At 33.6% G+C, this 99,206-nt stretch carries 96 protein-coding genes, 1 other RNA gene and 3 pseudogenes; 34 read left to right on the top strand and 66 right to left on the bottom strand.

What is annotated here, in order from left to right; translation table 11 throughout:
• Window positions 1-692: 692 nt before the first annotated feature.
• The 3 genes and pseudogenes from ABXQ82_RS10855 to ABXQ82_RS10845 all read right to left on the bottom strand — a co-directional run.
• A complete protein-coding gene (locus ABXQ82_RS10855; protein ID WP_367059088.1) occupies window positions 693-1,991 on the bottom strand; it encodes a cell surface protein in 1,299 nt (432 codons plus the stop codon).
• Between the two features lie 79 nt (window positions 1,992-2,070).
• Window positions 2,071-3,009 (bottom strand): annotated as a pseudogene (locus tag ABXQ82_RS10850) (DUF4331 family protein).
• A 33-nt stretch (window positions 3,010-3,042) separates the two neighbouring features.
• A pseudogene (locus ABXQ82_RS10845) lies at window positions 3,043-3,315 on the bottom strand (DUF4331 family protein); the annotation flags it as partial.
• 148 nt (window positions 3,316-3,463) lie between these two features.
• Between ABXQ82_RS10845 and ABXQ82_RS10840 the strand changes: the two are divergent.
• Window positions 3,464-4,639: an LETM1-related biofilm-associated protein gene (locus ABXQ82_RS10840; RefSeq protein ID WP_367059085.1), complete on the top strand. Its 1,176-nt coding sequence runs from the start codon at window positions 3,464-3,466 to the stop codon at window positions 4,637-4,639.
• 410 nt (window positions 4,640-5,049) lie between these two features.
• Here ABXQ82_RS10840 and ABXQ82_RS10835 read toward each other — a convergent pair.
• The 7 genes and pseudogenes from ABXQ82_RS10835 to ABXQ82_RS10805 form a co-directional block, all read right to left on the bottom strand.
• Window positions 5,050-5,397 (bottom strand): annotated as a pseudogene (locus ABXQ82_RS10835) (Fic family protein); the annotation flags it as partial.
• Window positions 5,398-5,659: 262 nt separating this feature from the next.
• Window positions 5,660-6,415: a LytTR family DNA-binding domain-containing protein gene (locus ABXQ82_RS10830; RefSeq protein ID WP_367059083.1), complete on the bottom strand. Its 756-nt coding sequence runs from the start codon at window positions 6,413-6,415 to the stop codon at window positions 5,660-5,662.
• Window positions 6,416-6,657: 242 nt separating this feature from the next.
• A complete protein-coding gene (locus ABXQ82_RS10825) occupies window positions 6,658-6,987 on the bottom strand; it encodes a 2TM domain-containing protein (protein WP_367059081.1) in 330 nt (109 codons plus the stop codon).
• An 11-nt stretch (window positions 6,988-6,998) separates the two neighbouring features.
• Entirely contained in the window at window positions 6,999-7,301 is a 303-nt protein-coding gene (locus ABXQ82_RS10820) for a 2TM domain-containing protein (protein WP_367059079.1), read from the bottom strand.
• A 13-nt stretch (window positions 7,302-7,314) separates the two neighbouring features.
• Window positions 7,315-8,655: a histidine kinase gene (locus tag ABXQ82_RS10815; RefSeq protein ID WP_367059077.1), complete on the bottom strand. Its 1,341-nt coding sequence runs from the start codon at window positions 8,653-8,655 to the stop codon at window positions 7,315-7,317.
• A gap of 24 nt (window positions 8,656-8,679) precedes the next feature.
• Complete coding sequence (locus ABXQ82_RS10810) at window positions 8,680-9,303, bottom strand: hypothetical protein (RefSeq protein WP_367059075.1); 624 nt, start codon at window positions 9,301-9,303, stop codon at window positions 8,680-8,682.
• A gap of 12 nt (window positions 9,304-9,315) precedes the next feature.
• The gene (locus ABXQ82_RS10805; protein ID WP_367059072.1) at window positions 9,316-9,741 is read right to left on the bottom strand and encodes a DUF2141 domain-containing protein; all 426 of its coding nucleotides are present in this window, start codon (window positions 9,739-9,741) and stop codon (window positions 9,316-9,318) included.
• A 167-nt stretch (window positions 9,742-9,908) separates the two neighbouring features.
• Between ABXQ82_RS10805 and ABXQ82_RS10800 the strand changes: the two genes are divergently transcribed.
• Window positions 9,909-10,502, top strand: a complete 594-nt coding sequence (locus ABXQ82_RS10800; protein ID WP_367059069.1) for a phosphatase PAP2 family protein — start codon at window positions 9,909-9,911, stop codon at window positions 10,500-10,502.
• Between the two features lie 213 nt (window positions 10,503-10,715).
• Here the strand turns inward: ABXQ82_RS10800 and ABXQ82_RS10795 are convergent, their stop codons facing one another.
• Window positions 10,716-11,453, bottom strand: a complete 738-nt coding sequence (locus ABXQ82_RS10795) for an energy transducer TonB (RefSeq protein WP_367059066.1) — start codon at window positions 11,451-11,453, stop codon at window positions 10,716-10,718.
• A 282-nt stretch (window positions 11,454-11,735) separates the two neighbouring features.
• Between ABXQ82_RS10795 and ABXQ82_RS10790 the strand changes: the two genes are divergently transcribed.
• Both ABXQ82_RS10790 and ABXQ82_RS10785 read left to right on the top strand, forming a co-directional pair.
• Window positions 11,736-12,503, top strand: coding sequence for an NYN domain-containing protein (locus tag ABXQ82_RS10790; RefSeq protein ID WP_367059063.1), 768 nt, complete (start codon window positions 11,736-11,738; stop codon window positions 12,501-12,503).
• A 233-nt stretch (window positions 12,504-12,736) separates the two neighbouring features.
• The gene (locus tag ABXQ82_RS10785) at window positions 12,737-14,614 is read left to right on the top strand and encodes an N-6 DNA methylase (protein ID WP_367059060.1); all 1,878 of its coding nucleotides are present in this window, start codon (window positions 12,737-12,739) and stop codon (window positions 14,612-14,614) included.
• On the opposite strand, the gene ABXQ82_RS10780 is transcribed toward ABXQ82_RS10785, so the two are convergent.
• The 6 genes from ABXQ82_RS10780 to ABXQ82_RS10755 form a co-directional block, all read right to left on the bottom strand.
• Window positions 14,578-15,414, bottom strand: coding sequence for a hypothetical protein (locus tag ABXQ82_RS10780; RefSeq protein ID WP_367059057.1), 837 nt, complete (start codon window positions 15,412-15,414; stop codon window positions 14,578-14,580). The two genes, ABXQ82_RS10785 and ABXQ82_RS10780, sit on opposite strands and share 37 nt — an antisense overlap.
• Window positions 15,407-15,625: a helix-turn-helix transcriptional regulator gene (locus ABXQ82_RS10775; RefSeq protein ID WP_367059054.1), complete on the bottom strand. Its 219-nt coding sequence runs from the start codon at window positions 15,623-15,625 to the stop codon at window positions 15,407-15,409. The genes ABXQ82_RS10780 and ABXQ82_RS10775 overlap by 8 nt, the downstream gene beginning before the upstream one ends.
• Window positions 15,626-15,792: 167 nt before the next feature.
• Window positions 15,793-16,485: a peptidoglycan DD-metalloendopeptidase family protein gene (locus ABXQ82_RS10770; protein WP_367059051.1), complete on the bottom strand. Its 693-nt coding sequence runs from the start codon at window positions 16,483-16,485 to the stop codon at window positions 15,793-15,795.
• A 33-nt stretch (window positions 16,486-16,518) separates the two neighbouring features.
• A complete protein-coding gene (locus ABXQ82_RS10765; protein WP_367059048.1) occupies window positions 16,519-18,075 on the bottom strand; it encodes a hypothetical protein in 1,557 nt (518 codons plus the stop codon).
• Window positions 18,076-18,107: 32 nt separating this feature from the next.
• Window positions 18,108-18,686, bottom strand: coding sequence for a hypothetical protein (locus ABXQ82_RS10760; protein ID WP_367059045.1), 579 nt, complete (start codon window positions 18,684-18,686; stop codon window positions 18,108-18,110).
• Window positions 18,670-19,221, bottom strand: a complete 552-nt coding sequence (locus ABXQ82_RS10755) for an RNA polymerase sigma factor (RefSeq protein WP_367059042.1) — start codon at window positions 19,219-19,221, stop codon at window positions 18,670-18,672. Before ABXQ82_RS10755 ends, ABXQ82_RS10760 begins: the two co-directional genes overlap by 17 nt.
• Before the next feature lie 464 nt (window positions 19,222-19,685).
• Between ABXQ82_RS10755 and ABXQ82_RS10750 the strand changes: the two genes are divergently transcribed.
• Both ABXQ82_RS10750 and meaB read left to right on the top strand, forming a co-directional pair.
• Window positions 19,686-20,240, top strand: coding sequence for a DUF2911 domain-containing protein (locus ABXQ82_RS10750; protein ID WP_367059039.1), 555 nt, complete (start codon window positions 19,686-19,688; stop codon window positions 20,238-20,240).
• Window positions 20,241-20,295: 55 nt separating this feature from the next.
• Window positions 20,296-21,372, top strand: coding sequence for a methylmalonyl Co-A mutase-associated GTPase MeaB (gene meaB / locus ABXQ82_RS10745; RefSeq protein WP_367059036.1), 1,077 nt, complete (start codon window positions 20,296-20,298; stop codon window positions 21,370-21,372).
• Between the two features lie 347 nt (window positions 21,373-21,719).
• Here the strand turns inward: meaB and ABXQ82_RS10740 are convergent, their stop codons facing one another.
• From ABXQ82_RS10740 to ABXQ82_RS10700, 9 genes are all read right to left on the bottom strand, one after another.
• Window positions 21,720-22,292, bottom strand: a complete 573-nt coding sequence (locus tag ABXQ82_RS10740) for a phosphatase PAP2 family protein (protein WP_367059033.1) — start codon at window positions 22,290-22,292, stop codon at window positions 21,720-21,722.
• Window positions 22,293-22,295: 3 nt separating this feature from the next.
• On the bottom strand, window positions 22,296-22,523 hold the full coding sequence (locus ABXQ82_RS10735; RefSeq protein WP_367059030.1) for a hypothetical protein: 228 nt from the start codon (window positions 22,521-22,523) through the stop codon (window positions 22,296-22,298).
• Window positions 22,524-22,526: 3 nt separating this feature from the next.
• Entirely contained in the window at window positions 22,527-23,909 is a 1,383-nt protein-coding gene (locus ABXQ82_RS10730; protein WP_367059027.1) for an MATE family efflux transporter, read from the bottom strand.
• Window positions 23,910-24,167: 258 nt separating this feature from the next.
• Window positions 24,168-25,115 (bottom strand): nitronate monooxygenase, encoded by a 948-nt coding sequence (locus ABXQ82_RS10725; RefSeq protein ID WP_367059024.1) that lies wholly within the window; start codon window positions 25,113-25,115, stop codon window positions 24,168-24,170.
• Window positions 25,115-26,746 carry a S8 family serine peptidase gene (locus tag ABXQ82_RS10720; RefSeq protein ID WP_367059021.1) on the bottom strand — a complete coding sequence of 544 codons (1,632 nt, stop codon included), beginning with the start codon at window positions 26,744-26,746 and terminating at the stop codon, window positions 25,115-25,117. Before ABXQ82_RS10720 ends, ABXQ82_RS10725 begins: the two co-directional genes overlap by 1 nt.
• Before the next feature lie 22 nt (window positions 26,747-26,768).
• A complete protein-coding gene (mnmA, locus tag ABXQ82_RS10715) occupies window positions 26,769-27,956 on the bottom strand; it encodes a tRNA 2-thiouridine(34) synthase MnmA (RefSeq protein ID WP_367059018.1) in 1,188 nt (395 codons plus the stop codon).
• Between the two features lie 117 nt (window positions 27,957-28,073).
• A complete protein-coding gene (locus tag ABXQ82_RS10710; RefSeq protein WP_367059015.1) occupies window positions 28,074-28,781 on the bottom strand; it encodes a toxin-antitoxin system YwqK family antitoxin in 708 nt (235 codons plus the stop codon).
• A 93-nt stretch (window positions 28,782-28,874) separates the two neighbouring features.
• Window positions 28,875-30,773, bottom strand: a complete 1,899-nt coding sequence (gene yidC, locus ABXQ82_RS10705; protein ID WP_367059012.1) for a membrane protein insertase YidC — start codon at window positions 30,771-30,773, stop codon at window positions 28,875-28,877.
• 123 nt (window positions 30,774-30,896) lie between these two features.
• On the bottom strand, window positions 30,897-32,513 hold the full coding sequence (locus ABXQ82_RS10700; protein WP_367059009.1) for a CTP synthase: 1,617 nt from the start codon (window positions 32,511-32,513) through the stop codon (window positions 30,897-30,899).
• 186 nt (window positions 32,514-32,699) lie between these two features.
• On the opposite strand from ABXQ82_RS10700, the gene ABXQ82_RS10695 reads away from it, so the two are divergent.
• The 5 genes from ABXQ82_RS10695 (at window position 32,700) to ABXQ82_RS10675 (ending at window position 36,120) form a co-directional block, all read left to right on the top strand.
• Entirely contained in the window at window positions 32,700-33,338 is a 639-nt protein-coding gene (locus ABXQ82_RS10695; RefSeq protein WP_367059006.1) for a YdeI/OmpD-associated family protein, read from the top strand.
• A 10-nt stretch (window positions 33,339-33,348) separates the two neighbouring features.
• On the top strand, window positions 33,349-33,765 hold the full coding sequence (locus tag ABXQ82_RS10690) for an SRPBCC family protein (RefSeq protein ID WP_367059003.1): 417 nt from the start codon (window positions 33,349-33,351) through the stop codon (window positions 33,763-33,765).
• A 655-nt stretch (window positions 33,766-34,420) separates the two neighbouring features.
• A complete protein-coding gene (locus ABXQ82_RS10685; RefSeq protein ID WP_367059000.1) occupies window positions 34,421-34,972 on the top strand; it encodes a DUF488 domain-containing protein in 552 nt (183 codons plus the stop codon).
• 3 nt (window positions 34,973-34,975) lie between these two features.
• Complete coding sequence (locus ABXQ82_RS10680; RefSeq protein WP_367058997.1) at window positions 34,976-35,452, top strand: DUF488 domain-containing protein; 477 nt, start codon at window positions 34,976-34,978, stop codon at window positions 35,450-35,452.
• Window positions 35,452-36,120, top strand: coding sequence for a hypothetical protein (locus ABXQ82_RS10675; protein WP_367058994.1), 669 nt, complete (start codon window positions 35,452-35,454; stop codon window positions 36,118-36,120). Before ABXQ82_RS10680 ends, ABXQ82_RS10675 begins: the two co-directional genes overlap by 1 nt.
• 226 nt (window positions 36,121-36,346) lie before the next feature.
• On the opposite strand, the gene ABXQ82_RS10670 is transcribed toward ABXQ82_RS10675, so the two are convergent.
• The 13 genes from ABXQ82_RS10670 to ABXQ82_RS10610 all read right to left on the bottom strand — a co-directional run bounded on the left by ABXQ82_RS10670 (window position 36,347) and on the right by ABXQ82_RS10610 (window position 49,037).
• Window positions 36,347-37,051 (bottom strand): response regulator transcription factor, encoded by a 705-nt coding sequence (locus tag ABXQ82_RS10670; RefSeq protein WP_367058992.1) that lies wholly within the window; start codon window positions 37,049-37,051, stop codon window positions 36,347-36,349.
• 4 nt (window positions 37,052-37,055) lie between these two features.
• Window positions 37,056-38,627, bottom strand: coding sequence for a HAMP domain-containing sensor histidine kinase (locus tag ABXQ82_RS10665; protein ID WP_367058989.1), 1,572 nt, complete (start codon window positions 38,625-38,627; stop codon window positions 37,056-37,058).
• 77 nt (window positions 38,628-38,704) lie between these two features.
• Window positions 38,705-39,292 (bottom strand): dephospho-CoA kinase, encoded by a 588-nt coding sequence (coaE, locus tag ABXQ82_RS10660; protein WP_367058986.1) that lies wholly within the window; start codon window positions 39,290-39,292, stop codon window positions 38,705-38,707.
• On the bottom strand, window positions 39,289-40,254 hold the full coding sequence (locus ABXQ82_RS10655; RefSeq protein ID WP_367058983.1) for a YbbR-like domain-containing protein: 966 nt from the start codon (window positions 40,252-40,254) through the stop codon (window positions 39,289-39,291). Before ABXQ82_RS10655 ends, coaE begins: the two co-directional genes overlap by 4 nt.
• Window positions 40,251-41,258, bottom strand: a complete 1,008-nt coding sequence (locus ABXQ82_RS10650) for a glycosyltransferase (RefSeq protein ID WP_367058980.1) — start codon at window positions 41,256-41,258, stop codon at window positions 40,251-40,253. The genes ABXQ82_RS10655 and ABXQ82_RS10650 overlap by 4 nt, the downstream gene beginning before the upstream one ends.
• A 96-nt stretch (window positions 41,259-41,354) precedes the next feature.
• Window positions 41,355-42,173: an SDR family oxidoreductase gene (locus ABXQ82_RS10645; protein WP_367058977.1), complete on the bottom strand. Its 819-nt coding sequence runs from the start codon at window positions 42,171-42,173 to the stop codon at window positions 41,355-41,357.
• A 74-nt stretch (window positions 42,174-42,247) separates the two neighbouring features.
• Window positions 42,248-43,900, bottom strand: coding sequence for a DNA repair protein RecN (gene recN, locus ABXQ82_RS10640; protein WP_367058974.1), 1,653 nt, complete (start codon window positions 43,898-43,900; stop codon window positions 42,248-42,250).
• 49 nt (window positions 43,901-43,949) lie between these two features.
• Window positions 43,950-44,837 (bottom strand): DUF4835 family protein, encoded by an 888-nt coding sequence (locus ABXQ82_RS10635; protein ID WP_367058971.1) that lies wholly within the window; start codon window positions 44,835-44,837, stop codon window positions 43,950-43,952.
• Window positions 44,830-46,035, bottom strand: a complete 1,206-nt coding sequence (gene coaBC, locus ABXQ82_RS10630) for a bifunctional phosphopantothenoylcysteine decarboxylase/phosphopantothenate--cysteine ligase CoaBC (protein WP_367058968.1) — start codon at window positions 46,033-46,035, stop codon at window positions 44,830-44,832. The genes ABXQ82_RS10635 and coaBC overlap by 8 nt, the downstream gene beginning before the upstream one ends.
• A 262-nt stretch (window positions 46,036-46,297) precedes the next feature.
• The gene (locus ABXQ82_RS10625) at window positions 46,298-46,627 is read right to left on the bottom strand and encodes a DNA-directed RNA polymerase subunit omega (protein ID WP_367059097.1); all 330 of its coding nucleotides are present in this window, start codon (window positions 46,625-46,627) and stop codon (window positions 46,298-46,300) included.
• A 9-nt stretch (window positions 46,628-46,636) separates the two neighbouring features.
• Window positions 46,637-47,464 carry an outer membrane protein assembly factor BamD gene (gene bamD / locus ABXQ82_RS10620; RefSeq protein ID WP_367058965.1) on the bottom strand — a complete coding sequence of 276 codons (828 nt, stop codon included), beginning with the start codon at window positions 47,462-47,464 and terminating at the stop codon, window positions 46,637-46,639.
• Window positions 47,465-47,635: 171 nt separating this feature from the next.
• The gene (gene dapA / locus ABXQ82_RS10615) at window positions 47,636-48,517 is read right to left on the bottom strand and encodes a 4-hydroxy-tetrahydrodipicolinate synthase (protein ID WP_367058962.1); all 882 of its coding nucleotides are present in this window, start codon (window positions 48,515-48,517) and stop codon (window positions 47,636-47,638) included.
• 1 nt (window position 48,518) lies between these two features.
• Window positions 48,519-49,037, bottom strand: coding sequence for a hypothetical protein (locus tag ABXQ82_RS10610; protein WP_367058959.1), 519 nt, complete (start codon window positions 49,035-49,037; stop codon window positions 48,519-48,521).
• Between the two features lie 58 nt (window positions 49,038-49,095).
• Between ABXQ82_RS10610 and ABXQ82_RS10605 the strand changes: the two genes are divergently transcribed.
• From ABXQ82_RS10605 to ABXQ82_RS10595, 3 genes are all read left to right on the top strand, one after another.
• A complete protein-coding gene (locus ABXQ82_RS10605) occupies window positions 49,096-49,851 on the top strand; it encodes a 5'-nucleotidase C-terminal domain-containing protein (RefSeq protein WP_367058956.1) in 756 nt (251 codons plus the stop codon).
• A 5-nt stretch (window positions 49,852-49,856) separates the two neighbouring features.
• Window positions 49,857-50,774 (top strand): metallophosphatase, encoded by a 918-nt coding sequence (locus ABXQ82_RS10600; RefSeq protein WP_367058953.1) that lies wholly within the window; start codon window positions 49,857-49,859, stop codon window positions 50,772-50,774.
• Window positions 50,775-50,842: 68 nt separating this feature from the next.
• Window positions 50,843-51,220, top strand: coding sequence for a DoxX family membrane protein (locus tag ABXQ82_RS10595; RefSeq protein ID WP_367058950.1), 378 nt, complete (start codon window positions 50,843-50,845; stop codon window positions 51,218-51,220).
• Between the two features lie 6 nt (window positions 51,221-51,226).
• Here the strand turns inward: ABXQ82_RS10595 and ABXQ82_RS10590 are convergent, their stop codons facing one another.
• From ABXQ82_RS10590 to ABXQ82_RS10575, 4 genes are all read right to left on the bottom strand, one after another.
• A complete protein-coding gene (locus tag ABXQ82_RS10590) occupies window positions 51,227-51,928 on the bottom strand; it encodes a hypothetical protein (RefSeq protein WP_367058947.1) in 702 nt (233 codons plus the stop codon).
• Window positions 51,929-51,995: 67 nt separating this feature from the next.
• The gene (gene ligA / locus ABXQ82_RS10585; RefSeq protein ID WP_367058944.1) at window positions 51,996-54,014 is read right to left on the bottom strand and encodes an NAD-dependent DNA ligase LigA; all 2,019 of its coding nucleotides are present in this window, start codon (window positions 54,012-54,014) and stop codon (window positions 51,996-51,998) included.
• On the bottom strand, window positions 54,011-54,883 hold the full coding sequence (gene prmC, locus ABXQ82_RS10580; protein WP_367058941.1) for a peptide chain release factor N(5)-glutamine methyltransferase: 873 nt from the start codon (window positions 54,881-54,883) through the stop codon (window positions 54,011-54,013). Before prmC ends, ligA begins: the two co-directional genes overlap by 4 nt.
• Window positions 54,880-55,371 carry a GNAT family N-acetyltransferase gene (locus tag ABXQ82_RS10575; RefSeq protein ID WP_367058938.1) on the bottom strand — a complete coding sequence of 164 codons (492 nt, stop codon included), beginning with the start codon at window positions 55,369-55,371 and terminating at the stop codon, window positions 54,880-54,882. The genes prmC and ABXQ82_RS10575 overlap by 4 nt, the downstream gene beginning before the upstream one ends.
• A 53-nt stretch (window positions 55,372-55,424) precedes the next feature.
• On the opposite strand from ABXQ82_RS10575, the gene ABXQ82_RS10570 reads away from it, so the two are divergent.
• From ABXQ82_RS10570 to ABXQ82_RS10555, 4 genes are read left to right on the top strand one after another with little or no spacing between them, the layout of a single operon-like run.
• Window positions 55,425-55,880, top strand: coding sequence for an LEA type 2 family protein (locus tag ABXQ82_RS10570; protein ID WP_367058935.1), 456 nt, complete (start codon window positions 55,425-55,427; stop codon window positions 55,878-55,880).
• Between the two features lie 2 nt (window positions 55,881-55,882).
• Window positions 55,883-56,884: a bifunctional diaminohydroxyphosphoribosylaminopyrimidine deaminase/5-amino-6-(5-phosphoribosylamino)uracil reductase RibD gene (gene ribD / locus ABXQ82_RS10565; RefSeq protein WP_367058932.1), complete on the top strand. Its 1,002-nt coding sequence runs from the start codon at window positions 55,883-55,885 to the stop codon at window positions 56,882-56,884.
• Complete coding sequence (locus ABXQ82_RS10560) at window positions 56,877-57,488, top strand: HAD family phosphatase (protein ID WP_367058929.1); 612 nt, start codon at window positions 56,877-56,879, stop codon at window positions 57,486-57,488. Before ribD ends, ABXQ82_RS10560 begins: the two co-directional genes overlap by 8 nt.
• A gap of 3 nt (window positions 57,489-57,491) precedes the next feature.
• Window positions 57,492-58,094 (top strand): YigZ family protein, encoded by a 603-nt coding sequence (locus ABXQ82_RS10555; RefSeq protein ID WP_367058926.1) that lies wholly within the window; start codon window positions 57,492-57,494, stop codon window positions 58,092-58,094.
• A 5-nt stretch (window positions 58,095-58,099) separates the two neighbouring features.
• Here the strand turns inward: ABXQ82_RS10555 and ABXQ82_RS10550 are convergent, their stop codons facing one another.
• Entirely contained in the window at window positions 58,100-58,495 is a 396-nt protein-coding gene (locus ABXQ82_RS10550; protein ID WP_367058923.1) for a thioesterase family protein, read from the bottom strand.
• Between the two features lie 187 nt (window positions 58,496-58,682).
• On the opposite strand from ABXQ82_RS10550, the gene dnaA reads away from it, so the two are divergent.
• From dnaA to ABXQ82_RS10530, 4 genes are read left to right on the top strand one after another with little or no spacing between them, the layout of a single operon-like run.
• Window positions 58,683-60,110, top strand: coding sequence for a chromosomal replication initiator protein DnaA (dnaA, locus tag ABXQ82_RS10545; RefSeq protein ID WP_367058920.1), 1,428 nt, complete (start codon window positions 58,683-58,685; stop codon window positions 60,108-60,110).
• Between the two features lie 12 nt (window positions 60,111-60,122).
• A complete protein-coding gene (locus ABXQ82_RS10540) occupies window positions 60,123-60,575 on the top strand; it encodes a low molecular weight protein-tyrosine-phosphatase (protein WP_367058917.1) in 453 nt (150 codons plus the stop codon).
• 58 nt (window positions 60,576-60,633) lie between these two features.
• Window positions 60,634-62,052 carry a PQQ-dependent sugar dehydrogenase gene (locus tag ABXQ82_RS10535; RefSeq protein WP_367058914.1) on the top strand — a complete coding sequence of 473 codons (1,419 nt, stop codon included), beginning with the start codon at window positions 60,634-60,636 and terminating at the stop codon, window positions 62,050-62,052.
• Between the two features lies 1 nt (window position 62,053).
• Window positions 62,054-62,770: an SAM-dependent methyltransferase gene (locus tag ABXQ82_RS10530; protein WP_367058911.1), complete on the top strand. Its 717-nt coding sequence runs from the start codon at window positions 62,054-62,056 to the stop codon at window positions 62,768-62,770.
• A gap of 6 nt (window positions 62,771-62,776) precedes the next feature.
• Here the strand turns inward: ABXQ82_RS10530 and ABXQ82_RS10525 are convergent, their stop codons facing one another.
• The 5 genes from ABXQ82_RS10525 to dapF all read right to left on the bottom strand — a co-directional run bounded on the left by ABXQ82_RS10525 (window position 62,777) and on the right by dapF (window position 66,800).
• Window positions 62,777-63,442: a peptidoglycan-binding protein LysM gene (locus tag ABXQ82_RS10525; RefSeq protein ID WP_367058908.1), complete on the bottom strand. Its 666-nt coding sequence runs from the start codon at window positions 63,440-63,442 to the stop codon at window positions 62,777-62,779.
• A gap of 111 nt (window positions 63,443-63,553) precedes the next feature.
• Window positions 63,554-64,462 (bottom strand): DUF2279 domain-containing protein, encoded by a 909-nt coding sequence (locus ABXQ82_RS10520; RefSeq protein WP_367058905.1) that lies wholly within the window; start codon window positions 64,460-64,462, stop codon window positions 63,554-63,556.
• Window positions 64,462-65,505 carry an endolytic transglycosylase MltG gene (gene mltG, locus ABXQ82_RS10515; protein ID WP_367058902.1) on the bottom strand — a complete coding sequence of 348 codons (1,044 nt, stop codon included), beginning with the start codon at window positions 65,503-65,505 and terminating at the stop codon, window positions 64,462-64,464. The genes ABXQ82_RS10520 and mltG overlap by 1 nt, the downstream gene beginning before the upstream one ends.
• Window positions 65,506-66,030: a GNAT family N-acetyltransferase gene (locus ABXQ82_RS10510; protein ID WP_367058899.1), complete on the bottom strand. Its 525-nt coding sequence runs from the start codon at window positions 66,028-66,030 to the stop codon at window positions 65,506-65,508.
• A complete protein-coding gene (gene dapF / locus ABXQ82_RS10505) occupies window positions 66,027-66,800 on the bottom strand; it encodes a diaminopimelate epimerase (protein ID WP_367058896.1) in 774 nt (257 codons plus the stop codon). The genes ABXQ82_RS10510 and dapF overlap by 4 nt, the downstream gene beginning before the upstream one ends.
• A 126-nt stretch (window positions 66,801-66,926) precedes the next feature.
• On the opposite strand from dapF, the gene ABXQ82_RS10500 reads away from it, so the two are divergent.
• The 5 genes from ABXQ82_RS10500 to ABXQ82_RS10480 all read left to right on the top strand — a co-directional run bounded on the left by ABXQ82_RS10500 (window position 66,927) and on the right by ABXQ82_RS10480 (window position 72,032).
• Window positions 66,927-68,330, top strand: coding sequence for a trypsin-like peptidase domain-containing protein (locus ABXQ82_RS10500; RefSeq protein WP_367058893.1), 1,404 nt, complete (start codon window positions 66,927-66,929; stop codon window positions 68,328-68,330).
• 110 nt (window positions 68,331-68,440) lie between these two features.
• Window positions 68,441-68,947: a hypothetical protein gene (locus tag ABXQ82_RS10495; protein WP_367058890.1), complete on the top strand. Its 507-nt coding sequence runs from the start codon at window positions 68,441-68,443 to the stop codon at window positions 68,945-68,947.
• Between the two features lie 7 nt (window positions 68,948-68,954).
• Entirely contained in the window at window positions 68,955-69,686 is a 732-nt protein-coding gene (locus ABXQ82_RS10490) for a hypothetical protein (protein WP_367058887.1), read from the top strand.
• A gap of 136 nt (window positions 69,687-69,822) precedes the next feature.
• The gene (locus tag ABXQ82_RS10485; protein WP_367058884.1) at window positions 69,823-71,271 is read left to right on the top strand and encodes a glyceraldehyde-3-phosphate dehydrogenase; all 1,449 of its coding nucleotides are present in this window, start codon (window positions 69,823-69,825) and stop codon (window positions 71,269-71,271) included.
• A 140-nt stretch (window positions 71,272-71,411) separates the two neighbouring features.
• Window positions 71,412-72,032 (top strand): tRNA (guanine-N1)-methyltransferase, encoded by a 621-nt coding sequence (locus ABXQ82_RS10480; RefSeq protein WP_367058881.1) that lies wholly within the window; start codon window positions 71,412-71,414, stop codon window positions 72,030-72,032.
• A gap of 127 nt (window positions 72,033-72,159) precedes the next feature.
• On the opposite strand, the gene fsa is transcribed toward ABXQ82_RS10480, so the two are convergent.
• The 5 genes from fsa to ffs form a co-directional block, all read right to left on the bottom strand.
• Window positions 72,160-72,813, bottom strand: coding sequence for a fructose-6-phosphate aldolase (gene fsa / locus ABXQ82_RS10475; RefSeq protein ID WP_367058878.1), 654 nt, complete (start codon window positions 72,811-72,813; stop codon window positions 72,160-72,162).
• Window positions 72,814-73,049: 236 nt separating this feature from the next.
• The gene (locus tag ABXQ82_RS10470; RefSeq protein WP_367058875.1) at window positions 73,050-73,373 is read right to left on the bottom strand and encodes a hypothetical protein; all 324 of its coding nucleotides are present in this window, start codon (window positions 73,371-73,373) and stop codon (window positions 73,050-73,052) included.
• A gap of 65 nt (window positions 73,374-73,438) precedes the next feature.
• Window positions 73,439-73,867: a hypothetical protein gene (locus ABXQ82_RS10465; protein ID WP_367058872.1), complete on the bottom strand. Its 429-nt coding sequence runs from the start codon at window positions 73,865-73,867 to the stop codon at window positions 73,439-73,441.
• 42 nt (window positions 73,868-73,909) lie between these two features.
• Window positions 73,910-74,713, bottom strand: a complete 804-nt coding sequence (locus ABXQ82_RS10460) for an SDR family oxidoreductase (protein ID WP_367058869.1) — start codon at window positions 74,711-74,713, stop codon at window positions 73,910-73,912.
• Window positions 74,714-74,862: 149 nt separating this feature from the next.
• Window positions 74,863-74,961, bottom strand: an RNA gene (gene ffs / locus ABXQ82_RS10455) — signal recognition particle sRNA small type.
• 88 nt (window positions 74,962-75,049) lie between these two features.
• Between ffs and ABXQ82_RS10450 the strand changes: the two genes are divergently transcribed.
• From ABXQ82_RS10450 to ABXQ82_RS10440, 3 genes are all read left to right on the top strand, one after another.
• Complete coding sequence (locus ABXQ82_RS10450) at window positions 75,050-76,084, top strand: glutaminyl-peptide cyclotransferase (RefSeq protein WP_367058866.1); 1,035 nt, start codon at window positions 75,050-75,052, stop codon at window positions 76,082-76,084.
• Between the two features lie 87 nt (window positions 76,085-76,171).
• Window positions 76,172-77,476 (top strand): cytochrome ubiquinol oxidase subunit I, encoded by a 1,305-nt coding sequence (locus tag ABXQ82_RS10445; protein ID WP_367058863.1) that lies wholly within the window; start codon window positions 76,172-76,174, stop codon window positions 77,474-77,476.
• A 2-nt stretch (window positions 77,477-77,478) separates the two neighbouring features.
• Window positions 77,479-78,501, top strand: coding sequence for a cytochrome d ubiquinol oxidase subunit II (locus ABXQ82_RS10440; RefSeq protein ID WP_367058860.1), 1,023 nt, complete (start codon window positions 77,479-77,481; stop codon window positions 78,499-78,501).
• Here ABXQ82_RS10440 and ABXQ82_RS10435 read toward each other — a convergent pair.
• From ABXQ82_RS10435 to ABXQ82_RS10410, 6 genes are all read right to left on the bottom strand, one after another.
• The gene (locus ABXQ82_RS10435) at window positions 78,498-79,166 is read right to left on the bottom strand and encodes an HAD family hydrolase (RefSeq protein WP_367058857.1); all 669 of its coding nucleotides are present in this window, start codon (window positions 79,164-79,166) and stop codon (window positions 78,498-78,500) included. The genes ABXQ82_RS10440 and ABXQ82_RS10435 overlap by 4 nt on opposite strands.
• Entirely contained in the window at window positions 79,150-80,118 is a 969-nt protein-coding gene (locus ABXQ82_RS10430; RefSeq protein WP_367058854.1) for an ATP-grasp domain-containing protein, read from the bottom strand. Before ABXQ82_RS10430 ends, ABXQ82_RS10435 begins: the two co-directional genes overlap by 17 nt.
• Before the next feature lie 269 nt (window positions 80,119-80,387).
• Complete coding sequence (locus ABXQ82_RS10425) at window positions 80,388-82,622, bottom strand: TonB-dependent receptor (protein ID WP_367058851.1); 2,235 nt, start codon at window positions 82,620-82,622, stop codon at window positions 80,388-80,390.
• 153 nt (window positions 82,623-82,775) lie between these two features.
• The gene (locus ABXQ82_RS10420; protein ID WP_367058848.1) at window positions 82,776-83,216 is read right to left on the bottom strand and encodes a hypothetical protein; all 441 of its coding nucleotides are present in this window, start codon (window positions 83,214-83,216) and stop codon (window positions 82,776-82,778) included.
• Between the two features lie 26 nt (window positions 83,217-83,242).
• Window positions 83,243-87,388, bottom strand: coding sequence for an amino acid adenylation domain-containing protein (locus tag ABXQ82_RS10415; RefSeq protein WP_367058845.1), 4,146 nt, complete (start codon window positions 87,386-87,388; stop codon window positions 83,243-83,245).
• A gap of 12 nt (window positions 87,389-87,400) precedes the next feature.
• Complete coding sequence (locus tag ABXQ82_RS10410; RefSeq protein WP_367058842.1) at window positions 87,401-87,643, bottom strand: acyl carrier protein; 243 nt, start codon at window positions 87,641-87,643, stop codon at window positions 87,401-87,403.
• Window positions 87,644-87,968: 325 nt separating this feature from the next.
• Here ABXQ82_RS10410 and ABXQ82_RS10405 point away from each other — a divergent pair, with 325 nt between their 5' ends.
• From ABXQ82_RS10405 to ABXQ82_RS10390, 4 genes are read left to right on the top strand one after another with little or no spacing between them, the layout of a single operon-like run.
• Entirely contained in the window at window positions 87,969-89,222 is a 1,254-nt protein-coding gene (locus ABXQ82_RS10405) for a HupE/UreJ family protein (RefSeq protein ID WP_367058839.1), read from the top strand.
• A gap of 8 nt (window positions 89,223-89,230) precedes the next feature.
• Window positions 89,231-93,217: an amino acid adenylation domain-containing protein gene (locus ABXQ82_RS10400; protein WP_367058836.1), complete on the top strand. Its 3,987-nt coding sequence runs from the start codon at window positions 89,231-89,233 to the stop codon at window positions 93,215-93,217.
• 3 nt (window positions 93,218-93,220) lie between these two features.
• On the top strand, window positions 93,221-94,567 hold the full coding sequence (locus ABXQ82_RS10395; protein ID WP_367058833.1) for a hypothetical protein: 1,347 nt from the start codon (window positions 93,221-93,223) through the stop codon (window positions 94,565-94,567).
• Between the two features lie 27 nt (window positions 94,568-94,594).
• A complete protein-coding gene (locus ABXQ82_RS10390; RefSeq protein WP_367058830.1) occupies window positions 94,595-95,332 on the top strand; it encodes a 4'-phosphopantetheinyl transferase superfamily protein in 738 nt (245 codons plus the stop codon).
• Between the two features lie 183 nt (window positions 95,333-95,515).
• Here ABXQ82_RS10390 and ABXQ82_RS10385 read toward each other — a convergent pair whose 3' ends face one another.
• From ABXQ82_RS10385 to tnpA, 6 genes are all read right to left on the bottom strand, one after another.
• Window positions 95,516-96,268: a metallophosphoesterase gene (locus ABXQ82_RS10385; protein WP_367058827.1), complete on the bottom strand. Its 753-nt coding sequence runs from the start codon at window positions 96,266-96,268 to the stop codon at window positions 95,516-95,518.
• Window positions 96,269-96,484: 216 nt separating this feature from the next.
• Window positions 96,485-96,850, bottom strand: coding sequence for a helix-turn-helix domain-containing protein (locus ABXQ82_RS10380; RefSeq protein WP_367058824.1), 366 nt, complete (start codon window positions 96,848-96,850; stop codon window positions 96,485-96,487).
• 4 nt (window positions 96,851-96,854) lie between these two features.
• Window positions 96,855-97,148 (bottom strand): type II toxin-antitoxin system HigB family toxin, encoded by a 294-nt coding sequence (locus tag ABXQ82_RS10375; RefSeq protein WP_367058821.1) that lies wholly within the window; start codon window positions 97,146-97,148, stop codon window positions 96,855-96,857.
• A 223-nt stretch (window positions 97,149-97,371) separates the two neighbouring features.
• On the bottom strand, window positions 97,372-97,968 hold the full coding sequence (locus ABXQ82_RS10370; protein ID WP_367058818.1) for a nucleotidyl transferase AbiEii/AbiGii toxin family protein: 597 nt from the start codon (window positions 97,966-97,968) through the stop codon (window positions 97,372-97,374).
• A gap of 53 nt (window positions 97,969-98,021) precedes the next feature.
• Window positions 98,022-98,519: a helix-turn-helix domain-containing protein gene (locus ABXQ82_RS10365; protein ID WP_367058815.1), complete on the bottom strand. Its 498-nt coding sequence runs from the start codon at window positions 98,517-98,519 to the stop codon at window positions 98,022-98,024.
• 226 nt (window positions 98,520-98,745) lie between these two features.
• Window positions 98,746-99,180: an IS200/IS605 family transposase gene (gene tnpA, locus ABXQ82_RS10360; protein WP_367058812.1), complete on the bottom strand. Its 435-nt coding sequence runs from the start codon at window positions 99,178-99,180 to the stop codon at window positions 98,746-98,748.
• Window positions 99,181-99,206: the final 26 nt, after the last annotated feature.

Genomic DNA, 99,206 nt, shown 5'->3' with positions numbered 1-99,206 from the left:
CTTTTTTGGCCACAACTGCCATAATACCTTTTTGTCTCTTTACGGAGGAATTCCAGATCTAAAACCGATGATAGCCTGCGGTAAAAATTGTCCCGCGGAACCCGAGCGCTCAACTGGAAACTGCTGAACAGCTTTTCTTGAAATATCTTGTTGCCTTGCATATGTTAATATACGAAATTTCTGTATATTTACCAAAACGTTGTGCAACAGGCACACCGTGTAAAAATAATTGCTCGGCTAGTGACTCTTTGGAAAATTCCTACCTTTAAGAAAAATCAATTTAGCGGAAAATAACACACATTCCTTTCCGCAACTAACCATACACGAAGACGTACTGCATTTAAGAAAAACCGAGATTTAATGAACAAGCTTCTGATTTTATTATTATTATTTTCTTCTTTCGCATCGTGTCAAGAGAAAAAAACTGATTTTAAAATCACTCAATTCGAAGAAACAGTATAGATAAGTGATAGTATCATATGATACTATAAAAATGAAATATCCTCATAAATTACTCCAAAAATCTTAAAATTAATTGCTTCGATTTCTGAAAAACTAAACAAAACAAAAGCCACCAATCACATTTCTGTAACATGACGACTTTCATCCTAACAAAAAAAACCTAAAACCAAACCATCTTTAGGTTTCAAAAATCAAACTAATTCCTCTTAAATCAATTTGTAAGTTCTAAACTAAATATTCTTAATATGTTGGGCCATTAATGGTCCTAATTCAAACGTACTTTCCAATAATTCTCCTTTTAATGTTTTTGCATTATCTACCAAACCGTTTGCTTTATAAATTTGCGCCAAATGGTACATAGCTTCTGGTTCGGAAGTTTTTCCAACTACATGATTTTCCATAATTTCTAAAGCGCCTTTTACATCGCCATGATTGTAATATGCCCAGGCTAACAAATCGTAAGACTGTTCGGTGGGTCTGTTATTAATTTCTTGATTGGCTATTCTTAAAGCTTCAGCTGTTTTTTTAGAATCTTCAGCAAATAATAACACGTTATATTTATTATACATGTCGCCATATAAATTATTCGTAACAGCATTATTGTATAATTCTAATTGTGTTTCTTTCTGAATTATATCGCCTTTAAACTCAGCAATTTCTGCTTTCAACAGATAATAATCCGGTGCGTTGTAATTTTCAATAATGGCATTTAAAATACGTAATGCTTCATCTGGATTTTTCTCGTGAGAATACACGATCCAAGCAATTCCCTTTTTTGCATAAGCATCATTTGGATCAATTTCTAAAGCCTTTAAATAATGATTATAGGACGCTTCAATTTTTCCTGCATGCCCGTAATAATCAGCTAAATTGGTGTATGCCCATTGTTTTAAACCTTCATTTTTATGAGCTTCAACTATTTCTGTAGCCTTTTTTAAATATAAAATGGCATTATCTAAATCGCCTTCATGATCGCTCCATTTTGATAATCTTATTAAGAAATCGAAATCTTTATAATTTTCAATTTTAGTTAAATACTGCTTTGCGGCTTCTGTATTGCCTAACTCTAAATACACATCGAACAACATTTTTTGAGTTGACTTTAGTTTATCGCCATTAGCTTCTGCTTTTTTCAGTAATTCTAAAGCGTCTTTAAATTTGTGTTGCGAAATATAATTTCTAGACAATGCTCTTAAATATCCAGAATTTTTATAAGCAGTAGCTTCGTTTGCTGCTACCAAATAGACTTCTGCTTGTATTAAATGTTTTATTTTACCTGTTTTATTAAATAATAGAGATTGGGATGCTGCAGCTTTTACCAAATACGGAAACTGATTTGGCTCTTTTTCAAGCTTTTTTTCCCAAAATTTATAATCCTGTTGTGCAGCATCCAACATCTCATTTTTTTCTGTTTTTAAATAGTGGTTGTAATCTTTAGAATTTGTTACTAAAGTTGGTGCTGGAGAATTGTCTTTACATCCTACTACCAATAAAATAATTGTAAAAGCTAAGAGGTTTATGGTTTTCATTGTTTTGTGTTTTTTTGTTAGTAATTCTTTTAAATAACCGAGCATGTTTTTTTCAAAACATACTCGGGAGAGATAGCCATTACCATGGTGAGGCTAAATATGGGAACGAGGTTAAAAAAGGTTTATCATTAGCATCAACATGATCGTCAGACAGCGTTGGATTTTCAGTAAAATCTTCTCCGCCAAAAATCAATAACAGTTCAACAGTAATCACATCATCGGCCAAAGCACGACCTGTTAAAACATTTGTTCCATCATAGAAAGTTGTTTTTCCATCCAACGAAACATTTAAAACATCGGTTGCCAAAAGTCTTGTGAAAGCAGCAGCATCTTGCATTAAAGCATTTTTATCTCCTGTATTTGCAAACGCAGGACTTAATCCTGTTAAGTTCGTTTCAAACATACTTTGAAAAGCGGCATCTTGTTCCGAAGGGATTGTTACATTAAACATATCCTTACTTGCTGAAGACACAAATACAGTATTTACTGCTGGTCTTCCCATTTGATCTGCCTGTGAATAGGTTCCAGAAAAATCGGGTCCTGGAGGTATTGTTATATCGTCATCATTTTTTGAACAATTAAATGCTAAAAATGAAAGTGCTATTACTAGGGTAACTATTTTTAAATTTTTCATGATTTATATTTTAAAGGTTAATGACTGTTATTATTTTGTTTTGGTTTCTACCCAAGTATTGATAGTATTACTAGTTCCTGAACCACTAATCATGGCTTTAGGTACTTCAACTACAATAGACATGACGTTAGATCCTGCGAATGTATCCGCGCCTGGATCGTTAAATGCTGTTGCTGTACCACCAATTATTGCAGAATATTGGGCAAAATCCATAAAGAACGGATCGTCTCTTGGACCTGCGAAAAAGCTCATTCCATTATTTTCTATAATACTTTCACTAGAGCCATATGCAGTAATATCCACAATGCCACCAACAGTAGAATTGGTTTGAATAACGCTGTTCAATCCCGTTTGCGAAGGCGCTATTGGACCAAAAAAGTACATTTTACCATTTCTTGGAATGGCTTGGATTACTAAATCTTCAACATTATCGCCTGTATTGTCAATGTTGATTTCTACTAAAACATTCTCATCAAAAGATGCTGCTCCCGTATTTGCTGGACTTATTAATCCTTGAACATTTGCTACAAACACTAAATTATTTGTGTTTTCGCCCTGAAAGGCATAAAAATCGGTGATATCACTTGTACCACCTTTTACTGCAGGCGCATCTATATGATCTGCTGCAATTGCGAAGAAACTAGCTACTGCTAAAACTCCAACTCCTAATACTGTTTTAAAATTTTTCATAATTTTGAGGTTTTTGTTATTATTAATTTTTCACTCTCAGCCATACCTACGAAAAAAAGAAAAGAGCGGTTTTGTTAAAATTTTGTTAAAGAAAAAATTGCGCCATTTTCAGTTAAAAGATTACTTTTACCGAACCCTAGAAAAAGATATGAACCCATCATCGACCGGTTGGATTAAAAAATTACTTAAAGAAGTTGTTTCAAACAATCTCTTTCTCAATTATAATGAAGAGGTATTTTATGATGCCCTAAGAAGTTGTGGCTTTATTTATGGAAGCAACCAAGAGGTAGTAGCCCAGATTGTTCAGAAAAAAGATCTTACAGAAGAAGAAATCTGCAAAGTCAATCTGTTTTTGGCTTTTTATTACACCTATAATACATCGAATTGCCCCACGCCCTTTATTGATAGCGTTATCAATTTTTACACAGAGATTAATGAAACAAAAACCTCTTTTTTTTCTGATTTATTAGGTGGTAAAAAATCGAGCGAGCAACTAGAAAGTATTATCCATAAACGCATCCAGATTGATGCGAATGTGCTTACTAAAAACTTTAATTATTTTATTATAAATGCATTGTTGTATGTAGATGTGCTAGCATACCAAGAGTATTTAAAGCGCGCCTCTTTTTCCATTGATTACATAAAAAAATTAGAAGGCTCTATAGTTGCTATTTCTTTGGATGTTTTAAATTCAAAGGAAATAAAAAATCAGTATGATGAAAGTTTGATAAAGCTATTCCAGTCCTCATTGCGGTTTAATGAAAGTAATAATTTAGACTATAAGAAAGCCATAAGTAGCATAGCAACAGAACAAGAAAAATATTATGTTTTAGATTTGGCGTGTATGGCAACATGGAGCGACCAAATGATTGATATTGACGAACAGCATTTTCTAGAAAAACTTGGAAAAGATTTAAAATTAAGTTTTTCAAGAACACAGCAATCCATAAAAACAGTAAATCAGTTTTACACCAAAAATAAAGATAATATTGCAGTTTTAAGTTCCAAAAACGTAGTGCAGAGTTTTTACAATAACTCTAGTAAAATGGTAAAAAAATTGATTACCAGAAACAGTAAACGTCTCTACCAAGAATTAAAAGACAGTAAGGAATTAATGGTTTTATTATCTCAATCTACCCATAGGGATTTAACCAAAGAAGAACAACAAAAAGTGCAAGAACAACTTTTAGATATTTTTAAATCCATACCAAGTCTTGCTATATTTTTACTTCCTGGAGGTGCATTACTACTGCCTTTGGTAGTTAAATTTATCCCTAAGTTATTGCCTTCAGCCTTTGATGAAAACAGGATTGATGAGAAATAATTGACGCATCGTTCCCGCTTTCTATTATTTATATAATTGATAATTGCTTCTTTTGTGGTGTACCAATTTCGGCCTTCTTTATGGGCATCTATTTTGCCTTGTCTTGCCAATAAACTGATATATTCTTGACCATAAGGCACATCGGGTTCTTTAACAATATCTGAAACTATTTTATAGTCTAAGGTATTATCGGGCAAAACGCTTAAATATATATTGAGTGTTCGCTCTAAAGACTGACACATTAAAAGCATCAATTTTGAATAATCTTCTTTATGCGCAGCAATTAAAGCACTGTAATATTTCTTTCTATCGTTTTTTAAAATGATTGCAGGAGGAAAACCGTGTTTCATTAAAATTAAATTCATGGCTAAGCGAACCGTTCTACCATTGCCATCAAAAAAAGGATGAATCCAAACAAATTTATGATGGAAAAAAGTTGCCAATTCCAAAACATTCAAACCTAAAGGATTTTTGTTGATAAACTCAACAAGCTCATCCAATAAATCTGGAACTTTTCTAGCATTGGGCGGAATAAAGTTTGCACCAGAAATACGCACGCCTCCATTTCTTAACCTCCCCACAAAATCATCTTCGATGGAACGCAATACAAAACCATGTAAAGTTAAAATATCTTTAGATGAAAGCAGGTAATGAGCTGTAACCAAAGTGTATAAATAATCTATGGCTGTTTTATGGTTTTTTGCTTCAAAATGCTCTCGTAAAGACTTACCTTTTATTGTGATACCTTCTTGAAGCACCACTTGTGTTTCACGAAGACTCAAGGTATTTCCTTCTATACTGTTGGAATTATAAGTCCATTCTATAGATAATGCTTCCCTAATTTTATGGATAGCAATATTGGGCAAAGGTCTAGCCGCTACCAGAGTCTGAACTTTATCGAATAAACGTTCAAAAATAGTATTAACCCTTCTCTATATGTTGTATCTACCTCCCACACACCCCAAGGATACAAAATATCGTTTAGATTAAAAAATTAACTTATCCGATATTAAAACTATACTACTCCAGCCAAGATTTAAAGTCCCTAACCCGCTCTCTAGCAACTATTACTTCCTGCTCGTTATAAGAGTTTAGTTTTATTTGCAAACGTGAATTAGTATAACTTACCATATCTTTTATGGCATTTATGTTCACGAAGAATTTACGATTAACACGAAAGAAGGTGTGCGGTTCCAGCTCATCTTCTAGATGCTCTAAGGTTGTATCTATTAAATAGTTTCTTCCCTCTGAAGTATAAAGATATGTCCCCTTATTTTCGCTGTAAAAACATTCTATTTCATCTATATTAACGAGTTTTAAATGTTGCCCTACTTTTACTGAAAAGCGTTTTTTGTAGTCCCGGTCTATGGGGTTTACGAGTAGTTTTTTGATGTCATCAAAATCTAAGGATACGGTTTGTTTCTGGGGTAAACGTTCTTGATATTTTTTTACGGCAATTGCCAAATCGTCCTCGTCAATAGGTTTTAACAAATAATCGATACTATTCAGTTTGAAAGCTTGAAGTGCGTATTCGTCGTAAGCTGTTGTGAAAATTACTGCAGATTTTATGTCGATAGTTTCGAAAATCTGAAATGACAGTCCGTCGCTTAATTGTATGTCTAGAAAAATTAAATCGGGATGGGTGTTTTTTTGAAACCAATCTAAAGATGCTTCTACGGAATGTAATAAGACCTCCGCATTCAAATCTAAATTTTGGAGCATACGTTGCAAACGTCTTGCTGATGGTTTTTCGTCTTCTATTATAATTACTTTCATTGATTGATTTTGTTTTAGATGATTTACTTTTAGTTAATTGATAGATGCGCTAGGGATTGCTGCGAAACATTTATGTTCATGAATTCATTAATGAAAACTAGAAAGGCATGAATTAAAGCCCACAGACTGACGAAGGAAGTGCGAGTCCCGAAGCTTCGGGAGGAACGGAAAGCCCAATACTTGTGGTAACCTACCTACCTACCTACCTACCTACCTACCGGCAGGCGGGCGCCCAAATTACTTTATTTCCATTGTTTTTTATCGTTATCCATGTATTGTTTAATTTTTTTGTCTTCCCAAGATTTACTGAAAAGGAGATTTTTGCCAAACACACATAGTGCGTGAAACCCTAAACCTATACCCCAGAAGAGGGCGGTTGAATAGGTTCCGAAATGCCATAGACTACCCCCATTAGCCACAATCATAGACACAATAAAAATATTGACCGCGATATACCAGAAAGCATGCCAGTAAAAGCCTTTAAGCTCTTTTACACGTTTTTTTGCACGTACATAGGCTTGCTCCTTTTGATAGTCTTTATTTTGGTATGGTTCTAATTTATAATCTTCCATTGTTTTAATTTTTAGTCCCAGTTGTTTTGCTCTTTTCGCATTAATTCTTCAATTTTGCGCTCTTCCCACTCGCGCCCAAATGTACCTTTATGCACAAAAACTACAAAGGCATGGATTACTACCGCTATGCCCCAACCTATAACTGAAAACCAAAACCATTTATAATCCCAATAGGTTTTATAGTTGATAAAAATTGTGAACGGCGTGAATAGGCAATATGCAAATAGGTGTTGGTAAAAGCCTTTTATTGCCTCGATACGTTTACGGGCTCTTATCGCTTTTTTGTCGGTTTCAAAATCTGGTATTTTTTCCATGGTCCTTTAATTTTTAGTCCCAATTTTTATCTTCGTTACGCATAAATTCTTCCATTTTACGCTTTTCCCAATTTCTGCCAAATGCACCATCGTTTACAAAAACCTTAAAGGCTTGAATAGTTATACCAATACCCCAACCGAACATCGGAAACCAAAACCATTGAAAACCCCAAGATGTTTTGTAGTTGATGAATATTAAAAAAGGAATGACTAGGCAATACGATATTAGACTGTAATAAAAGCCTTTAAGTTCATCTACATGATTTAATGCTCGCATGTAGCTGTCGTCTAATTTTGATGTTGATTGTTCTGTTCTCATGACTGATATTTGTTTGGTAAGCATTGGTATTGCTACTGCAAAACGTTTTGCCTCTTTTTTGATGTCTATTTTCCTGTTAGTTAACAAGTTGTAGCGTTGCATAATATTACTTAAACCTACACCACTACTCTTTTTTACGATTTGTTTAGGTTGTAAATTGTTTTCTACTACCAGATATCCGCCGTCTTCATAAATTGTAATGTGCAAGGGTTTTGTTGATGTTACCATATTGTGCTTTACGGCGTTTTCCAACAGGAGCTGTAATGATAATGGCACTACTTTACTATCGGGTTTTATGGCTTGCTCTGGCATTGTAAAAACAATGCTGTCTTCAAATCTCATTTTCAACAGAGACATGTATGTTTTTGCGAATTGTAATTCTTCATCTACGGTTACCAATTCCTTATTTTTTTGCTCTAACACATAGCGATATACTTTTGAAAGCGATGTTGTAAATTTTTGAGCTTGCTCTGGATTTTCCTCGATTAAACTAGTCAATACATTTAAACTATTGAACAGAAAATGCGGATCGAGTTGATTTTTTAAAGCATCGAACTTAGCACTTGCCGTTCCTGCAATTACTTTTTGTTCTTTAATTCGGTTTTGTTGAAACTTATTATAAAAATAAATAACATGAAATATGGCAACAATGGTTAAGGTAATCCACAATCCGAATTTGTAATGTTCTAATTTTTCATAGGCTAAAAATTCTTCAAAAGTATTTCCATAGTAAAACACATTGGTAGTAGCTCTAAGAATAAACAAGCCTATTAACGTGATTACAGTAGAACCAATTACGCCAACAATAATTCGTTTTAGAGGTTTATTTCTGTTCCAAGTTAAACGCTCCATGTAACCAAAAAAATACATGTTTGTAAAACCAAGAACAAAAGCATACAGTTGATAGAAGATAAAATCGGTTAAAAACTCACTACTGTCTTTATAATCGAATCCGCCAGAAACAAAGTTTCCAATAACATACACTACGCATCCAATAATAAAGGCAACTAGGGCATTTTTAACCAACTTAGACATAAGGTATCTTTTACTATTCTTAATTTATTTCTCACAAGATTTTAATAATTGTGCTGCGCGTTCTTTTCCCCAATTGGGATGAAATGGTGTTTCTGGTTTAAAATTAGCAAAAAGTTCTAAAGCACGCTCTAAATCTTTACAAAATGGTGCAGTATCTTGTCCAAAATATTGCGCACTGCCAATATTCCACTCCGCTTTTGATGCCACTACTCTCGGATTTTTTGGAGCAAGTACTTCGGCCTTAGCATATAGTTCTACAACTTTTGGCGATAATGTCATGCCATATGCAGCCCCGTCTGAAGCTATCCAAGCCGTATGCAACAATGCCTGCATGACCATAATCTCTGGATTATTTTTTGAAATGGCAGTAGCGTCATTTAACAAATCTTGTCCTTTTTTTAATTGCGCCGATAACTTGTCCTTATCTTTTTCGCCAAAACTTGTTACAATATTTATTTGTGCTGCCCAATACGGCGGTAACCAATTATCAGGTTCAGCAGAGGCTATACGTTCAAACATATTTGCGGCTTCGGTTGGTTTGTTGTTGCCCCATAATTCAAATGCTTTTTGCATGCCTTTTTCATAATTGGTTTGAGCAGTTGTTACTACAGAAACTAAAAGTGTTGTGATGATGATAAGATGTTTCATTGTTGTTGATTTTTAAAGTTTGATGTTTTGTGTTACTGATTTGTTATTGATCGTGAATTTTGCATCATCCCATTTTGGAGGTCCCATAAAACCTTTGGCGTTATTTGAACATCCGTAATCTTCTTTTGGGATTCCAAAAACCATAGTGTCCATTTTATTATTGTCGTTTTCGTCATGAAACATTGAAACAGCATAAATGCCATTAGGCACATTTTTAAAAATAACTTCACAATTGTTGTTCTCTATTTTAGCAACCATAGCTTTAAATCCTTTACCTAAAAAGCTTTCTTCTGAATTGTAAAGTGCCACGAATACTTTTCCATCGTTACTTTTTAAATTTGAAATGTTTACAATAACCTCATTTTCCGAATTGTCCTGAGCAATAGCATAGGATGTACTTAAAACGAAAAGGCAGATAATTTTGATAAGATGTTGCATAACTTTTATGTTTTGATGACACTACAAATATCATCTAGAAGTCCAACTTTTTAAAAGTATAATGACCGAACTGTAAAATATGTATTCTGAATTGTATATTTAGAGCCAAAGCGCAATAAATCAGTAATTTTCACAGTTAAAACAACAACCATTAAACCAGAAAAACTTTGAATTACAAACCCATTTATACCATTATATCTTGTTTTGTAATAGTTCTTTATTCCTCTAAAGGTATTGCTCAAATTAACGAGCCTGATGATAAGATGCATGAAAAATGGGAGTTTGTTTTAGAAGATACGGGCGATATTTTACAACTTGCTCTACCCATAGGTGCAGGATTGACGACTATTATTAAAAAAGATTGGGAAGGCACGAAACAATTTGCGCTCTCATATGGTTCTAGTTTTATTGTTACACACACATTAAAAAGAATTGTAAAAAAAGAACGCCCCGAAGGAAGAAATTTATTTGATGCTTTCCCTTCTGGGCATACAACTTCGGCATTCTCGGGTGCCTCTTTTATACAACGACGCTATGGTTGGAAATATGGTAAGTACGCTTACATCCTAGCTGCAATTGTTGGCGTAAGTAGAATGGAAGGACCTAACGGTTGGCATGATATATGGGATGTTTTAGCTGGCGCGACGGTTGGTATTGGAACCACATACATTTTTACCAAACCTCATAAAAACAGAAATTTAGATATCGGATTTTCATCTGGAAACAATACCTACGTTATAGGTTTGAAATATACATTTTAATAGTACTATTAAAATAATTGAAATTGTTGTCACATTGAACGCAGGCGAAATGCTATTAAAAACCATATTTCAAATATCTTCGACTTACTTCGTAAGCTACCTTCGCCAAAATATATCTTGAGCTCGTTAATGCCCAGACTGACATTTCAACTAATTTTCAAACCTCCAAATATGACAATTGACACCAACCCAAATACAATTTTCATGTTTTTATTATTGATCTGCCATTTTAAAATTAATAGGCACACTAAACGGAACACTTACCGGTCTTCCACGTTGTTTTCCCGGTATCATCCTAGGCAATAAACTTATAATTCTATGTGCTTCTTCTTCAAGGATCTTATCTGGCCCACGAGTTCTTATTTTTGTAATTTGCCCATCGGGAGCAATTACAAATATGACAAACACACGCCCACTAATTCCCATTTCTAAAGCTAACTCTGGATAATTAAAGTGTTTAGCAACATGTTCATTCATCATTTGTTGAAAACAAGCGCGTCGTTCAGATTTTTTAACGTTTTCGCAACCTGGAAAAAGTGGCACATCTTCAATAATTGCAAACGGCACTTCAACTACCTCCTCTATTTCACCTACTTGAACATCTTCAACCCTAATTACTTCTTGATTTGTAGAAATTAAATCTTCTTGACTACTCTCTGTACTTTCAAAAATAGTTTCCTCAACATCTTCCGTATCCTCTACTATTTGTACAGATTCTTGCATTACTACGGGTGGTGGCGGAGGTGGTGGTACGTTTGTACTTATTACTAACGGAATCTCCTCTTCAACCACTTTTTCCATCACCACTATTTCCTGAACAATTTCTTCCTTTTCGTATGTTTTATACTCTATGGCTTGCCATGAAATAAATAGCATAACGTTGAGTCCTATTGCGAAATAAAGGCTGCTATTTCTGCCAACCTCCTTTTCTGGGTTCTTTTTAGGTATCATGATTATCAGTTTATTTGTTTTGTAATCGCTTTAAAAACAGTAGTTGTTACTTTGCCGTTTTTTTACCTTCATTTTGATATATTAAAATTACTTAAAACACTAAAAAATAATTATGATTTTTATCATATTTATAAAAATAAACACCCAAAACTATCAATATCAAAAAAAAATAAAGTTTTTATCGCTATATTTTACCATATCAATATTTTTGAACAAAATCGCTCTAAGTTTGGTTCTAGTTTAACTATCCCCTAACTTAGGTGCTTATTTTAAACACTTATTATGAATTTGAACTTTGCTGTTTTAATTGATGGAGATAACATTCCTTCGGCTTATGTAAAAGAAATGATGGAAGAGATTGCCAAATACGGAAACCCTACCATAAAACGGATCTATGGCGATTGGACAAAACCACACCTCAACAAATGGAAAAATGTGCTTTTAGAAAATGCCATTACGCCCATACAGCAATATGGCTATACCGTTGGAAAGAATGCCACAGATTCGGCAATGATTATAGATGCGATGGATATACTGTATTCTGGAAAAGTTGACGGGTTTTGCATTGTGTCCAGTGATAGTGATTTTACACGTTTAGCCACACGATTACGGGAAGCCCGAATGCAAGTAATTGGTATTGGCGAAAAGAAAACACCAAACCCATTTATTGTAGCCTGCGATAAGTTTATTTATATTGAAATCCTTCGAACTAGAACCGACGAAAAGGATGAAAATGAAACCGAAGATAAAGTAAGAACCAAACCTTCTGTTGACAAAATAACTGCAAAGGAAATTAGTTTGATTCAATCCTCAATTTCTGATTTATCCGATGAAGATGGTTGGGCATTTTTAGGGGATGTTGGCAGCTTGATACAAAAGAAAAGCCCAAATTTTGATTCCAGAAATTATGGCTTTCCGAAGTTAACACCATTGTTGAAATCTACTGACAGGTTTGAAATAGAACAGCGTGATGCGCCCAACAACCCAAGATATAAGCATATTTATATTAAGAATAAGGAGAAAAAGCGTTCTAGGGGAAGGAAGAAGTAGTTTGGGGTTCATACTATTCAAATCTAATGTTGGAAATAAAACATTGAAATATTTTCAAGCAATCAAAATTGCCTGTCTTACCGAAAAGTCAACCGCAAAAAAATATTTGTTTTTTTTGTCAAAGTGAAAACAAGATTGAAAAACTTCAAAGAGTTAAGATTTTCTTTAAGTTACGATTTGGGTAGTTCAAATAAAAAGCCTAAATTTGTTACTTATAGTCAACATTAATCCCAATGAATAAGAGTGCAATAAATGAACTGTTGAATTCTCACGAGATAAACCTCATTGAGAAACACCTCATTTATTCTTTTCTTCAAAACAATAAACTGAAACCAAATCAAAGTCCAATAATTTCAGAAATGTTAGCTGATTTTAAAACTGAGCCGGGAATTTATTTACTTGTTTCAAGTCTTAATATTAAAGACTTAAAACTTTTAGAAAATTATCTTGAACTTTTAATTCCTACCAATGACAGAAAAGTAAATGGTGCGTTCTTTACCCCTACTTATGTAGTAGATTTTATAATCAAAGAAGTTTCTCCAAAAAACAAAGACAAATGTTTAGACCCAAGTTGTGGCTGTGGGGCATTTTTAATAGGCTTGGTCGAATATTACCAAAAGACTTTTAATAAAAATGTAAAGAAAACCATTAAAGAGAATATTTATGGTTCTGACATATTAAATTATAACGTAAAACGCTCGAAAATAATTTTATCGCTTTTTGGTCTTCTGAACAATGAAATAATAGAAGAATCCGATTTTAATATTTATCATCAAGATAGTTTAAAAGCTAAATGGGAAAATGATTTTGAAATAATCGTTGGAAACCCTCCTTATGTTAAGTTTCAAGATTTAAGTGACGACAATAGACTGTATTTAATTAACAATTGGAAAAGCGTTGAAAATGGAACATTCAATTTGTATTTTACCTTCTTTGAATTAGGTCATAAATTATTGACAAAAAATGGGAAATTAGGATACATTACACCCAACAATTATTTTACTTCGTTAGCAGGTTTATCACTTCGGCAATATTTTCTACAAAATAAATGTGTAACAAGAATTGTAGATTTTAGACATAAAAAAGTTTTTGATGCTCAAACATATACAGCAATTACTTTTGCCAATAAAAAGACTAATGAATCCATTTTATTCGATAAAATTAAAGATGAGCAAACTTGTTCAGACTTTCTAATTTCAGCAAACGGTTCACCTAATTATTTGGAAAATTTAGATGTCAGTAAATGGCGGTTATTAAAAACCAAAGAACAAGAGAACATTAAAATAATTGAAAATATTGGAACACCAATAAAGCAGTTATTCAACATTGCTGTGGGAATTGCTACCTTAAAAGATGAAGTCTTTTTTATAGATTCTGCAAACGAAGAAAATGGATATTTAAGAAAAACCACAGAAAACGGAACATTCTTAATTGAAAAAGAAATTACACGTCCTGTTTATAAAATATCTCAATTTAAAAGCCAAAAAGATATTGAAAACAACACTTTAAGAATTATTGCGCCATATCACACAAATTCCAAAACCGCAGTTCCAATTCCGGAAGAAGAATTTATTACTAAATATCCTAAATGCTATGAGTTTTTGCTTTCGGAGAAAGAAAAATTAGAAGGTCGTGGAAAAGGTAAAAAAGTATTTTTTCCTTTTTATGTTTGGGGCAGAACACAAGGAATTACAAGATTCGGTAAAAAAATATTAAATCCAACATTTAGTAAACATCCAAGATTTCTATTTGTTCCAGAGGAAGATGCCTATTACACAAATGGTTACGGTATTTATTTTGACCGAGATCATTCAAACGAAACTACATTATTTGAGAATTCAACTCACGAAATGTCAAAAGAAGAAAACATTTTAGTCGTACAAAAAATTTTGAACTCTATTGTAATGGATTATTATGTTAGTAATACAAGTGTTTCTATTCAAGGAGGTTTCCCTTGTTATCAGAAGAACTTCATCGAAAAGTTTACTATTCCAAACTTTACGAAAGAAGAAATACAAATATTAAATGGTCTTGATGACAAAATGGAAATTGATGAATTTTTAACTGATAAATATCAGCTTAATATTCCTGTTCCAAATCTCCTATCATAAGATTTTAATAAATCTTCAATGAAATTGGTATAAGTCATATTGTTTAGGCTGCAACCCGTATCTTCATACAAAAACCCATCAGCAATTAATTCATCAACAGAACTATAAATTTTTATCGGTGAACAGCTAAAATCTACAATTAATAGCGCAACTCTTTCATACTTAAAAAAATCATCACCTTGATTAACTCTTCCATTTAAGGCTGAAAATCCAAAAATATATTCTTGCAAAGCATTTTTTGAAGAATTGGATACAGGCTTATAAGACACTAAATTCTCTTTTACAGCTTTAGAGTCCAACTCTCTAGCCGATAGAAGATAGACTTCACCAAGCACCATCTTTGGCAATCTTCTATGTAGATTAAGAGGCTCAGCATAAGTCCTTTCAAACATAGTGTCCTTGTTTTTGGACAAACTGCTTAATTGACTTCTTAGGTTTATTGATAAAATATGCTCAGAAAATAACTCACCGTATTTATCCTTTTTTCCGGAGTGCAAACCGTTATAGTCTATTATTTCAGGAATTGGCTTAAAACTATCATTTGGAAAAACACAAACATCTTGATATTTATATTTTAAAAATCCAGCCAACCTAATTTCTGGCTTTGATGTTCCTAGTTTTGGTTTTATTAAATCTTCCTTAATACCATTGAAAATTAAATCAGATTTAACAACTTCGTGTAACACATTTATTGTTTTACTCGAATTTATTACCGAACGTTTACCTGCTTCTCCTCTCTCAGTAATTGAATTTTCGATCAGGGACTTTATATATTCTAAACCATCAATAAGTTCAATCATAAATTTTGTTGTTAAAAAATTCCTTTAACGAAACCCCAAGTGCAACAGCAATTTTCTCAATATTTACTATTGAAATATTCCTTCTACCATTTTCAACGCTTGCTATGTAGCTTCGGTCTAAATCTGAAGCATAAGCCAAATCCCTTTGAGACATCTGCTTGACATCTCTTAATTCTTTAATACGATTTCCTATTTTAGACTTAATTTCCACAACTGCAAATGTGAGGAAATGTTGACTATAAATCAAAGACTATAAGTAACATTTAGAATAAATTCAACACTACAACCATCATACAATCCAAAAATTGTAAAAGAGTATATCTTAAGAACGCTATCAGCAGAACGATAAAAAAATCAAGAATACAAAACCATTCCCTCCTAACTCCTCAAACCAAGAACACCCCCAGGATCAACACAATTCCCCAAATAAAACTCCAAATCCTGTCCATTACAAACCCCGGGATAATCTCCAAAATAACCCTGTACATCTTTTATAATCTGAAAATGCAAATGCGGAGGATAATCACCATTTATACTCGCAGTTCCCAAAGTTGCAATTTTGTCTCCTTGTTTAAATTGCTGCCCTACTTTTAAGTTTTCAATAGAATTCAAACTCAAATGTCCATAAAGTGTATAAAATTCAACACCTGAAATAATATGTCTTAAAATTATAGTTGGTCCATAATCCCCATAATTGGTATTGTTTTTAAAGCTATGCACTTCACCATCAAGAGGCGTATAAATCATAGTTTCAGCAGCACACCATAAATCCAAACCCAAATGAATATTACGGTTTTTTGATGTTTCAGAATTAAAATGAGTACTTCGGTTATACATAGTGCGTACTTCATTATAACCACCATAAGCAACAACGGCGTTATGTTTTTTTAAATAAGCATTAATGTACTTTGAAAATTCAGATGAAGAAGAAATATTTGTTTTTTGAAGCTCTGGATTGCTTTCGGATAAATTTAAAGGAACATATTTCGATTTAGGAATAGTGGCATCTAAAACGTGAAGTGGTTTGGAGCAGATGCTTTTAAGAAAGTTCAAAAATTCGCTTGAGGTCATTATTGTTGAATCATTTCCCCAAAGCTAAGAAATCTACTCTAGAGTTACTTTGCTATATTTTGCATTCACAATAACCGTTTTGTTACTTTCAGTATTGCTCATAGTCATTGAAGAAATGTTTTTACCATCGGTATTATTAGGATGGCTCAAACTTGAATTTTTTCCTTTATACTTTAGATTATAATTCACTTTTGGCATTACAATTATCGCATTATTATTTTGAAAAATAAAGTTTAAGTTGGTAAAACTATCATCTACTTTCAATATTTTAATATCACCAATATTACCATCAACAATGGCGCTACTAATCACATTATTAATTTTCACGTTTGAAGAGTTCGAATTTAAAACCACATGTTTTACGGTATTCAATTTTGCATCCCTCACATGGTTCAGATTTAATTCCCCCAAATTCCAATGAGACACATAAACGGGTGCATAGGCAGCACTAATGGAAGTCCTGCTCCCATTAATGCCTTCTGCTTTAAATGTTGTATAGGATAAATCTGCCTGAACGTCTTCAAGAAGCGATGCAAATTCCAATTCCCCATGTCTTACATTCACCTTTATTTTTGCCTTTTTTGGCATTTTGATAATAATGGTCTTTTTTAAATGTGTGTGCTTGTTTTTACCAGATGACTTTTTTGAAAAAAGACTTTTTGCTTTAATATGCTTTGCACGCTTTTCAGCTAATTTAGCACGTTCTTCAGCCAACTTCTCCATTGCCTCTGCCCGCTTTTTATGGATCTCTGCGCGTTTTTCATTTTCATGCATCTCCGCCCGCTTTTCGTGTTGTTCTTCCATTCGCTCTGCGTGCTTTTCCATGTGTTCTGCGCGTCGTTCCATTTGGGCTGCAAATCGCTCACCCCAAGCTTCCATTTTTTTTCCATATGCCTCGCCCCATTCTTCTCCAAATTTCTCGCCCCATTTTTCCATATCCTTACCAAACTTCTCTCCCCACTCTTTTCCGAATTTCTCGCCCCAGGCTTCCATCTTTTTTGCATAATCTTTTCCGTAAGTGGACTCAAATTCTTCAGACCATTTTTCCAAATACTTTTCGCCATCTTTTTTGTAGGCTTTATAATCGAAAGCCACAGATTTAATACCCTTTGGCAATTCTGGAAGTTCTGGTAATTCTGGCATTTCAGGCATTTCTGGAAGTTCTGGTAATTCAGGGATATCAACATCAATTTCCATAATCATTTCAGGCAAATCGGCCAATTCATACTTAAGCTCTTTAAGCAATTTTTTTACCTCTTCGCCATAATGGTCGTGATGGTCGGCAACCCACAAACTAGGCGTATGATTGCCAGCCGTTTTAATCATAACCAAATCTTTAGAGCCATCAATCTCAAGTTTCCAATTTTTCATGGCTTGTTCTAATTCCTCCCTTGTCAATGCATCACTTTCAATATAAGCTTCTATTTGTACTTCGCCCTTATTCCAAGTATCAAAAACGATGTTACAATGGCTTGTGTTTAAATCGATGGTTACATCCTTATCCACTTTAATGGTTTGAGAGACTTTGGTCAATTTCTCTTGTGCTCCAAGCAATGCCACGGCAAAAAAAGCTAGTGCAAGTAATTTCATTTTTATAATTTTTGCGTTCATTTTTTGATTTTTTAAGATGTTTGCAATGTTTCTTCAATTACATCATCAGAAACATTTAACGTTTTTAATTGCTCTTTTAAACGATACAATAAGTTTAAGCGCATTTTTAAATTATCGATTAATGCATTTACTGTCAACTCTGATGGACCACCCTTGGTAAGCTCTAAAGACAGGTGCTTGTACTCTTTATTAAGTTCGTCCAATTGTTCTAAATACCCATCGAAAAGATCTTTGGTTTCTGCCGTAGGCTTCATTTTAGACAACTCTAAATTAATACTCGCCAAATAATAATCCTCCACTTTTTTCAATCCTGGAGACACATCGCCTAGAGTTTTATTAGTACCAGGCAAATTATCAGCAACTACATTAGTCCCTCCTGTTTCAGGCTGAAAATAAGAATACGCTCCAAAACCCAAACCTATCAACAGCACTATACTTGCAGCAATATTAAACCAACTAAATTTCCACGGTTTTTTTGTTTCTGGCATCGCATTTTCCAATTTTTCAAGAAAGCGAGTTTCATGGTTTTTAGGCATGTCCTCATGTTGCAACGCCTCATTTTTCAATAAATCCCTAATATCCTGTGCCATTGTGTTCTTGTTTTAACAGTTCTTGTAATTTCACTTTTCCTCTCGATAATTGTGTGCGTGACGCCACTTCTGAAATCTCCAAAATCTCAGAAATCTCTTGGTGATCGTACCCCTCAATTAAATAGAGCATGACTACATATTGATATTTTTCTGGCAGTCGATTAATTGCCTTCTTAACATCGTTTACCGTAATCGCATCATCTACCAACCATTTGTCGTTATTTTCAGTATCGACCACTTTTAGGTGCACCTCTTCCAATGCTACTAACTGTTGTTTTTTTGATTTCAGAAAGTCGATACTCTTATTAACCACAATGCGTTTTAACCAGGCCCCAAAAGTAACTTCTGCTTTATATTGATGTAGTTTTGTAAAAGCCTTAATGAAAGCCTCCTGCACCACATCCTCAGCATCATTAGCATCCTTTAAAAATCTTTTCGCCACAATATACATCCCGTTGCAGTACTGGTTGTATAACTGCATTTGTGCCTTGCGATTGTTTTGTTTACATTGTTCTATAATGTCAACTTTAAACATGCTTGTGTTACTTTTGGTTTTAAACCAAATAGAGTTTAAAATAATCGATTATTCTAAATAGTATTCGGCATTCGTTAGTTCGTTTAAAAGACGATTAAAAAAACGAAGTGTTGCAAAAAAATCTATATTTTTTAAAATTATAATTATTTGGGCGTTACCCACAAGGGGTCAGGCTATCCGTTACAAGTCCTCGCACCTCCTACGTCGGGCTGTGGGCTTTCCTCTACTATCCTTAACGCGGGCTAGTCCGCCATAGTCCGTTTCAGTCTCAATTTTATTGGCTATAGACCTATAGTCTTTTTTTGTCTTAGGTCTTACGTCTTTTTTTTCTCTAACGTCTTTTTTTCCGTCTCCTGTCCTATTCATTAGTAACCCTCCACACAACAAAGCTAAATAAATTCGCGTTACTATTTCATTAGTTTCAAGACATCAAGTATCTTTATACCTTAAAAAATCTCTCTTTCATGAACACGTTTTTAAAACGCATTATATTTATTTTATTTCTGGCAGCAACCGTTGTATTTGTCTATTCTTATTTAAATGACGGCTTACAAAAACGAAAAAGCCCGAAAAAAAATGTAGCCTTTAAAGTAGATGATTTAAAGCTGAATGTATTTTACAATCGTCCCTCAAAAAGAGGACGCGAAGTCTTTGGTGCACTAGTGCCATATAATGAAGTATGGCGAACCGGCGCCAACGAAGCCACAACCTTTGAAACCAATAAGCCTCTTAAAATAGGAAAAGATTCTCTGCAAGCTGGAAAATATACACTTTGGACAATTCCGAATGATACCGCTTGGACTGTGATTTTTAATAAAAAACAATACCCTTGGGGTGTAGATCATAAAACCCTTGAACCACTTCGCGAACCTGCTTTTGATGCGGTTAAGTATATTGCGCCAGTAGAAAATCTAAATACCTTCGTAGAACAATTTACTATTGCATTCGATAATTCCACAGATAATTTGTTTATGACCATGGCTTGGGATGATGTGCGTATAAAAGTGCCTTTGAAATAGTTTTTATTTTTGAAAAAATTAAAACAGTATCTTAGAGCTACATTCTTTTACCGTTGTGACCAATAAAAAAAAGACAGCTTTAAAAAAAACGGAAGGTGTTTCTGATGCAGAAATTATCAATACCTCTTCAATTCCTAATTTTAAATCCAGACGAAACACAAAACTAAATACAGAACAACTCGTAAAAGGTATTTTAAATAAAAATATTAGTGATTTAAGTCAAGCCATAACACTTGTTGAAAGCATAAACCCAAAACATTCCAAACAAGCCAATACCATTTTAAAGCAATGTTTGCCATATGCCAACAAGTCTATTCGCATTGGTATTACTGGAGTTCCGGGAGTTGGAAAAAGTACGTTTATAGAAGCTTTTGGGAAGTACTTAACAAGTCAAGGAAAGCGTGTTGCTGTATTAGCCATAGACCCAAGTAGCACACTTACAAAAGGCAGTATTCTAGGCGATAAAACCCGAATGGCTTCTTTGGTAAAAGATGAGAAGGCTTATATCCGTCCGTCTGCCTCTGGAAGCACTCTTGGTGGCGTTGCCCGTAAAACTAGAGAGAGTATCATTCTATGTGAAGCCGCTGGTTTTGATGTGATTATCATAGAAACCGTTGGCGTTGGTCAAAGTGAAACCGCGGTACATAGCATGGTAGATTTCTTTTTATTGTTGAAGTTGGCAGGTGCGGGCGACGAATTACAGGGTATAAAACGTGGGATTATTGAAATGGCAGATGCCATTGCCATCAATAAAGCAGATGGAGAGAATCAAAAAGCAGCAAAATTAGCAAAAGTTGAATTTAATAGAGCATTGCATTTGTATCCTAAAAAACCATCTGGTTGGAATCCTAAAGTCACGTTATGTAGTGCCTTAAAAAATGAAGGTATTGCGGATATTTGGAAATTGATTTCAGAATATCTAGAATTAACCACATCAAATAATTACTTCACTATAAAACGAAATGAACAGAATAAGTTTTGGCTCATTCAAACTATTGAAGACCGTTTAAAATCTAATTTTTTTAATCGTTCTGAAATTAAAGAAGCATTAGAAAAACAATTGAAGTTGGTTGAAAATAATGAGACTACGCCTTTTGTGGCTGCGGAGTTTATTTTGAAGTTAAAGGCTTAAATTACCTCTAAATTAATCTCTCGCAAAGCCGCAAAGGCGCAAAGGGTTTTAAGCTGAAAAAACATCAAATTTTGGATATAATTAGAGAAAACAAATTATAAGTTCCATTCTAATTTTATGACCCACCCCTTAGTCCCCTCCCCAGGGGGAAAGGTTCGGGCGGAAGTTTTGAAAGTTGATTTTCAATAGTTAAATATTCTAAGTTTTTCTTCGGAAAGTATAATTACATCCCTTAAACCATTCCCCTACTTGGAGGGGTTAGGGGTGGGTTTTTAGAGGTACATTTACTTTTCAATACACTACAAAATCAAAAAATCAAATTGTTATAAATACTTCCAATAGACAAACTACTGAATTTTCACAAAACGCTTGATTGAGTACATCGCCAGTTTATAAAATAGAAACCCAGACATTGCACCGAAAGTCATTCCGCAGATAATATCTAAAGGATAATGCACACCGACATAAATACGACTGTAAGCAACGGCAACACTCCAAAACAGAAGCACAAAAATAAAATTCTTGTAACTAGCTCGTAACGCTAATCCAGCAAAAACTGCGGTGGACATTGAGTTTGAAGAATGTCCAGAGAAAAAACCATACTTCCCGCAATACGCTGCAACCATGCGCATACGGTCAATTAAATCTGCTTCCCCACAAGGTCTCGGTCTTTCAAATGTGCGTTTAAATACATTGGTAATTTGGTCTGTAAATGTGATCATTAGAGCAACAACTACCATAAAAATCAATAACGATTTCAGTCCGTATTGTTTGTACAATAAAAACAATAACAGCGCATAAAGCGGAATAGAACTGAATTTATAGGTTACCACTAACCAAAAGTTATCCCAAGTTGAAGAACCTAAACCATTTAAAAACAAAAACAGCTCTTTATCGTATTGTAGAATTTGGTCCATCATAAATTAATCGTCGTATTTAGCAATTTCACTATCATAAAAATCAGTTGCTGATTTTATGGCATTTTCGGTTTCGTTTTCCAATTCCTTTTGATCTTCGGCATCAAAATCCTCAAACCATTCAACCTCATCATTTTCAAGATTTATTATAAATCTGGGGAATTCAGTATGAATTACGAATATGGCATTTGGATATTCTGTGTTATCGCCGAGTATAAATTTTGGTAAGCTCATTATTTAAGATTTAGTTGATGACAAAATTAACTTTTTAGTTAGATAGTTAAATCGAATATACAATAAAATTGAAGCAGTTGTTAATCCCGCCAAAAGCCCAATCCATATTCCTATACTTCCATAAACTTCGGCTTTTCCAAGGAACCAACAAATTGGAAAACCTATAATCCAATAGGATATAAACACTAATACCATCGGAATTTTTACATCCTGCAAACCTCTTAAAGCTCCAAGCATCACGACTTGAATACTATCACTTATTTGAAAAATGGCAGCAACCAATAATAATTTGGAGGCTATTTCCAATACCTCTCTATTATCTATAGTATTTTCAACATCATTATAATCTAAATACAATTTTGGCAATTGATTATGAAATATGAAAAACAAAATAGCAAATCCGATGGCTAAAATAATTCCGAAGAAGAAAATAGAAAATGCAATGCGTCTCAATTCAAAATAGTTTTTTAATCCCTTTTGATTACCTACACGAATCATAGCAGCAACACTTAGCCCCATAGCCACCATAAATGTCATAGAGCCCAAATTTAAAGCGATTTGATTTGCCGCTTGCGGGTTTTTCCCAAGTAAACCACTTAACCAAATGGCTGCCGTAAAAATGGCGACTTCAAAAAACATCTGCATTGCGCTTGGCACACCCAAATTAAATACCCGTTTTAGCACTAATTTATCCAAAACAAAGAATTTTATATTTGTAACGTAATTTTTAGATTTCTCTTTTCCCTTCAACAAAAACCATAAATAAATCACCATTATAATTCGAGAAGCAAGTGTGCCGTATGCAGCACCAACAATGCCCATTTCAGGCATTCCAAACTTTCCAAAAATGAGTATATAGTTTACAACAATATTCACAATATTACCAATTAATGTGGCATACATAGGATATTTAGTCATTGCCAAACCATCACTAAACTGTTTAAAACCCTGAAAAACAATCAACGGAATTAATGAAATTGCTACTAAATCTAAGTATGGAATGGCTAAAGCAACAACTTCTTCTGGTTGTTTCATCAAATACATGAGCGGTTTTGATAAAAGTACTATCAAAAACAATAATACACCTAAAACCGTGCATAAAAACAAGCCATGTTTGAAATAAGATTTTCCTTTAGCAACATGGCCTTCTGCATCTGTTTCGGCAATTAGTGGCGTTATAGCTGTTGAAAACCCAATACCCAGAGACATGGCAATAAACATAAAGCTATTTCCAAGAGATACGGCAGCCAATTCTGCAGTTCCTAATTGGCCAACCATAATATTATCTACAAAACTCACAAAAGTATGCCCTAGCATCCCTAACATTACAGGCGATGCCAGTTTCCAGTTGTATTTAAATTCTTTTGTGTAATTCTGTATTTGCATGGGGCAAAAATAAAGTTTAGCCTTTGCATTACCGAACTATATCTGACTCTTTTTGAGACTTGGATTATTAACATATGTTAATAATTAATGTTAAATATCTTGATTAAAATAAAGTGTTTTAATATATTGTATCATACTGTAATTCCAATTGAACGTAATGGCATTGAAACTATTAGCATTCTTTTTATTAGGGATTTAAAAAAAAGGCTTGGGTTTCGATATTAGAAAAGGGGAAATTTAAATTTCCCCTTTTTGTTTCTAAAATCTTAATTCATGTAAATTTAATTTGGCTTGCTCAAATTCATTTAGAAGATCTTTAACAATAACTGCAACAGGTTTTATGTCATGTATCAATCCTGATATTTGTCCAATTTCGAGTTCGCCTTCATCTAAATCGCCTTCAAACATCCCTTTTTTAGCTCTTGCTCTTCCTAAGAGTTGTTTTAAATCTTCAACAGTCGGACTTTTTTTGTACAAATCCTGAATATCATTATAGAACTTATTCTTAATCAATCTAACAGGTGCTAATTCTTTTAATGTGAGTTGCGTATCGCCTTCCTTGGCATCAACAACTACTTTTTTAAAAGCATGATGTGCTGAACTTTCTTCGCTCGCTACAAACCTGCTTCCAATTTGAACACCATCGGCACCCAAAACCATACATGCTAACATGGCATGTCCTGTTGCAATGCCACCTGCGGCAATAAGCGGTATTTTAATTTTTTCTTTTACCATCGGAATTAAAGTGAGTGTAGTAGTTTCATCTCTACCATTGTGGCCTCCAGCTTCAAAACCTTCAGCAACTATTGCATCAACACCTGCTTCCTGAGCTTTCAAAGCAAATTTCACACTACTTACAACGTGTACTACTGTGATGTCTTTTTCTTGTAACCAAGGCGTCCAAGTTTTTGGATTTCCTGCTGATGTAAACACAATTTTAACACCTTCTTCAACTATAATATCCATTATTTTTTCAATGTCTGGATACAACATGGGTACATTAACCCCAAAAGGTTTATCTGTTGCTTTTTTACATTTTTGAATATGCTCTCGTAATACCTCAGGATACATTGAACCTGCGCCAATTAAACCTAAAATTCCTGAATTACTTGATGCAGAAGCTAATCGCCAACCACTATTCCAAATCATTCCTGCCTGAACAATAGGGTATTTAATGTTGAATAATTCGGTAATTCTATTTGGCATTACTGTTTAACTATTTTGAAAATTTTTGAATGGTTATCTGAGGTAACTTTAGCGATATAAACACCTTTTAACAAAGTGGAAACATCAATTTTACTGGAAATTGATGACAGTTTATAACGCTTTATACCTTTACCTAAAACATCATATATATGTAGTTCATTAGTATTACCCTGAACAGGCAGCTTAATATATAATTCATCTTTAAAAGGATTAGGAAAGAGTCTCATATTTTTAGATTCTATTTCATTGGAATCAACAGATAATGCCACATTTAAAGCCGCTTCAAGATTAGGAATGCCATAGCCTAAAAAGAAATCCGGTGCGTTATATTGAGATGCGGACTCTCTTACCAATTGCATAATTTCAGCATTGGTCTTGTCAGGTAAAGCTTGCCATAAACAGGCAATACCACCAGCCAGAATTGGCGAACTAAAAGAAGTGCCATTTGCAGTTGCAATCTCATCATTTTCATTGATAATGTAACTCGCTTCTCCTTGTGCAACAACATCTGGTTTTTGAGTGGGTTGTGTCGCACTTCCTTTAGAGCTAAAATCTGCATAAGTACCGTCAAATTTAACAGCTCCCACACTTAACACACCAGATGCATCGGCAGGCGCTCCAACAATTTGCCATGGATCTGAGGGACTTCCAGAATTACCGGCAGAATTAACCAAAAGCATCCCTTTTTCAAAAGCTATGTTTGCGCCTTTTGTAATGTAGGCTGTATTGCCATCCATATCAGAAGGTGTATAACTGTAATTGGAATTATCATAAGTAGTATAGCCCAAAGATGTATTGATAATATCTACTCCCAGACTATCAGCACGTTCCGCAGCTTCAACCCAATAACTTTCCTCAACGGGGTTTTCACTTGTTCCATCTTCGGTAATAAATAGATAATAAGATGCATCTGGGGCAGTTCCAACAAATTCATTTTCAATATAACCTGCCATATCGCTTAAAACCCATGTACCGTGATTACTTGTTGTCCCCGTGTAAACATCTGTATCTCTATTCACAAAATCGTAACTTCCCTTAATATTTCCTGCTGTTCTTGTTCTTTGGAATGAAGACATTACGTTAACCTTAGGAAAACCGGCATCTAAAACTGCAATGGTCATTCCCGTGCCGGTATAATTTGAAGGATGCTGGTGCAAAGCGTCTCCGTTAAACATTTCAATTTGGTTTGCAGCATCTCCGTAATCGAAAGTTGTAAATGAGCCTTCCAATTTAGAAACTCGTTTTTCTTTTGAAAACTTACTAGTTGTATTCAAATTTTTATCAGCAAAATCAATAGTATTCACAAAGCTTAAGCCTCCTAGGGCTTGAATATCTGATAAATCCCCCCTTACATGAACCGCATTAAACCATTTAGATTTTGCCAATACCGTTATTCCAGTTTCTCCTTTTAGTTGCGAAATATAACTTTCATTTACAGGAACATCGCGAGCATCAATAGAAACACCATGTCTGTTCTTTCTATCAATTGCTTTTTGTGTGAGTATGGAAATAGGGTTTGCTATTGAAGTAACTACATCCTGTTTATCAGTTAAATAGACCCAAGCATCTTCTTGAGCAAATAGGATAAAACAGGAAAACAACAGGACTAATAGACATAATCCGCTTTTCATAACTTTCGGTTTTCTAGCTAAGTTACGAAATTACTCCAGAACCTATCAATTCGTCCTTGATATACCAAGCTGCAAATTGCCCTTCGGTAATTGCGGATTGAAAATTTTCAAATTCAATATACATACCGGAGGCTACTTTATGAAGAATCGCTTTCTCTAACGGTTGCCTATATCTAATTCTTGATAGAACTTCCATTGTTTGGTTTACTTCTAAAGTTAAATCTTCTCGTATCCAGTGCAATTCTTCATTCGTAATAAAAAGTGCTTTTTTAAATAATCCTGGATGATTTTTACCTTGTCCGGTGTATATAATATTATCCTCTACGTTTGTATCTATCACAAATAATGGTTCTGGTGTGCCGCCAACTGCTAAACCTTTGCGTTGCCCTTTTGTAAAATAGTGAGCGCCTTGATGTTTGCCTACCATCTTACCGCTTTCTAGTGTATAATTTATTTTTCTAGAGAGGTATTCAAGTTCTTCTTCTTTTGAACTGAAACCTGTTTTTTTATTCTGAAAAAGGTCTTCATCTTCTGAAACCTCAACAATAACTCCCTCTTTCGGTTTGAGTTGCTGTTGTAAAAAATCTGGTAATTTCACTTTACCTATAAAACATAAGCCTTGGGAATCTTTTTTATCTGCCGTCACTAAATCTAGTTTAGTGGCGATTTCCCGAACTTCCGGCTTGGTTAATTCTCCTATTGGAAATAAAGATTTAGATAATTGTTCTTGAGATAGTTGACATAAAAAATAAGACTGGTCTTTATTATCATCTTTACCAGTTAATAACTGAAAGATCTCATTTCCGTCTTTGTTAATAGAGCCTTTTCTGCAATAATGGCCAGTAGCCACATAATCTGCACCAAGTTCTAGTGCAATTTTCATAAAGACATCAAACTTTATTTCGCGATTACATAAAACATCAGGATTTGGCGTTCTCCCCATTTTATATTCATGAAACATATAATCTACAATACGTTCCTTATATGCTTCACTTAAATCTACCGTTTGAAAAGGAATTCCGAGTTTATCGGCAACCAACAACGCATCGTTGCTATCGTCTAGCCATGGACATTCATTAGAAATGGTTACAGAATCATCATGCCAGTTTTTCATAAACAAGCCTATAACCTCATAACCTTGCTCCTTTAAAAGATAAGCAGCAACGCTAGAATCTACACCTCCCGAAAGCCCAATTACAACCCTTTTCATTTTTTACTTCTGAATAATTTTAAGTGCACAAAGATACATAATTCTATGGCTTTTGTTTGACAGCAAATTCAATACTAACATGAATTTTATCCTATTTTTAAGTTTTAAGAAACTCGATTAAGGGGCTTTTTTCATGGGTTTATATTTTCCCTCTAACGTGAAGTTTTTAGTGTTTACTAACTTTCCATTTTCATAATAATTCCAAACACCATGTTTTTTACCGTTTTTGTAATATCCTTCTACAATTAATTCCCCTTTAGGGTTATAGTATTTTGATACGCCGTGTAACTCACCATTATCGTAAATAAAGGTTTTTAACACAACTCCTTTAAGCGTATAGTATATGGCTTCCCGGTGAAGGTTTCCGCTTTTGTAGAACGTTTTTTCAGCAATTTGTCCGTTTTCAAAATAGACACATCTTTGGCCTTCTAATTGTCCTTCTTCATTGTAGTGCTCTAATGTTAAAAGCTGATCTGAATCTTTTTGATAATATTTCCATGTGCCTACATAGATTTTTCTGCGCATATTGCCTTCACTAACAATCTTTCCTTTGGAAGTGAAAAATTTAACCTCAGCAATGTCACTAGTATCCGTAAATTGTCTCGTTGCAGTTAGTACCGCTATTCCTTTGATGTTTTTGTAGAACTTAAATAATCCTGTTTCGTTTCCGTGATGGAATGCACCTTCATATCGTAATACTTCAGTACCATCAAAAGTTTTACGCCAAACACCATGACGCTTTCCTGCATCATCAAACTGATTTATGGTTTGTGCAAAAGAAGAACTGATGATTAAGAAACAACTAAGCGCTAATATTTTTTTCATTTTTAAAAAAATTCTTAATGTGAATAAGATAAATAACGCTAATATTCTAAATTTCTTGTGAAACAAAAAAGCTGCCAAAAGGCAGCTTAAAAATTATTTTTTCTTCTTCTGTTGCAGTTGTTTTTGTTGTTCTGCCTGCTCCATCATCTGTTTCATTTTAGTCTGAAACTTATTCTGCTTTTTAGGTTTCTTTTTGTTCTCCTGGATTTGTGCATGAATCTTGTCTTCATCCAAAATATAATTTTTAATAACCAAGATAATTCCGATACTAATTAAGTTTGAGATAAAGTAATACAAACTCAAACCAGATGCATAGTTATTAAAGAAGAACAACATCATTATTGGCGAGAAATACATCATGTATTTCATCATTTTTGCCATGTCTGGCATCCCTTCCTGCTGTGGTTGCGATTGCATATTCTGACCCGTTGTTAAACGCATATAAAAGAAAATGGCAATAGACGCCAAAATTGGAAACAAACTAACATGACTCCCATAAAACGGAATATGAAATGGCAATTCTGCAATCGTGTCATAAGATGATAAATCTTCTGCCCAAAGGAAACTTTTCTGCCTTAAATCGAATGCCGAAGGGAAAAACTGGAACAACGCATAAAACACAGGCAACTGTATTAAAGCTGGCAAACAACCCGCGAGAGGACTTGCCCCTGCCTTGGTTTGTAACGCCATAGTTTCTTGTTGTGCTTTCATTTTATTATCCTTGTGCTTCTCACGTATAGCATCTAACTCTGGCTTTAAAATTTTCATTTTTGCCTGAGATAAAAATTGCTTGTACTGTACAAAGGACAATAATATTTTCACTAAAATAGTCATCACTACAATAGCAATTCCATAAGGCATAAAACCACCTAAGAAACCAAATAACGGCATAAAAACGTAGCGGTTAATCCACCCGAAAATTCCCCACCCAAATGGCACTATTTCGTCTAAATTTCTATCGTAGGCATTTAAAATATTAAAATCGTTAGGACCAATATACCAATCCATCGACTCGTTTATTTCGCCACCTTTTAATTCTAAAGGTATTTTTGAAGCGAACATCTTTGTATAAACCGTATCTATTTCTTCATCTTCAACTAAATTTTCAGTTGTAATAGTTGCCGTTTTAAAAGCATTATCTGTTAAAAGTACAGAAGAAAAGAAATGTTGCTTGTAACCTATCCACGTAACATCTTCCAACACCTCTTCGCCATCACGCGCTCCCGTATAATCGGTTTTTCCTCCTTCATATTCATAATGCACATCGGTATATCTGTTTTCATATGAAATACTCTTTGCATGTCTATATCCTTTCAATTTCCAATCTAAATTAATAGTTTGAGAACTGTTGATGACATCATTTAAACCTTGAGACTTTACACTAAAATCTATCATGTAATCATCAGGTTTCAACTCATATCTGTACTCCAAAAATTTATTTTCGGTTACTTTAAACTTCATCGAAACGATAGTATTTTCACCGTTCTTTGAAACTGTAGGCTGAAAATAGCGCTCTTTTGTATTTATAATTCTGCTATCGGTAGTACCAAAATCTAAATTGAAAACTGCATTATTGTCCTTGATAATATATATTGGTACTGAATCATAATCCACAAATTGCTTCAACTTTACTTCAGATAAATAACCGCCTCTATGATTAAAGGTTAGTTTAAAAACATCCGTTTCAACCACAGTTTCATTCTTTCCGGTAGCTAGTGTTTCAGAATAGGCTAAAATCCCTAGTTTATTTTTCAGTTGAATTAATCCAAGCGAATCTAAATTTGCTGCTGGCGCATAATCTTCGGGAGGAGTCACCAAAGTTTGTTTGTCTTCCTTTGCTTTTTTCTCAGCTTCAACCTGCTCTTGTTTTGCCTTTTCTTGCGCTTCTAGTTCTTCGGGAGTGGGTTGGTTTTTATAAAACCAAAATATAATTAAGCCAAAAATTAATGCGTAACCAATGACGGTTTTAATATCAAATTTCTTTTCTTCCATATGTAGTTGGTGTTATTCTAGATGAAATTTAAATTTCGACTTAATGGGAATAACGAGTTGTTTATTTAAGTTTTGTGATGAACAAAAAACTATCCAGTTTATATTTAAATGCCACTATGACATCTATTTTGAATTCTTATGTTTTAAAGCTGCTTTTACAAATGCCACAAATAATGGATGCGGACTTGCAACTGTACTCTTATATTCTGGGTGGTACTGCACACCTATAAACCATGGATGATCTGGAATTTCTACAATTTCAACCAATTTAGTTTTAGGGTTTAATCCCGTGGCAAACATACCTCCTTCTTCAATTTGAGATTTATAGTCGCTATTAAATTCATAACGATGTCTGTGACGTTCTTTTATATCCTCGGTTTTATAGATTTTAGCGACTTTACTACCTGGCGTCAATGCACAGTCCCATGCGCCTAAACGCATAGTGCCACCTTTATTTTTAATGGTTTTTTGTTCTTCCATTAAATCAATTACAGGATGTGGTGTATCAGCATCCATTTCAGAAGAATTCGCATCTTTTAAATGCAACACATTACGTGCAAATTCAATGACCGCCATTTGCATTCCCAAACATATCCCTAAAAATGGAATATTATTTTCCCTAACAAATTTTACCGCTGAAATTTTACCTTCAATGCCACGCTCTCCAAAACCAGGCGCCACCAAAACAGCATCTAAATGCCCTAACATCAACTCGGTGTTTTCATTATTTAAATACTCAGAATGTACCGACTCCACATTAACCCTAACCTCATTTGCAGCACCCGCATGAATAAAAGACTCTAAAATAGATTTATAAGAATCCTGTAATTCTACATATTTACCTATTAAACCGATATTAACTTCGGTTTTAGGGTTTTTATAGCGGTGCACAAATTTGTTCCAATTAGAAATATCTGGTTTGGTACTTTCCAAATCCAATTTTTTAAGCACTATTTTATCAAGCCCTTCTTTCAACATTAAATTTGGCACATCATAAATAGTTGATGCATCAATGGATTGAATTACAGAATCGGCAGTTACGTTACAAAACAATGCTAATTTTCTACGTAAATCCTTTGGCAGGTTATGCTCTGTTCTACATACCAAAATATCGGCTTGTACCCCACTTTCCATCAATGTTTTTACACTATGTTGCGTAGGCTTCGTTTTCAATTCTCCAGCTGCCGATAAATAAGGCACTAAGGTTAAATGAATCACCAAACCATTGTGCTCTCCCAAATCCCAGCGTAATTGACGTACAGCTTCTATATAAGGTAAAGATTCTATATCACCAACCGTTCCTCCAATCTCCGTAATTACGATATCATAATCACCGGATTTTCCAAGAATTTGAACACGTCGCTTAATTTCATTTGTAATATGTGGCACTACCTGAACCGTTTTTCCAAGAAATTTGCCTTCACGTTCCTTTTGAATCACACTTTGGTAAATACGCCCCGTCGTTACATTATTGGCTTGACTTGTAGGTACATTTAAAAAGCGCTCGTAATGCCCTAAATCCAAATCTGTTTCTGCGCCGTCCTCGGTCACATAACATTCTCCATGCTCGTAAGGGTTTAAAGTTCCTGGATCTACGTTAATATATGGATCTAATTTTTGGATGGTAACTCTATAACCTTGTGCTTGTAATAATTTGGCTAAAGATGCGGCAATGATGCCTTTACCTAATGAAGATGTAACCCCACCGGTTACAAAAATGTACTTTGTCTTACTTGTCATGTTGCGCTTATAAACGCAGGCAAATTTACAAAATTTAAATAGTTATTAGCGCATTGTTTTTTATATTTAAATGATTGTTATTAACATTGAAAAATGATTGAAATTGAAGGGGAATTATTGCTTTTTAAGAATTTTTAGATAATTTCGTTTTACACGCAGTTTCAGTTGAAAAAAACTAAAATCATAATGAACCCCAAAGTTGACGACTATTTAGAAAACCTTGAAAAATGGCAGAAAGAATTGGAAGCTTTGAGACACATAATTCTTGACTGCGGACTTACAGAAGATTTCAAGTGGCGAAACCCTTGTTATACTTTTGAAGGTAAAAATATCGTGCTAATTGGTGGCTTAAAAGACTATTGTACACTTAGTTTCCTTAAAGGTGTGCTTTTAAAAGACACAGAAAATATTCTTAAAAGACCAGGACCAAATTCAAGATTTGTAAAACTAATTCCTTTTAAAAGCGTCAAAGAAATTAATGAACTTCAACCTATTTTGAAAAGCTATATTTATGAAGCTATAGCATTAGAGAAAGCTGGAATTAAAGTTGATTTAAAAAAGAATGATGCACTCGAATATCCCGATGAACTTGAAGAAAAGTTTAAAGAAGATTCTGAATTTAAATCCGCTTTTGAGAATCTGACAAAAGGGCGCCAACGTGGTTATCTTTTACATTTTTCAGGTGCAAAACAATCAAAAACTAGAACTTCAAGGATTGAAAAGTATGAAGAACGCATTTATGATGGTAAAGGAATTAATGATTGCGTTTGCGGACTTTCCAAAAAAATGCCAAATTGTGATGGCTCTCACAAACAACTAGAATAAATTACATATTATGAAGAAAATGACAATTACAGTTGAAACAACAATTAAAGCTTCAATAGAAAAGGTTTGGGAATTTTGGACTGAACCCAAACATATTATAAATTGGAACTTTGCTTCAGATGAATGGTGCTGCCCAACGGCGACAAATGATTTACAAAAAGATGGCAATTTCGTTTGGAGAATGGAAGCTAAAGATGGTAGTATGGGGTTTGATTTTACAGGAACATATATAAACATCATTAACAATGAATTCATTTCCTATAGAATGACAGATGGACGCATTGTGGAAATTAAATTCACAAAAGAGGGAGATGAAGTGCAATTATCTGAAACATTTGAAGCAGAAGGCACAAATTCCGATGAACAACAAAGAGCAGGTTGGCAGGCGATACTTGGGAATTTTAAGAGATATGTTGAATCTAGTTAATAATTGCAATCTTTCCTGTTTTAGTTGGTTTAATGACGTTTGCTGAAGCTTTTTCACCTTCAAAAGAAATTAAAACAAGGTGGTTTCAAAAAATGAAAATTACCGTGCTAAATTTGATAGAACAACTTATAATAATAAGTGATTATCTATTATAACCCCTTTAAAAAAATCGCTAGTGCTCGTTTGTAACGAGTACCGTATTGAGTAAGTCCAAACGATATATATTCAAATTAAATGTATGATATAACTATTTTTAAAAGTAAATAGTTTAAAATATAGTTGTGGGTACTCGTTACAAACAAGCACTAGCAAACTGGTTTCAATGATTCTACATTAGATGATTTAATTTAGATATTACCCCTATAAATGAATAAATAAAATATTATGAAGAAAACGACAATTACAGTTGAAACTTCTTTAATGTGAGTGATTGAGTGTACGTTTTAAACTTCTAATTCTTTTTAGCTGGATAAAAATATTTCGACTGTATTCTTTGTAACATCTTATTGAAAACATGATCGTTTACTATTAGGAATTTTTACGTATTTCTGTAAAAAATATTAATTATATTTACGGGGTATTAATAATAAAAGTTACTATATAACAAGTAGTGGTACATTTAAAAACATCGAGCAAAATTTGAAACTTTGTAATTATGAATAAGTCAACACTATATTCAATAGGACACGGGAATAAAAAGATTGAGGCGTTTATAGAAGAACTGAAATCTTTTAATATTCACTTTTTGCTTGACATTAGGTCAAAGCCATATTCTAAATGGAATCCCCAATTTAATCAAGCACAACTTGATAATGAATTAAAAAAGCACCAAATAACTTATGTTTTTGTCGGAGAAACTTTAGGTGGTTTGCCAGCCGATAGAAGTTGCTATGATTATGACGGTAAAGTCGTTTATGACTTAATTAAAGAAAAAGATTTTTTCAGGGAAGGTTTAAAGAGACTTACTACAGCAAATGACAAAAAAATAAATCTAGCAATAATGTGTAGTGAATCAAAACCAGAAGAATGCCATAGAAGCAAATTAATTGGTCAAGAATTGCTCAAAGAAAAAGTTTCATTAAATCACATAGTTTCAGCCAAACGAATAAAATCTCAACGATCAGTAATGAACGAATTAACAAAAGGAAAGGGAACAGTTGACTTATTTGGCGATGAAATTGACTTTACTTCTCGAAAATCCTATTAATAAATGGAATTTTTCACCATAGGGGTTTACAACTCGACAGAAACAGAATACTTTAATAAACTAACGGAAAACAATATCGATACCTTTTGCGACATAAGACAACGCAGAGGAGTTAGAGGAGCAAAATATTCCTTTGTAAACAGTAATCGTTTACAAGAAAAACTCAATGAGTTGGATATTAAATATGGTCACGTTTTAGAACTTGCACCAACTTCAGAAATTAGAGATTTACAGAAAGAAGCAGATGCACAGCAAGGAGAATTAAAACAAGATAGAAATAAATTAGGCAAAATTTTTTCCATCGCTTATAAAGATAGGATTTTAGGAAATTTTGACTTTGATTCTTTCATAGATAAACTTGATAAAATTGGAGCAAGTAGAGTTGTTTTATTCTGCGTTGAGGAAAAACCAGAGGCTTGCCATAGGTCAATTGTAACGGATAAACTTGAAAAAATCGGATATAAAATTACCCACCTATAATGGAAATATTAATCACTTCTAAAACCCATAAAGGGAACGTAGCTTGCGTTGGTGGTTTAATCATGGCAAATAATCGATTTGTTCGTTTGCTGAATCCAGGTAATTGGGACCAATATGCAGATACCGATTTAGATATAGGAGATGTTTGGGATATTAAGTTTTACAATAGAGAAGGTACCGAACCTCCTCATATAGAAGACGTTATAGTTAAAAATAGAAATTATTTAAGAGACATTGGCAATATATCTATCTACTTAAAAAATTGCGGTGTTAGAATTTTCAACGGCGCCCCAACTCAAGTTTTTAGCGGAAGACTTGGTTGGACAAATAAAGGTAGTGGGTACATTTGTAAAGATAATTTACCTGTGAATAGTGTTGGATTTTGGATTTCAGACCAAGACCTAACATTGGACAGTGATGAAAAACATTATAATTATCCACCTCAAAATGATTTCATACGACCAAAAAGATTTCCTTATGTTGGTTTTGCGCCGAAAGTTCCAGTAATTCCCCGTGGGACTTTAATAAGAGTTTCATTGGCAAGGTGGTGGAAACCCAAAGATTCTGATATTGATGAACGATGCTATTTACAACTTTCAGGCTGGTACGGAGTGAATGTTCAAAAACAAAATAGTGTCGATAGTGAAAGTGATGACTTAACATTCTAAATTAAAAACGCAGCACAACTTGTGTATATAACAAATAAAAACTTTTAAGCACATCGTAAAAGTGAGTTCGTTGTGTTTGAAACCCTTTTTTTGCATTTCGCAAAAAGTTCTTTAATTTAAACTAGAGATCGACGACTAAAGCCCGACCTTTTTAGGGTAGCACCAAAAGAAAAAATCCAGCGTTTGCTGGATTTTTAATATCTATAATAAATTCTGAAATAAGTTTCTAAGTATTCACGACCAATCTAAAACCTTCGCCATGAATATTTAAAATTTCCACTTGGGGATCTAGTTTTAAATATTTACGCAATTTAGCGATATACACATCCATACTTCGCGAAGTAAAATAGTTATCGTCTCTCCATATTTTGGTTAACGCTAATTCACGAGGCATTAAGTCGTTTTCATGTAACGCCAATAAACGCAATAATTCGTTTTCCTTTGGAGATAATTTTATTGGGTCTGCGCCGTCAAATTTTAAAAAACGTAATTTAGAATTTAAATCAAAACGACCTATTTTAAATTCAAACTGTTTACTATCCGAAATTGTTTCAGTTGCTTTTCGTTGTATGATAGCTTTTATTTTCATCAATAACACCTCGCTATCAAAAGGTTTGTTTAAATAATCGTCCGCGCCAACCTTGTACCCTTTTAAAACGTCTTCTTTCATGGCTTTCGCTGTAAGGAAAACGATAGGTACGTCTGTATTTTTTTCACGAATTTCCTTTGCTAAGGTAAACCCGTCTTTATAGGGCATCATGACATCAAGAATGCATAAATCGTAATCGTCTTTCTTGAACTTCTCAAAGCCTTCCATACCATTTTTGGCATGCACTACATCATAATCATTCATCATTAAATAATCCCTGAGAACTGTTCCGAAATTTGGATCGTCCTCTACTAATAAAATTTTCTTGTTTTGTTCTTCCATAATTTTATGATATTAAAGGCAGTTTTATTGTAAAAACACTCCCTTTTCCTTTTTCACTTTCTACTGATATAAAACCTTGATGGTCATCTACAATACGCTTTACATATGCCAGGCCTAAACCATGGCCCTTTACATTATGTATGTTTCCTGTATGTTCTCTATAAAATTTTTCAAAAACCCGTTTAACAGCTGTTTTACTCATACCACTCCCCTGATCTTGAATTTTCAACAAAATATTCGTGCCTGCATTTTCCGTAAAAACATCTATTTTTGGTGCTTCTGGAGAATACTTTATAGCATTATCCAGTATATTTACTATAACATTTGTAAAGTGCGTTTCATTTGCCAATACCGATGATTTTTCAGCATCAAAATGGGTTTTGATATACCCTTGTCTATCTTCAACAAGCAACTCAACATGCGTAATAGCATCTTCAATTAAGTCGTGAAGTTCCACTCTTTCCTTACTTATATTTAGTTCGTTCCTTTCTAGTTTAGATATTCTTAATACGTTTTCAACCTGGGCGTGCATCCTCTTATTCTCTTCCTTAATCATGTTGAGATAACGAATCACTTTAGTTTTATCATCAATGATCTTTGGGTTTTTAATGGCGTCTAAAGCTAAATTAATTGTAGCAATGGGCGTTTTAAATTCATGTGTCATATTATTGATAAAATCTGTTTTGATCTGTGCAATTTTACGCTGTTTTACCAATTGGAACAAAGCACTTGAATATGCTAAAATTATAATTAAAGTAAACACAACCGATAATAAAATCATCCCAATTATTGAAGACAGAATAAACCTGTGGTCGTTTGGAAAATTTACCAGTAGCTTATAATTGCTCCGATTATTTTCATCATAGAACACAGGGATGCTAAAGGTTAATTTATCATCCTTTTCAAACCCATCACTATACACCTTTGTTGCTAAATCCCTGCTGTAAATGGCAAACTCAAAATCAATATCGATATTATTTTCTTTCAATTTCATCGACAATAATTTTGAGATATCATCTTTAGAAACCCTTTTGTGTACAGGAATTGTCTTTGTAAATGCTCTTAGGTTTTTATAAAAATAACTTCTTTCAGCGTCTTTTAAACGGCCACTATTAACCATATTTAAAATAGGAGCCCTCGTCAAATCTTTATCAGTATTATCGTTACCTTTTATAACCTGCATTTCAGAATTGGCAATGATATCCTTTATATTTAAACTATCTAAACCAATGTCAAAGAGCGATGAAGACAACTTATAGTTTTCTTCCAAAACATTACTATTATAAATAAATGTTTCTTTTGTACTATTATTACGACGATATATAAAAAGTTCAGATATCGCAGCTGTATCTTTTATTTTTTCATTATCAAGGCTTTGAAGACTCTCAAAATAGGTGTCGAATTCCTCTTGCTCAATAGTATTGGATACATAACTTAATGCTTTATTGACATTAAATCGAAACCTATCTTTTTCATTTTCAACAGCACCACTAATAAAATATGCCTGAACAAAAATGATTCCTATTAGAGATAGACTCATTAAAATTATCAATAGAACGAAAACTTTTTTGCTCATTAGTCAAATTTAACATTTTAACATTTAGTCAACTTAGCATTTAACCTTACATTAACAAAAATGTGGAAATAAACAATTTATTGTGTCTTGGAAAGTATTTGTTGATGGATATCCAACACTTGAAGCTTTGTTTTTTCAAGCGTTTTATTTGAAATCACAAAATCGGAAAGGGCCACTTTTTTAGCATCGCTCCATTGGTTCTTCATGATCGATTTTATCTTTTCTTCTGAAGTGTTATCACGTTTTAAAAGTCGTTTAATTCGGAGAGATTTCGGAGCGGTCACTATAATGGTAAAATCGCATTGTTTATCGCCTCCATTTTCAAACAAAATAGCCACTTCTTTGATGACATATGGTGCATCTTGTTTTGCGACCCATTTTTCAAAATGTCTCGCAACTTTTGGATGGACGATACCATTCATTTTCGACAAATATGAAGTGTCATTAAAAATAATATTCGCAATAAATGGTCTATTCAATTTGCCCTCTATATAAGCTTTATCCCCAAATAATGCTATTAATTTTCGCTTTATCACTTTAGAGCGATTCATCAATTTTTTAGCCTCAACATCAGCAATATATACAGGAATTCCTAAAGATTGAAACTCTTTTGCTACTGTAGTTTTCCCACTACCAATACCGCCTGTAAGACCTACAATAATCATTTTAGTATTATAAATTCTATGTGTTGCTGACTCAACTTTATGCGTTTTACATTTTCTGGAAACCTAGTGATTTCTGGAATTAAATTAGATTGATTATTACTTACTTTTTTGAAATCGCAGACAACTTTAAAATCATTTGATGAAATCGAATTAAAATGGCTCAAACTCGTATAATAGGATACTTTTATTTCCTTCGGAAAATATTTTATCGACAAACTGTCCGGTAAATTAATAATATCAACAGGTATTTTAACTGTGCCCTCGGTAAATTTTTCCACGTCTGCAATAAGTTCAACTTCTTTAACCGAAAACTTTAAATTCTTTTGATTTTCTGGAAGCACAAGTTTTACTGTTTGTGAAATATTCTTTTTAATATCTTTTAAAGTGACTAATTCTGTTTCTAAAACTTCCAATTCTTGCACCAATTCATGAGGGCCTACAACTACTACAGAATCTGGATCTGTTCTATAATGTCTTAAAACATCAAATCCCGGTGCAAAAGTGATATCTGTATTTGCCAAAACTGGTATTTTCTTTACCATGTTGGTATCATATTTAAATACGAGCGTATCAGGACTAACATTTAAAAGTTTAATTTGATTCTGAAATTGCTTTTTCTCGTTTAAATATGAAACGGGTTTGGTATAAACGTACGCCCCTTTTAATTTAGAAACTTCTTTTGAAAAATCTATCGTAATTTCTGGTTTCGTAAAATAGTATTTCAACCATTTGAAACCGTGTGTTTTAAGAGTGAGTTCTAATTTATTGTTAGAGTCGTTCAAGATGACCTTTTCTTGAGGCACATTTATTTTTTTAATATTGAACGTAAGTGTATTGGTGTAGTCTTTTGATAGTTTTGTGAAAATTAAAATAACAAATGCAGAAAACAGAAACAACAAAAAAACGTTAAGCCTTTTGTTTTTAATTGAAGTCAATAATTCTGTTTTTAGCTTTTTTATCATTTTAATTTAAAGAATAATTTAGGAAAATGCGTTTCTGGTTTTTTATTTAAAAGTTGAATTGCAATAGTGGACTTTAAAAATCCATAGCCATAGCCAAAAAATTGAATGACGATTGCTCCCAATGCTAAAATTGAAACACCTATACTTTTAGTATTTATCAAGGCTAAAATAAAAGCGATACAAAAATACAATCCGTATGCAGCAATTGGCAACATGATATTAAAAATTGCTAATACTGCTGAAATTACAAATCCGATACTAAAAAGCAATGGAAACCAATACGTTATTTTTTTTGTGCTTGGATGCCACTTATTTAAAATTGGACGCACCAGTCCAAACTTATGTACTTGTTGGTAAAATTTTTTCCAAGAAATACGGCGTTTATGAAACACTATAGCTTCTGGAATGAGTTTTGTTCTAAAACCTAAATTCCACAGTCGAATCGATAAATCTGGGTCTTCCCCAGGATGGATTTGTCCAAAACCTTTTGAGGCCAAAAATGCTTTTTTAGAAATTCCCATGTTAAAACTTCTTGGTTGAAATTTATCCAAAGCGTTTTTATGTCCCCTTATGCCTCCAGTTGTAATAAATGACGTCATAGAAAAATTAATTGCTTTCTGTAAATCACTAAACGATTCGTGCGCCGCATCGGGTCCGCCAAAGCAATCTACATAATCGCTTTTAAGGCTTTTATCTACTTCATATAAATAGTTTTCAGGTAAAATAACATCGCTGTCTAAAATTATAAAATAGTTGCCCTTGGCATGTTGCATCCCGTAGTTTCTAGAATCTCCGGGGCCTGTATTTTTCTTAAAGAAATAAGATATGTTTAAATCATCTTTATAGTTACTAATTACAGCTTCTGAAGTTTCAGTAGAACCATCTTCAACAATAACAATTTCATAGCTTAAATTCGTATTTAGTCCTTTAAAACTGTGCAAAAGTTCATCAATCTCGTCGGGACGATTAAAAACTGGAATGATAAATGAAAACTGTAATTGCATAACACAAAAGTAACAAAAAAGCCACCGCTAAATTAAAAAGACCTGACAGGTTTTAATAACCTGTCAGGTCTGAGATTTATCAAATCTAAATGAATTTTATTCTTCCCCTGTAAAGGTACTCATAACGGCATCACTTACGCCCATGTTACTAAAACCACCATCATTATACAAGTTTTGTAACGTCACCCTTTTTGTTAAATCACTAAATAAAGTCACGGTATAATTTGCACAATCCAAAGCCGTAGCATTACCAAGAGGTGACATTTTTTCGGCATAAGAAATAAAACCATCAAAGCCTTTTACACCGCTACCAGCTGTGGTTGGAGTCGGCGATTGGGAAATTGTATTTACGCGTACTTTTTTATCTCTTCCGAAGAAATACCCAAAACTACGGGCAATACTTTCTAAATAAGCCTTATTATCTGCCATATCGTTATAATCAGGAAATACGCGTTGTGCAGCCATATAGGTTAATGCCACAATGCTTCCCCACTCGTTCATGGCATCTTTTTTATAAAGCGTTTGCATGACTTTATGAAAGGACATTGCAGAAACATCAGTTCCTTTTTGTGTCCACGCATAATTTTGGTCTGTATAATGGTTTCCTTTTCTAACGTTTATAGACATCCCAATAGAGTGTAGTACAAAATCGATTTTTCCACCTAAAATTTCCATAGATTGTTCAACCAAATTCTGTAAATCTTCCTCTGATGTGGCATCCGCAGGAATAATTTGCGAGCCTGTTTTTTCGGCCAGCTCATTTATTTGCCCCATTCGCATAGCAACTGGTGCATTGGTTAAAACAAATGTTCCGCCTTCTTCATGTACACGTTCTGCTGTTTTCCAAGCAATGGAATTAGAATCTAAAGCTCCGAAAATGATTCCCCTTTTTCCTTTTAGTAAATTGTATGCCATACCTTTTTTAGTTAGTTATCGTTAAATTTTATAAATCAAAAATACTAAACTTTCAACTTTAATCGGAAAGTTTTTTAATTAAGTAGTTCTTTAGCATGCGCAATTGCCGAAGAAGACAAGTCTGAACCGCCCAACATTTGTGCAATTTCCACAATACGACCGTCATGATCTAGCTTCACCAAATTAGTCTGCGTTACATGATCCACATCCTCCTTATATACTTTAAAGTGCGAATGTCCCTTGGCTGCAATTTGCGGTAAATGCGTTATCGAAAATACTTGCATGTTCTTGCTCATTTGCAGCATGATATCGCCCATTTTATTTGATATTTCGCCAGAAACCCCTGTATCTATTTCATCAAACATGATACTTGGCAGTTGAATGTAATTAGACAACACCAGCTTAATCGCCAACATAATTCTGGATAATTCTCCTCCTGAAGCTGCTTTTTTCAATGCATTAAAACTCCCGCCTTTATTTGCTGAAAACAAAAACGATAACTCATCTGTTCCGTTTGAAAAATAAGTATTCGTGGAAATTAAATCTATTTTAAATTGGGCATTCGGCATTCCTAAATCTGATAAAATAGCCTGTAACTGCTTTTTTAAATCAGGAATTGCTTTACTTCTTTTAGTATGAATGATTTTAGAAATGCTATTTAATTGCTTTTCCTCATCTGAAATTTCTTTTTCTTTATGGTGGATGGTCTCGTCTAGATTTTCAGATATTTCAACTTTTTCAGTTAACTGCTCTCTGATTTCGATTAATTCAGAAACTTCTGATACCTGATGTTTTTGCAGTAAATTATGAAGCGTTTGTAATTTAGAATTTACGGTTTCCAATCGGTTTGGATCGGCTTCAATTCTCTCTTGTAATTCATCAACTTCATTAAAAATATCATCAATTTCAATTAAACTGCTATTGACTCTTTCATATAAACCTTCATATTTTGAGGATAGATTTGAAAGCTTTTGAAGATTGTTTTTTAAATTCGTAAGTGTTGTAATAGCGCCAACCTGTTCATCACTTAATAATGCATGTGCTTCAGAGAAACGTTCTTTAATGTCTTCAATATTGTTGAGCGTTTCGTATTCTTCTTCCAGAGCTTCTACTTCGCCTTCTTTTAAATTCGCTTCTGCCAATTCATTTAATAAAAAAGAATTGTAATCGTGTTCTTTTATGGCTTCTGACTTTAAATCCTGTAAGTCTTTCAACTCTGTTTTAAGTGTTTTATAACCTTTTAAATGAGTTGTGTAATCTTTGAGTTCTCCATTTATATTCGCCAATGCGTCAATCACTTGAAATTGAAAATCGTTTGTTGTTAATTGCAAGGTTTGGTGCTGCGAATGAATATCAATCAGGCGTTCTCCAAGTAATTGCAGACTATTTAAATTTACAGGCGAATCGTTCACAAAAGCTCTTGATTTTCCCGAAGGTAAAATTTCTCTTCTAATGATGGTTTGCGTTTCATAATCTAAATCTTCTGCCTCAAAAAGTGATTTTAAATTATAATTTGAAACATTAAAAATAGCTTCAATAATACACTTCTTGGCTGTGTCTTTTAAACTGCTTAAGTCTGCCCGCTTTCCTAAAATTAAAGACAACCCTCCTAATAAAATAGATTTACCAGCTCCTGTTTCGCCAGTAATAATAGTAAAACCGTCATTGAAATCAACCTGAAGATGGTCAATTAAAGCGTAGTTTTTTATGGTTAGGGATGTTAGCATTTCAGTTGGCAGTATTCAGTATTCAGTATTCAGTAAAATAAAAAAAAAACTAAAACGTAATATTACGCCATTTGCTAGAATGCATAGGCGCTACCTTTTGCAAAATATCTTTAAGATTTGCGATATTAACTTGTGGTCCTCCAGTAAACATTTGCTCAATTTCTTCGGCTTTTGCATCAAAAAATGTTCGCAGTAAAAAAGAATTAGGCCTTCTACTATTCATGGCATTAAACCGCATCAAACTTTTTGAGATTTCCTCTTTACCCTTTTTTGCATCCTCACTCATAACATCCAAACCTAGTCGATGGTAATCGTACATTACGTTTCTGAATTCCTTAAAAGTTGTTGACAGCACATTATCGATAAGTACGAATCTACTTTGCAATCCGTCTTCTAATTTCCAACCTTTAAAATTGTCTCCTTGAGAATAATTTAATATGGTTTGTGCTTGTTTAAAATAAGTTTGACCGCCATTTTTTTCAAAAGAATCTGCGTCCAGACCTAGGATCATATGAATATGAAACGCCAAAACAGAAATTAAATTAGAGGAGTATTGATCTTTATTATAGATTAAATTCTGAAATTCTAAATATCTAAAGGTAAAATCTTTGTCATTAAAGTTATAAATAGGGGTGCTATATGAAGACCCATAAATAGGTCGGGACGATTGCACTTGAATACTTGCTTTGAAAATTTCTCCGCTATATTCAGAAATGATAATATTCATACTGCAATTAATCAATTCCTGAGGCGCAAAGGTTTTATTGGTCCACTTTGTAGTGTTTACAAATTCGGTTAATTGTTTTTCAAGTGTTTTAAAAATCTGTAAATTATCGTTTCCCGTTTGTTGGGAGTTTACAACAACAGTACAATTAAGTTCCTGGGCAAACCCAAATGAACCCAAACTCAATACTATAATAACTAGAAAATTACGCATGTATTTGCTTTAAAATTTCATTTAATAAATCTTCTGCCACTTCGGTTTTAGACTTTAATTGAAACTCGGTTATATTATTTTTATTATCAATAAAGGTAACTTTATTTGTATCGCCTTTAAAACCAGCACCTTTATCCTGTAACGAATTTAAAACAATTAAATTTAAATTCTTCTTTTTTAGTTTTTGTTTTGCGTTTTCCAATTCGTTGTTCGTTTCTAAAGCAAAACCGACCAAAAACTGTTGTTTTTTAATGGCTCCAAGAGACGCTAAAATATCTTTTGTACGTTCTAACTCCAAGGTTAACGTATCTGATTTCTTTTTAATTTTTTGAAGCGCAACTTCTTTCGGCTTAAAATCTGCCACAGCAGCAGAAAGTATGGCAATAGCAACATTATTAAAATATTTGTGTACTTCTTGATACATCTCGTCTGCACTTGTAACGGGTATAACTTTTATGAAGTTATGAACTACTTTTTCGTGTGTTGGTCCCGAAATCAGAACAACCTCAGCACCTAGATTAGCCGCTGCTTTTGCAATTTCAAAACCCATTTTTCCGCTAGAATGATTCCCAATAAATCGCACAGGATCTATGGCTTCATGGGTTGGCCCAGCGGTAATTAATACTTTTTTACCATTTAAAGGTAATTTCCCTAAAATATCGGCTTCTATAAATGATATGATATCTTCGGGTTCTGCCATGCGCCCCTCGCCTACCAAACCACTTGCTAATTCTCCACTCGTGGCAGGAATCATAATATTTCCAAAAGATTGTAATTTTTCAAATGAAGATGTTGTGGACTCATGTTTATACATGTCTAAATCCATCGCAGGCGCAAAATACACCGGACATTTAGCTGAAAGGTATGTTGCCAACAACAAATTATCTGAACCGCCATGTGCCATTTTGGATAAGGTATTGGCAGTTGCGGGAGCGATTATAAAAATATCTGCCCAGAGTCCTAAATCTACATGATTATTCCAAACATCATTTTCTTCATTTGTAAAAGAGGAATGTACAGGATTCTTTGAAAGTGTGGAAAGTGTAAGTGGTGTTATAAACTCTTTTGAAGCTGGTGTCATCACAACTTTTACATGCGCCCCGGATTTTACAAATAACCTCACTAATGATGCAGTTTTATAAGCGGCAATGCCAGCAGTAATACCCAATAAAATATTTTTTCCGCTTAAAACGCTCATAAAAAAGCTTTTAGAATAAAAGAATTTTAAAACCAAAATCTCGAAGATAAGCCAAAGGAATATCTCGATGGTTTTATTTTGAACTAAAGGTACAAAACCAAAATTCTTTTATTTAGGTTCCCCTTTTTCACGGGAATGACAATTTCAACTGAAACCCCGATGTTTGCATCGGGGAGTTATTTTTAATTAATAACCAAACAAACTCCAATACCATGTATTAAAACGGTATTGGAGTTTATTTAATGGTGTTTAAATTTAGAAATTATTCTTGAGAATCTTCGTCTGTATTTCTAAAATAAATTTTATCGGTAAGCCATTCCTGAACAGCTAAAGCATGAGGTTTTGGTAATTTTTCGTAAAATTTAGACACCTCAATTTGCTCTTTGTTTTCAAAAATTTCCTCAAGACTATCATTATAAGTCGCAAATTCCTCCAGTTTATCAATCAATTCTTTTTTGATCTCAGTATTGATTTGTTCTGCTCTTCTAGCAATTATAGAAATAGACTCGTAGATGTTCTCCGTTGGCTCATCTATTTGATTTCTATCATAAGTTACCGTATTTACGGGAGCAGTTGTTTTTTTTAAATCCATCATGGTATATTAACTTTTTGCACTATAAGTTTCTAATTCTTTATCTAATTCTGAAGCCATTTTTTCAGCATCTGCAATATACTTTGAGTTTGCATAGGCTTTTTTAAAGGCTGAATAATATTCTTTTGCTTGTTCCAATCTCGTTTTTTTTAACTTAACGATACCAGCAGCAGTCTTTTTATATTCAATACTATTTACTGCCAATTTATAAGCAGCATCTAATCTGTAAAATAATGCATCCTCCCGCAAAGGCGACCCTGGAAACTGAAACACAAAATTATCAAACGATTTTATGGATGCCTTAAAATCTGAAATATGATTGTATTGTTTTGCAATTTCGAATGCTTTTTTCTCTAATTTAAAATCCAATTCCTTAACTAGCGTATTGGCTTCTGCCACATATTCAGAATTAGGATATACATTTATAAATTCCTGTATTTTCTCTATCGCATCTTTTGTTTCCTTTTGGTCTTTGGAATATCTAGGAGACAACATATAATAACTTTTGGCACTTAAAAAAGCGGCTTCTTCTTTTTTCTCACTTTTAGGATAACTAGATACAAAACGCTCGAATTGATATCCAGAAACGTAATAATCCTTCATGTGATAAAACGTTTTGGAATATAAATACATCAGCTTTTCAGCTTGAGGCTTTCCTTTATAATTTGGAACAATTTGAGCAAAAAGCCTATTTGCCTTATCATACTTACCTTGCTTATACAAAGAGTCACCAAACTTAAATTTTGTAGCAATATCTTCAGATTTTAAAACCTTTTGATATTCACTACATGAGCTAAAAAGACATGCTAAAACTAAAATGCTAAAAACGTATTTCATAGATTTTAAAGAAGATGCAAAATTACACTTTTAATATGTAATTTAAAAATATTATTTTAAAGCGAATTTAAAGCTTGAAATGTAATACCAGCGTGGTTTAAGTAAACTTTAACAAAAGTGTCATATCAAAGCAAAAACCTGTGCATCACCCAATATATCTTATGCAGAGCACTAGTTGAAATCTGCAACAAATTGATTGATTTTCTTTTGTAATCCGTCAGATGCAGGAACAAGTGGCAACCTTACTGTATCATCACAAAGTTTTAAAGCTTGAAAAACTGCTTTGATACCCGCTGGATTATTTTCTTCAAAAATATAATCAATCACATCCATTAATTTGAAATGTAATTTATAAGCTGCTTTGGCATCGCCTTTTAAACCCAAACGAATCATATCTGAAAATGCCCTTGGGAATGCCTGTCCGATGACCGAAATAACACCAGCACCACCTGCTAAAACAACACCTAGCGCTAAATCATCATCTCCGGAAATCACTAAAAAATCTTCTGGTTTATTTTTTAATAACTGTAAATAGTTTGAGATATTATTGCCAGCCTCTTTAACCCCAACAATATTTTTAAAATCTTTCGCTAAACGAATTGTCGTTTCTGGCTCCACATTTTTTGAGGTTCTACCCGGTACATTATACAATATAATATCAATTGGACATGCCCCTGAAATAGCTTTAAAATGCTGATAAATGCCTTCTTGGGTTGGCTTTGTATAATATGGCGACACCGATAAAATTGCATCGATATTGCTTAAATCGGTAGCCCTAATTTCTTCAATAACCGCACTTGTGTTACTGCCTCCAATACCCAAAACTAACGGCACTCTTCCGCCATTCACTTCAATAATAGCTGCGGTTATGGCTTTCTTTTCTTGCTTGGTAATGGTTACACTCTCTGCTGTGGTTCCAGATATTACCAAATAATCCGTTCCGTTTTCAATATTAAAATTCACGATGTTTTTAAGCGCATCATAATCTACACTTAAATCTTTTTTAAACGGTGTAACCAGCGCAACTCCAGTTCCTAGAAACTTACTATTCATTTTAAATTTTATTTAATACAGTTAAATATTTTACAACCTCGTCCCCAAAAATCTTGGATTCCTTAATTTTCGTTTTTATAATTAAATCGTTTAAACGAGTATCGGTTTGCAAAACTCCGATTTTAAATTGAGATTTCGATAGTGCTGTCAATAATTTTAATTCTAAATGTTCTTTCGTGTAATAACTTATCAAAACATCAAAGGGTTCATCTAAAAATGCTTTTAGCTCAATATTTTTTATTTCACCTTTCCAACCAAAATCCTTCGCGTTAAAACAGGCATCCCAAGCATTTCCATGACTTTTTAAATCAGGCGAATAAGCAATTACTTTTATTTTATTGGTATGAACTTTTAGACGAGAAGCCAAAACATTGAAAACATTAAAATTATCAATCTCTTCAAGGTTTAAAATAACACCTAAGCTTTTAATTTTATTACCATCCACGTTTACCTTACGTTCAGATAACAATTTGTTTAAATATTTTTTATTAGATCTTTCTTTAAAAGCCTTTAAAATCATTTAAATTTATACTTTTCACAAAGGTAGCAAAAGTACATTCAAAAAGTAACGAATTTTAATGAGTTCTAAATACATTTATAACATACTTATAATCGCCCTTTTCCTCAGTTGCAAACCCAAGCGGCTTCATCTTAATAAAATTGAAGGCAAACGTATTGAAATTAATAACGAATTGAACCAAAATGATGCTATTGAAACATTTATAAACCCCTACAGAAACCATATTGAAAAAGATTTGGATAGTGTGTTAGCTTACGCTGAAGACACCTATTCTAAGACTGATGGAGCGTTAAATACTGCCATTGGGAATTTTATGGCAGATATTGTTTTTTCTGAAGCAAATCCGATTTTTGAAAAAAGAACGGGCAACAGTATTGACGCCGTACTATTGAATTATGGCGGTATTAGGTCGATAATCCCTAAAGGCCCTGTAACCTCCAAAACAGCATACCATGTTATGCCTTTTGAAAATAGAATTGTAGTTGTAAGTTTAAAAGGAAGTACTGTTAATGAAGCTGTCAACTATTTAATAAGAAGCTCAAAAGCACATCCAATTTCGGGATTAAATTTAATAATTGATGCTGATAATAATCTTTTAAACGCAAAAATTAATGGCGAAAATATTGATGCTGATAAAACGTATTTCGTTGCAACCAGCGACTATCTATACAATGGTGGAGATCATATGATTTTCTTTCAGAATAATGAAGGTGTTTATGATTTAGATTATAAAATACGCAATGTGCTTATTGATTATCTTAAAAAGACAGACACCATTAATCCAGTTATTGACGACCGTTTTATTAGAAAATAAATGTTATGAAAAGAAGACAATTTATTCAGAAGACATTAGCGAGCGGTACTTTGGCTACTTTGGGCGGTTTAAGTTTACCGTCCTTTACATCTGCGAATAAACCAACTAAAATCACAATTCTGCATACTAACGATGTTCATAGTCATATAGATGCTTTTGGACCATATGATAAACGGAATGCAAATAAAGGCGGTGTTGCCAGACGCGCTACTTTAATTGAATCTATTAGAAAAGATAACCCCAATACGCTTTTATTGGATGCTGGCGATATTTTTCAAGGCACACCTTATTTTAATTATTACGGTGGCGAATTGGAATTTAAATTGATGAGCATGTTGAAATATGATGTAGCCACCATAGGCAATCATGATTTTGATAATGGTATTGATGGTTTGTACGCCCAATTACCGCATGCTGAGTTTGATTTTGTTTCTGCCAATTACGATTTTTCAAATACAATTATGGATACCCATGTAAAGCCTTATAAAATCTTCTATAAAAATGGTGTTAAAATTGGCGTTTTTGGTTTAGGTATTGAACTATCTGGTTTGGTGACACAAAAGATGTATAAGGAAACAAAATATCTTGACCCAGTTGAAATGACCCAAGACATGACACGGATTTTAAAAACAGAAGAAAAATGCGATTTAATTATATGTCTGTCCCATTTAGGTTATGATTATAACAAAAACCCGGATAAAATAAGTGATTTAAAACTTGCTGCGGCTACTAAAAATATCGATTTAATAATTGGAGGACACACACATACATTTTTACCAAAACCAACTATAGTTCAAAATATTGAGCAGCAAAACATGTTGGTAAATCAAGTAGGTTGTTATGGTTTGTACTTGGGGCAAATTGATTTTTATTTTGATTCAGAAAAAAACAAAACCACTAATGGGACATCCATAATTGTTTAATTATTTATTTGGTTTTGAAAAGTTTCTATTCTTTTTGCGTCTAAAGTTTCAACCAGACCAAAATTAAGATGAAAAAATACATTCCGTTAGTCCTTCGCATTATTGTAGCTGCTATTTTAATACAAACCTTACGCTTTAAATTTTCTGCAGATGAGGTTAGCGTTTATATTTTCGAAAAAGTAGGTTTAGAACCCTATGGCAGAATAGGCATTGGCATTGTTGAATTAATTGCAGGTATATTATTATTAATCCCTAAAACTGTTTGGGCTGGTGCGCTATTGACCCTAGGTGTACTTGGCGGGGCTATTTTTATGCACTTAACCCAGTTAGGAATTGAAATTAAAGGCGATGGAGGTTTACTATTCGGAACAGCAATAGTTACGTTTTTATTATCTGCGATTATAGCTTACACCTATAGAAAAGACATTCCTTTTTTGAAACTATAAATTCAACTAATACATAGGATTTGATTTTTTGTATTTAAGCTTTGTTTGCTGGTATAAAAAGAAAAAACCAACAAGCGCCAATGTAATAGTTAAAAAGCTCAATAGATTTTGATGGGATACATACATATAAGCTACATTTAGCACCTCAGAAAACACAATACAGATGGCCCCGATAAGCAGGTAAAAAGCCTTTCTACTTTCTTGATGAAAATAATTTAGCAGCGCTAAAGACAATATTAACAACATAGAAATATTATACGTTATCTCAATAAAATATTCAGAACCTAAATCTAAATAAGGGTCAACAACATCAAGCAAACTATAAGCTATAAAGGAATCTAGTAAAAGCAACACTAAAATCGAAAATTTATAGTGTTTTAACATCTCTTTCAAGTTCAGGCTCTTACTTATTTCAATGACCAATGCCACGTATGCCAGAATATACAAGGAATTTCCAACGAAATAATAAACAATATCTGAAAATACATCTGAAACAATGACCATTAAATCTGATATTGAATACAGCACTAGAAAAGCAATAAAGTATATTGATTTTTTTTCTGCACCACAGAAGTAACCAAGCGTTAAAATTGGTAATATCAAGGCACTAAAACATTCCGCTTCAAACGTATTTCCTGAAAACAGGAAATAAACGAATAGCGAATAAACAATACCCACTAAAAATGCCAATACTTTGGTGTTGCACATAACAGCAATTTCATAGTTAGATGACAAATATAAATAAAAAATGCTATTAATCGATAAAAAAACGCTTTTAATCGTTAAAAATATCTGTTTTGCTAATTTTTTGTAAGAATTCAACCTCTGAAATTAACGAAATCCCCAAAGCCTCCGCTTTGTCTTTTTTACTGGGTCCCATTTTGTCGCCAGCAACTACAAAACTTGTTTTTGAAGAGATGGAACTGCTTACTTTTCCACCGTTATCTTCTATTAATTTTTTTAGTTCATTTCTGGATACATGTTCAAATACGCCAGAAACAACGATAGACTGCCCTTTTAGAATCTCTGTCTGTCCCTCCAGCTCTTCGGAAGAAATTTCTAGCTGAACCCCAAACTGTTTCAATCTATTGATTATTTCAATATTTTCTTCTGAAGCAAAAAACAATTTTACGCTTTCGGCTATCTTAACACCTATTTCATCAACGTTTTCTAAATCTTCCTGAGAGGCATTCATTAAATTATCAATGGACTTATAGTGTTTGGCGAGTTTTTTTGCCACAGTTTCACCCACATAACGAATACCTATTGCATACAATACACGCTCAAACGGAATGTTTTTAGAGGCCTCTATACCATTTATTAAGTTATCTGCACTTTTTTCAGCCATGCGCTCTAAAGGAATTACCTGTTCCTTGGTCAACTCATATAAATCAGAGTAATTGGAAATTAAACCTTCATTGACCAATAATGCTACAGTTTCACCTCCCAAACCTTCAATATCCATGGCTTTTCGTGAGATATAATGCTGAATTCTACCGATAATTTGAGGCTTACACCCATTATAATTGGGACAATAATGTTTGGCATCGCCTTCAGTCCTTACCAATTCTGACTCACATTCAGGGCAATGTGTGATGTATTGCGTAGGGACAGAATCAATAGGTCGTTCCGATAAATCAACACCAATAATTTTCGGGATGATCTCCCCTCCTTTTTCAACAAAAACGGTGTCCCTTTCTCTTATATCCAGTTTTTCAATCTGATCGGCATTATGAATTGAAGCACGTTTTACAGTAGTTCCCGCCAACTCTACAGGTTCTAAATTGGCTACTGGCGTAATAGCACCGGTGCGCCCAACTTGATATGTGATTTCATTTAGCACCGTTGAAACCTGTTCAGCCTTAAACTTATAAGCCATCGCCCAACGTGGCGCTTTGGCGGTATATCCCAGTTCTTCCTGCTGTTGTAAATTATTCACTTTTATCACAACACCGTCGGTTTCATAGGGCAATTCGTGTCTTTTGGTGTCCCAGTAATTCACAAATTCCAGAACTTCATCAACAGACTTGGCTAATTTAGCGGCATCGGGCACTTTAAAGCCCCATGATCTGGCTTTTTCCAAACTTTCAAATTGTGACGAAATCCCTAAATTATTTCCAGTTAAATTATAGAGCAAACATTCCAAAGGGCGTTTTGCAACCTCGGCACTATCCTGTAATTTCAAACTTCCCGAAGCTGTATTTCTTGGGTTTCTATAAGGTTCTTCGCCATTTGCAAGACGCTCCTCGTTCATTTTATGAAAACCATCAAAAGGCAAAACAATTTCCCCTCTAATATCAAATTTCGGTGGATAATCGCCTTTTAGTTGCAACGGTACGGATTTTATGGTTTTTACATTCGCAGTAACATCATCGCCTTGAAAACCGTCGCCACGGGTTACTGCCCTTACCAGTTGTCCGTTTTCATAGGTTAAACTTATCGATGCACCATCGTATTTTAACTCGCAGGTATAAAACACATCCCCATCCACCATTTTTTTGATACGCTTTTCCCAATCCAACAAGTCTTCTTTAGAATAGGAATTATCCAAGGAATACATGCGATGCTCATGCTTTACCGTTTCAAAATTCTTGGTTATTTCTCCCCCAACCCGTTGTGTTGGCGAATTGGCATCATAAAATTCCGGATGTTGTTCCTCTAGTTCTTGAAGTTCTTTTAACTTGAGATCAAACTCATAATCCGTGATGGTTGGATTGTCTAGAACGTAGTAGTTATAGTTGTGTTCCCTGAGTTCGTTTCTTAAATTTATGATATGTTGCCTTACGTCTTTCATGAGTTAATTTCTGCTTTAACCATTCTATTCTTACCAAAAATATCCTGTTTCAATTCTATATTTTTAAACTTGTATTTTTCTAAAAGATCAACAGTTTCTTTCCCCAAATACTCATTAATTTCAAAAAACAACTGTCCGTTTTCAGTTAGTGCTGTTTTAGCAAAGCCACTAATAGCCTCATAAAACAATAACGGATTATTATCTTTTACAAATAATGCCAAATGCGGTTCATGATCTAAAACATTGTGGTTCATCATCTCTTTTTCCAATTCGCGGACATATGGCGGATTTGAAACTATAATATCAAATTTTTGAGATTTTGAAATATCTTCTCCCTGACAAAGTGATAAAATATCGGCTTCTATGAATTCAATGTTAACTTTATTCAATTCAGCATTTTGTTTCGCAATTTTAAGTGCATCCTTACTGACATCGAGTGCATAAACTTTAGCATTTGGTAAATTTTTCGCCAAAGCAATTGCAATACAGCCACTCCCTGTTCCTATGTCTAAAATAGTTATTTTTCGAGATTCTTCGCTAGGCTCTGAATGACAATTTAAAATCCACTCTACCAGTTCTTCCGTTTCAGGTCTTGGAATTAATACATGTCCATTCACTTTAAATGGCAGACCGTAAAATTCTGTTTCACCCATAATATACTGTATGGGTTTATGCTCTTTTATAAGTTCTAAGGCATCCAAAATAGCTTTAGAATTTTCAATTTCTATCCCAGGATTCATTGCTAGTTGAAGTCTTGATACCCCATAATAATCTTCAATTAAGAGATAGAAAAAACGATCAATTTCTTCATTTTCATAAGCTCCGTTCAGGTTCGTTCGAAATGTATTCTGAATCTCCTTTAACTTCATAAATCTTTTATCATCCATACACCACAGGAATAATGCCCCGTGCTTCCCAATGCCTTTTTTAAATGTTCAAACCCGAAACTTTCGTAAATATGAATGGCGGCCTTTAGTTGTGGTGCAGATTCTAAATAACATTTTTTATATCCAAATTCCTTGGCAACCTTCAAACATTTTTCAAACATTAATTTCCCAAAGCCTTTACCTCTCACTTTTGGGGAAAAATACATTTTTTGTAATTCGCAAATACTCCCGTCGGTGTCTTTCAAGGGTTTTATACCTGCCCCACCTAAAATTTCGCCATCACCCTCAATAACATAATACACTTCGCTTTCATTTTGATAAGACTCAAACATCCTCGGTGTTTCTTTATCTGCATAAGCCGTGCCTTCCAAGGGAATTTTAAATTCATAAAAACACGCCCGAATTACCTGCTCTAGTTGCGCATTATCCTGTGGCTGTATTTCTCGAATAACTATAGTATCTTTATCCACTTAAATCTGTCTTTTTCCGAAAGTGAAAGATACATCAATTCTTAAAAAAGCATATGAAACGTTTTCTAATATTATTAACAATAGTTGCTTGTTTTTTCAACTGTAATGTCAATGAAAAACCAATTTTTGTAAATGTTGAAAATATTAAAGTTGTTGAATCTACGTCGCAGCATTTTATCCTTTCGGCAGATGCTTTGTTTATCAATCCGAACGATATTGGTGGCGAACTAAAAACCGATGAAATCAAGATTTTTGTGAACGAAAGTGAAGTCGGCCATGTGTCATCAGAAAGTTTTAAAGTGCCCGCTAAAAAAGAGTTTTCTATTCCGTTGAAAGCGACGGTCCCTATTGATAGTTTAATAAGCAGTAAAAGTATTGGAGGCTTGATAGGAAGTTTATTCAGCAAGAAAATGAAAGTGCATTATAAAGGTGCTATTGTTTATAAAACCTTGGGGTTTTCATATACTTATAATGTAGATGAAACTGAAGATGTAAAAATCAAACTGTAGCATTGAATCACGACACCTACATAAAACGCTGCATAGAAATTGCCAAAAACGGATTGGGAAATACCAGACCGAACCCGATGGTAGGTTGTATAATTGTTGTGGACAACAAAATTATTAGCGAAGGTTTTACAAGTGAATATGGTGGTAATCATGCCGAAGTGAATGCCATTAATAAAGTTAAGGACAAATCGATCTTAAAAAGTGCGACCTTATATGTGACGCTGGAACCCTGTTCCCATTTTGGAAAAACGCCACCTTGTAGTGATTTAATTATTAAACATGGCATCCCGAATGTAGTTATTGGCTGTGTTGATGATCATATTCAAGTAGCAGGAAAGGGCATACAAAAGCTGAAAGATGCTGGCGTAAATGTTACCGTTGGCGTTTTAGAAAACGAATGTAAATTACATCATAAACGGTTTTTTACGTTTCATAATAAAAAACGACCTTATATTATTTTAAAATGGGCTGAAACGCAAGATGGTTTTATTGCTCCGGAAACCAAGAATATAAAAGCACCTGTTTGGATAACAAACAAGTATTCGAGACAATTGGTTCATAAATGGCGTGCGGTAGAACAGGCTATTTTGGTGGGCACTAATACGGTTTTGGAAGACAATCCGAGTTTAACTGTTCGGGATTGGACTGGTAAAAACCCAACGAGAATTGTAATTGACAAAACGAATAAACTCTCAAGAAACCTTAGTGTTTTTAATGCTGAAGCAGAAACCATTGTGATTGACAACAACACTATTGATTTTTCAAAAAATATAGCACAACAAATTTGTAAAGTTCTTTTCAAAAACAACATTAATTCTGTAATTATTGAAGGTGGTGCAAAAACACTTCAAACGTTTATAGATGAAAATCTTTGGGATGAAGCTCGTGTTTTCATTGGTAATTCCAAATTTAAAAAAGGCACTAAAAGACCTGAATTTTCTGGTAATTTGATTTCCGAAGAACATATTCAAACAGATATTCTTAAAATATATTCTAATGATTAAAACGCTAATTTTCGATTTTGGGAATGTTTTTATAAACCTTGATATAGAACATGGGTTTCAAAAAACTTTGGAAATTCTAAAAATTGAATCGCTTTCAGAAGATATTATTGAAATCAATAAATTATATGAAATTGGGCAGGTTTCCACAGATAATTTTATAGATTTTTATGCGGAAAAATTTCCGCATTTAAATCGCACAGAATTAATAGACTTATGGAATTTAATTCTCAAAGACTTTCCAAAACATCGATTAGCCTTTTTAAAGGAATTAAAATCAAATACTGATTACCAACTCATATTACTGAGTAACACCAACGAACTTCACATAAATTGGGTAAAAGAACATGTACCGTTTTATAATGAATTCAGGAATTGTTTTGATGCCTTCTACCTCTCCCATGACATTCAATTAAGAAAACCAAACAGGGATATTTTTGAATTCGTACTGAACACCCATCAATTAAAAGCGGATGAATGTCTGTTTATAGATGATAATGCAGACAATATAAATACTGCCAAAACTATGGATATTCATACTTGGCACATTACGCCTTATACAGAAGATATCGCAACTCTTTTTTTAACTAAAAAACACTTGTTTTAAGTTTTGGGCGACATCTATAAAACGATTGCTAAAAATTCTGAAGCCATTCTTTTTAAGGAGAAGAACAGTAAGTTTTTCGGTTATGCCTTTCGGGTTTCTAATGAAGATGAAGTTAAGCGGCATTTAGAACAAATTAAAAAAGAACACCATACCGCAAGACATTGGTGTTATGCTTACCAAATAGGCACAGAGCAGATTATATTTCGAGCAAACGATGATGGCGAACCCAATAATTCCGCAGGCATGCCCATTTATGGACAAATTCAATCTTTCGATCTTACCAACGTTTTAATTATTGTGGTGCGCTATTTTGGCGGCGTTAAACTAGGCGTTGGCGGTTTGATCCAAGCCTATAAAACCACCGCGCAACTAACCTTAGAATCGTGCAAGATTATTGAAAAGACCATTAATATAGACTATGTAATTTCTTTTGAGTATAAAGACATGAACAAAGTAATGCGTATTATTAAAGAAAAAAATCTAAACATTATCAATCAAAAATTAGAGCTAAGTTGTAGGGTCATTATTTCCGTTAGAAAAAAAGACGCAAATCAAATTCACAGTATTTTTGATGACACTTTCGGGATTTCAATTAAAAAATTGTAGCCCTTTTAATTTATAATATCAAGAATATACTTCGGCGCTCTTACAGGTCTATTTGTTTTCATGTCAATAAAGACTAAAGTAGTGCTTGCAGTTGTTAAAATTTCACCTTTTTGATTCGTAATTTCATACTCAAATTCAATTTTTGCAGTAGGTTTATTTTTTAGTTGAGTTTTTACATTAATTAGGTCGTCATAACCCGCTGATTTTTTATATTTTAAGGACATTGAAACAACAGGGAGCATAATCCCATCTTCTTCCATCTTCTTATAAGAAACTCCCAGCTTACGCAACCACTCTATACGCCCCATCTCTAGGTATAACGCGTAATTGCCGTGGTAAACCACTCCCATTTGATCAGTTTCACCATATCTCACTCTTATTTGTATTTCATCGAATTTCATAGCTTTATATCAATATTTTTTTGTAGTTTCGGCTAGTGGCTAAACATGATGAAAAAATTCTGAATATTCAATAGGTTTACATTTTTTTTTTTAGAATTTTGTTCACATATTTGCCGAATAATAAAAGGGGGATTTAAAGAGGCTCTTCTCTTTAAGAAAATATTAACAAAAATCAAGAATCAAGTACATGAGTGTAACTGCGCAATCGGTTTGGAATAACTGTCTTAATTTTATAAAGGATAACATCCAACCGCAAGCTTATAAAACTTGGTTTGAACCCATTATTGCCGTAAAACTTCAAGATAACGCTTTAAGTATTCAAGTGCCAAGTAAATTCTTTTATGAATGGCTTGAAGAGCATTACGTTAAAGTATTAAAAGTTTCATTAACCAAAGAGTTGGGAGAAACCGCCAAATTAGTGTACATCATCAAGATGGAAAACACATATGGCAACAAACAGCCATTTACAGAGAGAATACCGAGTTCCAACAGAACATCTGTTAAAGCGCAAGATGTTGACATCCCTTTTGATAATAAAAGTCGCGAACTTAAAAATCCGTTTGTAATTCCCGGGATTAGAAATGTTAAGATAGAATCGCAATTAAATCCTAATTATAGTTTTGAAAACTTTCTGGAAGGCGATTCCAATCGTTTAGCTAGAAGTGCAGGATTAGCAGTTGCGGCAAAACCAGGAGGCACCTCATTCAATCCGTTATTGATTTTTGGGGGTGTTGGTTTAGGAAAAACACATTTAGCACACGCTATTGGTGTTGATATCAAAGATAAATATCCTGAAAAAACGGTACTTTATATTTCTGCTGAAAAATTTACGCAACAATACATAGATTCCGTAAAAAAGAACAACCGCAACGATTTTATTCATTTCTATCAAATTATTGATGTTTTGATCATTGACGATGTGCAGTTCTTGTCCGGAAAATCTGGAACACAAGACGTATTCTTCCATATATTCAATCATCTGCATCAAAATGGAAAGCAAGTTATTTTAACGAGTGACAAAGCACCCGTTGATATGCAAGATATTGAGCAACGTTTACTATCTCGTTTTAAATGGGGATTATCCGCAGAATTGCAACACCCAGACTTTGAAACAAGAGTTTCTATTTTAAAGAACAAACTATATCGTGACGGTGTTGAAATGCCTGATGATATTATAGAATATGTTGCTAAGAATATTAAAACTAATGTTCGTGAATTGGAAGGTGCAATTATTTCCTTAATTGCGCAGTCTTCGTTCAACAAAAAAGAAATCACTATAGACTTAGCGAAACAGATTGTAGAGAAATTTGTTAAGAATACAAAACGCGAAGTTTCTATTGATTACATACAAAAAGTGGTGTCTGATTATTTCCAAATGGATGTTGACACACTTCAGTCCAAAACCCGAAAGCGTCATATTGTACAAGCGAGACAATTGGCGATGTTTTTTGCTAAAAAAATGACGAAAGCCTCTTTGGCCAGTATTGGTTCTCAAATTGGTAAACGCGATCATGCAACAGTTCTTCATGCTTGTAAAACTGTGAACAATTTATCTTCAACCGATAAGCAATTCAGAAAGTACGTAGAAGATATTACAAAAAAACTTTCAGTATAAATACATTTTAAAATGACTAGAATCCTAATGGTTTGTTTGGGCAATATTTGCCGTTCGCCATTGGCCGAAGGTGTTTTAAAATCTAAACTTCCAAACGATAATTTCTTTATTGATTCCGCAGGAACTGCTGCATATCATGTTGGCAATGCACCTGACCCTCGCTCTATTGCAGTTGCTAAAAAATACGGTATTGATATCACAAATCTTCGTGGCAGACAATTCACTAAACAAGATTTTGATGATTTCGATTTAATTTATGCCATGGATGATTCTAATTTCAAGCACATTATAAAAATGGCAAGAACTGATGAAGATATTGCTAAGGTAAAACTTATTTTAAACGAAATAACCCCGAACGAAAATCTAAGTGTTCCAGATCCATATTATGGTGGTGGTGATGGTTTCGAAACTGTTTACAAAATGCTTGATACCGCTTGTGAAATTATCAAAAGAAAATACATTTAATTCATTAGACCCTAATTTTCAGCATCTTATTATGTAACTTTACGTGAAAAGATGCCTTATGAAAACACTTCAAATTTTTATTACTCCATTTTTATGCTCTCTTTTTGGATTCACACAAACGATAAATCTTACTAGTTTTGCAACTGGTTTTTCCACTCCTGTTGAAATAACCCATACTGGAGATTCTAGACTTTTTGTGGCTGAAAGAGCAGGCGTTATTAAAATCCTAAATTCTGATGGTACCGTTAACGCCACCCCTTTTCTCGACATATCATCCATTGTAGGTTCTGGAGGCGAGCGAGGTTTATTAGGATTGGCATTTGCTCCAGACTACGATACTACAGGTAGATTTTATGTGAATTACACCGACAATTCAAGTACAGATACACCCAATACAATTATTGCGAGATATACCGTAAGTGGAAATCCAGATATTGCGAATACTTCAGGAACAATTTTACTTTCTTATACCCAGCCATATAGCAACCATAATGGTGGTAAAATTGCTTTTGGCCCGAATGATGGTTTTCTATATATTGGCTCAGGTGATGGTGGAAGCGGAGGCGACCCACAAAATAGAGCACAAAATACAACTAGTCTTTTTGGTAAATTATTGCGTATCGATGTGAGTGGCGCAACATATGCTATACCGTCCACCAATCCATTTTCAGGATCTGCAAACGGCGTTAACGACCCTAGACCAGAGATTTATGCCATAGGCCTAAGGAATCCATGGAAATTTTCCTTTGATAAAACAGAAGGCGACTTATGGATTGCTGATGTTGGGCAAAATGCTTTCGAAGAAATCAATAAAGTGACTGATTCCGGAAACCCTGGAGATAATTATGGATGGCGATGTTACGAAGGTAGCAGCACCTTTAACACTTCAGCCAATTGTCCATCGGGAGGCTTTGGTGCTACTATAGCTCCAGTAGCAGAATATGCACATGTGGGAACTGGTTGTTCTGGTTCGGTTACAGGTGGCTATGTTTATAGAGGCACACAATACGCTAACCTTTTGGGCAAATACTTTTTTGCAGATTATTGTAAACAAACTATCGGTATCCTAACCGATGATGGTTCCAATAATTGGTCTCTAGCATTTCAAACACCGAATATTACCAATAATTGGACAACCTTTGGCGAAGACAGTAGCGGGGAACTTTATATTGCTGGAGGCTCTACCGTCTATAAAATAGCAGATGCAAATTTGAGTGTTGATGATAGAACAACATCTAATTTCAAAATTTATCCTAACCCTGCTAAGGTTTCAGTTTCAATAGATTTATCAAATAATTTTGACGACGTTAAAAGTATATCCATTTTAAATATTCAAGGTCAAAAAATCAAAACTAATACGTTTATTAGCAAACAAATCATTAATTTTAAAACAGAAAATTACAAGAGCGGTATTTACTTTATAGAAATTCAACGTAGCAACCAATCTAAAATCGTTAAAAAACTGATAGTCAATTAAAATGACCGAACAAAAAGGAAAATTGTATTTAATCCCTACTACTTTAGGAGACAACGCACCTCTTGAGGTTTTGCCCATCTCGGTAAAAAAAGCGATTGAAAATATCAATGTCTATATTGTAGAGAATGAAAAAACGGCAAGACGGTTTATTAAAAAAATAAGCCCTAAAAAATCGCAGCCTTCATTAGAATTGTTTCTTTTAAATAAGTTTACACAAGCTATGGAATTGCCTGAATTTTTAGAACCATGCTCTAAAGGTACGGATATAGGGTTATTGTCTGAAGCGGGATGTCCAGGAGTTGCAGACCCGGGCGCTGACGTTGTTAAATTAGCCCACGATAATGATATTCAAGTTGTGCCCCTAGTTGGGCCTTCCTCAATTTTAATGGCAATGATGAGTTCGGGCTTAAACGGACAAAGTTTCTCGTTTAATGGTTATTTACCCATCGATAAAGGCGAACGCAAAAAAGAAATTAAACGTTTAGAGCGTTTATCATTTGAACAAAACCAGTCTCAAATTTTTATTGAGACCCCCTACCGGAACAATAAATTTCTAGAAGATATTTTTACAACAGTAGCACCAGAAACCGATATTTGTGTTGCATGCGATATCACACTTCCAACCGAATATATAAAAACACTACCAGCTAAAGTTTGGGCAAAAAAAAATGTAGATCTCCACAAGAGACCTACAATTTTTATAATTCATAAAAGTTAAATCCTTTTAAATAGAACTTACCTTTGCTTTTTTGTTCGCTTTTAAAAACGATGTATCATAACCTGAAAATCGTTTCATATAGTTTGCTATTGTTGTACCGTAACCATCAGCAAAATTATCTAAACCATAACTTCTTAGATATTTTTTAACACTTCCTGGACCCGCTAAGTGAGCGGCTGCTAAAATTCCAGATTCTGTGATCACAACGCCATTTACGCGTTTCCCAACAAAATTATTGATATCTCTACGCAAAATCCATTTGTTACGTTGTGCGTTAGCAATAAATGCTTGCTCTTGAAGTTTAGGATTATTTAAAAATTTCTCAACGTTTTTTACACCTATCAAACTTAAAGTGCCTTTACCAAATTGGTATTTCCCCAAATAACCATAAGTATTAACCGTAAAATAGTCTCCTCCAGACTCTTTGAAAGCTAAGGCCTCCTTAAAACCTACGAACGATTTCCCAAGATATGGCGAAAACGATTCGTAACCTTCTTTTGATGCTTTAACTTTACCAGTATGAATTGCGTCTTGTCTAACGGTGTAATTTAATACCAAGCCATTGGTGGAGTACTTACTTAAATCTACCGCTTCATTTGATGAAAGCGATGCATATACTAGTACACATATCGTAAGTGTCAATCCTAAGCACTTTGCAATATTTTTTACCATAGTTTTTAAATTTCTTCAGCAAAAATATAAGTTAAAATTGCTTGAAATTTTGAGCGTGCAAAAGTAAGCCTTTTTTTAATTAATTCAAAATTAATCGATTAAGTACTTCTTTTAATTGTAGAATAGATGAAATGCAGTCCCTTTTTTATTGATTTCTAATGTTGGAAACGGTATTTTTATCATATTGAAAACGTTAAAAATTGACTTCAAAAACAATGAGTTTGTTCTAATCTTTGTCAAATTTACATCAAAACTTAAATAGTACTGTCTTAGTCGCTGATTAGTTGTCAACACTTGATTGTCAGTAACTTCAACCCCAGTTAACATCCCATCTGCACCGTAGCCCACCGCCACATTCAGCCATTTTGGAATTTTACTGTTTTTAAAGAATGAATGTAGATTAAAACTCAGCCAATAGGTCTGTCCGTTATAGTCTTTCAGCACCTGCTGAAAAAACGATTTTCCGAGTTTATCAGGGCGTTGGGAAGCATACTTTGTTTGATGAAAACTGAATTTTACGTCAATTCGTTGCTCATTCCACAATAATTCTTGCGAAATATAAAGGCCTGTTCCCAATGCATTTGCACCAACATCTCCCCATGAATAACCCCACTCTGCAGAATAGCCATCCAACACTTCTACCGCCGTTAAAAACCCAAATCCTAAAGTAGCGCCATAAATTAATTGGTCTTTTTTAGTGACACCACTCCAATTTAAAAGATGAGCCCCTTGTTTTCCTACCTGATAGGCAGTAAACATATGCCCTAACTTATCTATTTGCAGCCATTCATTATTATCGTTAATGGTATGGAATTTAGAACGGTCAAAATCTGCAAACCAAATTTCGTTCAATCCAACCAACGCAGTACTAGCTAAAGCAACTTCAGAAATTACAACGGCATTTCTGCGTTTAGTATTTAAAGTATCACTAGGTTTTAAAAAATCAGCTACTGGAGTTTGTGCAAAACTACTTGAGAAACAGCACAAAAATAACACGATAATAAAGTTTAGGAAACGCATTATTTATTGATGCCTTGAGATGATAGGTACTGATGGTATTCCCTTGCATTCACATTATGTTGGGCCAAAGTTTTAGCAAATTTATGATATCCGGGACGTTTGGCATCGGCAGCAAAATAAAGGTACTTATGCTTTTCATAATTTAAAACGGCATCAATTGCAGAAATATTAGGCATTGCAATAAGCCCTGGAGGCAACCCCCTGTTCTTGTAAGTATTATAGGGAGACTCTATGTCTTTATGAACATTTAAAACACGTTTAATAACCGTATTTTTATATTTCGGCAATTGATACGCAGCAAATTTTAAAGTGGGATCTGCTTGCAATGGCATGCCAATACGTAATCTATTTAGATACACACCTGCAATTCTAGGTTGCTCTGAAGGTTGTTTTGATTCTTCATAAACAATAGATGCCAATGCAATAACCTGATGTGGAGTTAATCCAAGGGCATGAGCTTTCGCTATTCGGGAATCATTCCAAAACCTATTAAATTCATCGCGCATTTTTTTTCTAAATCCTTCGGCAGTAGTGTCCCATTGAAACTCATAGGTATTAGGGATATACATGCCCAAAGCCGTTTCTTTTTTAAAATTATTTTCAGTCAAAAAAGAAGTATCATACATAGCTTTTACCAATGAAACACTATCTGCTTCAATCTGAGGAGCGATTCTTCCCGCTAATTTTTCTAAGGAACCCTGATTATTAAATGTCACTTTTACAGGAACTTTTTTAATTCTGATAGAGTTGATAATATCATTATTACTCATCCCCTTTTCAATAACGAATTTCCCGGATTTTACATTATTGACGTATTCCTTCTGTTTTGCAAGCACATCAAACTTATCGATATCCTCTAATAACGGTTTCAATTGCTCCCTTACTTCATGATAACCATCAGTAGTTTTTACATAGATATAAGCTTCTTCATTATTAAAATCGGTATTTGGGGCTAACATGGCGCCGTAAATATAATATGCGAAATAAGCTGCTGCTGCTAGACCAATAAGAACGATGGCCCAAAGTATTTTTTTGATGTACATTTAATCTTTTATAAGTTGCAGGGAATATTCATTATTGAATTTACCATTATTAAAATTCCAATCTTTTTTAAGTCCGATTTCAACAAAACCATTATTTGTAAACAATTGCATACTGGCTTTATTTTCTTCTGAAATATTACAATATAGTTGGTGTAAACCGAGATGCGTAAAACTATAATTAATCAATAATTTCAAAGCTTCGCTACCGTAACCTTTGGCTCTATTGGACACGTCTTTAACCACAATACCAACTCCTGCCCTTTTATTTTTAAAATCGAAATCGAACAGATCGATTAAGCCTAGAGACGCTCCTTTTTTAGAAGAAATCACCAAGCGTAATTGCTTTACTTCATAAATATCCTTGAGTGCATTTTCCAAATATTGTTTAATCACATATCTAGAATATGGTGTTTGTGTATTGCTTAAGTCCCAGATATTTTCGTCATTCTCAAGCTCCAAAACAAACTCCAAATCTTCAGGTTCTAAAGCACGTAAATTGATATGTTCTCCTTCTAAGGTTTTCATATCGTACCTTCGAACACAAATTTTGCAGGCCCAATTAACCAAACGTTTTTATAAGCACCATCTTCAACTTCAAAAGAAACTTCTAATTTTCCCCCTTCAACTTTTAATTCTACAAGATTTTTTTCAGTTTCTCTAATATAATGCATGGCGATAGCAACCGCAGTAGCTCCTGTTCCGCATGACAAAGTTTCATCTTCAACACCGCGTTCATAGGTTCTTAGCCTAAATTCGGTATCCGATAGTTTCTTAACAAAATTCACGTTTGTTCCTGCGTTATGATAAGGCTTTCCGTATCTTATTTTTGCGCCTTTCGATTTAATGTCAAAATCACTAATTGCGTCTTCAAACTGAACATGATGCGGCGACCCTGTATCTAAAAACACATAATCCCCTTCCTTTCTAATTGTTGCAACATCCTGCATTTGAAGCCTTACAATATCGCCATTTATAAATGCATGATGCACTCCGTCAACAGCTTCAAAGACTGCCTGATCGGAAATTACGCCCAACTTTTTTGCAAAGGCTACTAGACATCTTCCACCATTTCCACACATGGTACTTTCGTTGCCATCGGCATTGTAATATACCATCTTAAAATCATATTTGTCATGATTTTCCAAAAGTATAAGTCCGTCTCCACCTATGCCAAAACGTCTGTCACAAAGGCTTGCCACTAGTTTGGTATTATTTTTGTCGAATTTTAACTGACGATTATCAATCATCACAAAATCGTTGCCTGTTCCTTGGTATTTGTAAAATTTCTGTTGCATAACTAAGCTGCAAAGATATAAATATTATACCGTTTTATGGATTGTTAAATCGTCGTTAAAGTTGAAATAAACATTCAATAAATAATTAATTTTAATCGTTCATCAATATATCTTAAACTGAAAATTATGAAGAAGATTTTAACATTAGTATTAGTTTCGGCTCTTGGTGGTGCATTAACACTTGGAACTTATAAACTATTTTTAGACGAAGAAAATGCGGTTGTGGTAAATGCTGTTGAAGAAAAACCCTCGTTTTTACCTACCAGTACTGCAAACGGCATTTATAAACCATACGAAACTCCAGACTTTACCAAAGCTGCTGAAAACACCGTTAACGCCGTAGTGCATGTAAAAAACGTCACTATTAGTTCTGGACAAATAACCATTCAAGATTTATTTTCCGGCAGACGGTCGCATCGTGCTCAAATGGGGACGGGCTCTGGGGTTATCATCACCCCTGATGGGTATATTATTACCAATAACCATGTGGTTGATAAATCCCAGGAATTATCTGTGACCTTAAACAATAATAAAACGTATAAGGCAGAAATTATAGGGACAGACCCAAAAACGGATATTGCGCTTTTAAAAATCGAGGCAGATGAAGATCTGCCAGTTGTGACTTTTGGAGATTCCGACGATGCTAGAATTGGCGAATGGGTTTTGGCTGTGGGTAATCCTTTTAATTTAACATCTACCGTTACCGCAGGAATTATTAGTGCAAAAGCTAGAGATTTATCGGGAACCCACTCACAATCGTTTATTCAAACCGATGCTGCTGTAAACCCTGGGAATTCTGGGGGTGCTTTAGTAAATACTGATGGCGAATTGGTTGGAATCAATACTGCAATTTCCTCTCAAACGGGCTCTTATGTAGGGTATTCATTCGCTGTACCAAGTAATATTGCTAGAAAAGTGGTTGAAGATATTATGGAGTATGGTAATGTGCAAAATGGCATTTTGGGCATTACAGGTGGTACTTTAAATAGTAAAACTGCTGAACAACTTGAAATTGAAGATACGCAAGGATTTTACATTGATAGTGTTGTAGAAGATTCTGGTGCAAAAGAAGCTGGATTAAGAAAAGGCGATATTATCAAAAGCATTGATAACATGAAAATTTCGAAATTCTCTGATTTAAGTGGACATCTAAACACTAAGCGACCAGACGATATTGTAAATGTTACCTATTCCCGTGACGGAAATATTACAACAGTACCCGTTCGTTTGATAAGAAATGAAACCTATATTTTACCATTGGTAGGTCAAATAAAAAATGCCAAACCATCTGACTTGAAAAAATATAAGGCAAAAAATGGTGTTAAAATAGTGGAGTTGAATGGCAAATATGCCGATTACTGGAGAAAAAATGGCATTAAGAACGGTACTATAATTACGGCCATTAATGATGTAAAAGTTAACAATGTTGACGATGTGCAAACTATTCTTAAAAATCAATCACCACATGAACCTTTAAGAATTGAGCTTATAAATGAAGATGGCGAAAAAGAACGTTATAATTTCAGATAAACAAATCAAAATCAATAGCTTATATAAAAGTCCTCATTTCGAGGACTTTTTTTTGTAAATAAATACGCAACCTTTTAAGGTTTTCTACATCTTCTTAGAAAAACTATAACATGACCAACTTAAAAAACAAAGCAGTTATTTTACTAAGTGCTTTTCTCCTCTCCTCCTGTATCTATTTTGGAGGACCTGATGACGAATTTGAATATAATAGTAAGTATGAGCCTGTTCTCGTAAAACGGGAAAATTTCAGTAGTTCAGTTGAACTTTTGAGTCCTCAAACCCAAAAATTAATGGGTAAAATTTACGTAAAAGACAACTATTTATTTATTAGTGAACCCCATAAAGGATTTCATATTTATGATAATTCAAACCCATCTTCCCCAATTAAACTTAAATTCTTGAAGGTTTTGGGATCATCAGATGTTTCAATAAAAAGTGATGTTCTGTATATAAATAATGCGGTGGATCTAATTGCTCTCACATTTAAAAACGATTTTAGCGGTGTAACGGTCACAAAAAGGGTAGAAAACGTTTTCCCGGAAATGGTATCTCCAGATGGTTATTATGCCATCAAATCATCAGACGAAGTTGTAGTAGATTGGAAACTTAAAAATTAATGCTGTCATGAAAAAATTCACTTTTATATGTATGTTGCTCACCATTTTATCATGTGATAACGATAGCGACACCAACAATTCCCAGACCGATACTGGACAAGGTGGTTCTTTAGCAAGATTCACAATTTTAAACGATTACCTATATACTGTTGATGACCAATCTCTAAATGTTTTCAATATCAGCACAAAAACAAATCCTGTTTTAGTGAACAAGCCTTTTATTGGTTTTAATATTGAAACTTTGGTAAGCTATAAAGATTACCTATATATAGGTTCGAGGAATGGGATGTTTATTTATGAAACATCAAACCCTGAAGATCCTAAACAACTAAGCTCAGTTCAACATTTTACGGCGTGCGACCCAGTAATTGCTAACGATACGCATGCCTTTGTTACCTTGGATGCTAGCTTAGGTTGTGGTAGAAATGTTAGTGCCTTACAAATTTATGACCTTGAAAGCATCACTTCGCCTGTGTTAATTTCACAACGGAATCTTATTGCACCAAAAGGTATGGGACTTTATGGTAATTTCTTATTTGTTTGTGATGATGAAGTTAAAATATTCGATATATCCGATCCGAAAGCATCAAAACTTGTTCATAGTATTGATGTGAATTCATTTGATGTCATCATCCAAAACAATCATCTAATACTAGTTGGCAATAGCCAATTATTTCAATATGCGTTAAACGCTTCAGATATAAAAGAAAGTCAACTTTTAAGTGAAATCAGTATTTAAAATAACTAGTCACAAACATTAATGTACCAATAAAAACAAACCCTTCTAGCCAAGGGTTATTTTTTTGTTAAAACACATTACGAAAACGTTTGAATTATGATACTTTTGCAAAATCAAAACAACTAAACCTGTAAAAATGTCTGCAAACGGAACTTATGAAAAAGAGTTGGCTTTTCAAGCAAACCTTAGAAAAGCAACGGTCGAATTTATTAAAACTGTAAGCGACCTATGGTATGACAAATCTATTGAATTGGTCATTTTTAAAAATCAGCTTATTGATAAAAACATAAGTGAGATTTTAAATTTACACCAATACGCAGGCAAATTTGTGGAAAAACCCATTTCAATCTTTGATTCTGTAGAAATTGCACAAGCCATTAAGCAACTCAAAATTCCACCTGCAAAATTAGACATTGGGAAACTAGCGTATGAGTTTCGTCTGGATGAAGGTAAATATAGTAATGCGTTAAACTTTGTTGCTAAAAAAACTAAAGATGCACATAAAACCAAAAGCATCCAACCAAAAAATATTGTGCTTTATGGTTTTGGAAGAATTGGACGATTGGTTGCCAGAGAACTTATGGCTAGAACAGGAAAAGGGAGCCAGCTTCGTTTGCGTGCCATAGTTACTAGAGGCGAAATAAATGCAGAAATACTTGAAAAAAGAGCTGCATTATTACGCAACGATTCCATACATGGGGAATTCTCTGGAACTGTAAATATTGATGTGGATAATAGTTGCCTAATTATTAACGGTACTACGGTAAAATTGATATCGGCAAATAATCCTGAGGAAATAGATTATACCAAGCATAATATAAAAGACGCCTTGGTTATTGATAATACTGGTGCTTTTAGAGATAAAGAAGCTTTATCTAGGCATCTAAAATCTAAGGGTGTGGACAAGGTTTTATTAACTGCTCCAGGGAAAGGTGTTCCGAATATTGTACATGGCGTTAACCATTTGGAGCACGATCCCGACAAAGTTGATATATTTTCTGCGGCATCCTGCACCACCAATGCTATTACGCCCATATTAAAAATTATTGAAGATTCGTTTGGTGTAAAAAGCGGTCATTTAGAAACCATCCATGCCTATACCAACGATCAAAATTTGGTGGATAACTTTCATAAAAAGTACCGTCGTGGTCGTGCGGCTAGTTTAAATATGGTCATTACCGAAACTGGAGCTGGAAGTGCCGTTGCAAAGGCTTTGCCAAGTTTAGAGGGTAAATTAACATCAAATGCCATACGTGTTCCTGTACCCAATGGCTCGTTGGCTATTTTAAATTTGGAGTTGAACAAAAAAACTTCTGTTGCAGAAATGAATGCCACTTTAAAAGAATATGCCTTAGAAGGCAATTTAGTGGAACAGATTAAATATGAATTGAGCGATGAACTGGTTTCTAGCGACATCGTAGGCTGTTCTGCGCCATCAATTTACGATAGCAAAGCAACTATTGTAAGGTCTGACGGAAAAAATGCCATTCTTTATGTTTGGTATGATAACGAATACGGTTATAGCCATCAAGTTATCAGGTTGGCAAAATATATTGCAAAAGTAAGACGTTATACATATTATTAGACGTCCAAATTTTTTGATTCATCGTATATAATCCAAAATAGCTTCACATTTATTTGTGAGGCTATTTATTAATTAAGCCTATAATTAAACTTTATTTTTTATTTTCGCAAAATCAAGTTAACCTATTTAAACACAACCAAATGAATTCCTTCAAATACTTAATTGCTTTAGTATTATTATCTACCTGTAGTTTATCTTTTTCTCAAACAGCTGAAGAACCTGAAACATTATCGCTTAATAGTGGCACCATTGACAGTCAGTTTGAGTATATTTTTAAAAAATCAGGTAATTTTAAAGGCACAAACGGACAACCTTATGAAGCGGTAAAACGCGTATGGTTATCTACATTAAGAAATCATGTTAATGATTCTTTAAAAAAAATCCGTAAAGATTTGGGCGATACGCAAGCTATTGTTGAAACCCAAGCAAAAGAAATTTCAGAATTAAAAACCAATCTATCTAAAACGCAAGGTGATCTTGAAACTACTAATAGCGAAAAAGACAGCATGTCTTTATTTGGTTTACAAATGAGTAAATCCGGGTATAACACGTTACTATGGAGTATTATAGCTGGTTTATTGGCTTTTCTACTTTTCTTCATATATAAATTCAAAAATAGTAATGCTGTTACAAGACAAGCAAAACAAAATCTTGAGGAAATAGAAGAAGAATTTGAAGAACACAGAAAAACTGCCCTGGATCGTGAGCAAAAAGTGAGACGTCAATTACAAGACGAAATCAATAAGCAGAAGAAAGGTTAGAATATTAAAATTCCAAAAAAGACAAATTTGCCTACTGGCAGGAACTAAATTCCGAAAACATTATAAAATTAAAAATGCTCAAAATCAATTTGATTTTGAGCATTTTTTTATGGGAAAGAATTAAATTTTAGTTTCCTTTTTTATAATCAGCTAAAAACTTAGCCAAACCAATATCAGTTAAAGGATGTTTTAACAAGCCTTCAATCGAACTTAATGGGCCAGTCATCACATCTGCTCCAAGTTTGGCGCAGTCAATCACGTGCATTGTATGACGTACAGATGCAGCTAAAATTTGCGTTTCGAAACCGTAGTTATCATAAATATGACGAATTTCGGCAATTAAGTTCAAACCATCAGTTGAAATATCATCCAAACGACCAATAAACGGAGACACATAAGTAGCGCCTGCCTTTGCTGCCAATAAGGCTTGCCCAGGAGAAAACACCAGCGTCACATTAGTCTTAACTCCTTTACCAGAAAAGTATTTACACGCTTTAACGCCATCCTTAATCATTGGCAATTTAACCACAATTTGGTCGTGCAGTTCTGCCAAGGCCTCACCCTCTCTTACCATACCTTCAAAATCAGTAGCGATCACTTCAGCACTCACATCACCGTCCACAATGTTGCAAATATCAACATAGTGTTTCATAATATTATCGTGCCCTGTAATGCCTTCTTTGGCCATTAAAGATGGGTTTGTAGTTACGCCATCTAAAACCCCCATATCTTGGGCGTCTTTTATTTGGTCTAGGTTTGCGGTGTCAATAAAAAATTTCATTATTTAAAAATTATATAGATTGTACTTCATTATTTTGAGTGTTACCCAAGGGTCGGGCTATCCACTATATCTTTTTTATGTGTTCTCGATATATTTTGCTCATCCTTCGCAAAACACTCGAACAGACATAAAAAAGGATGCCGCTTCTTTCCCTAACGCAGCGAATTTACAACATTATGGCTGTGACTTGATTAAGTTAAGATAAAATCTATTAACAAGTTGCTAAAAGTTTTCGACTATTTTTCTACAGGAAGAAATAAATATTCTTTGGAGTTTGTTTTATCTGTAACAATTAATGTATCATTTAAAAATAATTTATGAAACTTTTTATCAGAAATCCTAACATCCTTAATATAAAGTTCATGGTCAAAGTGGGTATCGTAAGTCATCATTCCACATCTGTTACCTGCTATTGTTTTCGAACAGAATTCAATATCTAAATGCGCTCCATCAGAATACAGAAACCTTTTATTTCTCGGTGTACAAAACACATTAATATACTTAAAATCAAAATTATCATAAGCCTGATAACAATGTCCATGTGGCGCAGGAAGCGGCATTAGTAAACATGATTTAAAACTCAAGATAGTGAGTAAAATCAAACTATATTTTAGAAGTTTGATTATCATCTTATAGTCAAGATATAATTCTTAGAAACATTTTCTTCACACAAACCATCACAGTCATTTAATTCGTTTTCGCAGTCTTCGTAATAATCATTAGTCTGCTCAACATAAAGGCTTATTGTAAAATTAAATCTACCTCTTTCTAATGGTCTCCCTTGAATAATAACATCTCTATAATCAAAAATAATAGAGATCCCTTTGGGTAAATCGCCGTGAAAACTGAAATCATAATAATACCTATTATCATAAGGTTCATTTTTAATTTCTGAGGTTATCTTATCAAAATAATCTTGGTGTATATTGCCTTCTACCAACCTATTGTCAGATAACACAGGTTTCCTATTTATAATACACTCTAAAATATCTTGACAACTTGTTACAACAAAAAACAGTGAAAAAACTGAAAGAAAGAGGACTTTTTTATACATATGAGCATTTTTGTGGATAAGGCACAAATAGCATACCAAAAGCTACAATTTATAATGCTTCATCAACATTTTTTCATAAACGGTATCCGGTAAGATGCGCTTTAAAACAATAGAAAATTTCTGCATAAACTCCCCTACTTTATAATGTCCTTTTGGTTTGTTCGTATTAATTATTTTATAAACCGCTTTCGCCATCATATCAGGATCGCTACCAGAATCTACATGCTCATTCATTAGTTCTAAAGTCTGTCCGTAAGATGCTTTGTATGGAGAATCTTCTTTTAAAGGTGCATGGTATCTTCCTGCTGCAATATTGGTGGAAAAATCTCCCGGAGCTACGTTTGTCATTTCAATATTAAATGCTTTCAGTTCCATCCTAAAAGCTTCGGTTAAAAGCTCTAAAGCACCTTTGCTCGCACTATAAATACCGCGATATGGTAGTCCCATATAGCCCGCAATGGATGTAATATTTAAAATTAAACCAGAATTTTGAGCTCTCATTTGTGGCAATACCGCTTTAATCACATTTATAGGGCCGAAAAAATTTGTATCGAAATTTGCCTTAATTTCTTCTTCTGGAATTTCTTCAATAGGGCCGGTTATACCTGCTCCGGCATTATTGATTAATACGTCTAGTCGTCCTTCTGCCTTAATAACAGACTGTACCGCATTATTAATGGTAACAGTATTTTTAACATCCAGTTCTAATAATGAAAATAGGCTGTTTTTATAATTCTTGGGATTTCTACTTGTGCCGTAAACCGTATAGCCTTTTTGGTGTAAAAATTCGCCAATGGATTTTCCTATTCCTGAAGAACCTCCCGTTATTAAAACAACTTTAGACATAATGGATTAAATTACAAAAACAAAGCACCAAAATACAACAATAAATTAATGAGATCCCTCCCGATAATTATCGGGATTCGTGGGAATGTGCAATAAACTAAAAAATCTTGATGCGCCAAAGCTTTCAAGATTTAAGTTTATTGTACAAAAAAAGGCAAGCTACCTACATCACACCGCTACGACCATTTACCTTTGCTGCGTTCCCGCCCTGGAGGATTCAACAGGAGCTGGTTGTGTAGGACTTGCCAGCTACAAAGATACAATCTTTTAAAATTTTCACAATGATTTTTTAAACCGATTTTAAATAAATATATTCGAATAAAATTATTCATTATAATGAAAACATATAAACATCTCACTTTCATCATCTTATTATTGGTCATGGTTTCCTGTGGGTCGAATTCTGGTAAGCGAAAAAACTATTTCAACATTAAAACCAATGCCGAAAAGGGAAATATCTCTGTAAGTGAAACATTAAAATTGTCTTTAGAGAACAAAAAAAGCTATAAGATTGATTCTGTTGTTTATAAAATAAATGGTAAACGAATTTCAGATAACTTCAATTTAAATGATCATAAATTAGGCAAGCACACTATAGAAGCCTTAGTCTATTTTAATGAAGATGACACACAAGCAGTAACATCATCAATTACTATTTTAAATAATGAGCCTCCAAAAATTTTCAACTATAAGATTATTAATGAGTACCCCCATGATATCACGTCTTACACACAAGGTTTAGAATTTCATAATGGCTATTTATATGAAAGTACAGGGCAGAAAAAAGAATCTAAATTGCGAAAAGTAGATTATAAGACTGGTAAGGTTCTTAAAAATATTGATCTGGCCGATGCTTATTTTGGAGAAGGTCTGACCATTTTAAACGATAAGATTTATCAATTAACATGGCAAGCCAATACAGGTTTTGTTTACGATGTGAATTCTTTTAAAAAAATAAATAGTTTTAAATACGGAAAAAGTAAAGAAGGCTGGGGATTAGCGCACAACGACACTCACATTTATAAAAGTGATGGTACAGAAAATATCTGGTTGTTAAATCCAGAGACTTTAGTTGAAGAAGATAAGATTCAAGTATATACCAACAAGGGAAAAATTATAGGTATCAACGAAATGGAATGGGTTGACGGAAAAATTTATGCCAACCGCTATCAGAAAAATGGTGTTGCCATTATCAACCCCAAAAACGGAGCGGTTGAAGCTGTTATAGATTTTACGCCACTAAAAAGCAAAGTTACCCAACACGAAAAACTGGATGTGCTAAACGGCATTGCTTATAACCCAGACACTAAAACTATTTTTGTGACTGGAAAACGCTGGGATAAATTGTTTGAGGTTGACATTATTAAGTAGTAAAAAAACATCGAATTAAGTGTTGATATACTCGCAAAATAAAGCTTTATAAAGTATCTTTGTAAGACACTTTAAAGCTTGTTTTTTATGGACAATCTTGATGCCGCGAGACTTCAAATGGCATTCTCTTTAATGTTTCACATTGTATTTGCATGCATTGGCATGGTCATGCCTTTTTTTATGATAGTTGCGCATAAAAAATGGTTAAACACTAGAAATCCTATTTATTTAAAATTGACTAAATCTTGGCAAAAAGGTGTTGCCATTTTTTTTGTAGTCGGTGCTGTTTCTGGTACTGCGCTATCTTTTGAATTGGGCTTATTATGGCCAGAATTCATGAAACATGCGGGGCCAATTATAGGCATGCCCTTTTCATTAGAAGGCGCTGCTTTTTTTGTTGAGGCTATTGCGTTGGGGTTTTACCTCTATGGTTGGGATAAAATTTCTGAAAAATTCCATTGGTTTACAGGTATAATTGTTGGTATAGCCGGCGTTGCTTCAGGTATTTTAGTGGTTTCGGCCAATGGGTGGATGAATGCGCCTTCTGGTTTTGATTATATAAACGGGGAATTCTTAAACATTGATCCTATAAAAGCATTATTGAATCCTGCTTGGTTTACGCAAGCACTCCATATGACGCTTGCTGCTTTTACTGCCACAGGTTTTGCGGTTGCCGGTGTTCATGCGTATCAGGTTTATAAAAAACGTCAGGTAGAACTTCATAAAAAAGCGTTTAAAATCGCGATCACCTTTGGTGCTGTCGCTGCCATTTTACAACCTATAAGTGGCGATCTTTCCGCTAAGGATATTGCTGAACGCCAACCTGTAAAATTAGCAGCTATGGAGGCACATTATGAAACTTCCAAAGGTGCTCCTTTATATATTGGTGGGATTGTAGATACTGAAACTCAAGAAGTATCTTATAAAATCAAAATTCCTAAAGCCTTATCGTTCTTGGCTTTTGGCGATTTTGATGCTGAAGTGAAGGGCTTAAATGATTTTCCAGAAGATGTGAGACCAAATGTGGCTATTGTGCATTATGCATTTCAAATTATGGTGGGCATCGGTACTTTATTACTGTTCATTGGACTTATGTTTTTTATAAGTTTGAAACGAAAACAATGGTGGGACAACAGTAAATTTTGGCTCTTATTTGTTGCCCTCGCTCCCATGGGTTTTATAGCCCTAGAAGCAGGTTGGGTTGTGACTGAAGTTGGCAGGCAACCTTGGATTATTCATAATATCATGAGAACTAAAGATGCTGTTACCCCAATGCCCGGAATGGTGTACAGTTTTTATATGTATGTTATTTTATACTCAATTTTAGCAATTGCAGTAATATGGCTTATGGGACGACAGATAAAATCATTAAATAACTCTCAACTCGATTAGATATGCTGTATGTTGTTTTATTCTTTTTAATGGTGTCGTTATTACTCTATGTATTACTTGCTGGTGCAGATTTTGGAGCAGGAATTATAGAGTTGTTTTCATCTAAAAAAAACAGACAAATCACCAAGAAAACCGTGTATCGGGTTATTGGTCCGGTTTGGGAGGCCAATCATATTTGGATTATTATAATTTTAGTGATTCTCTGGGTTGGGTTTCCTGAATTTTATAATGTAATAGTGGTGTATTTACATATTCCCCTAACGCTTATTTTATTAGGCATTACCCTCAGAGGTGTATCATTTGTATTTAGACATTATGATGCTTATAAGGACAAATCCCAAATTCTTTACGATTGGATGTTTAGACTATCGAGCTTGCTCACGCCTTTATTTTTAGGAATGACTTTTGGAGCCATGGTTTCTGGCAAAATAGTGATCACAGATAATTATGCTACAACTACCTTTTACAACATATTTATCAATCCTTGGTTAAATGGGTTTTCAATTTTAGTTGGGTTGTTTTTCACAGCATTATGCAGTTTTTTGGCTGCCGTTTTATTAATTGGTGAAGCTAGTGATTCAGAAAGAAAACTTTATGTTAAAAAGGCGGGAGTGGCTAACCTTGCCGTAATAATTATTGGCTTTCTAGTGTTGAGTTTTGGATTTATAAACACTATTGCCTTTGTTACTGATTTTATAAAAAACCCTTATGCTATTGGTTTGGTTGTGCTATCAGCTCTATTAATTTTCCCATTAATCCAAAGTATTAAAAAAGCTAAAAAAGTGAGCAGTCGCTTTTTAGCAGGAACACAAGTGGTGCTTATATTGTTTGCCGCCATACTCGCGCACTACCCTAACCTTTTAATTACTGCGGATAGTGAAATGAGTATTATTGAAGCTGCTTCTACAGAAAAAGTCATTGAAGTTCTAGGAATTTCTTTAATTATAGGTGGCGCGGTAATTCTACCTGGGTTATTCCATCTTTTTAAGTCTTTTAAAATGATAAAAGCTTTGGATCAAGATTAACCTATTAGTTTGATCAAGCCGCTAAATTCATCGATGGTTTTTGCTGGCAAATAATCTTTATTCAAACTAAAGTTTTGTTTGTGAATATTATGACCATTATCTAACACACAAACTGAAGTCCAACCCAATTTATTAGGCGAAACAAAATCTTTTGAAGTATTATCGCCAATATAGAAATAGTGCCCTTTTCCGAATTGTTTTTCAAAATGTAAATAGTTGTTTTTATTTGGCTTTTCAGTTCCAAATTCTTCTGAAATTATTATTTCCTCAAAATAATGTTCAATTTCTAAAGCAATGATTTTACTGCGTTGTTGTTTTGAACGCCCATCGGTAAGCAAGCCCATTTTGATTCCAGAAGATTTAAGACCATCAAAAACTGCCTTTCTTCCTTCTAACAATGTAATTTTAGGCTGATGGTTTCTGTATAAACTCACTAAATCTGAAATAGTGTTTTTTGATTTGTAGTGTTTAAGAATGCCATCAAAAACATTAGACTTATTATGATACAAATCTAGCATTCTATCAAAAACTTCAATTTGATTTGCTTTTGAATCCTGGGAAATTTGTTGTGCTATTTCTGAAAAAGCAGATTTTAGATAATCTATCTCATTAAATAACGTGTCGTCTAAATCAAAGATTACAATTGGATTATTCTGTGTGGTCATGAACTAAAACTTCTGTGTCATATCTAAGCATCAAAAGGTTTTCTTCCCAATCGTTAAAAACCTCTATTTCTTTGTTCAATAAATATTCTTCAATCATCCATTTAGGAAAATTGCCCCCTGCCAGATAAGTTAAAGGATATCCACCACCAAAACGAGCATTTATTTCGATACCCCTAATTTCGTCGTTCTCCTTATGCTTAAAAAACTGGAAAATCACACATCCTCTTGCCCCCTCTAAAGTGGCTAATTTCTGTTTAATATAATCTAGAACAGCGTCTTTTTTAGTAATTGCTTTACTAACCTCTCCACCTCTGACTTCAATTCTTTTTCTCGGTACAGCCGTTTTTAAAACACCGTTTTTATCATAGTACAAATCACAGGTATATTCCTCGTAAAGGTCGTGATCTAGATATTCAAAAAACAAGAATTTATCATCTGAAAAATGTTTTTTAGAAAAATCGTTTTCAGTTTTTATAATAAAGTTATCAATGCTGCAGCTACCATTTATCGGTTTAATATATACTGGTAATTTATAATTATCCTTAGCATATATTCGTCCAGTCTCAATTCCTATTTTATCAAAAAAATCTTGGGTAGTTACCTTACTTTCAGAAACTTCTACAAGACTTAAATCTGAAATCACTACAGCAATTCCGCGGTCATCAAATTGCTTTTTGTGTCTCGCCAGCACAGATAATTCTGTATCCAAGGTTGGAACTATTAATTTGACATCGTTATGGATACAGATGTCCAATAACTTTTCTATATAGTCCTTCCCTGTTACTTTGCTTATATCAAAAGACTTATCTGCAATTTGAGCCGCAGCAGACAAATCCGTTCTATTATCCGCAACAAAAACCTTTGATTCTGGAAAAATCTTAGTGAGTTCGTTTTTAAAGGCTTTAACTAGTGAGACTCTTCTCCCTCCAGAAGTAATTAAAACATTATTCATTTGTTTTGGTTTTAATCCAAATTTTGAAATTATTTTTCTTCAATAGTTAATAGCTTTTACGGGTTAAATATAACCATTTTGGAAGCACAAAAAATTCTTATTACGTTGTTTTCCTTAATATTTATGTTGAAATGCAGTAGTTCGATTAATTTTTAGGCTAGATGAATCTTGTTTTGAGGCCATCAAAATTGAATACAATAAACAAACCACTTAGTGCAAAAAACAAAACGCACCCATTTAATTAGGTGCGCTAATAAATTATAACATATCTAAAAAGATACCGCTACTTTTCCTCTTAAAAAGAACGGTGTACCTGGGGTAAAATGAATTTCTTCAACAGGATTAGGTTCATTGAACAATCTGCTCTCGGTTGCAAATTGGGTTTCGTTCCATTCGCTATCAAATAAATTTTCAACAATTACACCGAAAGTCCAGTTTTTGAGATTATAGTTTAAATTTAAATCGGTGATAAAATAGCCTTCGGCAACAATAGAATTATCTTCATTTGCAGGTCTATCATTAACAAAACGATAGCTTAAACCTCCCGAAAACCCAGAGAGATCCCTAAAATTCAAACCACCTGCCGAAGTTAAATCTGGAGCTAGAGGTATATAATCTTGCCCATCAGGTTCTTCAGTACTTCTTGCATGTGCATAGTTAATATCTGTATTAAAAAACAACCAATCTGCAATTTGATACCTTAAACCGAAATCAACACCATAGCGTGCTGTTTTTCCGCTGGGTTCTACAATACCTGCATCGCCTACATACACAAACTCCTGTTGTAAAAACAAACTCCATAAAGATGCATTAATTACCAATCTATCCATTGGTTTCATAACAGTTCCAATGTCTGTCCCAAAAGCCGTTGGCAATACTTTTTCCCCGCTGTTTGCTGTTACCACGCGAGAGTCGTTTGAGTGATAGCCTAAACCTGTTTTTACAAATAACTGCGTTTTTGGGGATGCTGCATAAATCACATTTAGTTTTGGGCTTAGCAGCACTTTATTTTCACTTTTACTATCATAAGTAGTTGCTAATAAATCTTCATAATCAAAGGTAAAATAGTCCAAACGTACGCCTGGGTTTAATGTCCAATCATTCGTTTTATATGTTAAATCTGCAAACGAAAACCCGTTAAGTTCATCTACGTTTCCAAAAGCCAATCGTTCTAGCAATTCTTTTCTGTTTTTTGTTTTAGACAATTGTACATCATTTACATCATCATAACGAAAACCAACACCAACTTGATATTTTAGTTGTTCATCATGATCAGCTAAATGAAATGATTGTTCATAGACGCTTTTTGCCCCAATAATGGTTCTATCCTCATATTGACGAATTTGATCTGCATTTACAGGATCTTCCAAGAAAAATGTAAAGTTTGAAAACAGTTCAAAATCATAATTTGAAATATATGCTGTTGATTTTAAACTTGCATGTTCATCGATATGCTTGATATGATTCATCCAAATATTTGTTCTACTTGTATTGCCTCCTTCGGTATCATCGATCGCTCCAAACCGACCTATTTGTCCACTTTCAACAGCACGCACCGGTATTTGTCCCGAAGCATCCCATTTACTTTGAAAATGTGAAAGGGATAGATTAAACTCCTGATCCTCAAAATTATTATAGTTGTACTTCCCCATGATATTTAAACGGTTAAAGTTTTGTGGAGACTCAAATACACCATCGGTGAGGTTCATTTCACTAGCTATGTAGGCATTGCTATTTTCTCCGTCCCAAATTTTAATCATGCTCATGGCGCGAAGGGTGTTAAATTGTCCAGCTTCAACAGAGATTACATTTTTATCAATAGTATTTTTAGTTTTGATATCAACATAACCGGCAGTATTAAAGTTGCCCTTATCGGCGTAGTAAGACCCTTTACCAAAATCGAGATTATCAATGGTTTCTGGAATTATAAAGTGCATGTCGGCATAGCCTTGTCCGTGTGCATGGGATACCATATTTACTGGCATACCATCAACATCAATAGCGATATCCGTTCCGTGGTCAATATCAAAACCTCTTAAGAATATTTGTTCTGCTTTTCCGCCACCAGCATGCTGACCGATAATCAATCCTGGTATTTTTCTAAGAATTTCCTGTGAAGATTTTACGGGACTTGTTTTTAAATCTACATTTAAAAACGTACTCAAAACATTTACTTTTGATACTATTAAAACTTGTTCTAACGATGCAGAGGATATTTCCATGATGATCTTTACAGTACCGTCTAAATGGGATTCGTTAATTGTAAGCTCATAATTTTTATACCCCAATTGATAAAAATAAATGATATCGTTTACCGAAATATCATCGAGCTCAAAATAGCCCGATACATTGGTGTACGTGTAAGCACCAGTTGTTTTATTATAAACCCCTACGCCCTGTAAAGGTTTTTCATTTTCTTCTGAAATTACTGTTCCGCTTAGTTCGTGGGCGTTTAAAGTACCAACAACCAATAAAAGCAAAAACAGAACTATATATGTTTTCATGTTTTCATGTTTTATGTGCACGCTTTAGATTTGCTCAAGGCAAAACTAAAACTTGCTTGTTACAATTATAAATAAGGAATGAAACTTTGTAACCGTGCAGTTAATGCATGTAGAAATTCTGAAGACGTTTCTATGTTGCAGTTTTTAAGACAGCTACACCAAATTAAATTGTGGAGGTATCTTTATTTTTTTGTAAAAACCACTTTGTATTTTGTCTGTATAACAACATGTAGTTGACACTCTTTTAGTTGAAAATAATTTCTCTAGACCATAATTAAAGGAACTCAAATGCTTATCAATTTTACTTTCTTTTGGATTTGGTTGTTTTGAGTCTTTCTGTTCTGCATCATCTTCTCCAAAAATAGTATCTATGAAATCAATTATTCTATGCTCATGTGAGGAAATAGCTGAAGGCATCAATTTAACTTCAGAATTTATATCAAAATTATGGGAAATGAGCACACTTGGCTTTTCTAGGTTATGAGAAATAAAATGCAAAACACTATTAATTTCATTGTGCAATGGCGCTATTAAATAAGCAATGCTCATTGTAATGGCGACAAATTTTATGATATGTATTTTAAGTTGTTTCATTATTTCTTAACCAGTACTCAATACTATTATTCTTCTAATAACTCAATCATTGTTTGTTCTATATGGTTTGCATATGTCTCTATTGTAGGTAAATTAAATACCTTATTTAAAGGAATATTCATTCCCAATTCTTCATTAATTCTTGATGTTACTCTTATAGCCGCTAAAGAATGACCTCCTAAAGCAATAAAATTATCATGAACTCCAATTTTTTCCATGCGTAAAACTTCCTTCCAAATACCTTCAACCAATTCCTCAATTTCGTTTCGTGGTGCAACGTAGGACACTTCCATTTCCAGTTGGTCCACGGTTAAACTTCTTAATGTCTTTTTATCGGTTTTTCCATTTTTTGTCAAGGGCATTTCTTCTAAATGCTTAAATACCGAAGGCACCATATACGACGGTACTTTTTGGGACAAATAGTGCTTCAACTCCTTTTGGGTCAAATTGTTATTCCCTGTGTAATACGCTACCAATTTCTCATCATCTTCAAACATATCGGACTCTTCATACCCAATTTCTTTCATAATACGCTTTACTTCGGGCTCATCTATATATTCATTTATTTCTTCCAGACTTTCATCTCTTGTTTTATGACCTAAACGAACATCCCAGCTGTAGGGAAATGAATAGTTACTGTAACCCAACTCTTTTTTATGAACATAAATACCAACCTGATTTATTAAGCAGTTGGTTGAACGTCCGGTATCTGTTGGTCTTACCCAACCTACTTTTTCCTTTAAAAAACTTAACATGTCTTCTAAACTCACATCGGAATAGCGGTAAAAATCTACAAACTGTACTTTATCAAAAATGGCATCATCTTCAAATATTGATACATCCAGAAGGTCCTTTACCGCATCTTCTTCTCTATGATAGAGTTTTCTAACTTCTAAAATCGTGTCATCAATTTTCTTCACATCTAAATCGTCTTCCCAAAATAACTCTTCCGTAAGTCGTGTTTCAAAAAATTGCCCCCTTGATAACCCAGTAACAATAAAAGGTATTTGTTTTTCCATAGCAATTTTAGTACTCAAAGTATAAATGGTCTTAAAACAACCATTACACACATTTTGGTGCCGTTTCAAACTATCTACGAAAATATCATTCATGTGGTTTGTTTCTCCATAGATGTGATCTACGCCAAGTTGAGAAACTATGCGATCTACATTTGCCTTTGCCTGCTCTGAAATGTAACCGTTATCTAGAGTAAAAGCCAAAACATTCAAGCCCATACTTACCAATTGTGCTAAAATATAGGTGCTGTCTTTTCCGCCACTTAAAAGTGATAAACAATCATATTCAGGGTTTTTACCTTTTGTGGACATCAAAATTTCTCGTAATTCGTCTTCGGTTTTAAAATAGCGTTCAGCTTTCTCTTTATAGCCCTTAAAAGCATTACAAAGGTTGCAAACTCCAAATTCATCAAATTCGGTTTGGGGATAATTAGATGGTAATCCGCACTCTGTACAATTAATTACACTTTTCTCTGGAATGTGCTCTTTTTTATTAGTTACCAATACCACAGCGCAATCATCGATATCTTCAAAATCTACTAAGTTTGCCTCAATATCGGTAAGTTCTATCCTATACCCTCTGAGCTTTATTTGTTCATCTACCCTACCCAAATATTCATATTCGCCTTTCTGGTTTATTCTGGCCAAATCGCCAGTATGGTACATTTTAGTCCCTTTTATAAAAGGATTGTCAACAAATTTGTTATTGGTTAATTCTTCTAATTTTAAATAACCATTTGCCAGACTAGCACCGCTTAAATATAATTCGCCTACAACCCCATCTGGCACCAAATTTTGGTTGTCATCTAGAATGTAAGCATGCATATTTTTGATAGGAACGCCTATTGCAACGGAAACATCATCCTTGTGCTTTTCATTATCAAACGCCCCTACAATACAGCCAACAGTAGCTTCGGTAGGGCCATATTCATTATAAATTTTTACTGGATTGTTAAATGCTGATGTAATAGCTTGAGCTAAATTTACCTTGAAATCTTCTCCCCCAACAATCATGGTGTGGATGTTGGAACTTGCTAAATCCCGATCTTTTAAAAATGATAAATGAGAAGGTGTTAATTTAATTGTATTCACACTATTATCGCCTAAAACCTGCATTAGGGACATATCTGGCCCAAAGGTATTTTCGGTATATAACATTAATTTCCCACCACTAATTAATGGTAACAATGTAGATGTAATTGTTAAATCGAAACCGATTGAAGTGAACAGCGGCAGTATTGTTTTATCTGTAATATCATAATAATCCTTGGCCCAAAACAAATAATTTGAAAGTGCCCCATGCGAGATTAAAACACCTTTTGGGTTTCCTGTTGAACCAGAAGTGTACAGCACATAAGCCAAGCTATTTAATGGTAAATTTGACCCGGGACTTTCTTCGGGTTGTTTTTTAATGTCATCTTTAATGGCTGCCAAATCAATGTATGGGACTTCAATATTTGAAATATTATTTTGTAACACACCTTCCGTAAGCACAAGAGAACATCCTGAATTTGAAATAATATAGGCAACCCGCCCTTCTGGCTGATCTGAAGCAATTGGGATAAATGTACCGCCTGCTTTCATAATTGCCAGCACCCCAATAATGTATTGGCTGTTTCGATAATTATAAAGGGCAACATTGTCTCCTGGACCAATGCCTTGTTTTTTCAAATAATTTGCCAATTGATTTGCCCTTTTATTTAAGCCTTTAAAAGTAAATGTATCGTTTCGGGATTGCACCACTACAGCATTTGGCTTATGCTTTACCAAATTCTCAAATACTTCAAGCGCATTTAAAACGCCATTATCATTTACCAGATTTGGTTCTAAATATGCTTTTAATTCTTCTTCGGTCGCTATCCCTGTTGCAGTTATCGGTTGATCGATATCACTCAAAAAAGCATTAACAATATTTTTGAAATGAATTGCAGCCGAATCAAGTTTAGAGACACCTAACACATCATTATTAACATCTAAGATCAATTTCAAATTTCCTTCCCCAGCAAAGTCGCAGACATGAAAACGCAGTTTGTGGCCCGGGTCGGCATGCCCAGGATGTATCCATTCTGCCTTTGTTTCATATCCAGAGAAAACAGGAAAACTTGAATTTATATAATTGAATATAGTATTGAAACTACGATTTAATTTTGCAGATGATGCTCCCGTTAAGCCATATTTTAAATAGTTATTGGTTTCATTCTGAACCTTCTTCAGTAAAGAATTAAATGTATCGTCTTCATCAATTTCTACGGCAAGTGGTAAAATTTCGATAAATAAACCTGTTATACTTTTAAAACTTTTTTTGACTCTATTATGAATTGGCGCACCTACTACTAATTTTTTTTGCCCGCTAATACGATACATGTAAGTAAACAATAGCGTAGCAAAAACGTTAAAAGCAATAAGATCCTTATGCCAGGACATTGCACCACTTTGGTTGGAATTATCTATAAGCTGCTCAACCTCATCAATATTCAATTCAATTTCTGTTCTATTGGACTTTGTGGTTAGATCCTGTAGTTTTTTAACGCCATATAAAGGTGGCATCTCATTGAAAGTTTCAACTTTATCTTCCCAATATTTTGTAATATCCTCGTTATTTGCTCTTTCCTTTAATTCAAAATCCACAAACGTTTTATACCCTATATTTTCAACTTGAGCATCATTAGTCCCTCTTTTTAAACTTTCGTAAATTTTGGACATGTTTTCAAATAGAATGACGGAACTTGAAGCATCGGTTATTACATGATGTAGGTTAAGAAACCAAATATATTCATCTGAAGTTCTCTTTATTAACGCAGTATCGAAGAGTTGTTCCGAAACGTCGAATGGAACCTCACTTCTTGTCTGCAACCAAGAATTTACCATTGCTTCCTCCTTTTCAAAAAAGTCAAGATATGCAACGGTGTACTCTAAAGAAGCTGCAATTTTTTGATTTGGCATGCTATCTACTTCAATAATAACAGCTCTTAAAACATCTGTCGTATTGATTAATTCCTGAAATGCATTTTGAAAAACACTTTCGTCAATCTTACCTTTAATATAAAATGCATAAGGCACGTTATTTATTGGTGTATTAGGATTGAGCTTATCCACAAGCCACAGCGACGTTTGGCTTTTTGTTAACGGAAGTGTTATACTTTCTAAGGAATCCATGGGCATTGTAGGTTAATTTGAGATGTTATTAACGTAAGTTACAATACTATCAACAGACATAAAGTTCTCCAATGTAATGTCCTCAAAAGGAACAGTTATTCCTGAATGCTTTTCTATATATCGAACAATGCGCATTAAGCCCAAGGAATCTACCAAACCACTTGAAAGCAACTGATCTTCACCATTAATTTCAATAGATGTGTCTTCTAAAATTTCACTTTTTAAAAAAACTATCAAACCATGTTTTATGTCCATACATTTTGGAGTATTTTAAATTCTTTTCACGAGCCAGCAACAAGAATTCTAGAGAAGACTTGATCTATAAAAAATGTACCTTAAACAGTAAAATATATAGCATAGCATTTTTTTTATATAGCTTGTTTTACTGGAAAAGTAAATATATGCAATTAAGCGCAGAACCAAAATGAATCCATAACAGTTTGACGACTAATTAACAAGACTTATCGAAAAAAAACGCGAAAAAAGATAGTAATACTTCAATATTTACGATATTGAAACAAAAAATAGACGAAACACATATAGTATTCAATGTGTTTTTTTCTTTTAAAAACCAACTGTTATGAGAAAATTTTTACCTCAAATTTTGCTATGCGCTTTCTTCTTTTTAATAACTCCAAAAGTATTTGCGCATCATCCAGACAATAGCCTTTTGTATTTAAAAATATATGAAAACGCAAATATTGAAGGTGATTTTCATATTAGTGTGAACGAACTCAATGATGTTTTAGGACTAAATTTAGGCAAAAGAACAACAGTTGAAGCTGTAAATCCGCACATTAAAAAAATTCAGGAATACCTAATTAAAAACACACAGTTTTCTTACCAAAACCAGACATACAAAATAGTTTTTAGCGATGAAATACGACTATTAAAAGTTAGGTTTGCCGATTTTGTCATCTTTAATTTTCATCTAGAAAATACAGCGAAATCACCTGATAAGATGGATATTACATTTAAAACTTTTATTGAGGAGGAACCACAACACGTTAATCTACTGGGTATTGAGTATAACTGGAAAACAGGAAAGTTCAATAATGAAAAAATAATTGCCTTAGATTTTAGCAATAATGATTGGACTAAAACACTTCCTTTAAACGAAGGCTCTATTTGGATAGGGTTTAAGGCCATGGTAAGACAAGGTATTTGGCATATTTGGATTGGAATAGACCATATTTTGTTTATACTAGCTTTGATTTTACCTGCAGTTGTAAGGCGTAAAAGAAAAGGTGATAAAGGAGCCACAGGTGATAATAGTTCAAATAAGTGGGTATGGGAACCTGTACAAAAGTTTAAACCAGCATTTCTGTACCTTATAAAAATTATCACATTTTTTACCATTGCCCATACCATTACACTCAGTTTGGCTTCGCTACAAATAGTTGTGTTGCCATCAAGATTTGTAGAATCTATTATTGCATTGTCCATAGGTTTGGCAGCCTATCATAATATAAGACCTATTTTTAATGGGAGAGATTGGATAATCGCCTTTGTTTTTGGACTATTTCATGGTTTTGGATTTGCAAGCGTTCTTGGAGAACTAGGGTTTAATGGAGAGCATTTAACACTATCTTTACTTGGTTTTAATGTTGGGGTTGAAATAGGACAGTTGGTTATAATCGCCCTAATATTTCCTGTTTTATTTTTAATAAGAAAACTTAAATTATATTCAAAATTCTTAGTTTATCTTTCTATATTACTTATCATAATATCGTTATACTGGCTCATAGAACGTGTTTTTGATGTTGAATTCCCAATAGATAACCATATCCGTGTAGCTGCCTATAAATTTGCTTCTTGGTTAGGCTTAGTTTAAAAATGTTTATGGAAGATGAAAAAAAAATATCGCTATTAGATAAGTGGAAAAGTAAAACAAAAGAAAACGCTACTTTAAACACTATTGAGAAAGCTCCGGAAGGCATTAACATCCCGCTTTCTTCTGGCCAAAAAAGGCTTTGGTTTTTACAGCAAATGTATCCAAAAAACCCTTTTTATAATTATTCTGAAACCTATACCTTTGAAGGCGAACTGCATATCGATTGCTTAGTTGAAAGCTTAAAAAAAGTATATCAGGATCATGATATTTTAAGATCAACTTACCTTTTTGAAAATAATGAGGTTGTCCAAAAAATTGACCAAGATGCCGAAATGGCTATAACAATTCATGATTTTTCTACACTAAATCCTGAAGATGCAGCAGTTGAATCCTTAAAAGTTCAAAAAAATGAGGCTACTAAGCATTTTGAATTAACAAAAAGTCCGTTGGTAAGAGCAGCTATTATCAAGATAGCAGGCAACCACCACATACTTCAAATTACGCTTCACCATATTGTTACAGATAAATGGTCCATGAGGATTTTCAGGGAACATGTGGCTGGATATTATTTGGAATTAACGTCCAACAGCAAGTTAACAAACAGAAAAACCACTTTACAATATTCAGATTATAGCTATTGGATTGAAAACAAGGCGACAAACCACAAAGCATTAGCATATTGGAAAGCGAAACTCTCAGGACAGATTCCGCAATTAACATTACCTTTTGATTATAACAGACCTTTAAAACCAACTTTTAAAGGCGCAGCATCATTTACTCAAGAGTATTCAAAAGAAGTGTCTTATAAACTTTTAGGGTTATCTAAGGAAACCGGAACTACGCCCTATAATTTAATGTTAGCGATATTTTACCTATTTCTATATCGTCTTAGTGGGCAAACGAATATTCTAATAGGCACCCCAATAACAAATAGGGATAGAAAAAGTCTAGAAAACCTTATTGGTTTTTTTAACGATACAGTTGTACTAAGAGCAGATATAGATCCCAAAAAGTCTTTTAAAGATTTTGTGCAATACATAAAGAACAATACGCTTGAAGCTTTTGAAAATAAAGACATCCCTTTTGATACCCTAGTAAAGGAGATGAATGTGAAACGGTCACTATCAACTAATCCGTTTTTCCAAGTGATGTTTCTATACCACTCCAAACCAGAAAACCCATATTTTGGAGATCATCTTAAATTATCCCATACTTGGTTTGATTCTGAGGTTTCTAAATTTGATTTAACTATTTATGTTGGTGAAGATCAAGGCATACTAAGCTCAACTTTTGAATATGCCTCTGATTTATTCGACGTATCCACTATCAATCGATTTCAGGAACATTTCAAAAACCTAATAGAAGAAATAGTTTCAAACCCCAATAAAAATATTGCCGAAATACAAATGCTTACTGTTGCTGAGATGAAATTACATCTGCAAGAAACCAAGTATGCAAATGATTTTCAAGCAGGAAATGGTATTCATCACATCATTCAAGATATTGCCAAAAAATATCCTGAAAAAAAAGCGGTCACATTTAATGACTCATCATTAAGTTATGAGGAACTCGAAGGCAAATCCAATGTAATCGCTCAAAAAATACTAGCTTTAAAAGTTGATAGAAATGCTGTGATAGGTTTATGTGTTGAGCGTTCAACTGACATGATAGCTGGGATTCTCGGAATTTTAAAGGCCGGATGCTGTTATCTTCCAATAGATCCAGAATACCCTAAGGAAAGAATAAACTTTATGGTTTCCGATTCGAATGCCAAAATTATAGTTTCAAAATCCCATTTAAATTCTTGTTTTAGCGCAGAGAAACTTTCGTGTATTAACTTGGATAAGATGCTATTTACAGAAAAAAATCAAGTAAATCTTCCCGAAGTTGACCACAACGATTTGGCTTATATTATCTATACTTCTGGTAGTACTGGAAAACCTAAGGGTGTGCCGATTTCACACAAAAACATTATCAATTCCACTTTAGGGCGAATAGCGTATTATAAAAATAATCCTGAAGCATTTTTATTAATGTCCTCCATTTCATTTGACAGCTCGAAAGCGGGCATATTTTGGACACTTTGTACAGGTGGAACTTTGGTAATTTCAGAAAAACGTATGGAGCAGGATATCGCTAAAATTGGTAATATTATTAAAGACAATACCATTACCCATACCCTAATGTTGCCTTCACTTTACAAAACCATTTTAGAATATATTGATAAAACGCAATTAAAGACCTTGTCAACCGTAATTGTTGCAGGAGAGGCTTGCTCAATATCACTTTGTGAAAATCATTTAGAAAAATTACCCGAAGTTAATTTACACAATGAATACGGCCCTACTGAAGCATCGGTTTGGTGTAGTGCGCATAAAATTACTTTCGAAGACCTGAAAAGAAATCAAGTTCCTATTGGAAAACCCGTAGCAAACTCCCAAATTTATATTTTAGACTCTAATAAGAACAGAGTACCAATAGGCGTTACTGGTGAAATTTATATTGGCGGTACCGGTCTATCAAAAGGTTATTTAAACAGGCAGGAATTAACACGAAGTCTTTTTATTGAAAACCCTTATAATCCAAATGAAAAACTCTATAAAACAGGAGATTTAGCGAAATACAATAATGATGGTACCATTCAGTTTATAGGACGTGTTGACCAGCAAATAAAAATTAGGGGCTACCGTGTAGAACTAGAAGCTATAGAAAATACTATTAACAAAACACCCAATGTAGAACAGGCCATTGTTTTGGTCAAGGAAAACGAGGGCAAGCCAAAACGTTTAATTGCCTATATAAAACCCAATGGTAATTTTGATGAACAGGATCTTAAAGACACGCTTAAAAAGAAATTGCCTGACTACATGATGCCTCATACTTATGTGGTTATAGATAACTTTTATTTGCTTCCAAATGGAAAGGTTGATAAAAAAGCGCTTGAAAATATTGCGCTTGAGGTGACCACCTCTAACACAAAAGCTATTGCTGCACCTAAAAATGAAATAGAGGAACAATTATTAAAAATCTGGGAAGAAACTTTAAATATTTCACCCATTGGTACACATGATAATTTCTTTGAAATTGGTGGCGATTCTATTTTAAGTATTCAAATTATAGCCAAAGCCAGAAAAAACGGTATCATGCTCTCTCCTAACCAGCTTTTTGAACACCAAACCATAAGCGGACTTTCAAAAGGTTTATTGGAGGCCGAAAAACAAGATGATGAATGGAATTTTATCGCGAAACTTAGAGATGGAGGTAGTAAAAAACCATTATTCTGTATCCATTCCGGAGGCGCCCATGTTCTCTTTTATGGTTTGCTTAACAAATATCTTAAGCAGGACAGACCCATTTATGCGGTACAACCTGTTGGTCTTTATGGATCAGAAGAAATGCACCAGAGCATAGAAGAAATGACTTCGGCATACCTTAAAGGCATCAGAGAAATTCAACCTCAAGGGCCTTATAATATTTTGGTATATTGTTTTAGTACCTCTGTTGGCAATGAAATGGCCATTCAACTGGATAAAATTGGCGAGGAAATTAATATTATAGTATCAGATACAATGGCGTCCCCCTGGAACGCTACGGATGGCGACACATTAAAAATTCGTGTATTTTCGTTTTTAAAGCGTTTTTTATCCAATCCTCTCAAGGCTACGAAAATCTTCTTAAATGATAGAATATATATTATACAAGCCCTTAAGGGTAAATATTTTGGAAAAGGGGATGAAAAAAAATTAGAAGAACTCAAAGCTAATTTAAGAAAGATTAGTGTAGATTACTCATGGAAACAACATAATGGGAAAGTATCATTATTGATTACGGATAAACCAGATAAGAATTTCAATGAATTTATTATAAACTCTTGGAAAAAATATGCCAAGGGAGGTGTCACAATTTACCCAACAAAAGGAAATCATACAACTTTATTTGAAGAACCTGATGTTAAATTTGTTTCTGAACAAATTGATAAATGTCTTAATAATTAAAAAATGGCACATATTGCACTAATAATTACTGGTTTGACAGGAAGGTTACATTCTAGCTTTAAATTAGCAACCAAGTTACAAAGCGAAGGTCATTCGATAATATATTTATGTCCTCAAAACGTTAGGGAAAAAGTGGTAAAACATGGTTTTGATTATGTGCAATTGTCACCTATAAATTTTGGATACAAACATTCAACGTTAAAGAACATTCAATCTTCATCTTGGGTAAAACGATTTGTATATCATTATAAAAATTATTTCAACCATTACGAAATTGGAAAAAAAGTATTAGGGCTTGAGGTATATAAAGCAGAACTTAAAAAAGTAAAACCCGATCATTTTATAATCGATGTAGAACTACATGATCTCATATTTGCTGCAAGTGCTCTAAACATTCCTGTAACATTATTTACAGCATGGTTTTCCAATAATATGGGATTAGGCCTAAAACTTCCTCCCCTACGCACAAATATTATTCCTGGTAATGGGATAAAAGGAAGTTCACTTGGAATCCTAGCAAGCTGGTTATTTATCAAGTTTAAAGTACAGGCAAGAATTTTAGTTAACAAATTAACTTTTAAAGATTACAGAAGAAAGGTTTTAAGAAAATTCGCAAAAGAAAATAATTTTCCAACCAATACACTTATAGAGAGTAACCTACCATACCTTTTTTGCTATACAAATTTACCTATCCTATCTTTTACATTATCTGAAATGGATTTCCCTCATAAACCAGCAAAAAATCATATCTATGTTGGTCCCATGATATATGAAAAAAGAGATTTTAATTTTGATGTAAAATCAATACATCTTATTGATGAAATTATTAATGAAAAGCAAATGACTAACAAAAAACTCATTTACTTTTCGGTAGGAAGTATTCTCGTTCCTGATATCGATTTTGTAAAAAAAATAATAAAAAGTATTGAAGAAGAAAAAAATTGGCTTTTAATTGTCAGTCTTGGAGGTAAGTTACCTATTGATACATTTAAACCTCAGACCAATTGTTTTTTTATCCCTTGGGTGCCGCAATTAAAAGTTTTAGAGCATACTGATTGCGCTATAGTTCATGGTGGTATAAATACTATAAGCGAATGTTTACATTATGCCGTTCCGATGTTGGCATACTCGGCAAATGTAGCTGAAGGAAATGGAAATGCTGCAAGAATCCATTACCATAAACTAGGGATTATGGGTGATAAAATCAATGACTCGTCGAAAGAAATAAGAGAACACATAAATAAAATTCTTAATGATAAAACTTATAAAAATAATTTAAATACCCTTAATAGTATTTATCGTAAATATGAAGAAAAAACCCTTTCAGAACATTTAAATACAAAATGTTAATATAAGTCTAAGACCAATTTCTAACTAATGAATCAGCAACTTGATAATTTATTTGAAATTCAGAATAATGAAGTTTATATTTGGATTATCAATTGTAACCTCACTAAGGATAACATCTCTTTTTTAAGTAGTTTTCTATCTGACGATGAAATTCTAAAAGCCTCAAAATTCCGATTTAATAAAGACAAAAATTGTTCTGTTATTACACGAGGAGTTTTGAGATTATTGACTAGCAAATACTTAAAAATAAATCCCGAGGACATAAAGTTTAAATATGGTAAGTTTGGAAAACCTGATTTTGATTTTGATACTCCGCTAAAATTTAACGTTTCGCATGCAGGAGATTTGGCTGTTATCGGTTTTGTAAATAATTATGATATTGGAATTGATGTAGAATACATTAAAGGAGATTTTGATGTCTTGGAAATCGTGGATAATTACTTTTCAAAACAAGAAATCAAAACACTTAATTCAATCCCCAAAACATTACAAACCGAAGCATTTTATAGAGGTTGGACACGTAAAGAAGCCTTCATCAAAGGAAAATCTCTAGGTTTGTCTTTTCCATTAGATTCGTTTTCTATAAGCATTGACTCAGATGAAAAAGCGAAATTAACAGAAACGCTATGGGATGAGCATGAAAAAGAATTATGGCAAATCATTCCGTTTAAAACTGAAGCAGATTATAAGGCAGCCGTGGCGATAAAAGGAAATATTGATTCTGTGAAATATTTTGAGTTTAATTTAGGGTTGTTGGGTTCATAAGCAACTTGTTATTTCCTGATAAAATATATAACTCTATGCACACAAGTCAACTTTTTTGCTCAAAATACTTGACGTTTAAAATAGCCTTAGATGAATTGTGCTAAATAAAAATTTAAAAAACGCAAATTGTATGTCATTTAAATAGAAGGTTTTTTATAGTGCCTTGTCGGAAATACGACAAAATTAAACTTCAATAACCTTCTCATAATCAAATGCTTTGTGCTCGTCCCATTCCGCATAGCCAAATTGATTGGTTATCATATTAGTATTTCCAATTTTAAAACCATCTATATTTCTGTGAGAATGACCATAAACCCAATAATCAACATTACTATTTAAGATGAATTCTGTTTTTTCAACACAAAATGCTTCATTGAGATCACTACCCTTAAATTCATCAGCATTACAATGTTCACTTGGTAAATGATGCGTAATAACTACTTTTTTGCCTTCCTTTTTTATTTCATTTGATATAAAATCAAAGGCCTTATTATGAATCATATTATAATCATTAATTGTCAATCGCTTCTCTTCAAACTTGATTAATCTAAAATCATTCATGCCCATTTTTATTTCATTTATATGCTTCTCAATTTTAGACCAAAGTGTTGAAAAAATAAAATTAGTATCACCAATTTGTACCGATGTGTTGTTTAACATATGTACATTTTTTTTAATTTCTATTTGACTTGACAATAAAGCTGTTGCAGCATTATATCCTCCATAGTACTCATGATTGCCCGGTATTAAATATACGTGTTTAAAATCTTTGGAAATCTTGTTTATGAAGTCTAATTTAGAATAATCTCTTTCTAGATAGTAAGTGTCACCTGCAATAATTAAGGTTTCACTCTTTGGCACCAACGGATTATGTTTCAGCCATTCTCTATTTTTAGAAAATTCCAAATGTAAATCTGAGCAAATTTGAATTTTCATATAGTAATCATAATTATTTTGTAAAACGCTGGCTAACAAAATTTGCATTTCTTCAATTGCGCAAAACATTTATTTCTCTAAAATAATAAATTTGATAATATTAGAAATTTAAACAGTCCTGATTAAGGGAAACCTATAAATTTAATACACTTACTACATAAAATAAAAAAGGGCGTGAAATTCTTTACACCCTAAAAATCTAAAATCATCTAAATACTAAACCCCCAAAACAATAGAAGCATCAATACCTAGTTTTTTACTTATTTCTCTTGCTACTTTTAAAGTGGGTTCGCTTTTGCCTGTTAAGTACTCGCTTACTCTTGACGTGCTAACCCCCAAAAGTTCAGATAATCGTTTTTGGTTCAATCCAAGCTCATACATTCGGAGTTTAATAACATCTATTAAATTTGGAGCAGTTACAGGAAAGTTTGCTTCTTCATAATCTGCAACCAAATCAGATAACACATCCAATTCTATAAAGTCCTTACTGTCATTAGGGGTTTTATTTGTTACTACTTTTAATAACTCCTCTACCCTGCTGTAAACAGCTTCATACTCTTTTTCTGTCTTTATAACTCTCATAATCTTAACTATTTGAACAATCTATTTTATCATATTCGGCATGAGTGCCAATAAATCTAATATAAACTTTTTTGGAAGCAAAAATAATAATGGCTACCAATCTGTAATCGTTTCCTTTAATGTTAAATACGTATCTGTCATTGGCAATATAATCTACACTATTAAAGGTTTCCTTTACATCTAAAAAGCTATTCCAGTTACTTAATTTAGTTTTTATGTACCAATCCTCTAAGGCTACAATAGATGATGCATGTTTTTTTGTAAACTCTTTAATTGCTTTGTGTGATACGATCCTCATTTACCTCTTAGTGTTATGCAAATATAACACCATATTTTGAAATACAAAATAAAATTACATAATACGAGATTACTTCCCGATACAATATGTAACTATCCCTTTAAACACTATATCTAAAGAGTTATAAGGTGTAAATTAGGTGTAGTATTTTGTTTGTTTATGGTTGATTTACGTTCTAATATCTAACTATTTAGACTTGGTAAATACCATTAAAGAAAGAATATTATAAAGATTCTTTATACTTCAGAATAATTTCTTCAAAATCATCCTTTATAAATTCCCAATGTTTTCCATTAAGACAAATGGGATTAAAGTCTTCATCGGCTTGGGCAAAGGACGTAAAATTTTGGATAATTAAATCTCGATCGTGTGTATAAGGATATCTTTGCTTATGTAAATCTAACATTTGGCTAATACCATAAGATTGAAGCAGACTATGTAAATCCCAAAAATCCTTTTTTCTTCCACCTCTTTGTACTACATCAACTTTCATTGCTATAATTTCCTCTATAGTTGCCATTCTTATAGCATCAACTTCAATATATGGTTGAATGAAAGTGTCTGTATAATATAAATCGAGCTTTATTGTATGGTCTTTATCCTCTCCAACAAAATAACTTTTTCCCATTGCTGGAATTATTTTTAAAAAATCTACATATTGAAAGTTTTCTTTTAGATGTTTTTCAATGGCATCAAAATCCAATGTTCCATATTGCAAATCACTAAACAAATCAATATCTATTGACTCTCTATGCCCAATTTGTAAACTCAATGCTGTACCACCTACCAATCTAAAATCATTAAATAAATCAGATTTCATTAATTTAAGTAAGCTATTTTTCAATAGTTCGTTAACAGTATTATAGTATAGCATTATACCTTTTCTTTGTTTCTATAAATGGTGTATGGTTTACGAATACCTTCTGCAAGTGCTTCTTCAATTTTTTCATTGGTGTAGAAACGTTTAATTTCTCCTTTTTCAATGTTATTCCCACGTTCAAATACACGTTTAATAACAGCGATACTTTGGTTTTCCCAATCTATTTTAGAAATATCTGTATCCCAAAACAATGACCTTCTTAAAAGATTTAAGTTTGGGGTACTTTGTTCCATTTTGTTTTTTTCTTCCTTAATATCAAAATAGGTTTGTAGCAAGGCAAGCGTTCCCTCTTCTAAGTTTAGTTTTTTTTCAATTTTTAAAGCTAGAGGCGTATTAAGTTTCCGTCTGCCCTTGGAAATTGCATTAATTGTCTGAGGATATTCATCAATAGACATTGCAAATGGACGTTGTGAAATGCCTTTTTGGGTTAGCAAGCGTTCCAATATTATTCCTGGATGGATGCCTTTGTATTTATCGATTAATATATTCATACTACAAATGTAAACAATTTTGTTTATACTTTCAAATTACCAGTCTATTTAGGGTTTATATTTTCCACATGATACAATATTTTTCTATTTTTTATTTATGAGGATTAACACTATTTGCGAAGTACATATTGAGTTCAAACAATTTATATTAATGATTCTAAAAGTAAACTAAACTACCATCGGCTAAAGACCGATGGGTTTTGATTTCGCCTAAAGGCGACTAAAGTTAGTCCACCGTAGTAAAGTCTCCACCCTCTTTTTCATTATTATCTTGATTCTCTATATACTCCATTATTACCTCATCTGTGATATTTCCTGAACTTGCTACAAAATACCCTCTAGCCCAAAGATGACGTCCCCAAAATAGTCGGGAAACTTGTTTGTTTTCTTGCATCAACTTATAAGAACTTTTGCCCTTGAGAAATTGTACCAACTTTGATATTGCCAAATGAGGCGGAACAGAAACGAAAAGATGCACGTGGTCTTTGGAAACGTGGCCTTTCAATATTTCTACATCGTGTCTCTTGCATATTTCTCTAACCAATTCTCTTACTCGTTTGCCAACTTCTCCAGCCAAAACCTTTTTCCTATATTTGGTAATCCAAACAATGTGGTATTTGCAATCATAAGTAGTGTGGGATGTTTTTCGATAGTTTTGCATCCTACAAAAATATAAAACTAAAGTCT

The sequence above is a fragment of the Algibacter sp. 2305UL17-15 genome, from assembly GCF_040720935.1.
GTDB lineage: Bacteria > Bacteroidota > Bacteroidia > Flavobacteriales > Flavobacteriaceae > Jejuia.
Note: the sequence above shows the minus strand (reverse complement) of the source record. Positions and strands in the feature narration are given on the sequence as shown.

What these genes read in the sequence shown, in the direction of transcription:
- ABXQ82_RS10855 (WP_367059088.1), bottom strand. Translation starts at nt 1,991, where the DNA reads ATGAAAACCATAAACCTCTTAGCTTTTACAATTATTTTATTGGTAGTA.
- ABXQ82_RS10840 (WP_367059085.1), top strand. Translation starts at nt 3,464, where the DNA reads ATGAACCCATCATCGACCGGTTGGATTAAAAAATTACTTAAAGAAGTT.
- ABXQ82_RS10830 (WP_367059083.1), bottom strand. Translation starts at nt 6,415, where the DNA reads ATGAAAGTAATTATAATAGAAGACGAAAAACCATCAGCAAGACGTTTG.
- ABXQ82_RS10825 (WP_367059081.1), bottom strand. Translation starts at nt 6,987, where the DNA reads ATGGAAGATTATAAATTAGAACCATACCAAAATAAAGACTATCAAAAG.
- ABXQ82_RS10820 (WP_367059079.1), bottom strand. Translation starts at nt 7,301, where the DNA reads ATGGAAAAAATACCAGATTTTGAAACCGACAAAAAAGCGATAAGAGCC.
- ABXQ82_RS10815 (WP_367059077.1), bottom strand. Translation starts at nt 8,655, where the DNA reads ATGTCTAAGTTGGTTAAAAATGCCCTAGTTGCCTTTATTATTGGATGC.
- ABXQ82_RS10810 (WP_367059075.1), bottom strand. Translation starts at nt 9,303, where the DNA reads ATGAAACATCTTATCATCATCACAACACTTTTAGTTTCTGTAGTAACA.
- ABXQ82_RS10805 (WP_367059072.1), bottom strand. Translation starts at nt 9,741, where the DNA reads ATGCAACATCTTATCAAAATTATCTGCCTTTTCGTTTTAAGTACATCC.
- ABXQ82_RS10795 (WP_367059066.1), bottom strand. Translation starts at nt 11,453, where the DNA reads ATGATACCTAAAAAGAACCCAGAAAAGGAGGTTGGCAGAAATAGCAGC.
- ABXQ82_RS10790 (WP_367059063.1), top strand. Translation starts at nt 11,736, where the DNA reads ATGAATTTGAACTTTGCTGTTTTAATTGATGGAGATAACATTCCTTCG.
- ABXQ82_RS10785 (WP_367059060.1), top strand. Translation starts at nt 12,737, where the DNA reads ATGAATAAGAGTGCAATAAATGAACTGTTGAATTCTCACGAGATAAAC.
- ABXQ82_RS10780 (WP_367059057.1), bottom strand. Translation starts at nt 15,414, where the DNA reads ATGATTGAACTTATTGATGGTTTAGAATATATAAAGTCCCTGATCGAA.
- ABXQ82_RS10770 (WP_367059051.1), bottom strand. Translation starts at nt 16,485, where the DNA reads ATGACCTCAAGCGAATTTTTGAACTTTCTTAAAAGCATCTGCTCCAAA.
- ABXQ82_RS10765 (WP_367059048.1), bottom strand. Translation starts at nt 18,075, where the DNA reads ATGAAATTACTTGCACTAGCTTTTTTTGCCGTGGCATTGCTTGGAGCA.
- ABXQ82_RS10760 (WP_367059045.1), bottom strand. Translation starts at nt 18,686, where the DNA reads ATGGCACAGGATATTAGGGATTTATTGAAAAATGAGGCGTTGCAACAT.
- ABXQ82_RS10755 (WP_367059042.1), bottom strand. Translation starts at nt 19,221, where the DNA reads ATGTTTAAAGTTGACATTATAGAACAATGTAAACAAAACAATCGCAAG.
- ABXQ82_RS10750 (WP_367059039.1), top strand. Translation starts at nt 19,686, where the DNA reads ATGAACACGTTTTTAAAACGCATTATATTTATTTTATTTCTGGCAGCA.
- ABXQ82_RS10740 (WP_367059033.1), bottom strand. Translation starts at nt 22,292, where the DNA reads ATGATGGACCAAATTCTACAATACGATAAAGAGCTGTTTTTGTTTTTA.
- ABXQ82_RS10735 (WP_367059030.1), bottom strand. Translation starts at nt 22,523, where the DNA reads ATGAGCTTACCAAAATTTATACTCGGCGATAACACAGAATATCCAAAT.
- ABXQ82_RS10730 (WP_367059027.1), bottom strand. Translation starts at nt 23,909, where the DNA reads ATGCAAATACAGAATTACACAAAAGAATTTAAATACAACTGGAAACTG.
- ABXQ82_RS10725 (WP_367059024.1), bottom strand. Translation starts at nt 25,115, where the DNA reads ATGCCAAATAGAATTACCGAATTATTCAACATTAAATACCCTATTGTT.
- ABXQ82_RS10720 (WP_367059021.1), bottom strand. Translation starts at nt 26,746, where the DNA reads ATGAAAAGCGGATTATGTCTATTAGTCCTGTTGTTTTCCTGTTTTATC.
- mnmA (WP_367059018.1), bottom strand. Translation starts at nt 27,956, where the DNA reads ATGAAAAGGGTTGTAATTGGGCTTTCGGGAGGTGTAGATTCTAGCGTT.
- ABXQ82_RS10710 (WP_367059015.1), bottom strand. Translation starts at nt 28,781, where the DNA reads ATGAAAAAAATATTAGCGCTTAGTTGTTTCTTAATCATCAGTTCTTCT.
- yidC (WP_367059012.1), bottom strand. Translation starts at nt 30,773, where the DNA reads ATGGAAGAAAAGAAATTTGATATTAAAACCGTCATTGGTTACGCATTA.
- ABXQ82_RS10700 (WP_367059009.1), bottom strand. Translation starts at nt 32,513, where the DNA reads ATGACAAGTAAGACAAAGTACATTTTTGTAACCGGTGGGGTTACATCT.
- ABXQ82_RS10695 (WP_367059006.1), top strand. Translation starts at nt 32,700, where the DNA reads ATGAACCCCAAAGTTGACGACTATTTAGAAAACCTTGAAAAATGGCAG.
- ABXQ82_RS10690 (WP_367059003.1), top strand. Translation starts at nt 33,349, where the DNA reads ATGAAGAAAATGACAATTACAGTTGAAACAACAATTAAAGCTTCAATA.
- ABXQ82_RS10685 (WP_367059000.1), top strand. Translation starts at nt 34,421, where the DNA reads ATGAATAAGTCAACACTATATTCAATAGGACACGGGAATAAAAAGATT.
- ABXQ82_RS10680 (WP_367058997.1), top strand. Translation starts at nt 34,976, where the DNA reads ATGGAATTTTTCACCATAGGGGTTTACAACTCGACAGAAACAGAATAC.
- ABXQ82_RS10675 (WP_367058994.1), top strand. Translation starts at nt 35,452, where the DNA reads ATGGAAATATTAATCACTTCTAAAACCCATAAAGGGAACGTAGCTTGC.
- ABXQ82_RS10670 (WP_367058992.1), bottom strand. Translation starts at nt 37,051, where the DNA reads ATGGAAGAACAAAACAAGAAAATTTTATTAGTAGAGGACGATCCAAAT.
- ABXQ82_RS10665 (WP_367058989.1), bottom strand. Translation starts at nt 38,627, where the DNA reads ATGAGCAAAAAAGTTTTCGTTCTATTGATAATTTTAATGAGTCTATCT.
- coaE (WP_367058986.1), bottom strand. Translation starts at nt 39,292, where the DNA reads ATGATTATTGTAGGTCTTACAGGCGGTATTGGTAGTGGGAAAACTACA.
- ABXQ82_RS10655 (WP_367058983.1), bottom strand. Translation starts at nt 40,254, where the DNA reads ATGATAAAAAAGCTAAAAACAGAATTATTGACTTCAATTAAAAACAAA.
- ABXQ82_RS10650 (WP_367058980.1), bottom strand. Translation starts at nt 41,258, where the DNA reads ATGCAATTACAGTTTTCATTTATCATTCCAGTTTTTAATCGTCCCGAC.
- ABXQ82_RS10645 (WP_367058977.1), bottom strand. Translation starts at nt 42,173, where the DNA reads ATGGCATACAATTTACTAAAAGGAAAAAGGGGAATCATTTTCGGAGCT.
- recN (WP_367058974.1), bottom strand. Translation starts at nt 43,900, where the DNA reads ATGCTAACATCCCTAACCATAAAAAACTACGCTTTAATTGACCATCTT.
- ABXQ82_RS10635 (WP_367058971.1), bottom strand. Translation starts at nt 44,837, where the DNA reads ATGCGTAATTTTCTAGTTATTATAGTATTGAGTTTGGGTTCATTTGGG.
- coaBC (WP_367058968.1), bottom strand. Translation starts at nt 46,035, where the DNA reads ATGAGCGTTTTAAGCGGAAAAAATATTTTATTGGGTATTACTGCTGGC.
- ABXQ82_RS10625 (WP_367059097.1), bottom strand. Translation starts at nt 46,627, where the DNA reads ATGGATTTAAAAAAAACAACTGCTCCCGTAAATACGGTAACTTATGAT.
- bamD (WP_367058965.1), bottom strand. Translation starts at nt 47,464, where the DNA reads ATGAAATACGTTTTTAGCATTTTAGTTTTAGCATGTCTTTTTAGCTCA.
- dapA (WP_367058962.1), bottom strand. Translation starts at nt 48,517, where the DNA reads ATGAATAGTAAGTTTCTAGGAACTGGAGTTGCGCTGGTTACACCGTTT.
- ABXQ82_RS10610 (WP_367058959.1), bottom strand. Translation starts at nt 49,037, where the DNA reads ATGATTTTAAAGGCTTTTAAAGAAAGATCTAATAAAAAATATTTAAAC.
- ABXQ82_RS10605 (WP_367058956.1), top strand. Translation starts at nt 49,096, where the DNA reads ATGAGTTCTAAATACATTTATAACATACTTATAATCGCCCTTTTCCTC.
- ABXQ82_RS10600 (WP_367058953.1), top strand. Translation starts at nt 49,857, where the DNA reads ATGAAAAGAAGACAATTTATTCAGAAGACATTAGCGAGCGGTACTTTG.
- ABXQ82_RS10595 (WP_367058950.1), top strand. Translation starts at nt 50,843, where the DNA reads ATGAAAAAATACATTCCGTTAGTCCTTCGCATTATTGTAGCTGCTATT.
- ABXQ82_RS10590 (WP_367058947.1), bottom strand. Translation starts at nt 51,928, where the DNA reads ATGTGCAACACCAAAGTATTGGCATTTTTAGTGGGTATTGTTTATTCG.
- ligA (WP_367058944.1), bottom strand. Translation starts at nt 54,014, where the DNA reads ATGAAAGACGTAAGGCAACATATCATAAATTTAAGAAACGAACTCAGG.
- prmC (WP_367058941.1), bottom strand. Translation starts at nt 54,883, where the DNA reads ATGAAGTTAAAGGAGATTCAGAATACATTTCGAACGAACCTGAACGGA.
- ABXQ82_RS10570 (WP_367058935.1), top strand. Translation starts at nt 55,425, where the DNA reads ATGAAACGTTTTCTAATATTATTAACAATAGTTGCTTGTTTTTTCAAC.
- ABXQ82_RS10560 (WP_367058929.1), top strand. Translation starts at nt 56,877, where the DNA reads ATGATTAAAACGCTAATTTTCGATTTTGGGAATGTTTTTATAAACCTT.
- ABXQ82_RS10550 (WP_367058923.1), bottom strand. Translation starts at nt 58,495, where the DNA reads ATGAAATTCGATGAAATACAAATAAGAGTGAGATATGGTGAAACTGAT.
- dnaA (WP_367058920.1), top strand. Translation starts at nt 58,683, where the DNA reads ATGAGTGTAACTGCGCAATCGGTTTGGAATAACTGTCTTAATTTTATA.
- ABXQ82_RS10540 (WP_367058917.1), top strand. Translation starts at nt 60,123, where the DNA reads ATGACTAGAATCCTAATGGTTTGTTTGGGCAATATTTGCCGTTCGCCA.
- ABXQ82_RS10535 (WP_367058914.1), top strand. Translation starts at nt 60,634, where the DNA reads ATGAAAACACTTCAAATTTTTATTACTCCATTTTTATGCTCTCTTTTT.
- ABXQ82_RS10530 (WP_367058911.1), top strand. Translation starts at nt 62,054, where the DNA reads ATGACCGAACAAAAAGGAAAATTGTATTTAATCCCTACTACTTTAGGA.
- ABXQ82_RS10525 (WP_367058908.1), bottom strand. Translation starts at nt 63,442, where the DNA reads ATGGTAAAAAATATTGCAAAGTGCTTAGGATTGACACTTACGATATGT.
- ABXQ82_RS10520 (WP_367058905.1), bottom strand. Translation starts at nt 64,462, where the DNA reads ATGCGTTTCCTAAACTTTATTATCGTGTTATTTTTGTGCTGTTTCTCA.
- mltG (WP_367058902.1), bottom strand. Translation starts at nt 65,505, where the DNA reads ATGTACATCAAAAAAATACTTTGGGCCATCGTTCTTATTGGTCTAGCA.
- ABXQ82_RS10510 (WP_367058899.1), bottom strand. Translation starts at nt 66,030, where the DNA reads ATGAAAACCTTAGAAGGAGAACATATCAATTTACGTGCTTTAGAACCT.
- dapF (WP_367058896.1), bottom strand. Translation starts at nt 66,800, where the DNA reads ATGCAACAGAAATTTTACAAATACCAAGGAACAGGCAACGATTTTGTG.
- ABXQ82_RS10500 (WP_367058893.1), top strand. Translation starts at nt 66,927, where the DNA reads ATGAAGAAGATTTTAACATTAGTATTAGTTTCGGCTCTTGGTGGTGCA.
- ABXQ82_RS10495 (WP_367058890.1), top strand. Translation starts at nt 68,441, where the DNA reads ATGACCAACTTAAAAAACAAAGCAGTTATTTTACTAAGTGCTTTTCTC.
- ABXQ82_RS10490 (WP_367058887.1), top strand. Translation starts at nt 68,955, where the DNA reads ATGAAAAAATTCACTTTTATATGTATGTTGCTCACCATTTTATCATGT.
- ABXQ82_RS10485 (WP_367058884.1), top strand. Translation starts at nt 69,823, where the DNA reads ATGTCTGCAAACGGAACTTATGAAAAAGAGTTGGCTTTTCAAGCAAAC.
- ABXQ82_RS10480 (WP_367058881.1), top strand. Translation starts at nt 71,412, where the DNA reads ATGAATTCCTTCAAATACTTAATTGCTTTAGTATTATTATCTACCTGT.
- fsa (WP_367058878.1), bottom strand. Translation starts at nt 72,813, where the DNA reads ATGAAATTTTTTATTGACACCGCAAACCTAGACCAAATAAAAGACGCC.
- ABXQ82_RS10470 (WP_367058875.1), bottom strand. Translation starts at nt 73,373, where the DNA reads ATGCCGCTTCCTGCGCCACATGGACATTGTTATCAGGCTTATGATAAT.
- ABXQ82_RS10465 (WP_367058872.1), bottom strand. Translation starts at nt 73,867, where the DNA reads ATGTATAAAAAAGTCCTCTTTCTTTCAGTTTTTTCACTGTTTTTTGTT.
- ABXQ82_RS10460 (WP_367058869.1), bottom strand. Translation starts at nt 74,713, where the DNA reads ATGTCTAAAGTTGTTTTAATAACGGGAGGTTCTTCAGGAATAGGAAAA.
- ABXQ82_RS10450 (WP_367058866.1), top strand. Translation starts at nt 75,050, where the DNA reads ATGAAAACATATAAACATCTCACTTTCATCATCTTATTATTGGTCATG.
- ABXQ82_RS10445 (WP_367058863.1), top strand. Translation starts at nt 76,172, where the DNA reads ATGGACAATCTTGATGCCGCGAGACTTCAAATGGCATTCTCTTTAATG.
- ABXQ82_RS10440 (WP_367058860.1), top strand. Translation starts at nt 77,479, where the DNA reads ATGCTGTATGTTGTTTTATTCTTTTTAATGGTGTCGTTATTACTCTAT.
- ABXQ82_RS10435 (WP_367058857.1), bottom strand. Translation starts at nt 79,166, where the DNA reads ATGACCACACAGAATAATCCAATTGTAATCTTTGATTTAGACGACACG.
- ABXQ82_RS10430 (WP_367058854.1), bottom strand. Translation starts at nt 80,118, where the DNA reads ATGAATAATGTTTTAATTACTTCTGGAGGGAGAAGAGTCTCACTAGTT.
- ABXQ82_RS10425 (WP_367058851.1), bottom strand. Translation starts at nt 82,622, where the DNA reads ATGAAAACATATATAGTTCTGTTTTTGCTTTTATTGGTTGTTGGTACT.
- ABXQ82_RS10420 (WP_367058848.1), bottom strand. Translation starts at nt 83,216, where the DNA reads ATGAAACAACTTAAAATACATATCATAAAATTTGTCGCCATTACAATG.
- ABXQ82_RS10415 (WP_367058845.1), bottom strand. Translation starts at nt 87,388, where the DNA reads ATGGATTCCTTAGAAAGTATAACACTTCCGTTAACAAAAAGCCAAACG.
- ABXQ82_RS10410 (WP_367058842.1), bottom strand. Translation starts at nt 87,643, where the DNA reads ATGGACATAAAACATGGTTTGATAGTTTTTTTAAAAAGTGAAATTTTA.
- ABXQ82_RS10405 (WP_367058839.1), top strand. Translation starts at nt 87,969, where the DNA reads ATGAGAAAATTTTTACCTCAAATTTTGCTATGCGCTTTCTTCTTTTTA.
- ABXQ82_RS10400 (WP_367058836.1), top strand. Translation starts at nt 89,231, where the DNA reads ATGGAAGATGAAAAAAAAATATCGCTATTAGATAAGTGGAAAAGTAAA.
- ABXQ82_RS10395 (WP_367058833.1), top strand. Translation starts at nt 93,221, where the DNA reads ATGGCACATATTGCACTAATAATTACTGGTTTGACAGGAAGGTTACAT.
- ABXQ82_RS10390 (WP_367058830.1), top strand. Translation starts at nt 94,595, where the DNA reads ATGAATCAGCAACTTGATAATTTATTTGAAATTCAGAATAATGAAGTT.
- ABXQ82_RS10385 (WP_367058827.1), bottom strand. Translation starts at nt 96,268, where the DNA reads ATGAAAATTCAAATTTGCTCAGATTTACATTTGGAATTTTCTAAAAAT.
- ABXQ82_RS10380 (WP_367058824.1), bottom strand. Translation starts at nt 96,850, where the DNA reads ATGAGAGTTATAAAGACAGAAAAAGAGTATGAAGCTGTTTACAGCAGG.
- ABXQ82_RS10375 (WP_367058821.1), bottom strand. Translation starts at nt 97,148, where the DNA reads ATGAGGATCGTATCACACAAAGCAATTAAAGAGTTTACAAAAAAACAT.
- ABXQ82_RS10370 (WP_367058818.1), bottom strand. Translation starts at nt 97,968, where the DNA reads ATGAAATCTGATTTATTTAATGATTTTAGATTGGTAGGTGGTACAGCA.
- ABXQ82_RS10365 (WP_367058815.1), bottom strand. Translation starts at nt 98,519, where the DNA reads ATGAATATATTAATCGATAAATACAAAGGCATCCATCCAGGAATAATA.
- tnpA (WP_367058812.1), bottom strand. Translation starts at nt 99,180, where the DNA reads ATGCAAAACTATCGAAAAACATCCCACACTACTTATGATTGCAAATAC.